The 113075-nt window shown below is 64.3% G+C and carries 106 protein-coding genes, 1 tRNA gene and 2 pseudogenes (1 of these 109 running past the window's edge); 43 read left to right on the plus strand and 66 right to left on the minus strand.

Annotated features, from left to right (window positions below; translation table 11 throughout):
- Positions 1-108: 108 nt before the first annotated feature.
- From A1D30_RS12625 to A1D30_RS12635, 4 genes and pseudogenes are all read left to right on the plus strand, one after another.
- Positions 109-760, plus strand: a pseudogene (locus A1D30_RS12625) (DDE-type integrase/transposase/recombinase); the annotation flags it as partial.
- A gap of 111 nt (positions 761-871) precedes the next feature.
- A pseudogene (locus A1D30_RS25230) lies at positions 872-1309 on the plus strand (integrase core domain-containing protein); the annotation flags it as partial.
- A gap of 214 nt (positions 1310-1523) precedes the next feature.
- Positions 1524-2579 carry a PLP-dependent cysteine synthase family protein gene (locus A1D30_RS12630; RefSeq protein ID WP_063461082.1) on the plus strand — a complete coding sequence of 352 codons (1056 nt, stop codon included), beginning with the start codon at positions 1524-1526 and terminating at the stop codon, positions 2577-2579.
- Between the two features lie 92 nt (positions 2580-2671).
- Positions 2672-3763, plus strand: coding sequence for a carotenoid 1,2-hydratase (locus A1D30_RS12635; protein WP_063461377.1), 1092 nt, complete (start codon positions 2672-2674; stop codon positions 3761-3763).
- A 172-nt stretch (positions 3764-3935) separates the two neighbouring features.
- Here A1D30_RS12635 and A1D30_RS12640 read toward each other — a convergent pair whose 3' ends face one another.
- The 5 genes from A1D30_RS12640 to A1D30_RS12660 form a co-directional block, all read right to left on the minus strand.
- Positions 3936-4937 (minus strand): branched-chain amino acid ABC transporter permease, encoded by a 1002-nt coding sequence (locus tag A1D30_RS12640; protein ID WP_063461083.1) that lies wholly within the window; start codon positions 4935-4937, stop codon positions 3936-3938.
- 12 nt (positions 4938-4949) lie between these two features.
- On the minus strand, positions 4950-5834 hold the full coding sequence (locus tag A1D30_RS12645) for a branched-chain amino acid ABC transporter permease (protein ID WP_063461084.1): 885 nt from the start codon (positions 5832-5834) through the stop codon (positions 4950-4952).
- 101 nt (positions 5835-5935) lie between these two features.
- Complete coding sequence (locus tag A1D30_RS12650; protein WP_063461085.1) at positions 5936-7129, minus strand: ABC transporter substrate-binding protein; 1194 nt, start codon at positions 7127-7129, stop codon at positions 5936-5938.
- Positions 7130-7189: 60 nt separating this feature from the next.
- Positions 7190-7903 carry an ABC transporter ATP-binding protein gene (locus A1D30_RS12655; protein ID WP_063461086.1) on the minus strand — a complete coding sequence of 238 codons (714 nt, stop codon included), beginning with the start codon at positions 7901-7903 and terminating at the stop codon, positions 7190-7192.
- The gene (locus tag A1D30_RS12660) at positions 7903-8673 is read right to left on the minus strand and encodes an ABC transporter ATP-binding protein (protein WP_063461087.1); all 771 of its coding nucleotides are present in this window, start codon (positions 8671-8673) and stop codon (positions 7903-7905) included. The genes A1D30_RS12655 and A1D30_RS12660 overlap by 1 nt, the downstream gene beginning before the upstream one ends.
- A 346-nt stretch (positions 8674-9019) precedes the next feature.
- Here A1D30_RS12660 and A1D30_RS12665 point away from each other — a divergent pair, with 346 nt between their 5' ends.
- Positions 9020-10876 (plus strand): ABC transporter transmembrane domain-containing protein, encoded by a 1857-nt coding sequence (locus A1D30_RS12665; protein WP_063461378.1) that lies wholly within the window; start codon positions 9020-9022, stop codon positions 10874-10876.
- Between the two features lie 138 nt (positions 10877-11014).
- On the opposite strand, the gene A1D30_RS12670 is transcribed toward A1D30_RS12665, so the two are convergent.
- From A1D30_RS12670 to rpsO, 22 genes are all read right to left on the minus strand, one after another.
- Entirely contained in the window at positions 11015-11506 is a 492-nt protein-coding gene (locus tag A1D30_RS12670) for a DUF1178 family protein (RefSeq protein WP_063461088.1), read from the minus strand.
- A 48-nt stretch (positions 11507-11554) separates the two neighbouring features.
- Positions 11555-11863 (minus strand): DUF2818 family protein, encoded by a 309-nt coding sequence (locus tag A1D30_RS12675; RefSeq protein ID WP_063461089.1) that lies wholly within the window; start codon positions 11861-11863, stop codon positions 11555-11557.
- 89 nt (positions 11864-11952) lie between these two features.
- Complete coding sequence (nuoN, locus tag A1D30_RS12680) at positions 11953-13446, minus strand: NADH-quinone oxidoreductase subunit NuoN (protein ID WP_063461090.1); 1494 nt, start codon at positions 13444-13446, stop codon at positions 11953-11955.
- A gap of 24 nt (positions 13447-13470) precedes the next feature.
- On the minus strand, positions 13471-14946 hold the full coding sequence (locus A1D30_RS12685) for an NADH-quinone oxidoreductase subunit M (RefSeq protein ID WP_063461091.1): 1476 nt from the start codon (positions 14944-14946) through the stop codon (positions 13471-13473).
- A gap of 12 nt (positions 14947-14958) precedes the next feature.
- Positions 14959-17007, minus strand: coding sequence for an NADH-quinone oxidoreductase subunit L (gene nuoL / locus A1D30_RS12690; RefSeq protein ID WP_082836436.1), 2049 nt, complete (start codon positions 17005-17007; stop codon positions 14959-14961).
- A gap of 31 nt (positions 17008-17038) precedes the next feature.
- Positions 17039-17347 (minus strand): NADH-quinone oxidoreductase subunit NuoK, encoded by a 309-nt coding sequence (gene nuoK / locus A1D30_RS12695; protein ID WP_005793248.1) that lies wholly within the window; start codon positions 17345-17347, stop codon positions 17039-17041.
- Complete coding sequence (locus A1D30_RS12700) at positions 17344-18012, minus strand: NADH-quinone oxidoreductase subunit J (protein ID WP_063461093.1); 669 nt, start codon at positions 18010-18012, stop codon at positions 17344-17346. Before A1D30_RS12700 ends, nuoK begins: the two co-directional genes overlap by 4 nt.
- A 50-nt stretch (positions 18013-18062) precedes the next feature.
- The gene (nuoI, locus tag A1D30_RS12705; protein WP_063461094.1) at positions 18063-18575 is read right to left on the minus strand and encodes an NADH-quinone oxidoreductase subunit NuoI; all 513 of its coding nucleotides are present in this window, start codon (positions 18573-18575) and stop codon (positions 18063-18065) included.
- Positions 18576-18589: 14 nt separating this feature from the next.
- Positions 18590-19672: an NADH-quinone oxidoreductase subunit NuoH gene (gene nuoH / locus A1D30_RS12710; protein ID WP_063461095.1), complete on the minus strand. Its 1083-nt coding sequence runs from the start codon at positions 19670-19672 to the stop codon at positions 18590-18592.
- Positions 19669-21801 (minus strand): NADH-quinone oxidoreductase subunit NuoG, encoded by a 2133-nt coding sequence (gene nuoG, locus A1D30_RS12715; protein ID WP_063461096.1) that lies wholly within the window; start codon positions 21799-21801, stop codon positions 19669-19671. The genes nuoH and nuoG overlap by 4 nt, the downstream gene beginning before the upstream one ends.
- A gap of 15 nt (positions 21802-21816) precedes the next feature.
- A complete protein-coding gene (gene nuoF, locus A1D30_RS12720) occupies positions 21817-23175 on the minus strand; it encodes an NADH-quinone oxidoreductase subunit NuoF (protein WP_063461097.1) in 1359 nt (452 codons plus the stop codon).
- On the minus strand, positions 23172-23687 hold the full coding sequence (gene nuoE, locus A1D30_RS12725) for an NADH-quinone oxidoreductase subunit NuoE (protein ID WP_063461098.1): 516 nt from the start codon (positions 23685-23687) through the stop codon (positions 23172-23174). Before nuoE ends, nuoF begins: the two co-directional genes overlap by 4 nt.
- Positions 23684-24937: an NADH-quinone oxidoreductase subunit D gene (locus tag A1D30_RS12730; protein WP_063461099.1), complete on the minus strand. Its 1254-nt coding sequence runs from the start codon at positions 24935-24937 to the stop codon at positions 23684-23686. The genes nuoE and A1D30_RS12730 overlap by 4 nt, the downstream gene beginning before the upstream one ends.
- A gap of 27 nt (positions 24938-24964) precedes the next feature.
- Positions 24965-25573: an NADH-quinone oxidoreductase subunit C gene (locus A1D30_RS12735; RefSeq protein WP_063461379.1), complete on the minus strand. Its 609-nt coding sequence runs from the start codon at positions 25571-25573 to the stop codon at positions 24965-24967.
- Between the two features lie 10 nt (positions 25574-25583).
- Positions 25584-26063 (minus strand): NADH-quinone oxidoreductase subunit B, encoded by a 480-nt coding sequence (locus A1D30_RS12740; RefSeq protein WP_007849129.1) that lies wholly within the window; start codon positions 26061-26063, stop codon positions 25584-25586.
- A gap of 25 nt (positions 26064-26088) precedes the next feature.
- On the minus strand, positions 26089-26448 hold the full coding sequence (locus tag A1D30_RS12745; RefSeq protein WP_063461100.1) for an NADH-quinone oxidoreductase subunit A: 360 nt from the start codon (positions 26446-26448) through the stop codon (positions 26089-26091).
- Positions 26449-26521: 73 nt separating this feature from the next.
- Positions 26522-26606, minus strand: a tRNA-Leu gene (locus A1D30_RS12750).
- A 114-nt stretch (positions 26607-26720) separates the two neighbouring features.
- A complete protein-coding gene (secG, locus tag A1D30_RS12755; protein ID WP_063461101.1) occupies positions 26721-27083 on the minus strand; it encodes a preprotein translocase subunit SecG in 363 nt (120 codons plus the stop codon).
- A gap of 36 nt (positions 27084-27119) precedes the next feature.
- A complete protein-coding gene (gene tpiA, locus A1D30_RS12760) occupies positions 27120-27878 on the minus strand; it encodes a triose-phosphate isomerase (protein WP_063461102.1) in 759 nt (252 codons plus the stop codon).
- On the minus strand, positions 27872-28858 hold the full coding sequence (locus A1D30_RS12765; RefSeq protein ID WP_063461103.1) for an NAD(P)H-quinone oxidoreductase: 987 nt from the start codon (positions 28856-28858) through the stop codon (positions 27872-27874). Before A1D30_RS12765 ends, tpiA begins: the two co-directional genes overlap by 7 nt.
- Positions 28859-28954: 96 nt before the next feature.
- Entirely contained in the window at positions 28955-31198 is a 2244-nt protein-coding gene (gene pnp, locus A1D30_RS12770; RefSeq protein WP_063461104.1) for a polyribonucleotide nucleotidyltransferase, read from the minus strand.
- A 207-nt stretch (positions 31199-31405) separates the two neighbouring features.
- Positions 31406-31672: a 30S ribosomal protein S15 gene (gene rpsO, locus A1D30_RS12775; RefSeq protein WP_005793232.1), complete on the minus strand. Its 267-nt coding sequence runs from the start codon at positions 31670-31672 to the stop codon at positions 31406-31408.
- 1531 nt (positions 31673-33203) lie between these two features.
- On the opposite strand from rpsO, the gene A1D30_RS24775 reads away from it, so the two are divergent.
- The 9 genes from A1D30_RS24775 (at position 33204) to A1D30_RS12795 (ending at position 44692) form a co-directional block, all read left to right on the plus strand.
- Entirely contained in the window at positions 33204-33785 is a 582-nt protein-coding gene (locus A1D30_RS24775; RefSeq protein ID WP_082836459.1) for a GspH/FimT family pseudopilin, read from the plus strand.
- Positions 33779-34420, plus strand: a complete 642-nt coding sequence (gene pilV / locus A1D30_RS24780) for a type IV pilus modification protein PilV (RefSeq protein WP_082836437.1) — start codon at positions 33779-33781, stop codon at positions 34418-34420. The genes A1D30_RS24775 and pilV overlap by 7 nt, the downstream gene beginning before the upstream one ends.
- A 9-nt stretch (positions 34421-34429) precedes the next feature.
- The gene (locus A1D30_RS25525) at positions 34430-35302 is read left to right on the plus strand and encodes a prepilin-type cleavage/methylation domain-containing protein (protein ID WP_131798457.1); all 873 of its coding nucleotides are present in this window, start codon (positions 34430-34432) and stop codon (positions 35300-35302) included.
- Positions 35303-35309: 7 nt separating this feature from the next.
- Positions 35310-35984, plus strand: a complete 675-nt coding sequence (locus tag A1D30_RS12780) for a PilX N-terminal domain-containing pilus assembly protein (protein ID WP_199865982.1) — start codon at positions 35310-35312, stop codon at positions 35982-35984.
- Positions 35985-36008: 24 nt separating this feature from the next.
- The gene (locus A1D30_RS24785; protein WP_131798458.1) at positions 36009-39338 is read left to right on the plus strand and encodes a PilC/PilY family type IV pilus protein; all 3330 of its coding nucleotides are present in this window, start codon (positions 36009-36011) and stop codon (positions 39336-39338) included.
- Positions 39339-39363: 25 nt separating this feature from the next.
- On the plus strand, positions 39364-39792 hold the full coding sequence (locus A1D30_RS24790; RefSeq protein WP_082836438.1) for a type IV pilin protein: 429 nt from the start codon (positions 39364-39366) through the stop codon (positions 39790-39792).
- A 40-nt stretch (positions 39793-39832) separates the two neighbouring features.
- Positions 39833-40948: a bifunctional diaminohydroxyphosphoribosylaminopyrimidine deaminase/5-amino-6-(5-phosphoribosylamino)uracil reductase RibD gene (gene ribD / locus A1D30_RS12785; protein ID WP_063461106.1), complete on the plus strand. Its 1116-nt coding sequence runs from the start codon at positions 39833-39835 to the stop codon at positions 40946-40948.
- A 461-nt stretch (positions 40949-41409) separates the two neighbouring features.
- Positions 41410-42612 carry an ammonium transporter gene (locus A1D30_RS12790; protein ID WP_063461107.1) on the plus strand — a complete coding sequence of 401 codons (1203 nt, stop codon included), beginning with the start codon at positions 41410-41412 and terminating at the stop codon, positions 42610-42612.
- Positions 42613-42859: 247 nt separating this feature from the next.
- The gene (locus A1D30_RS12795) at positions 42860-44692 is read left to right on the plus strand and encodes a phospholipase D family protein (RefSeq protein WP_242421891.1); all 1833 of its coding nucleotides are present in this window, start codon (positions 42860-42862) and stop codon (positions 44690-44692) included.
- A 33-nt stretch (positions 44693-44725) separates the two neighbouring features.
- Here the strand turns inward: A1D30_RS12795 and A1D30_RS12800 are convergent, their stop codons facing one another.
- The gene (locus A1D30_RS12800; RefSeq protein WP_063461109.1) at positions 44726-45697 is read right to left on the minus strand and encodes a tRNA-dihydrouridine synthase; all 972 of its coding nucleotides are present in this window, start codon (positions 45695-45697) and stop codon (positions 44726-44728) included.
- A gap of 233 nt (positions 45698-45930) precedes the next feature.
- Here A1D30_RS12800 and A1D30_RS12805 point away from each other — a divergent pair, with 233 nt between their 5' ends.
- Entirely contained in the window at positions 45931-46503 is a 573-nt protein-coding gene (locus A1D30_RS12805; RefSeq protein ID WP_063461110.1) for a hypothetical protein, read from the plus strand.
- A 61-nt stretch (positions 46504-46564) separates the two neighbouring features.
- Here the strand turns inward: A1D30_RS12805 and A1D30_RS12810 are convergent, their stop codons facing one another.
- The 3 genes from A1D30_RS12810 to A1D30_RS12820 form a co-directional block, all read right to left on the minus strand.
- Positions 46565-47725 (minus strand): class I SAM-dependent methyltransferase, encoded by a 1161-nt coding sequence (locus A1D30_RS12810; RefSeq protein ID WP_063461111.1) that lies wholly within the window; start codon positions 47723-47725, stop codon positions 46565-46567.
- Positions 47726-47733: 8 nt separating this feature from the next.
- Positions 47734-48258: a GNAT family N-acetyltransferase gene (locus tag A1D30_RS12815; RefSeq protein WP_063461112.1), complete on the minus strand. Its 525-nt coding sequence runs from the start codon at positions 48256-48258 to the stop codon at positions 47734-47736.
- A 348-nt stretch (positions 48259-48606) separates the two neighbouring features.
- Complete coding sequence (locus tag A1D30_RS12820) at positions 48607-49191, minus strand: hypothetical protein (RefSeq protein WP_063461113.1); 585 nt, start codon at positions 49189-49191, stop codon at positions 48607-48609.
- Between the two features lie 164 nt (positions 49192-49355).
- Here A1D30_RS12820 and A1D30_RS12825 point away from each other — a divergent pair, with 164 nt between their 5' ends.
- The gene (locus A1D30_RS12825; RefSeq protein WP_063461114.1) at positions 49356-50015 is read left to right on the plus strand and encodes a response regulator transcription factor; all 660 of its coding nucleotides are present in this window, start codon (positions 49356-49358) and stop codon (positions 50013-50015) included.
- Positions 50002-51894 carry a hybrid sensor histidine kinase/response regulator gene (locus A1D30_RS12830; RefSeq protein WP_063461115.1) on the plus strand — a complete coding sequence of 631 codons (1893 nt, stop codon included), beginning with the start codon at positions 50002-50004 and terminating at the stop codon, positions 51892-51894. Before A1D30_RS12825 ends, A1D30_RS12830 begins: the two co-directional genes overlap by 14 nt.
- Here A1D30_RS12830 and A1D30_RS12835 read toward each other — a convergent pair.
- The 5 genes from A1D30_RS12835 to A1D30_RS12855 form a co-directional block, all read right to left on the minus strand.
- Positions 51866-53305: a coniferyl aldehyde dehydrogenase gene (locus tag A1D30_RS12835; protein WP_063461116.1), complete on the minus strand. Its 1440-nt coding sequence runs from the start codon at positions 53303-53305 to the stop codon at positions 51866-51868. The genes A1D30_RS12830 and A1D30_RS12835 overlap by 29 nt on opposite strands.
- 122 nt (positions 53306-53427) lie before the next feature.
- Entirely contained in the window at positions 53428-53781 is a 354-nt protein-coding gene (locus tag A1D30_RS12840) for a hypothetical protein (RefSeq protein ID WP_063461117.1), read from the minus strand.
- 75 nt (positions 53782-53856) lie between these two features.
- Positions 53857-56463 (minus strand): ATP-dependent chaperone ClpB, encoded by a 2607-nt coding sequence (clpB, locus tag A1D30_RS12845; protein ID WP_063461118.1) that lies wholly within the window; start codon positions 56461-56463, stop codon positions 53857-53859.
- A gap of 227 nt (positions 56464-56690) precedes the next feature.
- Positions 56691-57170, minus strand: a complete 480-nt coding sequence (locus A1D30_RS12850; RefSeq protein WP_063461119.1) for a molybdenum cofactor biosynthesis protein MoaE — start codon at positions 57168-57170, stop codon at positions 56691-56693.
- Between the two features lie 48 nt (positions 57171-57218).
- Entirely contained in the window at positions 57219-57449 is a 231-nt protein-coding gene (locus A1D30_RS12855) for a hypothetical protein (RefSeq protein WP_063461120.1), read from the minus strand.
- Between the two features lie 85 nt (positions 57450-57534).
- Here A1D30_RS12855 and A1D30_RS12860 point away from each other — a divergent pair, with 85 nt between their 5' ends.
- Together A1D30_RS12860 and A1D30_RS12865 are read left to right on the plus strand one after the other, a co-directional pair.
- On the plus strand, positions 57535-57789 hold the full coding sequence (locus tag A1D30_RS12860; protein WP_063461121.1) for a hypothetical protein: 255 nt from the start codon (positions 57535-57537) through the stop codon (positions 57787-57789).
- A 9-nt stretch (positions 57790-57798) separates the two neighbouring features.
- Positions 57799-58140 (plus strand): hypothetical protein, encoded by a 342-nt coding sequence (locus tag A1D30_RS12865; RefSeq protein ID WP_063461122.1) that lies wholly within the window; start codon positions 57799-57801, stop codon positions 58138-58140.
- Positions 58141-58171: 31 nt separating this feature from the next.
- Here A1D30_RS12865 and A1D30_RS12870 read toward each other — a convergent pair whose 3' ends face one another.
- The 10 genes from A1D30_RS12870 to A1D30_RS12915 all read right to left on the minus strand — a co-directional run bounded on the left by A1D30_RS12870 (position 58172) and on the right by A1D30_RS12915 (position 68154).
- Positions 58172-59344: an ABC transporter substrate-binding protein gene (locus tag A1D30_RS12870; RefSeq protein WP_082836439.1), complete on the minus strand. Its 1173-nt coding sequence runs from the start codon at positions 59342-59344 to the stop codon at positions 58172-58174.
- Positions 59345-59415: 71 nt separating this feature from the next.
- Entirely contained in the window at positions 59416-60876 is a 1461-nt protein-coding gene (locus A1D30_RS12875; protein ID WP_063461124.1) for an NAD-dependent succinate-semialdehyde dehydrogenase, read from the minus strand.
- 50 nt (positions 60877-60926) lie between these two features.
- Entirely contained in the window at positions 60927-61907 is a 981-nt protein-coding gene (locus tag A1D30_RS12880; RefSeq protein ID WP_063461125.1) for a tripartite tricarboxylate transporter substrate binding protein, read from the minus strand.
- Between the two features lie 138 nt (positions 61908-62045).
- Positions 62046-62867 (minus strand): 4-hydroxy-2-oxoheptanedioate aldolase, encoded by an 822-nt coding sequence (hpaI, locus tag A1D30_RS12885; RefSeq protein WP_063461380.1) that lies wholly within the window; start codon positions 62865-62867, stop codon positions 62046-62048.
- Between the two features lie 13 nt (positions 62868-62880).
- Entirely contained in the window at positions 62881-63684 is an 804-nt protein-coding gene (gene hpaH, locus A1D30_RS12890) for a 2-oxo-hept-4-ene-1,7-dioate hydratase (RefSeq protein WP_063461126.1), read from the minus strand.
- A 16-nt stretch (positions 63685-63700) separates the two neighbouring features.
- Complete coding sequence (locus tag A1D30_RS12895) at positions 63701-64156, minus strand: 5-carboxymethyl-2-hydroxymuconate isomerase (RefSeq protein WP_063461127.1); 456 nt, start codon at positions 64154-64156, stop codon at positions 63701-63703.
- 36 nt (positions 64157-64192) lie between these two features.
- Entirely contained in the window at positions 64193-65116 is a 924-nt protein-coding gene (gene hpaD / locus A1D30_RS12900; RefSeq protein WP_063461128.1) for a 3,4-dihydroxyphenylacetate 2,3-dioxygenase, read from the minus strand.
- Positions 65117-65193: 77 nt separating this feature from the next.
- Positions 65194-66651, minus strand: a complete 1458-nt coding sequence (gene hpaE, locus A1D30_RS12905; protein WP_063461129.1) for a 5-carboxymethyl-2-hydroxymuconate semialdehyde dehydrogenase — start codon at positions 66649-66651, stop codon at positions 65194-65196.
- 43 nt (positions 66652-66694) lie between these two features.
- Positions 66695-67462, minus strand: a complete 768-nt coding sequence (locus A1D30_RS12910) for a fumarylacetoacetate hydrolase family protein (RefSeq protein ID WP_063461130.1) — start codon at positions 67460-67462, stop codon at positions 66695-66697.
- On the minus strand, positions 67459-68154 hold the full coding sequence (locus tag A1D30_RS12915) for a fumarylacetoacetate hydrolase family protein (RefSeq protein WP_063461131.1): 696 nt from the start codon (positions 68152-68154) through the stop codon (positions 67459-67461). The genes A1D30_RS12910 and A1D30_RS12915 overlap by 4 nt, the downstream gene beginning before the upstream one ends.
- A gap of 131 nt (positions 68155-68285) precedes the next feature.
- Between A1D30_RS12915 and hpaR the strand changes: the two genes are divergently transcribed.
- A complete protein-coding gene (hpaR, locus tag A1D30_RS12920) occupies positions 68286-68750 on the plus strand; it encodes a homoprotocatechuate degradation operon regulator HpaR (protein ID WP_063461132.1) in 465 nt (154 codons plus the stop codon).
- Between the two features lie 140 nt (positions 68751-68890).
- The gene (locus A1D30_RS12925) at positions 68891-69844 is read left to right on the plus strand and encodes an AraC family transcriptional regulator (protein WP_199865983.1); all 954 of its coding nucleotides are present in this window, start codon (positions 68891-68893) and stop codon (positions 69842-69844) included.
- A 172-nt stretch (positions 69845-70016) separates the two neighbouring features.
- Here the strand turns inward: A1D30_RS12925 and A1D30_RS12930 are convergent, their stop codons facing one another.
- The 7 genes from A1D30_RS12930 to A1D30_RS12960 all read right to left on the minus strand — a co-directional run bounded on the left by A1D30_RS12930 (position 70017) and on the right by A1D30_RS12960 (position 77901).
- Entirely contained in the window at positions 70017-70721 is a 705-nt protein-coding gene (locus tag A1D30_RS12930; RefSeq protein ID WP_063461381.1) for an ATP-binding cassette domain-containing protein, read from the minus strand.
- A 5-nt stretch (positions 70722-70726) separates the two neighbouring features.
- Positions 70727-71437 (minus strand): ATP-binding cassette domain-containing protein, encoded by a 711-nt coding sequence (locus A1D30_RS12935; protein WP_063461134.1) that lies wholly within the window; start codon positions 71435-71437, stop codon positions 70727-70729.
- Positions 71434-72474: a branched-chain amino acid ABC transporter permease gene (locus A1D30_RS12940; protein ID WP_063461135.1), complete on the minus strand. Its 1041-nt coding sequence runs from the start codon at positions 72472-72474 to the stop codon at positions 71434-71436. The genes A1D30_RS12935 and A1D30_RS12940 overlap by 4 nt, the downstream gene beginning before the upstream one ends.
- Positions 72475-72503: 29 nt before the next feature.
- A complete protein-coding gene (locus A1D30_RS12945) occupies positions 72504-73361 on the minus strand; it encodes a branched-chain amino acid ABC transporter permease (RefSeq protein WP_063461136.1) in 858 nt (285 codons plus the stop codon).
- A gap of 33 nt (positions 73362-73394) precedes the next feature.
- The gene (locus A1D30_RS12950; protein WP_063461137.1) at positions 73395-74651 is read right to left on the minus strand and encodes an ABC transporter substrate-binding protein; all 1257 of its coding nucleotides are present in this window, start codon (positions 74649-74651) and stop codon (positions 73395-73397) included.
- Between the two features lie 61 nt (positions 74652-74712).
- Positions 74713-76215: an aldehyde dehydrogenase family protein gene (locus A1D30_RS12955; RefSeq protein ID WP_063461138.1), complete on the minus strand. Its 1503-nt coding sequence runs from the start codon at positions 76213-76215 to the stop codon at positions 74713-74715.
- A 105-nt stretch (positions 76216-76320) separates the two neighbouring features.
- Complete coding sequence (locus A1D30_RS12960; RefSeq protein WP_063461139.1) at positions 76321-77901, minus strand: GMC family oxidoreductase N-terminal domain-containing protein; 1581 nt, start codon at positions 77899-77901, stop codon at positions 76321-76323.
- A 151-nt stretch (positions 77902-78052) separates the two neighbouring features.
- Here A1D30_RS12960 and A1D30_RS12965 point away from each other — a divergent pair, with 151 nt between their 5' ends.
- The 4 genes from A1D30_RS12965 (at position 78053) to dapA (ending at position 81262) form a co-directional block, all read left to right on the plus strand.
- Entirely contained in the window at positions 78053-78850 is a 798-nt protein-coding gene (locus tag A1D30_RS12965; protein ID WP_063461140.1) for an SDR family oxidoreductase, read from the plus strand.
- Between the two features lie 11 nt (positions 78851-78861).
- Positions 78862-79662 (plus strand): MoaF C-terminal domain-containing protein, encoded by an 801-nt coding sequence (locus A1D30_RS12970; RefSeq protein WP_063461141.1) that lies wholly within the window; start codon positions 78862-78864, stop codon positions 79660-79662.
- Between the two features lie 10 nt (positions 79663-79672).
- Positions 79673-80065, plus strand: coding sequence for a nuclear transport factor 2 family protein (locus A1D30_RS12975; protein ID WP_063461142.1), 393 nt, complete (start codon positions 79673-79675; stop codon positions 80063-80065).
- Between the two features lie 327 nt (positions 80066-80392).
- Entirely contained in the window at positions 80393-81262 is an 870-nt protein-coding gene (gene dapA / locus A1D30_RS12980; protein WP_242421892.1) for a 4-hydroxy-tetrahydrodipicolinate synthase, read from the plus strand.
- Here the strand turns inward: dapA and moaD are convergent.
- The 7 genes from moaD to A1D30_RS13015 form a co-directional block, all read right to left on the minus strand.
- Complete coding sequence (moaD, locus tag A1D30_RS12985) at positions 81249-81503, minus strand: molybdopterin converting factor subunit 1 (protein WP_063461144.1); 255 nt, start codon at positions 81501-81503, stop codon at positions 81249-81251. The two genes, dapA and moaD, sit on opposite strands and share 14 nt — an antisense overlap.
- 79 nt (positions 81504-81582) lie before the next feature.
- A complete protein-coding gene (gene glp / locus A1D30_RS12990) occupies positions 81583-82842 on the minus strand; it encodes a gephyrin-like molybdotransferase Glp (RefSeq protein WP_063461145.1) in 1260 nt (419 codons plus the stop codon).
- A complete protein-coding gene (gene mobB / locus A1D30_RS12995) occupies positions 82827-83396 on the minus strand; it encodes a molybdopterin-guanine dinucleotide biosynthesis protein B (RefSeq protein WP_063461146.1) in 570 nt (189 codons plus the stop codon). Before mobB ends, glp begins: the two co-directional genes overlap by 16 nt.
- A 106-nt stretch (positions 83397-83502) precedes the next feature.
- Positions 83503-84948 (minus strand): threonine synthase, encoded by a 1446-nt coding sequence (gene thrC / locus A1D30_RS13000; protein WP_063461147.1) that lies wholly within the window; start codon positions 84946-84948, stop codon positions 83503-83505.
- A gap of 22 nt (positions 84949-84970) precedes the next feature.
- Complete coding sequence (locus tag A1D30_RS13005; RefSeq protein ID WP_063461148.1) at positions 84971-85285, minus strand: hypothetical protein; 315 nt, start codon at positions 85283-85285, stop codon at positions 84971-84973.
- Between the two features lie 35 nt (positions 85286-85320).
- Positions 85321-86655 carry a homoserine dehydrogenase gene (locus A1D30_RS13010; protein ID WP_063461149.1) on the minus strand — a complete coding sequence of 445 codons (1335 nt, stop codon included), beginning with the start codon at positions 86653-86655 and terminating at the stop codon, positions 85321-85323.
- A 71-nt stretch (positions 86656-86726) separates the two neighbouring features.
- Complete coding sequence (locus A1D30_RS13015) at positions 86727-87971, minus strand: pyridoxal phosphate-dependent aminotransferase (RefSeq protein WP_063461150.1); 1245 nt, start codon at positions 87969-87971, stop codon at positions 86727-86729.
- A 152-nt stretch (positions 87972-88123) separates the two neighbouring features.
- Here A1D30_RS13015 and A1D30_RS13020 point away from each other — a divergent pair, with 152 nt between their 5' ends.
- From A1D30_RS13020 to A1D30_RS13030, 3 genes are all read left to right on the plus strand, one after another.
- On the plus strand, positions 88124-88495 hold the full coding sequence (locus A1D30_RS13020) for an Mth938-like domain-containing protein (protein ID WP_063461151.1): 372 nt from the start codon (positions 88124-88126) through the stop codon (positions 88493-88495).
- Between the two features lie 215 nt (positions 88496-88710).
- Positions 88711-89196 (plus strand): peroxiredoxin, encoded by a 486-nt coding sequence (locus tag A1D30_RS13025; protein ID WP_063461152.1) that lies wholly within the window; start codon positions 88711-88713, stop codon positions 89194-89196.
- A gap of 214 nt (positions 89197-89410) precedes the next feature.
- Positions 89411-91171: a PhoH family protein gene (locus A1D30_RS13030; protein WP_063461153.1), complete on the plus strand. Its 1761-nt coding sequence runs from the start codon at positions 89411-89413 to the stop codon at positions 91169-91171.
- A 72-nt stretch (positions 91172-91243) separates the two neighbouring features.
- Here A1D30_RS13030 and dnaB read toward each other — a convergent pair whose 3' ends face one another.
- The 5 genes from dnaB to rpsF form a co-directional block, all read right to left on the minus strand.
- The gene (gene dnaB, locus A1D30_RS13035) at positions 91244-92668 is read right to left on the minus strand and encodes a replicative DNA helicase (protein WP_063461154.1); all 1425 of its coding nucleotides are present in this window, start codon (positions 92666-92668) and stop codon (positions 91244-91246) included.
- 194 nt (positions 92669-92862) lie between these two features.
- Entirely contained in the window at positions 92863-93315 is a 453-nt protein-coding gene (rplI, locus tag A1D30_RS13040; protein WP_015013247.1) for a 50S ribosomal protein L9, read from the minus strand.
- Between the two features lie 12 nt (positions 93316-93327).
- On the minus strand, positions 93328-93609 hold the full coding sequence (rpsR, locus tag A1D30_RS13045; RefSeq protein ID WP_005795932.1) for a 30S ribosomal protein S18: 282 nt from the start codon (positions 93607-93609) through the stop codon (positions 93328-93330).
- A 17-nt stretch (positions 93610-93626) separates the two neighbouring features.
- Complete coding sequence (gene priB / locus A1D30_RS13050; RefSeq protein ID WP_063461155.1) at positions 93627-93917, minus strand: primosomal replication protein N; 291 nt, start codon at positions 93915-93917, stop codon at positions 93627-93629.
- A 15-nt stretch (positions 93918-93932) separates the two neighbouring features.
- Complete coding sequence (gene rpsF, locus A1D30_RS13055; RefSeq protein ID WP_063461156.1) at positions 93933-94313, minus strand: 30S ribosomal protein S6; 381 nt, start codon at positions 94311-94313, stop codon at positions 93933-93935.
- Between the two features lie 328 nt (positions 94314-94641).
- On the opposite strand from rpsF, the gene grpE reads away from it, so the two are divergent.
- The 3 genes from grpE (at position 94642) to dnaJ (ending at position 98468) form a co-directional block, all read left to right on the plus strand.
- Entirely contained in the window at positions 94642-95193 is a 552-nt protein-coding gene (gene grpE, locus A1D30_RS13060) for a nucleotide exchange factor GrpE (RefSeq protein WP_063461157.1), read from the plus strand.
- A 93-nt stretch (positions 95194-95286) separates the two neighbouring features.
- Positions 95287-97239, plus strand: a complete 1953-nt coding sequence (gene dnaK, locus A1D30_RS13065) for a molecular chaperone DnaK (RefSeq protein ID WP_063461158.1) — start codon at positions 95287-95289, stop codon at positions 97237-97239.
- An 83-nt stretch (positions 97240-97322) separates the two neighbouring features.
- The gene (gene dnaJ / locus A1D30_RS13070) at positions 97323-98468 is read left to right on the plus strand and encodes a molecular chaperone DnaJ (protein WP_055399485.1); all 1146 of its coding nucleotides are present in this window, start codon (positions 97323-97325) and stop codon (positions 98466-98468) included.
- Positions 98469-98507: 39 nt separating this feature from the next.
- On the opposite strand, the gene A1D30_RS13075 is transcribed toward dnaJ, so the two are convergent.
- Entirely contained in the window at positions 98508-99416 is a 909-nt protein-coding gene (locus A1D30_RS13075; protein ID WP_242421879.1) for a lytic transglycosylase domain-containing protein, read from the minus strand.
- Positions 99417-99695: 279 nt separating this feature from the next.
- On the opposite strand from A1D30_RS13075, the gene A1D30_RS13080 reads away from it, so the two are divergent.
- From A1D30_RS13080 to trpA, 12 genes are all read left to right on the plus strand, one after another.
- Positions 99696-101060 carry an MBL fold metallo-hydrolase gene (locus tag A1D30_RS13080; protein WP_063461160.1) on the plus strand — a complete coding sequence of 455 codons (1365 nt, stop codon included), beginning with the start codon at positions 99696-99698 and terminating at the stop codon, positions 101058-101060.
- Positions 101061-101185: 125 nt separating this feature from the next.
- Positions 101186-102163, plus strand: coding sequence for a LysR family transcriptional regulator (locus tag A1D30_RS13085; RefSeq protein WP_063461161.1), 978 nt, complete (start codon positions 101186-101188; stop codon positions 102161-102163).
- Positions 102164-102180: 17 nt separating this feature from the next.
- Complete coding sequence (gene leuC, locus A1D30_RS13090) at positions 102181-103602, plus strand: 3-isopropylmalate dehydratase large subunit (protein WP_063461162.1); 1422 nt, start codon at positions 102181-102183, stop codon at positions 103600-103602.
- An 11-nt stretch (positions 103603-103613) separates the two neighbouring features.
- Entirely contained in the window at positions 103614-103745 is a 132-nt protein-coding gene (locus A1D30_RS13095; protein WP_063461163.1) for an entericidin A/B family lipoprotein, read from the plus strand.
- A 13-nt stretch (positions 103746-103758) separates the two neighbouring features.
- Positions 103759-104424 (plus strand): 3-isopropylmalate dehydratase small subunit, encoded by a 666-nt coding sequence (gene leuD, locus A1D30_RS13100; RefSeq protein ID WP_063461164.1) that lies wholly within the window; start codon positions 103759-103761, stop codon positions 104422-104424.
- 77 nt (positions 104425-104501) lie between these two features.
- On the plus strand, positions 104502-105575 hold the full coding sequence (gene leuB / locus A1D30_RS13105; RefSeq protein ID WP_063461165.1) for a 3-isopropylmalate dehydrogenase: 1074 nt from the start codon (positions 104502-104504) through the stop codon (positions 105573-105575).
- Positions 105576-105964: 389 nt separating this feature from the next.
- Positions 105965-107122: an aspartate-semialdehyde dehydrogenase gene (asd, locus tag A1D30_RS13110; RefSeq protein ID WP_063461166.1), complete on the plus strand. Its 1158-nt coding sequence runs from the start codon at positions 105965-105967 to the stop codon at positions 107120-107122.
- 298 nt (positions 107123-107420) lie between these two features.
- Positions 107421-110045, plus strand: coding sequence for a FimV/HubP family polar landmark protein (locus A1D30_RS13115; protein WP_063461167.1), 2625 nt, complete (start codon positions 107421-107423; stop codon positions 110043-110045).
- A 53-nt stretch (positions 110046-110098) separates the two neighbouring features.
- Complete coding sequence (truA, locus tag A1D30_RS13120) at positions 110099-110920, plus strand: tRNA pseudouridine(38-40) synthase TruA (protein WP_063461168.1); 822 nt, start codon at positions 110099-110101, stop codon at positions 110918-110920.
- Positions 110917-111678, plus strand: a complete 762-nt coding sequence (locus A1D30_RS13125) for a phosphoribosylanthranilate isomerase (protein ID WP_063461169.1) — start codon at positions 110917-110919, stop codon at positions 111676-111678. The genes truA and A1D30_RS13125 overlap by 4 nt, the downstream gene beginning before the upstream one ends.
- Positions 111656-112933: a tryptophan synthase subunit beta gene (gene trpB / locus A1D30_RS13130; protein WP_063461170.1), complete on the plus strand. Its 1278-nt coding sequence runs from the start codon at positions 111656-111658 to the stop codon at positions 112931-112933. Before A1D30_RS13125 ends, trpB begins: the two co-directional genes overlap by 23 nt.
- Positions 112930-113075, plus strand: partial view of a tryptophan synthase subunit alpha gene (gene trpA, locus A1D30_RS13135; RefSeq protein ID WP_063461171.1) — the 5' portion only. The gene runs 664 nt beyond the window's last position; 146 of the gene's 810 nt are visible here — the first part of the coding sequence; the start codon lies at positions 112930-112932; its stop codon lies off the right edge, out of view. The genes trpB and trpA overlap by 4 nt, the downstream gene beginning before the upstream one ends.

Genomic DNA, 113075 nt, shown 5'->3' on the forward strand with positions numbered 1-113075 from the left:
TCGCATCCCGGACGATTGCATAGACTCTAAACGCTATCCACTCTTCATGGCCCGAGCTGTTTTGAAGGAGTTGATAGAGTCCTTGCAATCTATCCAGGGAGTGAAGCCATGTTGATTGCCCTGCACAAGAACGCCCGCACCACTCCCGCCGTGCGCGCCGAGATCGCGGCCAGCAATGAACCAGCCAGCGTCCTGGCCCAGCGCTTTGGGATCACTGAGCAGACGGTCTACAAGTGGAAGAAGCGCGATGTCTTTGCAGACCGCTCGCACACGGCCCATCGCCTACAGACGGTGCTCACGCCTGCGCAAGAGACCGTGGTGGTTCACTTGCGCCGTACCTTGCTGCTACCTCTGGATGACCTGCTGGCGGTCACGCGGGAGTTCTTGAGCCCCGATGTCTCACGCTCAGGTTTGGACAGGTGCCTGCGCCGCCATGGAGCGGGCAACCTCAACGCCCTCAAACCCCAGGAGCCTGCGGTAGCCCACAAGGCCTTCAAGAGCTACGAGCCAGGCTACTTGCACATGGATGTGAAGTACCTGCCCCAGATGCAGGATGAGAGCAGCCGGCGCTACCTGTTCGTGGCTATCGACAGGGCCACGCGTTGGGTGTTTGTGCAACTCAAGACCAACAAGACAGCCGCCAGTGCGCACGCCTTTCTGAAGGCACTACACAAGGCCTGTCCGCTCAGGGATCACCAAGCTGTTGACCGACAACGGCAAAGAGTTCACGGACCGACTGTTTGCCAGCCGGGAGCGCGAACCCAGCGGCAACCATGAGTTCGACCAACTGTGCCAGGAGCTGGGCATAGAGCACCGGCTGACCAAGCCCAGGACCCCGAGAACCAACGGCATGGTGGAGCGGTTCAATGGNGAGTTCACGGACCGACTGTTTGCCAGCCGGGAGCGCGAACCCAGCGGCAACCATGAGTTCGACCAACTGTGCCAGGAGCTGGGCATAGAGCACCGGCTGACCAAGCCCAGGACCCCGAGAACCAACGGCATGGTGGAGCGGTTCAATGGACGCATAGCGGACGTCCTGAAGACCCACCGATTCAACAGCCGCGAAGATATGGAGCAGACCTTGCTGCGCTATGTGGCCTTGTACAACCACCAGTTGCCGCAGTCAGCGCTCAAGAGCAGTACGCCGATGCAGGCCATGAAACAGTGGTATCAGACGCACCCGCATCTTTTTCACAAGCGACCCTATGATCGTCCGGGATGTGACAGACCTTGCTGCGCTATGTGGCCTTGTACAACCACCAGTTGCCGCAGTCAGCGCTCAAGAGCAGTACGCCGATGCAGGCCATGAAACAGTGGTATCAGACGCACCCGCATCTTTTTCACAAGCGACCCTATGATCGTCCGGGATGTGACAGCTAAGCACGATCTACACCGAGATGTTGATCGACGAATTTTTTTCAACCAACAGCCTTTACGGGCACCGTAGCTCGAACTTTTGAACGTCCACTTTTCACTAGCTGCTACAGGCGTCTCTGAACAGCACCCCGCCGCACAATCCCACCATGACCTTCCCCTCCCCCTGGCTCCACGAAGCCATCGCCCGCATCGAAGCCGACTACCAGCGCAGTGCCGACACGCACCTGATCCCGCTGCGGCTGCCCGCGTTTGCCGCGCATGGCATTGACCTGTACCTCAAGGACGAATCCACCCACCCCACGGGCAGCCTGAAACACCGGCTGGCGCGGTCGCTGTTCCTATACGCGCTGTGCAATGGCTGGGTGCATGAAGGCTCGACCATCGTGGAATCCTCCAGTGGCTCCACGGCGGTGAGCGAGGCGTACTTTGCGCGCCTGCTGGGGCTGCCGTTTGTGGCGGTAATGCCGCGCAGCACCTCGCCCGAGAAGGTGGCGCAGATCGAGTTCCATGGCGGGCGTTGCCACTTTGTGGACAGCGCGGGCGCGGTGTATGACGCGGCCCGTGCGATTGCCGAGGAGACGGGCGGCCACTACATGGACCAATTCACCTATGCCGAGCGGGCGACCGACTGGCGGGGCAACAACAACATTGCCGAGAGCATGTTCACGCAGATGGCGCGCGAGCCGCACCCGGTCCCGCGCTGGATTGTGGTGGGTGCGGGCACGGGCGGCACCAGCGCCACCATTGGCCGCTATGTGCGCTACCAGCGCCATGCCACGCAGGTGTGTGTGGCTGACCCGGCGGGCTCGGTGTTCAGCGCCTACCACCGCACGGGCGATGCGCAGCTCACGGCGCCGGGCTCGCGCATCGAGGGCATTGGGCGGCCACGGGTGGAGCCAAGCTTTATCCGCACGCTGGTGGACCGCATGGTGGATGTGGCGGACTGCGAATCGGTTGCTGCCATGCGCGCGCTGTCGCAGTTGCTGGGGCGGCGTGTGGGGCCGTCTACCGGCACCAACTTTGTGGCCATGCTCACGCTGGCCAGCGAGATGCGCGAGCGGGGCGAGCGCGGCTCCATCCTGTCGCTGCTGTGCGATGCGGGCGAACGCTATCTGCCCACGTACTTCGACATCGAGTGGGTGGACCGCACGTTTGGCGATTGCTCGGCCGCGCAGCAGAAGGTGGATGCGTTGATGGGCTGAGCGCCCTGCCCCGTCCCGCAGTTCCATTCCGAAATTCCATCCCGTACCTCGATCCCCACACCATGCACAGCTCCACACGCCGCCAGTGGCTGATGGGGGCCAGCCTACAGGCAGCCGGGCTGGGCGCGCTGCTCTGTCCGGGTGTGGCGCAGGCGTTGCCTGCGCGCACGCTGGCCTTCCCGCACGACCATGGCAGCCACCCGGAGCTGCGCACCGAGTGGTGGTACATCACCGGCCATGTGCAGGCGCAGGGCCAGCCGTGGGGGTTTCAGCTCACGTTTTTCCGGTCGCGGGTGGATACCACGCAGAGCCTGCAGTCGGCGTTTGCGGCCAAGCAGCTGCTGTTTGCACATGCAGCCATCACCGACGTGAAGGGGCAGCGCCTGCGGCATGACCAGCGCATTGCGCGTGCGGGTTTTGGCGTGGCGCAGGCCAGCGAGGCGGACACGCGCATCCGCCTGCAGGACTGGACGCTGGAGCGCAGTGATGTGCCGCGTAGCACGGCTGCCGATGGCCCGCGCAGCCGCTACACCACGCGCATCACCGGCGGCGAACTGGGGCTGGAGCTGCAGTTCGACAGCACGCAGCCGGTGCTGCTGCAGGGCCAGCAAGGCCTGTCGCGCAAGGGGCCGGAAGCGATGCAGGCGAGCTACTACTACAGCCAGCCGCAGCTGGCCGTGAGCGGGCACCTGACGGTGGCGGGCCGCCGCATGGCGGTGGAGCCGGGTACCGGCCGCGCGTGGATGGACCACGAGTGGAGCGAGGCGCTGATGCACCCCGAGGCCCAGGGCTGGGACTGGATCGGCATGAACCTGGCCGATGGCAGCGCATTGACCGCCTTCCGCCTGCGGCGCGCGGATGGGTCGGCGCTGTGGGCCGGGGGGTCGTGGCGGGCGCCCGGGCAGCCTGCGCAGGTGTTTGGCACACAGGCCGTGGTGTTCACCCCACTGCGCACCTGGGCCAGCCCGCACAGTGGCGCGCGGTACCCGGTGCAGTGGCGGGTGTTGACGCCGGTGGGGCAGTTTGAGGTGCGCGCGCTGTTGGACAACCAGGAGCTGGACAGCAGTGGGTCCAGCGGCGCGATTTATTGGGAGGGGCTGTCCGATCTGCTGGACGGCAGCGGACAGCCCGTGGGCCGGGGCTATCTGGAGATGACCGGATATGCCAAGCCGCTGCGCCTGTGAGGGCGGCAGCGGCTTTTTGATCCGGCCTCTTTGAAATTGAAGTATCCGTTCGGGTTGAGCTTGTCGAAACCTTGCGCGGCGCTTCGACAAGCTCAGCGTGAACGGTTCAAGTGGGTTGGAGCCGGGTCAACAATGCTCGCAAGACACCGCCAGAGCAGGCGGCGCCACATTCTCAATGCTTGGCCGTGCTGCCCGCGCGGCGTTGTGCCAGCCAGGCAATGATCTCGCCCATGATGCCCCGGCGGAAGGCCAGCACGCAGATCACGAAGATCAGGCCCGTGACCATGGTGACGGACTCGCCCAGGGTCTTGAACCATTCCACGCTGGTCAGGGCCGCGAGCAGGTTGCCGAATTCGCCGATCTTGTTCTCCAGCAGCACCACCACGGCCGAGCCGATGAGCGGGCCGGACAACGTGCCCAGGCCGCCCACCAGCGTCATCAGAATGACCTGGCCCGAGGCCGTCCAGTGCACATCCGACAGCGTGGCAAAGCCCAGCACCAGGGTCTTGAGCGAACCGGCCAGGCCCGCCAGCGCGGCCGACAGCACAAAGGCCAGCAGCTTGAAGCGGTGCGTGTCGTAGCCCAGCGAGATGGCGCGGGGTTCGTTCTCCTTGATGCCCTTGAGCACCTGGCCGAACGGCGAGTGGATGGTGCGCACGATCAGCAGGAACGCCAGCGCCACGATCACCAGGGCCACGTAGTACATGACGAGGTCGCTTTGCAGGTCGATCACACCAAACAGCTTGCCGCGTGGCACGCCCTGCAGGCCGTCTTCACCGCCAGTGAACTTGGCTTGCAGGCAGGCGAAGAACAGCATCTGCGCCAGCGCCAGCGTGATCATGGAGAAGTAGATGCCCTGGCGACGGATGGCCAGCCAGCCAAAGAGCAGGCCCAGCAGCGCGCCCCCGGCCGTGCCCAGCAGCAGGCCCACTTCGGGCGTCAGGCCCCAGACCTTGATGGCGTGGCCCGCCACATAGGCAGCACCACCCAGGAAGGCCGCGTGGCCGAAGGACAGCAGGCCGGTGAAGCCCAGCAGCAGGTTGAAGGCCGAAGCAAACAGTGCAAAGCACATGAGCTTCATCACGAAAACAGGGTAGGCACCGAGGAAGGGTGCAACAACCAGGCCCAGCAGCAGCAGGCCGTATCCGACGGGGGCAATGTTCTTGAAGTTCATGCTGGCTGCCCCTTATTTCTCTTTGCCGAACAGGCCGGCGGGGCGGATGAGGAGAACGATGACCATGATGACGAACACCACGGTGGACGACGCTTCGGGGTAGAACACCTTGGTGAAGCCTTCGATGACGCCCAGGCCCAGCCCGGTGAGGATGGAGCCCATGATGGAGCCCATGCCGCCAATCACCACCACCGCAAACACCACGATGATGAGGTTCTGGCCCATGAGCGGCGTGACCTGGTACACAGGCGCAGCGAGCACACCGGCAAACGCGGCCAGTGCGGCGCCAAAGGCATAGGTCAGCGTCACCATCACTGGCACGTTGATGCCGAAGGCCTCTACCAGACGCGGGTTTTCGGTACCGGCGCGCAGGTAGGCACCGAGCTTGGTTTTTTCGATCACGTACCAGGTGGCCACGCAGACGACGATGGATGCCACCACAACCCAGGCGCGGTAGTTGGGCATGATCATGAAGCCGAGGTTGGTGGCGCCTTCGAGCAGCTCGGGCGTGTCGTAGCCCAGGCCCGATACGCCGTAGATCGAGCGGAACACGCCTTCGATCAGCAGCGTGAGGCCCAGTGTGAGCAGCAGGCCATAGAGATGGTCGAGCTTGTAGATCCAGCGCAGCAGCAGGCGTTCGATGAGCACCCCGAACAGGCCCACCACCAGCGGTGCCAGCACCAGCATCAACCAGTAGTTGATGCCGAGGTAGTTCATGGCCATCCAGGTGATCAGGGCGCCGGTCATGAACAGCGCACCGTGCGCAAAGTTGATGACGTTGAGCAGGCCGAAGATCACGGCCAGCCCGAGGCTGAGGATTGCGTAGAACGATCCGTTGACCAGCCCCAGAAGGAGCTGGCTCAACAGGCCGGGCAATGAGACACCAAAGATTTCCATGGGAGGCAGCAGCAGGTGGAGGGGTTCAGGTCAGAGGGCGCCCACGGGCCAGGCCCCACCGGCAGCGGCGGGGTCGGGCACGAGGGCTTCCTCTCAGGGGTTTACTTCCAGAGCGCGCACTTGCTCTCGGCCTTGGTGGTGAACACCTGGTCACCGGGCAGCTTCTTGATGAGCTTGTAGTAGTCCCAGGGCTTGGTGGATTCCGAAGGCTTCTTCACTTCCATCAGGTACATGTCGTGCACGTAGCGGCCATCAGGACGCAGTTGGCCGGAGCCGAAGAAGTCGTTCATCTTCATGCCGCGCCAGGTGGTCATCACCTTGTCAGCATCGACCGACTTGGCGGCTTCCACGGCCTTGAGGTAGTTCATGGTGGCGGAGTAGTCGGCCGCCTGGATTTCGGTAGGCATGCGCTTGGTCTTCTCGAAGAAGCGGGCCGAGAACTTGCGCGTCTCGTCGTTCAGGTCCCAGTACCAGCTGGTGGTGAACTGCAGGCCTTCGGTGTTGCGCAGGCCCAGGCTGTGCACGTCAGAGATGAAGATCAGCAAACCGGCGAGCTTCATGCTCTTGCCGATGCCAAACTCTTTGGCGGCCTTGATGGCGTTGATGGTGTCGCCACCGGCATTGGCCAGGCCCAGGATCTGGGCCTTGGAGTTCTGCGCCTGCAGCAGGAAGGACGAGAAGTCCGACGCATTCAGCGGGTGGCGCACGGCGCCCACCACGGTGCCGCCCTTGGCCTTGACCACGGTGCTGGTGTCAGCCTCCAGCGCGTGGCCGAAAGCGTAGTCTGCCGTGAGGAAGTACCAGCTCTTGCCGCCGTTGTCGATGATCGCAGAGCCCGTGCCCTTGGCCAGGGCGACCGTGTCATACGCGTAGTGCACCGTGTAGGGGGTGCACTGGTCGTTGGTCAGTGCCGAGCTGGCGGCGCCGTTGTTGATGTAGACGCGCTTCTTCTCTGCGGCCACCTTGGCCGTGGCCAGTGCCGTGCCGGAGTTGGTGCCGCCAAAGACCATGGTCAGGCCCTGGGTGTCGATCCACTCGCGGGCCTTGGAGGCGGCGATGTCGGCCTTGTTCTGGTGGTCGGCCGTGAGCAACTCGATGGGCATGCCCAGCACCTTGCCGCCGAAGTCGTCGATGGCCATCTGGATGGCCACGGCACCGTTCTTGCCCTCCAGGTCGGCGTACAGGCTGGACATGTCGGTGATGAAGCCGATCTTGACCTTGTCCTGTGCCTGGGCCGTAGTGGCCAGGCCTGCGGCGGCCAGCATCAAGGCCAGCAGTGTGAGTTGTTTCTTCATGGATTTGTCTCCTGTGGGTGTGGTGGTTGAAGAAAGCGAAAATTGGGAAGCAGGCTGCGTTCAGACGCCCAGCAATTCGTTGAGCACGGGCATCTTGGCTTCGAGTTCGGACGCACCGAACTTCTCGACGATGCGGCCATGCTCCATCACGTAGAAGCGGTCGGCCAGCGGCGCGGCAAAGCGGAAGTTCTGCTCGACCATGACCACCGTGTAGCCCTTTTCGCGCAGCATCTTGATCATGCGGGCCAGGGCCTGCACGATGACCGGCGCGAGGCCTTCGGAGATTTCATCGAGCAGCAGCAGGTTGGCGCCAGTGCGCAGGATGCGGGCCACGGCCAGCATCTGCTGCTCGCCGCCCGACAGGCGCGTGCCCTGGCTGTTCTTGCGCTCGGCCAGGTTGGGGAACATGGCGTAGATCTCTTGCACCGACATGCCCGGTGTGCCTGTCTTGAGCGCGGGCGGCAGCAGCAGGTTTTCTTCGCACGACAGGCTGGAGAAAATGCCGCGCTCTTCCGGGCAGTAGCCCACGCCCAGGTGCGCAATGCGGTGCGTGGGCATGTTCACGGTTTCCACGCCGTTGATCTTGACCGAGCCCTTGCGCGCGCCGGTCAGGCCCATGATGGCACGCATGGTGGTGGTGCGACCCGCGCCGTTGCGGCCCAGCAGCGTGACCACCTCGCCGGGCTGGACGACGATGTCCACGCCGTGCAGCACATGCGACTCGCCGTACCAGGCTTCGAGGTTTTTGATTTCGAGTGCGGGAGCGGCAGCCATCAATGCGCTCCTTGCAGTTGGCCATCGGTGGTGCCCATGTAGGCTTCCATGACTTGGGGGTTGTTCGAGACTTCTTCGTAGGGCCCTTCGGCCAGCACGGCACCACGCTGCAGCACGGTGATGCGGTCCGCTATTGTTGAGACAACCTTCATGTTGTGTTCCACCATCAGGATGGTGCGACCCGCCGAGACCTTTTTGATGAGCTGGGTGACGCGGTCCACGTCCTCGTGGCCCATGCCCTGGGTGGGCTCGTCGAGCAGCATCAGCTCGGGCTCCATCGACAGCGTGGTGGCAATCTCCAGCGCGCGCTTGCGGCCGTAGGGAAGGTTCACGGTAACCTCGTCGGCCAGGTCTTCCAGGCCCACTTCGGTCAGCAGTTGCATGGCGCGGTCGTCCAGTTGGCTCAGGGTGCGTTCGCTGCGCCAGAAGTGGAACGAGGTGCCCAGCTTGCGCTGCAGGCCCAGGCGCACGTTCTCCATCAGCGTGAGGTGCGGAAACACCGCTGAGATCTGGAACGAGCGGATCACACCGCGCCGGGCAATCTGCGCGGGCTGCTCGCGTGTGATGTCGTGCCCGTTGAAGCGGATCACGCCCGAGGTGGGCTCCAGAAACTTGGTCAGCAGGTTGAAGCAGGTGGTCTTGCCTGCGCCATTGGGGCCGATCAGCGCATGGATGGAACCACGGCGCACTGCCAGGTTCACATCGCTCACGGCAGTGAAGCCCTTGAACTCTTTGGTCAGGCTTTTGGTTTCAAGAATGACGTCGCTCATTGCGCCTTGGCCGCTCCGTAGGGTGCTGAGGAATGGAGCCTTGCAGCAAGGTCTCCGTGTGTGGGTCTCGGCGCATCGTATGTCTCTCTACCCTGCGGTAGATACTGGGACTAATGCCTATGTATAAATGCCTACGTACCCACCGCCCGCAGCGCAGGCGCACCAACGGCTGCGGGCCCACAGCGCAGGCCAGCGCTCAATCCAGCCCTTCGAACGGCCTGCGCACGGCCCCGGCTCGAGGGCCTGCAGCGCGGGGGCATCACTGACTTTTTGCTGACACCGCCCCGCAGCGCCCCTTGGCCTGCGCGCCATGCACGCCGTCATGGGCCGGGCCTACACTGCCGCCATGGCATCCATCCCCTCCTCCAATCCGGCACGCGGGGCTCCGCGCTCGTTGACCGGTCTGCTCCCCTTTCTGCGCCCCTACCGCATCCATATTCTGTTATCGGGGGTCTTCCTGGTGCTGGCTGCGCTGGCCACGCTGGCGTTTCCCATGGCGCTGCGCGGGCTGATCGATGGGGGCCTGGTGGGTGGCTCGGCCAGCGACAAGGGCGCGCAGGCCATGGCGCTGCGCGGCCACTTCGAGGCCTTGTTCGCCGTCGCGGTGGCGCTGGGCGTGTTCTCTGCCGCGCGCTTTTACATGGTGAGCTGGCTGGGTGAACGGGTGACCGCCGACCTGCGCAACGCCGTCTATGGCCATGTGCTGCGGCAAAGCCCGCAGTTTTTTGAAACCACACAGACCGGGGAGGTGTTGTCTCGCCTCACCGCCGACACCACCCTGGTGCAGACCGTGGTCGGCTCGTCGTTGTCGATGGGGCTGCGCAATGCGGTGATGGGCATTGGCGCGCTGGCCATGCTGGTGTGGACCAATCCTTACGTGATGTCGGTGGTGCTGCTGGCCGTGGTGCTGGTGGTGCTGCCCACGATGTGGATCGGGCGGCGCGTGCGGCGGCTGTCGCGGGACAGCCAGGACCGGGTGGCCGACTCCAGCGCCATTGCCGCCGAGGTGCTGAACGCCGTGCCGGTGGTGCAAAGCCATGCGGCCGAGCCGCGCGAGACGGCCCGCTTCATGCGCGCCACCGAAAACGCCTTCCAGGCGGCCATCCAGCGCACCCGCGCGCGGGCGGTGCTGGTTGCCTTCATCATCATCGCCAATGCCGCCCTGCTGCTGTGGGGGCTGTACCGGGGCACCGAGGCGGTGCTGGCGGGCCAGATGAGTGCGGGCCACCTCGGCCAGACTGTTGTCTATGTGATCCTGCTGGCGGGGGCCGTGGCCGTGCTGGGCGAGGTGTATGGCGACCTGCTGCGCGCTGCAGGCGCCACCGAGCGCCTGATGGAGCTGCTGGCAAGTCGCTCCCCCGTGGCGGACCCTGCCACGCCCCGAGACCTTCCCACCTCCGGCCAGGGCCTGGAGGTGCAGTTTGACAACGTGTGGTTCCACTACCCCTCGCGCCCGGAGCAGGCCGCACTGCACGGCTTTTCGCTGCACCTGGCCCCCGGCGAAACCGTGGCCCTGGTCGGCGCGAGCGGTGCGGGCAAGACCACGGTGCTGCAGCTGCTGCAACGCTTCTACGACGTGGACGTGGATGCCCAGACCAACATCCCGGGCACGCCGGGCACATCGGCGCCGCAGCAAGGGCGCATTCTGCTCAACGGGGTGGACATCCGCGACCTGGCGCTGGGCACCCTGCGGGCCCACACCGGCACGGTACCGCAGGACGCGGTGATCTTCTCGGCCTCGGCCCTGGAGAACATCCGCTACGGGCGCCCCGAGGCCACGGACGAGGAGGTGGTAGCCGCCGCCCGCGCTGCATTTGCCCATGACTTCCTCATGGCCCTGCCCGAGGGCTACGCCACCTTTCTGGGCGAGCGCGGCGTGCGGCTGTCGGGCGGGCAGCGCCAGCGCATCGCAATTGCACGGGCCATGCTCAAGAACCCGCCCCTGCTGCTGCTGGACGAAGCCACCAGCGCACTCGACGCCGAGAGCGAGCGCATGGTGCAGGCCGCGCTGGACACCGCCATGCAGCGCCACACCGGCCGCCGGACCACGCTGGTCATTGCACACCGGCTTGCCACCGTGCAGAACGCCGACCGCATCGTGGTTCTGGACCACGGGCGCATCGTGGAACAGGGCACCCACACCAGCCTGCTGGCGCAAGGGGGTGTCTATGCCCGGCTGGCTGCGCTGCAGTTCGCAGCGTGAGGCGCACAGGTGGAGCCTCGCAGGGATAGGTAATTATTTGCTATTGAATTAATAGCAATAAACCCATACTGGTCGCGCGGTAGCGGGCTAAAAATTTCAAAATTCAGCCCCTCCTGTCCCGACCCGGGGTAGAAAAACCTATTGCAGGGTTTCCTTGGCGGCCACTGGCAGGGGCAAAGGCATGACGGCAATGCCCTCTTCCAGCAGCTGCACCGCCTCGTCGGGCGTGGCCTTGCCCCGGATGGCGCGCTCTTCCACCTCACCATGGTGCATGCGCCGGGCCTCCTGGGCAAAACGCTCGCCCACGTCCTCGGTGTTGGCCACCACTTTGCGGGCCAGCGCCAGCCAGGCGGCCTGCAAGGCGGGGGGCAGCATCGCTGCCTCTGAAGAGGTTGGGCCTTGGGCGCCCGCCGTGGCGGCGGAATGCGCTGGCGCGGTGGCCTCGGCAGTCGCAGGTGCCCGGGCGCCCAGGTTCAGGCGCGGAGCACTGAGCCGCTTTTCAATGTGGTCGTCTGCGCACAGGGGGCATTGCACCAGGCCACGCTGCTTCTGGCCCTGGAAGTCGTCCTCGGAGCCAAACCAGCCTTCAAAGACATGGCCTTGCCGACATTGGAGGTCCAGCACCTTCATGGCAACACTTGTGGGCGACGCAATCGTGAGTCAGCAGGTTTGGCCAGATCAGCTGTGGTGGCGCCGCAGCAGATACCGGTAGACAAAACCCGGAAACGCAAAGGTCAGGAACATGGTGCCGGTGATGGCGTAGAACTCCCAGCCCTGGGGCGCGATCTGGCCCGCACGGCGCTCCAGCACCAACGCCAGCGCCCCCACCACAAAGTAGAAAACAACCAGCTCCAGCAGCCGCCCCAGCAAGGGTTTGGCGGGGGCAGCCACCGGCCCTGCCACCAGCCAGCGCTGGTTGACAAAAGGCAGGTTGGCGGCCACGAAGGCCGCCACGATGATGAGCCAGACTGATCCGGTGAGCGACACGGAAGAACGAGCCCGGAACCGGTCAGCGACCGGCGAAAAGAACAGAGGCAGCGCGCCGCTGCAGCGTCAGCATGGGGACCCGCTGCAGATCAGGTGGCGAGCGCACGCACCACGGCGTCCGCACACAGGGCCATCAGGCCACCGGGCAGCAGGCCCAGGCCCAGGACCAGGGCGCCGTTGATGGTCAGCACCACGCGCACGTCCACGGGGGCGGACACGTTCGTGGCCGTCAGCGGCGCATCGAAATACATGACCTTGACCACGCGCAGGTAGTAGAAAGCGCCGATCAGCGACATGATGACGGCGAACACGGCCATCGCGATGTACAGGCTCTGGCCCGAGGCAACCAGCGCCTGCAGCACCGACAGCTTGGCGTAGAAGCCGACCATGGGCGGGATACCGGCCATGGAGAACAGGCACACCGCCATCACACCCGCGTACAGCGGGCTGCGCTGGTTCAGGCCCGCGAAGTCGGAGATCTCTTCACTCTCGAAGCCTTCACGCGCCAGCAGCAGGATCACGCCAAACGCGGCCAGCGTGGTCAGCACATAGGTCACCACGTAGAACATGGACGCGCTGTAGGCGTTTTCGACCGCCGTGGCATCCACGTTGCCGTTGATGACACCCGACATCAGGCCCAGCAGCACAAAACCCATTTGCGAAATGGTCGAGTACGCCAGCATGCGCTTGAGGTTGGTCTGCGCAATGGCGGCCAGATTACCCACCAGCAGCGAGCCAATGGCCAGCACCGCCAGCATCTGCTGCCAGTCGATCGCCAGGGGCAACAGGCCGTCCACCAGCAGGCGGATGGTGATGGCAAAGGCTGCGAGCTTGGGCGCGCCGCCGATCATCAGCGTGACGGCCGTGGGAGCGCCCTGGTACACATCGGGGATCCACATGTGGAAAGGCACCACACCCAGCTTGAACGCCAGGCCGGCCACCACAAACACGAGGCCGAACACCAGCACCTGGTGCTTGATCTGACCAGAGTTGACGGCCTTGAACACCTGGCCGATGTCGAGCGAACCCGTGGCGCCGTAGACCATGGACAGGCCATACAGCAGGAAACCACTGGCCATGGCGCCGAGCACGAAGTACTTCATCGCGGCTTCCGTGGCCGTGGCGTTGTCGCGGCGCAGGGCCACCAGGGCGTAGCTGGACAGCGTGAGCAGTTCCAGGCCCAGGTAGATCACCAGGAAGTTGTTGCCGGAGATCATGATGAACATGCCCAGCAGCGCAAACATCGACAGCGTGAACATTTCGCCGCCACGCATCATGCCGCGGTCGGCCGCGTAGGGGCGGCCATAGACCAGCGTGACCATCATGGCCACGGTGGCGAAACACTTGAGCCAGTTGCCCATGGCGTCGCTCACCACCATGTTGCCAAAGCCATAGAAGGTGTTGCCGCTGCTGGCATACATGGCCTGCAGGGCGGCCACCACGGCCAGCGTGAGCATGGTCAGCACATAGGTGCCGGTGCGGCGGGCGCTGTGAACCCCCAGATCGACCAGCGCAATGACGCAGGCCATGGTCAACAGCACGATTTCGGGGTAAATCGCGAGCCAGCTGATGTTGTCAATCATCTCGAATCTCTCAGTTCAGTCTGGTCAGTTCAGCTTGGTCAGTGCGACATGCTTGAGCAGTTCCGCGACCGAGGTGTCCATCACGTCCGTGAAGGGGCGTGGGTACAGGCCCATGGCGAGCACGGCAATCGCCAGCAGCGACATCACCAGGAATTCGCGGCTGTTGATGTCGGTGAGTTCCTTGACGTGGTCGTTGGCCACGGGGCCCAGGTACACGCGCTTGAACATCCACAGCGTGTAGGCCGCACCGAAGATCAGCGCCGTGGCCGAGGCCAGGCCGATCCAGAAGTTGGCCTTGGTCGCACCCAGGATCACCATCCACTCGCCCACAAAACCAGCCGTGCCCGGCAGGCCGCAGTTGGCCATGGCGAACAGCAGCGCAAACGCCGTGAAGTTGGGCATGGTGTTGACCACGCCGCCGTAAGCGGCGATTTCACGCGAATGCACGCGGTCGTACAGCACGCCGATGGACAGGAACATCGCGCCCGACACAAAACCGTGGGCAATCATCTGCACCAGGCCGCCGGAGACGCCCAGGTCATTGAAGATGAAGAAACCCAGGGTCACAAAACCCATGTGCGCCACGGACGAATAGGCCACCAGCTTCTTCATGTCCTTCTGGACCATGGCCACCAGGCCCACGTAGATCACGGCGATCAGCGACAGCGTGATCATCAGCCAGGCCCATTCGCGCGATGCGTCGGGGGCGATGGGCATCGAGAAGCGCAGGAAGCCATAGGCACCCAGCTTGAGCATGATGGCCGCCAGCACGGCGGAACCGCCGGTGGGCGCTTCCACGTGCACGTCGGGCAGCCAGGTGTGCACCGGCCACATGGGCACCTTCACAGCAAATGCAGCGAAGAACGCGAAGAACAGCATGGTCTGTGCGCGGCGGCTCAGGGGCAGCTGGTGCCAGGTGGCGATGTCGAAGCTGCCGCCCGACTGGTTGTACAGATAGATCAGCGCGATCAGCATCAAGAGCGAGCCGAGCAACGTGTACAGGAAGAACTTGAACGCCGCGTAGATCTTGTTGGGGCCGCCCCAGATACCGATGATCAGGTACATCGGGATCAGCGTAGCCTCGAAGAACACGTAGAACAGGATGCCGTCGAGCGCGCTGAACACGCCGATCATCAGACCCGACAGGATCAGGAACGCACCCATGTACTGGTTGACGCGCTCAGTGATGGCCTCCCACGAGGCGATCACCACGATCACCGTGATGAAGGCAGTGAGCGGCACGAACCAGAACGAAATGCCGTCCACACCCAGGTGGTAGTGCACATTGAAGCGCTCGATCCACGAGGCCTTCTCGACAAACTGCATCGCTGCAGTGCCCAGTTTGAAGCCGTCGTACAAAGGCAGCGTGACCAGGAAGCCCAGCAGCGCCCCGAGCAAGGCCAACCAGCGCACGGCACGTGCGTGCTCATCCCGCCCAATGGCAAGCAGCAGCACACCGAAGGCAATCGGTGTCCAGATTGCAAGACTCAACAGACCCATTTGTTGTTTTCCTTATTTGATGAGCTGCAGGAACGTGTCGCCCCAGACGAACCAGGTCATCAGAGCGAAGACACCCAGAATCATCACCAGCGCGTAGTGGAAGATGAAGCCCGACTGCACCCAGCGCACGACGCCAGCCACACCCCGCACGACCTTCCAGGAGCCGTTCACCAAGGCGCCATCGATCACCGCCTGATCACCGCCCTTCCACAGCCCCACGCCCAACAGGCGGGCGCCACGGGCCAGGACGTTTTCGTTGAACCAGTCCATGCCGTACTTGTTTTCAAGCAGCTGGTACACCTTGATCGATTCGAAGAAACGCTTGAGTGCCGCAGGCAGCGCGGGGTTGACCATGTACATGTAGTACGAAGCTGCCACACCCGCCAGCGCCAGCCAGAACGGTGCCGTCTGCAGGCCATGCACTGCCATGGCCACGGGGCCGTGGAAGATTTCTGCGAGCTTCGCCATTGCTGGGTGCTTGGCTGCGTCCACAAAGATCACATCCTTGAAGAAGTCGCCAAACAGCATGGGCTGGATGAACATGAAGCCCACCACCACCGAAGGAATGGCCAGCAGGATCAAGGGCACGGTCACCACCCAGGGCGACTCATGGGGTTCGTGGTGGTGGTCATCGTGGCCGTGGCCATGGTGGTCGTCGTGGTGCGCATCGGGGTTCTGGTCGTAACGCTCCTTGCCATGAAAGACCAGGAAGTACATGCGGAACGAATAGAACGCCGTGATGAACACGCCTGCCAGCACGGCAAAGTGCGCGAAGCCAGCGCCAGGCAGCTGGCTGAAATGCACCGCCTCAATGATGCTGTCCTTGGAATAAAAACCCGCGAACAAAGGCGTACCGATCAGCGCCAGCGAACCCAGCAGCGAAGTGATCCAGGTGATGGGCATGTACTTGCGTACGCCACCCATCCAGCGGATGTCCTGGTTGTGGTGCATGCCCATGATGACCGAGCCGGCCCCGAGGAACAGCAGCGCCTTGAAGAACGCGTGGGTCATCAAGTGGAACACGGCCACCGAGTAGGCCGAAGCGCCCAGTGCCACGGTCATGTAGCCCAGCTGCGACAGCGTGGAGTAGGCCACCACACGCTTGATGTCGTTCTGGATGATGCCCAGGAAGCCCATGAACAGCGCCGTGATGGCACCAATGATCAGGATGAAGTTGAGCGCGGTGTCCGACAGTTCGAACAGCGGCGACATGCGCGACACCATGAAGATGCCTGCGGTCACCATGGTGGCCGCGTGGATCAGTGCCGAGATGGGGGTCGGGCCTTCCATCGAGTCGGGCAGCCACACGTGCAGCGGGAACTGGGCGGACTTGCCCATGGCACCGATGAACAGGCAGATGCAGATCACCGTGATCAGCAGCCAGTCGGTGCCGGGGAATGCCAGGGCGCCGAGTTCGCCGGACTTGGCGAAAATTTCGCTGTAGTTCAGCGTACCGGTGTAGGCCGCAATCAGGCCGATGCCCAGGATGAAGCCGAAGTCACCCACGCGGTTGACCAGGAAGGCCTTCATGTTGGCGAAGATCGCCGTGGGCTTGTTGAACCAGAACCCGATCAGCAGGTACGACACCAGGCCCACCGCTTCCCAGCCGAAGAACAGCTGCAGCAGGTTGTTGCTCATGACGAGCATGAGCATGGAGAACGTGAACAGCGAGATGTAGGCGAAGAAACGGTTGTAGCCGTCGTCCTCTTCCATGTAGCCAATGGTGTAGATGTGCACCATCAGCGACACGAAGGTCACCACCACCATCATCATGGCCGTGAGGCTGTCGATCAGGAAGCCCACTTCCATCTTCAGGCCACCCACCACCATCCAGGTGTAGAGCGTCTCGTTGAAACGGGCACCGTCCACGGCCACGCTCTTGAGCGTCATGGCCGAGAGGATGAAAGCGACAAGCACGCCAAGGATCGTCAGCGTGTGGCTCAGGCGGCGACCAATCCAGTTACCACCAAAGGTTGTGCCGAAGATACCGGCCAGCAGAGCGCCCGCCAGCGGAGCCAGTGGCACGGCCAGGAGCGTTGAAGCGGAGAGGGTTTGACTCATTCTTGAGAACCTTGGGAATACTGGTGGCTCATCAGCCCTTGAGGGTGTTGAGGTCTTCCGCGTTGATGCTGGACTTGTTGCGGAACAGCAGCACCAGGATCGCGAGGCCGATGGCCGACTCGGCGGCCGCCACGGTCAGGATGAAGAACACGAACACCTGCCCGTGCATGTCGCCCAGGTAGTGCGAGAACGCCACGAAGTTCATGTTCACTGCCAGCAGCATCAACTCGATCGCCATCAGCAGCACGATCAGGTTCTTGCGGTTCAGGAAGATACCGATCACGGCCAGCGCGAACAGCATCGCGCCCAGGGAGAGAAAGTGGCCCAAAGTCAGCGTCATGCTTTTTTCTCCTCGGCAGCGGGTTCGGCGGGCACCTCGGGCTGCGCCTTCTGGGTAGCGGCCACCTTCACGACTTCCAGGCGATCGCTGGCGCGAACCCGGACCTGCAAGGAAGGATTGATGGCCTTGCTGTCCTTGCGCTGGCGCAGGGTCAGTGCAATGGCAGCAATCATGGCCACCAGCAGGATCACGGCAGCGATCTCGACGGGATACAGGTATTCGGTGTAAAGCAGCTTGCCCAGAGCCTTGGTGTTCGAGTACGGCACCACTTGTCCTGCGGCATCCAGCACCACGGCGGCGGCCTTGGGTTCGTCCATGCCACGGAAACCGCCCATCAGCACAGCGGCCATTTCCAGCGCAATCAATGCACCCACCGTCGCGGCGAGCGGGAAGTGTTTCCAGAAGCCCTTGCGCACGGTATCGATGTGGATGTCCAGCATCATCACCACGAACAGGAACAGCACCATCACCGCCCCCAGGTACACCAGCACCAGGGCGATGGCCAGGAACTCGGCCTTGAGCAGCAGCCACACGGCAGCAGCCTGCGAAAAGGCAAGAATGAGGTAGAGCACCGCATGCACAGGATTGCGCGCGGTGATCACCCGGAAGGCAGCAAACAGCAGCACCACCGAGAAGAGATAGAAGAAACCAGTCTTGGCGTCCATGAATCGGGTCTTTATAGAAAGTCTGGCAAAGAGGCCGCGCTCAGCACCGCTCAGCGGTACTTGGCATCCGCAGCTTTGGCCGCCGCGATTTCACCTTCGTACCGGTCGCCCACGGCCAGGAGCATGTCTTTCGTGAAATACAGGTCGCCACGCTTCTCGCCGTGGTACTCGAAGATGTGCGTTTCGACGATCGAATCCACCGGGCAGCTTTCTTCGCAGAAACCGCAGAAGATGCACTTGGTCAGATCGATGTCGTAGCGCGTAGTACGGCGCGAACCGTCGGCGCGCACGTCCGATTCAATCGTGATGGCCATGGCGGGGCACACAGCCTCGCACAGCTTGCAGGCAATGCAGCGCTCTTCGCCGTTGTCGTAACGGCGCAGGGCGTGCAGGCCACGGAAACGGGGCGACAGAGGCGTCTTCTCCTCAGGGAACTGCACGGTCACCTTGCGGCGGAACGCGTAGCGGCCGGTCAGGGCCATGCCCTTGACCAGTTCCACGAGCATGAAGCTCTTGAAGAAGTCTTTGAACGAAAAAGGTGCAGCAGCAACAACGGCAGTCATGTGTGTGTCCCCGCTTATTTCCAGATGTTCCAGGGCGAGAGCAGCCAGCCGCCCACAAAGAGCAAGTACACCAGCGTCACCGGGATGAAGATCTTCCAGCCCAGACGCATGATCTGGTCATAACGGAAGCGTGGGAATGTGGCGCGGATCCAGATGAACATGGACACCACGAGGAAGGTCTTGAGACCCAGCCAGATCCAACCGGGAATCCAGTTGAACAGTGCGCTGTCGATAGGCGACAGCCAGCCGCCCAGGAACATCAGCGCGGCCAGGATGGACACGAGCCACATGCTGGCGTACTCGGCCAGGAAGAAGATCGCAAAGCCCATACCCGAATATTCGACCATGTGGCCGGCCACGATTTCTGCTTCACCTTCGACCACGTCGAACGGGTGGCGGTTGGTCTCGGCGACGCCGGAGATCAGGTACACCAGGAAGATCGGCAGCAAGGGCAACCAGTTCCAGGACAAGAAGGTCAGGCCCTTGTCGGCCGCCATGCCCTTGGCCTGCGACATGACGATCTCGGTCAGGTTCATGCTGCCCGAGACCATGATCACCACCAGGAAGCAGAAGCCCATGGCGATTTCATAGCTCACCATCTGGGCCGAGGCGCGCAGCGCGCCCAGAAAGGCGTACTTGGAGTTGGATGCCCAGCCAGCAATGATCACGCCGTACACCTCGATGGAGGTAATGGCCATCACCAGCAGCAGGCCGGCATTGACATTGGCCAGCGCCACATCGGGACCAAAGGGAATCGCCACCCAGGCAGCCAGCGCCGGCATGATGGCCATGACAGGGCCCAGCACGAACAAACCCTTGCTGGCAGCGGTCGGCTGGATGATTTCCTTGGTCAGCAGCTTCAGCGCATCGGCAATCGGCTGCAGCAGACCCATGGGGCCGACGCGGTTGGGGCCGTGGCGCACTTGCATGAAGCCCAGCAGCTTGCGCTCCCACAAGGTGAGGTAGGCCACTGCACCCATCAGGGGCGCCAGGATGCAGACGATCTTGATCAGGATCCAGAGCACCGGCCAGACGATGCCGGTCCACCAGCCAAAGGAGAGCAGGTTCAGGCCCGCGTTGTAGATCGCGTCGATCATGCGGCCACTCCTTCACGTGCCATGCGCGCGTCGGCAGTGAGCTGCAGCGACGTAGAACGGCGCACCAGGCCGTCCAGTTGATAGATGGAAGCCACGACGGGTTCGCCAGCAGCGGCCGTGGTCGCAGGCGCCGCCTTCACAACATTCGACAGCTGCGCGGCCGGTACTTGTGTGACCGTGCCCGCTGGGGCATTGGTGGCACGGGCCAGCACGTCCTGCGAGGTTTCGAAGTCGAAGCCCGGCACGCCCAGCAGATTGGCCAGCACGCGCAGGACCTTCCACGCGGGGCGGGTGTCACCCAGGGGGCGCACCACAGCATGGAAGCTTTGCAGACGGCCTTCGGCATTGACGAAGCTGCCCGAGGTTTCCGTGAACGGAGCAATTGGCAACAGAACGTCACTGAACTCCATGTTGGCCTTGAAGGGGCTCAACGTGACCACCATCTCTGCACCAGCCAGGGCGGTTGCAGCCTGCGCACCTGCAGCCGAGTCATGGACTGGTTCGGTGTTGAGCAGCACCGCCGCCTTCAAACCACCGGAGAGCATTTGAGCCGCATTCAGACCACCGTTGACAGGGTGAGCGCCCGCAAACTGCGCGCCCACCGTATTGGCGGCTTCGGTGAGGTAACCCACGCTCGCGCCGGTGTTCTCACCGATCCAGTTGGCAAGCGCCAGCAGCTGGCTGGCCTGCGCATGGTGTGCAGCAGCGTTGCCCAGCAGCACGGCCTTGCGCTCGCCGCCCAGCAGGGAGCGAGCGATGGCTTGGGCAGTCTCGCTGGCAGCAGCCGCGCCTTGAGGTGCAGCAATGCCCTTTTCCTGGGCCACTGCGGACGCAATACCGCCCAGCGTCTGCATCCATTCCGCAGCGCCTTGCGCCACGAAGGATTGCAGGGGCATGGCCCAGTCCTGGGCCACCGAAGCGATGGCGCTGACCTGGCAGCCATGGCGTGCAGCCTGGCGAATGCGCTGGGCAAACAGCGGATGGTCCTTGCGCAGATTCGAGCCCACCACCAGCACGCGTTGCAGCGTGGACAGGGAGGCGATGGACGTGCCCAGCCAGCGGATACCTTCGGGTGCTGCGAATTCGGCGTTGCGCAGACGGTAGTCGATGTTGTCACTGCCGATGCCACGCACCAGCGCGGAGGCAAGGTACAGCTCTTCCACGGTGCTGTGCGGGCTGACCAACGCACCGATGCTGCTGGCGCCGTGGTCGTTCTTAATGTTCTTCAGGCCATTGGCCACGTATTCCAGCGCGGTCTGCCAATCAACTTCCTTCCACACCCCACCCTGCTTGAGCATGGGCTGGGTCAGGCGGTCTTCACCGTTGAGCGCTTCGTAGGAGAAGCGGTCACGGTCGGCAATCCAGCACTCGTTGACAGCTTCGTTCTCCAGGGGCACTACGCGCATGACCTTGTGGTTCTTGACCTGGACAATCAGGTTGGAGCCAGTCGAATCGTGTGGGCTCACCGAACGGCGGCGCGACAACTCCCAGGTGCGTGCGCTGTAGCGGAACGGCTTGCTGGTGAGGGCGCCCACGGGGCAGATGTCGATCATGTTGCCCGACAGCTCGGAGTCGATCGTGTCGCCCACCACGGTGGTGATCTCGGAGTGCTCGCCGCGATGGATCATGCCCAACTCCATCACGCCAGCCACTTCCTGGCCGAAACGCACACAGCGGGTGCAGTGGATGCAGCGGCTCATTTCCTGCATGGAAATCAGCGGGCCCACGTCCTTGACGGGCACCACGCGCTTTTCTTCTTCGTAGCGCGAAGAAGAGCCGCCATAGCCCACCGCCAAGTCCTGCAGCTGGCACTCACCGCCCTGGTCGCAGATGGGGCAGTCCAGCGGGTGGTTGATCAGCAGAAACTCCATGACCGACTGCTGGGCCTTGATGGCCTTGTCGCTCTTGGTGCGCACGATCATGCCTTGCGTCACCGGCGTGGCGCAGGCGGGCATGGGCTTGGGAGCCTTTTCCACATCCACCAGGCACATGCGGCAGTTGGCGGCGATGGAAAGCTTCTTGTGGTAACAGAAATGGGGAATGTAGGTGCCAGCTTTCTCGGCTGCATGCATCACCATGCAGCCTTCAGCGACTTCTACTTTCTGCCCGTCGAGTTCGATTTCAACCATATGCGTTTCTCGCGATCAGGCGGAGGTGGAAGCCTGAGGGGTCTTCTCTTGGCGGATCAGCGCTTCGAATTCCGGACGGAAGTGCTTGATCATGGCGCGCACCGGCATGGCCGCTGCATCACCCAGCGCACAAATGGTGCGGCCCTGGATGTTGTCCGCCACCGAATTGAGCAGGTTCAGGTCGCCATCGCGCCCCTGGCCATGCTGGATACGGTCGATCACACGCCACATCCAGCCCGTGCCTTCACGGCAGGGTGTGCACTGGCCGCAGGATTCGTGCGAATAGAAGTACGACAGGCGCAGCAGGCTCTCAACCATGCTGCGGGAGTCGTCCATCACGATCACAGCGCCCGAACCCAGCATGGAGCCGGCCTTGGCGATGGAGTCGTAGTCCATCGTGCATTCCATGATGATGGATGCGGGCAGCACCGGGGCGGACGAACCACCGGGGATCACGGCCTTGAGCTGACGGCCCTTGCGCACGCCACCGGCCAGTTCGAGCAGCTTGGCGAAAGGCGTGCCCAGGGGCACTTCGTAGTTGCCGGGCTTTTCTACGTCGCCGGAGACCGAGAAAATCTTGGTGCCGCCATTGTTGGGCTTGCCGCACTCCAGATACGCTGCACCGCCGTTGCGGATGATCCACGGCACGGCAGCGAAGGTCTCGGTGTTGTTGATGGTCGTCGGCTTGCCGTACAGGCCGAAGCTGGCAGGGAACGGCGGCTTGAAGCGCGGCTGGCCCTTCTTGCCTTCCAGCGATTCGAGCAGCGCAGTCTCTTCGCCGCAGATGTAGGCACCAAAGCCGTGCGCCGCATGCAGCTGGAAGCTGAAGTTGCTGCCCAGGATCTTGTCGCCCAGGTACCCAGCAGCGCGCGCCTCTTCCAGCGCCGCTTCGAAGCGGTCGTAGGTCTGGAAGATTTCGCCGTGGATGTAGTTGTAGCCCACGGAAATGCCCATCGCGTAGGCCGCAATGATCATGCCTTCGATGACGATGTGCGGGTTGAACTGCAGGATGTCGCGGTCCTTGCACGTGCCCGGTTCGCCTTCGTCGGAATTGCAGACGAGGTACTTCTGACCAGGGAACGAGCGGGGCATGAAGCTCCACTTGAGGCCGGTGGGAAAGCCCGCACCGCCACGGCCGCGCAGGCCCGATTCCTTGACGGTGGCTATGACCTGGTCTTGCGTGAGAGGCTCCCCGCCGTCGGTGCCCAGGATCTTGCGCAGCGCGGCATAACCGCCGCGCGCTTCGTAGTCCTTGATGCTCCAGTTCGTGCCGTCGAGGCCCGCAACGATCTGCGGGTTGATGTGGCGGTCATGGAAGCAGGTCTGGACGCCCGTGGCCTGGAACTGAGAGAGGATCTGTGCGGCGGTGGTCATGCTTGCCCTTCCGCGGCCTTGAGGCCATCGACGAGCTGGTCGAGCTTGTCGTTGTCCATGAAACTGCACATGGTGCGGTCGTTGACCAGCATCACGGGTGCATCGGCGCAAGCGCCCAGGCATTCACACTGCTGCAGCGTGAAGAGGCCATCTGGCGTGGTCTCGCCCATGCTCACACCGAGCTTCTTTTCAAGGTGGTGCAGCGCCTTCTGGCCGTCGCGCAGCTGGCAAGGCAGGTTGGTGCAGACGTTGAGCTTGTACTTGCCCGTCGGCTGCTGGTTGTACATGTTGTAGAACGTGGTGACTTCGTGCACCGCGATCTGGGCCATGCCCAGGTAGTCGGCGATCACGGCCTCGCTCTCGACACTGACCCAGCCCTGTTCCTGCTGAACGATGGACAGGCAGGCCATCACGGCGGACTGCGCCTGCTCGGGCGGGTACTTGGCCACTTCGCGCGCAAAGCGGGCGAGCGTGGCTTCGGTGATCTTGGTGTTGGTGCTGGTGCTGCTCATCGGTCGATCTCCCCGAACACGATATCCATGGTGCCGATGATGGCCACGGCATCCGCGATCATGTGGCCGCGGGCCATTTCGTCCAGCGTGGCCAGGTGCGCAAAGCCCGGCGCGCGGATCTTGAGGCGGTAAGGCTTGTTGGCACCATCGCTGACTAGGTAGATGCCGAACTCGCCCTTGGGGTGTTCCACGGCCGCATAGGCCTCGCCTTCGGGCACATGAAAACCCTCGGTGAAGAGCTTGAAATGGTGGATCAGCTCTTCCATGTTGGACTTCATGGATTCGCGCGCAGGCGCTGCCACCTTGTGGTTGTCAGTGATGACGGGGCCCGGATTGGCGCGCAGCCAGTCCACGCACTGCTTGATGATGCGGTTGGACTCGCGCATTTCCTGCACGCGCACCAAGTAGCGGTCGTAGCAGTCGCCGGTCTTGCCCACTGGCACATCAAAGTCCACGCGGTCGTACACATCGTAGGGCTGCGTCTTGCGCAGGTCCCAGGCAATGCCAGAACCACGGATCATGGGGCCGGTCATGCCCAGATTGAGCGCACGCTCGGGTGGCACCACGCCGATGCCCACGGTACGCTGCTTCCAGATGCGGTTGTCGGTCAGCAGCGTCTCGTACTCGTCCACGCAGCCGGGGAAGCGCTTGGTGAAGTCATCGATAAAGTCCAGCAGCGAGCCCTGGCGGTTCTGGTTCAGCGCCTCCAATGCCTTGGCATTTTTGATCTTGCTGACCTTGTACTGCGGCATGCTGTCTGGCAGGTCGCGATAGACACCGCCCGGACGGAAGTACGCCGCGTGCATGCGAGCACCGGAGACGGCCTCGTACATGTCGAACAGGTCTTCGCGTTCGCGGAAGGTATAGATCAGGATGGTGGAGCTGCCGCAGTCGTTGCCGTGCGAGCCCAGCCACATCAGGTGATTCAGCAGGCGCGTGATCTCGGAGAACATCACGCGGATGTACTGTGCACGCACCGGCACTTCCAGGCCCAGCAGCTTTTCGATGGCCAGGCAGTACGCGTGCTCGTTGGACATCATGGACACATAGTCCAGGCGGTCCATGTAGGGCAGCGACTGGATGTAGGTCTTGTGCTCGGCCAGCTTTTCAGTGGCACGGTGCAGAAGACCAATGTGCGGGTCGGCACGTTGCACGACCTCGCCGTCCAGCTCCAGCACCAGGCGCAACACACCGTGCGCCGCCGGGTGCTGCGGACCAAAGTTCAGGGAATAGTTCTTGATTTCAGCCATGATGGTTCACGTGGGGCGCCAAGCGCCTCAGTGCAGGCCTCCGTACTTGTCTTCGCGGATGATGCGGGGCGTGATCTCACGCGGCTCGATCGAGACGGGCTCGTAGACCACCCGGCGCTGCTCAGCGTCGTAGCGCATTTCGACATGGCCCGACAGCGGGAAGTCCTTGCGGAAGGGATGGCCGATGAAGCCATAGTCGGTCAGGATGCGGCGCAGGTCGTTGTGGCCATCGAACACGATGCCGAACAGGTCAAACGCCTCGCGCTCGTACCAATTGGCCGAGTTCCACAGATCGGAGACCGATGCCACCACCGGAAAATCATCGTCGGCGCAAAACACCTTCACGCGCACGCGCTGATTGAGGCTCACCGACAGCAAGTGCGACACCACACAGTAGCGCGCCCCTTCGTTCACGGCATCGCCATACGCGGAGTAATCCACGCCACACAGATCCACCAGTTGCTCGAAGCGGCACCCTTCGGCGTCACGCAGCAGGCGCATGGCATCCAGGTAGTCGGCAGCGGACACCACCAGCGTGACTTCATCCAAGGCCACCGTGATCTGGCGCACCTTGGCACCGAGCGCCGCAGCAATGTTGTCTTTGAGTTTCTCAGGCCGAATGGCAACAGCAGTCATCATCAACCCTTCAGACACGAGCAATGGTGTTGGTGCGGCGAATCTTCTGCTGCAACTGAATGATCCCGTAGATCAGCGCTTCTGCCGTGGGCGGGCAGCCTGGCACGTACACATCCACAGGCACGATGCGGTCGCACCCACGCACCACGGAGTAGCTGTAGTGGTAGTAACCACCACCGTTGGCGCACGAGCCCATCGACAGCACCCAGCGGGGCTCGGACATCTGGTCGTACACCTTGCGCAGCGCCGGCGCCATCTTGTTGCACAGCGTGCCGGCCACGATCATTAGATCGGACTGGCGGGGGCTGGCACGGAACACTTCGGCGCCGAAGCGGCCGATGTCATAGCGGGCCGCTGCCGCGTGCATCATCTCGACAGCACAACAGGCCAGACCAAAAGTCATCGGCCACAGAGAGCCGGTCTTGGCCCAATTCACCACGGAGTCGTAACTCGTGGTGATGAAGCCTTCCTTCATCACGCCTTCAATCATTGCATCGATCCTTGTTGAAGCCCGCTCATTCCCAATCCAGGGCACCCTTTTTCCACTCGTAGGCAAAACCCACGACCAGGATGGCCAGGAAGATCACGACCGCCACAAAACCTGCCATACCCACGTCGTGCAGCGTCACCGCCCAGGGGAAGAGGAATGCGATTTCGAGGTCGAACAGAATGAAGAGAATGGCCACGAGGTAATAGCGCACATCGAACTTCATGCGCGCATCCTCGAAGGCTTCAAAGCCACATTCGTAGGGGGAGTTCTTTGCGGCATCCGGGCGATTGGGGCCCAGTATGTAGCCAAGCACGAGGGGGACAACGCCGACGGCGATGCCAACCAAGATGAACAAAAGGACGGGGAGGTACTGATCGAGGTTCATCTTGAGGATGTGCTCACCGCTGCGGCCTTGCCCGACATGAGCCCGGATAGGTCATGCGGGGAGGCCTTTGTTTTGGTGCCGTCGGCGAGACTCGAACTCGCACAGCTTTCGCCACTACCCCCTCAAGATAGCGTGTCTACCAATTTCACCACGACGGCTGGTTGCTGCGCCTGGATGGCATGAGGAACCTTGCGGTTTTGGCTTTCCAGACAATCCGGAATTCTACTCCGGAAAAACCCTGCTTCAGCTTGCAGGGCCCAATTTAGTGCAGATTATTTGGTCGGAATCTGCGCAGCGCCCGACGCAGGCACAGCAGGAGCAACGGCCGCATCCGGAGCCGCAGCGGCAGGCGCCACGGCAGCAGGTGCCTCCAGCACGCTGCCAGAGCTGGCAGGACGCGCGTTGCCAAAGTAGGCCAGTGCCAGCGTGGACACAAAAAAGACCGCCGCCAGCACCCCTGTGCTGCGCGACAGGAAGTTGGCGCTGCCACTTGCGCCAAACAGGCTGCCCGAGCTTCCGCTGCCAAATGCGGCCCCCATGTCGGCCCCCTTGCCGTGCTGGATGAGGATCAGGCCGATCATCACCAGGGCCGCCAACATCTGCACCGCCAAAATCACATTCACGATCACGTTCATTCTCTGTTCACTCCTGATTGAATAACCTCGGCAGCCTTACCGGGCTGCCGCAATGATTTGCAAAAAGTCGGCCGCCTTCAACGAGGCGCCCCCCACCAGTCCACCATCGATGTCCGGCTGGGCCAGCAGCTGCGCCGCGTTGCCCGCATTCATGCTGCCGCCGTACAGCAAACGAATCCGATCGGCATGTTCGCTAGCCGCCGCGAGTTGCGCGCGCAACACCGCATGGACCGCCTGGGCTTGCTCTGGAGATGCCGTGCGCCCCGTGCCAATGGCCCAGACGGGTTCGTACGCCACCACGATCTCGCTGATGCAGTGGCCGTTGAGGTGAATCACCGCCGCCAGCTGGCGCTTGACCACTGCTTCGGTCTGCCCCGCTTCGCGCTCCTCTAAGGTTTCCCCCACACAAACGATGGGGGTGACACCTGCAGCCAGGGCGCGCTGCGCCTTCTCCGCCACCGCTACGTCAGTTTCGCCATGGTATTGGCGACGCTCCGAGTGCCCTACCAAGGCATAACGCACGCCAAAATCCTTGAGCATCGCCACGGAGACCTCGCCGGTGTAGGCCCCCGACTCGTACCGGGAAACATCCTGCGCTGCCACCGCGACCGCTGTTCCAGCAGTGAGTGCCTGCACCTGCGCCAGATACGGCGCAGGCACCGCCACTGCCACGTCGCAAGTCACATCACCCAGACCTGCGATGAGCGCCTTCAGCAACACCTCATTGGCAGCCAGGCTGCCATTCATCTTCCAGTTGCCTGCGATGAGTTTTTTCTTGTTGGTCATGGTTACCATGTCAAAACAATCTTGCCGATATGCTGGTTCGATTCCATCAGGGCATGGGCTTCAGATGCATCTGCCGCTGCAAACGTGCTGTGGATGACAGGGCGCACCCTGCCCGCTTCCAACAAAGGCCACACCCGCTCACGCAGTGCGCGGGCAATGGCCCCCTTGAATGCCACAGGACGCGGACGCAACGTAGACCCGGTGATGGTGAGGCGGCGCCGCAAAACCAGCCCCGCATTGAAGTCACTTTTGACGCCGCCCTGCACCGCAATGATGACCAGACGGCCATCTTCGGCCAGGCATTCCACCTCCCGTGCCACATAGTCGCCAGCGACCATATCGAGCACCACATCCACACCCCGCCCTTCCGTGATGCGCCGCACCTCGGCCACAAAGTCTTGCGACTTGTAGTTGATGGCGTGGTGCGCACCCAGCGCGAGACAGGCCGCATATTTTTCGTCGCTGCCCGCCGTGGCAATGACCACCGCACCGAGTGCCCGCGCCAACTGGATCGCCGTGACGCCGATGCCGCTTGTACCACCCTGCACCAGCAAGGTCTCCCCCGCCTGCAGACGACCACGGTCGAACACATTGCTCCACACCGTGAAGAATGTCTCCGGCAGCGATGCCGCCTCAACGTCACTCAGCCCATCGGGCACCGGCAAACACTGCGCCACCGGAGCGACACACCATTCGGCATAGCCGCCACCGGCCACCAGGGCGCACACGCGGTCGCCCACGCGAATGCCCGCCTCGACCAGCGCCGCAGCATCACCAGACTCCACCACCCCCGCCACCTCCAGCCCCGGCAGGTCCGAGGTGCCCGGTGGTGGCGCGTAGTGCCCCATGCGCTGCAGCACATCAGGGCGGTTGATGCCACTGGCGGCAACGCGGATCAGCAGCTCACCAGCACCTGGCTCCGGCCTGGGGCGATCCCCCAGGGCCAGCACCTGAGGCCCGCCAAACGACGTGATCTCGACTGCACGCATATTGCGATCCATGGAAAGTAAGAATTGGAATGATTTCGGCCGTTTGCGCGCTATGGATAAGCGCAAACAGCTACAAAATCAATAGCAATCAAGAACTCAGCTAATCACTTGTTCGGATGCGCCATCCGACAACAGAGATTGCTGCTGTTGTTGCTCCGCAGGCTGGCGACCACCGTCACGACCATGGTCACGGCGGGGCTCACGGTCACCGCGCTCGGCAGGCGCGGGGCGGTCGCTACCGCCCGCTGGGCGCTCGGCCAACACCTTCATCGACAGCTTGATGCGGCCCTTTTCGTCGGTTTCCATGACCTTGACCTTCACGATCTGGCCTTCGGTCAGGTAATCAGACACCTTCTCGACGCGTTCGTGCGCGATCTGGCTGATGTGCAGCAGGCCATCCTTGCCGGGCAGCAGGTTGATCAGTGCGCCGAAGTCCAGGATCTTGGTCACAGGGCCTTCGTAGATCTTGCCGATCTCGACTTCGGCCGTGATCTGCTCGATGCGCTTCTTGGCTACGTCAGCCTTTGCCGCATCGGTCGCGGCGATGGTGATGGTGCCGTCTTCCTCGATGTTGATCTGGCAGCCGGTTTCTTCGGTCAGCGCACGGATCACCGCACCGCCCTTGCCGATCACGTCGCGGATCTTCTCGGGGTTGATCTTCATCGTGTACAGCTTCGGCGCGAAGTTGGACACCTCGGTCTTGGCTTCGCCCATGGCTTCCTGCATCTTGCCCAGGATGTGCATGCGCGCTTCCTTGGCCTGGGCCAGGGCGACTTGCATGATTTCCTTGGTGATCCCCTGGATCTTGATGTCCATCTGCAGCGCAGTAATGCCGTTGGTCGTGCCGGCCACCTTGAAGTCCATGTCGCCCAGGTGATCTTCGTCACCCAGGATGTCGGTCAACACGGCAAAGCGGTTGTCTTCCTTGATCAGGCCCATGGCAATACCGGCCACGTGGGCCTTCATGGGCACGCCAGCGTCCATCATGGACAGGCAGCCGCCGCAGACGGAAGCCATCGAGGACGAACCGTTGGATTCGGTAATTTCCGACACCACGCGGATGGTGTAGGGGAATTCTTCCTTGGTAGGCAACACGGCGACGAGCGCGCGCTTGGCCAGGCGGCCGTGGCCGATTTCGCGGCGCTTGGTCGAGCCCATGCGACCCACTTCGCCGGTGGCGAAGGGAGGCATGTTGTAGTGGAACATGAAGCGGTCTTCGAACTCGCCAGCCAGCGCGTCGATGCGCTGCGCGTCGCGCTCGGTGCCCAGCGTCGAGATCACCAGCGCCTGGGTTTCACCGCGCGTGAACAGCGCCGAGCCGTGCGTGCGGGGCAGCACGGAATTGCGGATTTCGATAGGACGCACGGTGCGCGTGTCGCGACCGTCGATGCGGGGTTCGCCGGCCAGGATCTGGCTGCGCACGATCTTGGCTTCGATATCGAACAGCAGGCTTTCAACCTTGACGGAATCGAATTCCACGCCTTCCGCCTTCAGCGAGGCGAACACAGAGGCCGTGGCTTCGCGCAGGGCGTGCGTGCGGGCTTGCTTGCTGCGGATCTGGTAAGCAGTGCGCAGCTTTTCTTCGGCCAGGCCAGCGATCTTGGCGATGAAGGGCTCGTCCTTGGCGGGAGCTTGCCAGTCCCACACGGGCTTGCCAGCGTCGCGCACCAGTTCGTGGATGGCATTGATGGCGACCTTGCCTTGCTCGTGACCGAACACCACGGCGCCCAGCATGATGTCTTCAGGCAATTGCTGCGCTTCGGATTCGACCATCAGCACGGCGGCTTCGGTGCCGGCGACGATCAGGTCCATCTGCGAGTTCTTGCGGGCGGTCTGGCCGGGGTTCAGCACGTATTCGCCGTTGATGTAGCCCACGCGTGCAGCGCCGATGGGGCCATTGAACGGGATACCGGAGATCGACAGCGCGGCACTCACCGCAATCATGGCAGCGATGTCAGCGTCCACTTCGGGGTTCAGCGAGATGGTGTGGATGACCACATGCACATCGTTGTAGAAGCCTTCGGGGAACAGCGGGCGGATCGGGCGGTCGATCAGGCGGCTGGTCAGCGTTTCGAGTTCGCTGGGCTTGGCTTCGCGCTTGAAGAAGCTGCCAGGGATCTTGCCAGCGGCGTAGGTCTTTTCGATGTAGTCCACGGTCAGCGGGAAGAAGTCCTGGCCAGCCTTGGCAATCTTGGACCCCACCACGGTGGCCAGCACCACGGTGTCATCGATGTTCACCAGCACGGCGCCGGAGGCCTGGCGGGCGATTTCACCCGTTTCCATGACGACGGTCTTGTCGCCCCATTGGAAAGACTTGGTGACTTTGTTGAAAATGCTCATGTTTAGCTCCTGTTTTAATAGCTGGTAGCGCACTACCAGATTGTCACGGAGGGCAATTCAGAACACGATGCCATTCCAGGGAACCTGCCCGCCAGCGCATGGCGGCAACTTCATTGGAATGACACAGCTTCGCTCTGTTTTGCGGCTCCGAAGTAAAAAACGCCTGAGCTAGCGGACTAACCCAGGCGTTTTCGCATGCAATGAAAATTACTTGCGCAGACCCAACTTGGCGATCAGCGCGGTGTAACGGTCAGCGTCCTTGGCCTTCAGATAGTCCAGCAGCTTGCGACGACGGCTCACCATGCGCAGCAGGCCACGGCGACCATGGTGGTCCTTGGCGTGCGTCTTGAAGTGGGGAGTCAGTTCGTTGATGCGGGCGGTCAGCAGGGCCACTTGCACTTCTGGGCTACCAGTGTCATTGGCAGCACGGGCGTTCGCCTTGACGACTTCAGCCTTGATGGAGGATGCGATCATGTTTTTCCTTTGATGCGGCCTAGCGTGTAAGCAGGCCATGGTTTTTACTTGCGCCAGCAGCTGGAACGGCCGCGAGCGTGCGTCTTGCACCATGCAAAACCTTTAGATTATAACCTGAGACAGGTTTTTGACTACCCGACCTCATAGCCGATCCGCTTCGGGCTGCCAGATACCACAAAGTCCTGCGCACCCAACCCGGCCCAGCAGCATCAAGCGCATTGCCAAGGGCAAGACCCAGCCTCGCCGCCGCCACCACACCGAAAGAGTCACCCTGCCCTGCAATACGAAAAAGAATACAACCCGCCCTGAGCGGCTGCCACATCCGCGCCAGGCAGCACCCAAGAACCGACGCCACTACGCTGCGGATGTGACTCAGACGCGCAACTCACCCACGCCAGCACATCATCCGCGCGCAATCATTGCCAGCCAGGCGCACAGCGCAAACGTATTGAAGCAAGGGGTCAGAAACGCGGCGCGACAACCCACCCAAGCCGCAAATCCACCTCCAGAAAGCTCGTGAAAAACTGCGCACCAAGATGAGGCGTCCTTCAGACCCTACCAAATCCAGACAGCTGGAAGCACAACCCAGGGAGAGTCTGGACAGCAAAGACATCCACATACCCAACCCACCAGAATTCATGCGCCAGCTTCCACCGTAGGCCAGAATTACACACGATCTAGCCGGACTCAATCTGCGAAGCTTTTTTGAGGTCCAGGAGATTAGCAACCGAGTTGCGGTGAGGGCTGCCAGCAGGCTTTCATGAAGCAAAAAGAAAGGCGCCCGAAGGCTGCCCTAGCTTACCAAACTATCTCGAATAGGGGCATCATCATCTTCGCCAAACTTGGAACCTTATCACCCCGCCCCCCGCGCCGACCACTTCACGGACGAGAGACTCTTTAAAACTTAGCGGGGCCGAACGAATAAAAGGCGACATAGAAACCAAAGGGAATCGACAATTTTGAGAGCAGGCAATAGGCATAAAAATAGCCCTTTTGGCACCCAAGGCTCGCCTCAAAAACAAGAACCTAATTAAGCATCAACAAAATTGATGCGTGAACGAAATTAAATCCTTCAATGAATTACTCTCACTCCATTCTCCAAAAACCAAAGTTCACCAAAAATCGCCAGCAAACACATAAAAGCCTCCAATAAGTATTACCAACGTTCGTAAATTTTATGCCCTCAAAAATGCGATCAATAAATTTTCGTTTAGTTTACACACTTATTTTCCTTACAACTCTTGGCATTCCAAATGCAGCCCACTTAAAAACCCACGCAAAGAAGGATCCCACCACCGCACAAGGCGCCAGTGGCTCCACAAAAAAGCAGGCTCGCGCCAAGCAGCCAAAGAGCAGCTCGGAAGAGTCAAGCGCCGAAAGAGACCGTCGATTGAAACGCGAGTGTCAAGGTCGCAACAATGCAGGCGCATGTCTCGGCTATACACGATAGCAAACGCCACTCATCACTCATTCGAAGCCACCCGTCCACCCCACCCCTCTGGGCAGACTCCTGAGAAATATGATGCGAAGCATGCTCGTACACCACCCAGTTCCAGCCAGGCGGCCAGCTCAGACGGCGCGGCACGCTCTAGGCTTCACCGCCATTGAGTTGCTGATTGTCATCACTATTCTGGCCGTGCTTACGGCCATGGCAGTCCCGAGCTTTGGCCCCATGATTGAGCGCTGGCGCACCAACCAAGCGGTAAACAACATCACCAGCACAATTTATGTAGCCCGCTCGGAAGCCATCAAACGAGGTGGCAGGGTTAGTGTCAGGAAAATTGCAAACGGCACAGATGGCTGCACCTTTGCGCCCAATATCGCCGAATGGAGTTGCGGATGGATTATTTTTGTGGATACAGATGAAGATGGGAATCTGGATGCGGGGGAGGAGATTCTGCAATCTTTCCAGATGCCAACAAGCGTAGATATTTCGAACAAAAATAGTGCAGCATCATTTCGCTTTGACCGATGGGGACGTGCTAATGATATGAACGCAGCCAGCTTCGCCATCGTCCCACGAGCAGGTGGCGTCGCGTCACCTGCAGCGACTGCCGTCTGCGTTTCATCTGGCGGGCGAATTCGTGTTGTTAAAGAAAGCGTGACATGCTAGTTTATGATCATTCCCGCAGCAGAAAGACTTCTCAAAAAGGGATTACGCTCCTCGAATCATTGGTTGCGATCGTAGTGATGGCGCTTGGACTACTTGGCGTAGTGGGCATTCAGATGCGAACGCTGGCCGACACTCAAACTGGAGTCAGGCGCTCCCAAGCAGTCAAGCTGATTGAAGACCTTAGCGAACGGGTCAGAGCTAACCCGAATGCAATTGGGAACGCCGCCAGCTACACGATTGCGTGGGCATCGACGTTGGGCTCCCCCCCGGCTTGCGTGATCGACTCCGGATTTCCCGCCACAAGCTGCACAGCAGCCCAGCTGGCCACCTACGACGTGGATCGCTGGTTGCGCAGCGTGAGGGCAAATTTGCCCGTTGGTGATGCAACTGTCTTTGTTTCGGGAAGCGATGCCAGGCAGTTGGGAGTAATGCTCTCCTGGCGAGAAAATGAACGCGCCCGCGAGGGCGATTCCTTGGCAGATACTTCCGCATATAAGGCTATTTTTTCAGTAACTGGCACTTCAACTTCTGGATCTGTAACCTGTCCAGCGGGCAAAATTTGCCACTTGCAATATATCAATCTCACCCAACGATGCATACCCAGCGGCCCACTGGTTTTTTGTTCTGACATTTGAATAAAGCCTATGATGCACACAAGCTCGACAGCGCATAGCGCCTTCAATTCATATATTTTCTCCCGTATGCAGAGCAGAGAACGCGGAGCTACTCTTATAGAGCTACTGGTTGGATTGACAATCGGCCTACTCACAATCAGTGTTGGTTTGGGTGCAATCATGGTATCGCGTGGAGTAACCACTACGGTTAATGACACCACCACTCTGCAACAGCAAGCATCCTATGCCTTCAGAGTAATTGGACAACAACTACGACAAGCCGGAGGAAGACCACTCAATACAGCAGCAGATCCTCGTGATGCAGCGACATTTGTTCAACCAACTGCTGTTACTTTATCTGGCCTCCCACCCATTGCAGGACTGGACGCACCAACAGCCAGCCAATTCATAATTTCTATGCGTTATGTTAACGCGAGTGAATCTATTTATCCATCTCCGCCTTCTTCCACGCCAATAGAGGGATATCTTATCAGAGACTGCTTAGGCAGCAATTCAGGTATTGCGTCAGCCCCGATTGTTCTCAACGAACTTCGCAAAAACGGCACTGATCTTGAATGCTCAAACAGCACTGGAAATGTTCAACCGATCATTAGCAACTTGGTAGATCTAAGGATTCGCTATCTGCAACAGAAATTGAATTTAGCAGATAAACAGCCACAATTTCGCTACGCATCGGCAGCCAACCTTGGCCCAACCGACTGGCCTGAGGTATACGGCATTGAAGTATGCCTTGAATTAGAGGGCGAGCAAGTCATAGATACCGTCGGTGCGAGCTACACCAAGTGCGATGGAACCACCGCAACCCGAGGAAACAAGCTACGAATGGTTTTCAAGAATATATTCCACATTCGTAACCATGCTTGGCCAAAGGCCATATCTTGAGCCCGCCATGAAAAATTACAAAAATCAGCAAGGTATCTCACTCTTCATTGTCATCGTACTAGTCTTGATGTCAATGCTGCTGGCCTTGTGGGCATCGCGAACAGCGTTTTTTAACGAGCTCATCGTGGGCAACGATACAGATTACCAAAGGGCATTTGAAGCTGCGCAAGTGATGTTGCAAGACGCCGAGTTGGACATTCGTCAGGGCACAGAAGTGGGGACCAACCAGCGAGCAGTTGTCAGTTCAACTTTTTACCCTACTGCTCATGATGAATTGGACGCACTGACCTACGTCCTTGACGCCCAGACCACAAAATGTTTCAACGGAATTTGCCAGTTCCGCACTGGTGCACAGGATTTCTGGAATGACTCCACCATGATGAATGCCATGATTGCAACCAATGTTGGCGCTAGATATGGCCAGTACACCGGAGCAAGCGCAGGGACTTCCAGCAACTCCATCTTGGCAGACACTACGGCAGGCAGAGGTGCCTGGTACTGGGTAGAAGTCATCAAGTACGAACCCAAAGAAACAGGTCCAGGTGTCTTGACTGGAGCAGAGCCTGAAGTGGTTAACGCCAAAATTTTCTACCGTATTACAGCCATTGCTCGCGGTCTCAAGCCAAGCACACAAGTTGTTTTACAAAACATCGTTGCTTTCCCATCCATATCCGGCGAATAATTTACGGCAACATCAGGAAATCATATGAAAACAAATCATAAATTTCAGAAAACTGCCATCGCGCTAATCATTGGCACTATTGGCTTTCCCCAAATGGTTCTTGCGGGCGACTTCCTGAGTCTCGTCCAATACCCGGCCGGATCGGCGAGCAGAGAGCCGGCACCAAATATCATCGTATCGGTTGACAATTCTGGCAGTATGGGTGCAGCAGGCATCACCGCCTTGAAAGATGCGCTCAAAGAGACCTTCAGGCCCGCCAACGTGCCGGATGACTCCATACGACTTGCCTATCAGTCGCTTTGGGGTTGCAACACCATACCCAGTACCGATGTGAGTTGTAACAGTAAAAATTCAATGAAAGTCCTGCGAGGTCTGGACAATGCCACTGACAACAGTCATCGCGGGAATTTCATCAAATGGGTGGACACACTGGTTGCGGGCGGAAACACCCCCACCCACCGCATGCAAGGGGTTGCAGGCGAATACCTGAAAACCACAGGAATCGACAACCCATACAATTTTGATCCCGGCACCACCGAGGCGCCTATACATACATGCCGTCGCGCATACAACATCTTGATGACCGATGGCGGCTGGAACAACAATCCAGCCAATACCATCAACAATGACGACGGCACCAATCACACATTGCCGGACGGAACCTCCTACGATATAACAGCGCCCGAAACACGCATATACAGAGATGACTGGGGAACAAACGCCGTATCCACATTGTCTGATATGGCATTTTATTACTGGCGGCAAGATCTTCAATCGGGAATCAACAATCAAGTTGTTCCACTCATTAAGAAGTCGGGTTCCGAAACATTTGCCGACGGTGCAACCACTGCAACCATTCCACAGTACTGGAATCCTAAGAACAATCCTGCCAACTGGCAGCACATGGTAACCTATACCATTGGATACAATGCAGCGGCAAACTGGCCCAATATTGGAACCAACCCCATGTTCAACATTGCGCAAGGCATGTATGGTGGGGACTTTTCGCGTGCTATTGTTGGGACCAGGCTCTGGCGAGACCCCCTGACCACCAACGAAACCGGTCGGCAGGAGGAGCTCTGGCATACCGCCATTAACAGTCGGGGCAAGTTCTACCCGGCCCAAACATCCCAAGATCTGGTTAATGCCTTTAAGGATATTGTGGGTACAATTATTGCTGACTCCACTAGGCCAATAACTGGGTTTTCAAGCGCTTCCAGCTCCATAAGCAACCAAGGAACCACAGCCTTTTTTTCCACCTATGAGGCAGATGGCTGGATTGGTGGGATCGGATCTAAGACAGTTGCTGCTGCCACCGGAGCGCTCTCCGACAATACTGCATGGGGCACGACCTCAACCCTGCCCGTGAGAGGAAAAACTACCGGGGACAAGCTGGATGAACTGTCAGCAGCCGACATATCTTCCAGATTGATTTTTACCTATAACGATACAACGGCAGCAGGTACTACATTTACTTGGGCTAACCTTAGTGCAGCCCAAAAAATTCTGTTAAACACCGTTGATTCGGCGACCGATACGCTCGGAGAAGATCGACTAAACTATGTTCGGGGCGACAGAGCCAAAGAGGGGACAACGGCAACAGAGCCTTTCCGGGTTCGCCGGTCCCGACAGGGCGACATTGCCAACTCCACGCTGTGGTACATCGGCCCTCCCAATAATGGCCTGACTGTAGATGGGTATCGTACTTTTGCGAATGCCCAGCGCTATCGTATGCCCATGCTTTATGCTGGTGGTAATGATGGCATGCTGCATGGTTTTTCAGCTGCAGATGGTACGGAGAAGATTGCATATGTTCCTCAGGGGGTCATAAAAAATCTTTCGCAGCTGTCGAAACAAGATTACAGCCACCGCTATTTTGTTGACGGATCACCCTTCACAGGTGATGTCAACACAGGAACCAGTGCGCTTCCATCGTGGAAAACGATGTTGGTTGGTACATTGGGCGCCGGCGGCAAGGGCTATTATGTTCTGGATGTCACCCGCCCCGGATACACAGCAGGAGCAGAAACCTCCAACTTTTTGGCAGCAAACGCGTCTTCGCTTGTCGTGATGGATAAAACCGACGGAGCGGATAGTGATATTGGTAATATTTTTGGAGACCCCGTTACGTCAGAGGCCAATTCACAGATTGCGACCCAGATCACGCGCATGAACAATGGCCGCTGGGCTGTCGTATTGGGCAACGGATACAACAGCGGCAGTGAAGACCCGGTTCTTTTGATTCAATACCTTGATGGGGATAAATCCATCAAGAAGATCAATGCTGCCAGTACAGGAGCGGAAGCTACGGCCAATGGGCTTTCCACACCACGTCTGCTAGACGTTAATGGCGACGGTACTGTGGACATGATCTATGCGGGTGATCTGCGGGGTAATATCTGGAAGTTTGATGTCTCCAACGCAGATGCAACCAACTGGAAAGTGGCGTTCTCTTCGGCAGGATGCACTGCGTGCACACCCTTTTACACTGCCGTGGAAAAAGCGAACACTGCAAACCGCCAACCTATTACTGCAGCACCCAACCTCAGACCAAACACTACCGTCGGCGGCATGATGGTTGTTTTTGGTACGGGCAGAAACGTGACCGAAGGCGATCGCACCGACGTGACGGTGCAAACGCTGTACTCGATATTGGACAATACGCGCTACAAGCTGGATACAGCCGCTGGCCCCAACCTGGGCAAGGTACTTATTGACACAGCTGTGGTAACGCCGGCAGCTATCGGGACCAACGGGCGAGATACCAAACTTGCAGAACGTGTGTTTAGCGCACCAGTCATTGCCGGACAAGGAGTCAATAGCAGCGCAAGCTTCTGGCGCATGCCTACTACCCAGACAACATTGGCTTATTCACTTGCCGGCACACAAAAGGGCTGGTATTTTGAACTACCGCTTACTGGAGAGCGGGTTTTGAATATGCCCACCTTCTATGATGGTAGCGACGTCATTGACCTCCTCAGTATTATTCCGGCATCCGGAGGCAACACAACCGGAGAGACATGCCAACCCACCTCGACGCCCGCCAGAGGTTACAGAACATTTTTGGGTGTTCAGTATGGTTTGAAACCCACGCAGCAAATCCTGGATGCGAATGGTGACGGGCTTTATCAAGCAGCAGCCGCACAAGACAATGACACCAATCGTACAACCACGTCTCCCGAAGGCATCTCCTTGAGAGGAAAGGGGATCATTATTAAGATTGGTGGTGGTGGTGGTGGTGGTGGTGGTGGTGGTGGTGGTGGTGGTGGTGGTGGTGGTGGTGGTGGTGGTGATGGCAACTCCGCCCAGTTACCCAAACCTGCCTCAACTGTTAACTGGCGGCAGTTGCAGTAATTTACATATCTGAAACGGATTGCAGATGAATCAGCAACAACGAGGCTTCACCCTGATTGAAGTGATGATTGTGGTCGCCATCGTGGCCATTCTTAGCGCTATAGCGTTTCCAACCTATACGGAATATGTGCGGCGCGGGCATCGTGCGGAAGCGCGCGCTGCCTTGCTTCAAGCAGCCCAATGGATGGAGCGCGCGGCCACGGCAACCGGAACCTATCCGCCAACAGCATCGTTTCCGACCACGCTTACAACGATCAAATCTGGCCGGTACACCATTGCACTGGCATCGCCACCAGCGAGCGCCGCGTCGGGTACCGCTTATACGCTGACGGCCACACCAGCTGGCGGGCAGACGGGTGACCGATGCGGAAACTACACGCTGACGCACACAGGTGTGCGAGGTGCGGCATCTGCCGCATCGGCGACTCTGACGACTGAATGCTGGAACAAGTAGCGACGCCTAGACCCATTGGCTCATGCAGTAGCATCCGCCAATGCAACGCCCCGACGAATTAACGACTACCATGAACAAAGCGCTTGGGCTCGCCGCCCAGGCGCTTTTTGTTTCCAACCCCAATCCGCGCGTTGGCTGCGTGCTGGTGGCGCCGGGTGGGCGGGAAATAGGCAGCGGTCACACCCAGCAGGCGGGGGGGCCTCATGCGGAAGTCATGGCGCTGCGATCTGCGCAAGAAGCGGGGCACAGCATCCGGGGCGCGACCGCTTACGTGACCCTGGAGCCCTGCGCGCACCAGGGGCGCACGGGGCCCTGCTGCGATGCGTTGGTGGCCGCCGGGATTGGCAAGGTGGTGGCTTCTCTCACAGACCCCAACCCTTTGGTCGCTGGGCAGGGATTTGCCCGGTTGCGTGCGGCGGGGGTGACAGTAGAAGTCGGCCCCGGGGCCGCTGAGTCCCGCGAACTCAATATTGGTTTTTTCAGCCGCATGGTGCGGGGCATCCCTTGGGTTCGCATGAAGGCTGCCACCTCGCTGGATGGCGCCACTGCTTTGCCCAACGGTACAAGCCAGTGGATCACGTCGCCCACGGCGCGCGCCGATGGCCATGCCTGGCGTGCACGCGCCTGTGCGGTGCTCACCGGCATCGGCACCGTGCTGGACGACAACCCCCGCCTGGATGTGCGTGAGGTGCCCACGCCGCGCCAGCCCCATGTGGTAGTGGTGGACAGCCAGTTGCAGACCCCGCCAGACGCACGCCTGTTCATGGCTGGCCGTGCTTGCTATATCTACGCAGCCATCCAGAACGACGAGAAGAAGGCCGCTCTGGAGGCGAGCGGCGCCACCGTGATCTGTTTACCCAACGCCCAGGGCAAGGTGGACTTGGCCGCAATGCTGCGCGACCTGGCCGCCCGGGGGGTGAACGAGTTGCATGTGGAGGCCGGCCACAAGCTCAATGGCTCCTTGCTGCGCGAGGGGCTGGTGGATGAGATGCTGATCTACATGGCCCCCATGCTGCTGGGCCCCGGGCTCGGACTGGCCCAGGTGGGGCCCTTTGAAACTTTGGCCCAGGGGCTGAAGCTGGACTTCATGTCGGTGGAGCAGCTGAGGCCTGACCTGCGCATCGTGGCCCGGGTGCCAGGGCGCGACACCTTCTGACGAGGCCTGGCCCTTCCCTGCTTTTTTTCTGCATACCGGTGCGCGGCGATCGGCAGCCGCACAGCTGATTCAGTGCGAGGAGCGCCCCCCACATAGCACCCTGCCACTGAATCGGGTGGATGAGCGCGCAGCGGTAGCAACTGCTCGCGGCAGGGCGACCGATGCCTGCCACCTCCTCTGGCACAGGCGTCTTCCAGACGCCGCACCTTCATGAGCACCCCGGCAAACACCCCAAGCCGGGCCAAGTGAGGACGTTGCCAGAGAAACAATCTCCCGACATCCCTCCGATGCGCGGCACCTGACTACACACGCAGCCACCTAACACGTCCAATCCGCGCCGCCCCATATCAGTGCAAACATCCGCACCAATATCTGGCACGATTTTTGCATCAATCTGGTGCAAATCTGTTGCAGACAGCCGCAATGCACCAGAGTCGATCAATCACTAGCGCGAGGATGTTATGGAAGCACTCAAACAGGGCACGGACGCTCTGTTCATTCTGCTCGGGGCGATCATGGTGTTGGCCATGCACGCTGGTTTTGCCTTTCTGGAGCTGGGCACGGTCCGCAAGAAGAACCAGGTGAATGCGCTGGTGAAGATCCTGGTGGACTTCTCGGTGTCCACGGTCGTCTATTTTGTGGTGGGGTACAGCGTGGCCTATGGCACGCATTTCTTCATGGGGGCAGAGGCTCTGGCGCAGCAAAGCGGCTATGCGCTGGTCAAATTCTTCTTCCTGCTCACGTTTGCGGCCGCCATTCCGGCCATTGTGTCCGGGGGGATTGCCGAACGGGCCAAGTTCTGGCCCCAACTGATGGCCACGGCGGTCATCGTGGGGTTTGTCTATCCCTTCTTTGAAGGCATTGCGTGGAACCAACATTTCGGCGTGCAGGCCTGGATCAAGGCCGTCACGGGCGAAGAGTTTCATGACTTTGCGGGCTCGGTGGTGGTGCACGCCATGGGCGGCTGGATCGCACTTCCCGCCGTGATCCTGCTGGGCTCGCGCGCCAACCGCTACCGCAAGGATGGCGCGATCTCGGCCCACCCGCCCTCCAACATCCCGTTTTTGGCACTGGGCGCCTGGGTGCTGGTGGTGGGCTGGTTCGGCTTCAACGTGATGAGCGCGCAAACCCTGGACAAGATCTCGGGCCTGGTGGCGGTCAACTCGCTCATGGCGATGGTGGGCGGCACCCTGGCGGCGCTGGTGCTGGGCAAGAACGACCCGGGCTTTGTGCACAACGGCCCGCTGGCCGGGCTGGTGGCCGTGTGCGCGGGCTCGGACCTGATGCATCCCTTGGGTGCGCTGGTGGTGGGCGCCGTGGCGGGCGCCATCTTTGTGCTGATGTTCACCCTCACCCAGAACAAATGGAAGATCGACGACGTGCTGGGCGTCTGGCCCCTGCATGGGCTGTGCGGCACCTGGGGCGGGCTGGCGGCGGGCATCTTTGGCAGCAAGGCGCTGGGGGGCCTGGGCGGCGTGAGCCTGTCGGCCCAGCTGATTGGCACGGGCCTGGGGGTGGCCTGGGCGCTGCTGGGGGGCTTCATTGTCTATGGCCTGCTCAAACACACGGTGGGCCTGCGGCTTACGCAGGAAGAAGAGTTCGACGGGGCCGACCTGTCCATCCACAAGATCAGCGCCACGCCCGACCGCGAAGTGAGCTGGTAAAGCCACAGCACCGAGCCTGGCGGGGCGTGGGCAGGCCCCGGGGTTGGTGCAACCATTGTGCGAATGGCGGCCTCGTCCGACAGGCCCAGGCCTGGCAGCGGGATACACCTTGGAGCAACGCCTTGGCGGCTCCAAGGTCACAATCCCCCATCGCGCCATGCCCCACCAGCCTTTCCTCCTCCCCCTGCTGACATCCCTGGCCCACCGCAGTCGGCGGGCCCTTGCCCTGGTGGCCACCGTGGCTCTGATGGGCTGCGCGGGCTTGCCCAAGGATGTAGAGCGGCCCATCTCCACCGCCTTGCCAAACCCCGGCGACACCACACTGGGCCAATGGGTAGAGGCCCGCCGCGCCGCGCAGAAGGCGCGCCACCCCTCGGGGTTTGTGTTGCTCAGCGGCCCCCAGGCGGCTTACAGCAGCCGCCTGGCACTGGTCGATGCAGCCCAGAAGACACTGGACCTGCAGTACTACGCCATCCACGCCGACGCCAGCAGCGAGCGCCTGCTGCTCAGCGTGGCCGCCGCTGCCCGGCGTGGCGTGCGCGTGCGGCTGTTGCTGGACGACTTTCACAGCACTGGGCGCGATGCGCTGGTGATGCGGCTGGCCTTTGTGCCCAATGTCGAGATGCGCATGTTCAACCCGCTCACCGGCGCACGCGGCTCGCCCTTGGGCCGCATGTTCAGCCTGCTGAGCGATTTCTCCAGGGTGCAGCAGCGCATGCACAACAAGCTCTTCATTGCCGACAACGCCGTGGGCGTGACAGGGGGGCGCAACCTGGGGGACGCCTATTTCGGCAACTCGGACTCCGGCAATTTTGTGGACCTGGACGTGCTGGCCGCCGGGAGCATCGTGCAGGACATGTCGCGCAGCTTTGACAGCTACTGGAACAACGAGCGCGCCTACCCCGTGCAGTCGCTCATCACCCGCGAGGAGCTGGACCGCCTGCGCGACAGCATCCGCACCGCCGAGGCCACACAGCAAGAGCGCGTGGAAAGCGCAGGCGCCGCCGCAGCAACCCCCGCCCCCACCGGGCGCAGCACCACCCCGGGCACGCGGCGCGCACGCATCTGGAACCAGGAGCCCATGGACCTGAAGCAGGTGCAGTTTGTCTGGGCCCCCGCCGCCGTGCTGGCAGACCGGCCCGCCAAGATCCCGCCCGACGGCGTATCCGCCGCCGCCTTGCCCGACCAGAACCCGCCCCGGCCCAGCCCCGCCACCATCGCAGCACTGGTCCGGCCGCGGGCCTCGGCCACGGCAGCGACAACGGCGACCGCCCCATCGGCAGATGCCGTCGCTGGCGCACCGCAAACGGCCCTGGCCGCAGCGCTGCCCGCCGCGCCCGCCAATACCACCCTGGGCAATGGCAATGGCAACCCCCCTGCCCCACCCGCACCAGACAGCGAAACCAGCGAAGCCCAGACCGACACCGTGGTGGACGGCCTGCTGCAGCTCATGGGCCAGGCGCGGCGCGACCTGCTGATCATCTCGCCCTACTTCGTGCCCGGGCCCGACATGGAGCGTGCCTTTGCCGCTGCGCGGGCCCGGGGCGTGCGCGTGCGGGTGCTCACCAACTCGCTGGCATCCAACGATGCACCCATCGCCCACGCAGGCTACGCGCGCCACCGGCCCATGTTGCTGGCCATGGGGGTGGAGCTGTACGAGATGCGCAGCGAACTCACCGGCGTGCTGCGCGGGGCCTTCGGCAGTACCGGCAGCATGGGTGGTGCGGGCGGCAGCGGGGCCAGTGGCAGTTCGCGCGCCATGCTGCACTCCAAGCTGATGATCGTGGACGGCCGCCTGTTGGTCATCGGCTCGATGAACCTGGACCTGCGCTCGCAGCGGCAGAACACCGAGGTGGCGCTGCTGATTCGCAGCGGCGAGCTGTCGCGCCGGGCCACGGCACAGATCGACACCGCCCTGCAAGACGCCGCCTGGCAGGTGCAGCAGACCGAGCAGGGCCTGGTGTGGCGCGCGCCGAAGGACAGTGGCCTGGCCGACGCCACCACCGAGCCCGACGCCAGCCTGCCCCTGCGCCTGATGCTGCAGCTGCTGGGCCCCCTGGCGCCCGACCACCTGCTGTAGACAGCCGCCTGCGCCCCTGCGGTCCGGGGCGGATCAGACGCTATTGCAGGCCTCGGCCTGCTGCGCCGCCACCCAGGCGGTGATGGCGCGCTGATCCGTCATCGTGCGCACATGCTGGTAGGCCACTTCGGCCTCCACAAACCGCCTGCGCAGCAGGTTGAGCCACTGCTTGAGGCGCCCCGCGCGCTGGCGAGGTTCCAGGTCGTCGCACACCAGTTGCCAGAAGGCCGCCAGGTGGGGGATCAAATCGGCCCAGACCACCGGGTCCGCATCCGGCCGCCCGGCGTCGGATGCACGGATGGCGCGGGCCAGCCCCGGGTCGGCCACCATGCCACGCCCCAGCATGAGGGCATCGCAGCCCGACACCGCGCGGCAGCGCAGGGCGTCGGCCACCGTCCAGATCTCGCCATTGGCCACCACCGGGATGGCGACAGCCGCGCGGATGGCCGGGATGTGCTCCCAGTACGCGGGCGGACGGTAGCCATCGGCCTTGGTGCGGGCATGCACCACCAGCTCGGCCGCACCCCCGGCCTGCATGGCCTGGGCACATTCGCGCATCAGCCCGGTGTCGTTGAAGCCCAGGCGCATCTTGGCCGACACCGGCAGGTGCGCGGGCACGGCACGGCGCACGGCGGCCACCACGGCGGCAATGCGCTCGGGCTCCTGCAGCAGCGCGGCCCCGCCGCCGTGGCGGTTGACCACCTTGGCCGGGCAGCCAAAGTTCAGGTCGATGCCCTCGGGGCCCAGCGCGGCCAGGCGTGCGGCGTTCTCGGCCATGCTGACCGGGTCGGAGCCCAGCAGCTGCGCCCGCACAGGCACCCCCGCCAGCGTGCGGCTGCCGTTGCGCAGCTCGGGCAGGTAGCGCAGGAACACCTTGTCGGGCAGCAGCGTGCCGGTGATGCGGATGAACTCCGACACACAGCGGTCCACCCCGCCCACGCGCGTGAGCACATCGCGCAGCACAAAATCCAGGAGCCCCTCCATGGGGGCAAGCAGCAGGGTCATCGCAGTGGGGGCTGTGCAAGGCCGGGCACACACGCCGCAGCCTCAAAAATATCAATAAAAACAGGCCTTTGCGCCTGATGGATATGCCTTTACAGCTATCAAAAAATGAGCAAACCCCATTCCACGGCCAGGCGGCCCGGGGCAAAGCCCCCGGATTGTGCGGCAAAGGGTCATCACGGCGTCATCGCGGGCGGCTGCAATGGCGGGCATTCGTGCCTGAACGGAGCCCCTCCATGCTGCTGCAAAAGACCGACAAAGCCCGCCAGGAGCTATCGCCCGGTGTGCGCACCCTGAGCCTGCGCGAACGTTCGCTGCTGCTGCTGGCCGACGGCAAACCGCTGTCGGACCTGCAGGCCATGTACAACGGCATCGGCGCGCAGATTGTGGACAACCTCATGCGCCAGGGCTACCTGACAGGCCCGGCCGAGTTGCCCGAGCCCCAGCCCACACCGCCCGCCCCAGTGGCCCCCAGCACCAACCCGGCCCCTTCCATCGAGCGGCCGGAGCCAGGTGAATCCCTGCGCTCGCTGGCCGGTGCGCGCATGTACCTGTTCGACACCTGCGAGCGGCTGTTTGCCCGCCGTGACCCGGTGCTGGCGCAGCATTTCCGCGAGGCCCTGCGCACCGCGCGGGACCGCAGCAGCATGCTGGACGTGGGCGACGCCATGTTCGAAGAAGTGGCCCTGGCCGCAGGGGCAGAACGCGCCGCCAGCCTGCGCGAGCGGCTGGAGCAGTTGCTGCCCCGGTCCCCCGAGGCTGCGCCCGGTCTCTATGCGGCCACACAGCCCGCGCTGCTGGAGGGCTGAGGCGCTGCGACCTCAGGCGGGTTCCATCGGGCTCCAGCGGGCTCGAGTGGACTCAGCCGCCTCAGACAGCTGCTGCCAGCCGCCAGAGCGAAGTCACCTCGGCCGCCCGCGCCGCGTGCAGGGCATCCCCCGCATCGGCCGCCTTGGCATGGACCGGTTTGACATCATGCCGCCCCCGGACCACCAGGCCTGCCTCGGCAATCCAGCCCAGGAGCTGCTCGCGCGGGCGCAGGCCCAGGTGCTCGGCCAGGTCCGACAGGATCAGCCAGCCTTCGCCACCAGGCTCCAGGTGCTCGGCCAGCCCCCCCAGAAAACCCCGCAGCATGCGGCTGCCTTCGTCGTACACCGCATGTTCGATGGGCGAGCTGGCACGCGCCGGCACCCAGGGCGGGTTGCACACCACCAGCGGCGCACGGCCGGGCGGAAACAGATTGGTCTGCAGCAGCTCGACCTGGGGCGACACGCCCAGGCGCTGCAGGTTGTCGTGTGCGCAGGCCAGGGCCCGGGGGTCCTGGTCGGTGGCAACCACCCGCTGCACCCCCCGGCGCACCAGCACGGCAGACAACACGCCCGTGCCCACGCCAATGTCAAACGCCAGCGCCTGGCTGGGCAACGGGGTGCTGGCCACCAGGTCCACATACTCGCCCCGCACGGGCGAGAACACGCCGTAGTGCGGATGGATCCGGTTGCGGGGCGCTGCGCCCAGCGCGGGCACCTCCACCCCTTTTTTGCGCCACTCGTAGGCGCCCACCAGGCCCAGCAGCTCGCGCAGCGTGGCCACACTGCGCTCGCCGGTGGCCGGCCCCCAGGCCTGGGTGCAGGCCTCGCGCCAGTCAGGCGCGCGGCGCAAAGCAATGCTGTAGTCGCCCTCCAGCGGAATCAGCACCGACGCCAGCACCCGCGCGCGCTGCGCCTGGGCCTGGCGGTGCAGGTGAAAGGCCTCGGAGGGGGTGGCCACCGCCGCCTTCTGGGCGGCCTTGGCGGCCGAACGGCGGTGTTTGCCGGTCTTGGAATCGGTGCGCCGCATGAGCGCCTGCAGCAGGTGCCGGGCGTTCTGAAAATCGCCCTGCCACAGCAGGCCTGTGCCTTCACACGCCATGCGGTAGGCCGTGTCGGCGGGCAGCGTGTCGTCGGCAGTGACCACACGGCGCGGCGCCGGGGCGCCAGCTTCGGAGCGCCACTGGGCTTGTTGTGTCTGGCCCTGGCGGCTCCATTCAATCATCGTGTGCCCTATGCGTTGATGGGCCGTTTCAGGCGCACTTCTTCGATCTTCACGCCGCCAATCACATTGGTCTTGGCGGTCGAGAGTTCTTGCTTGAAGCCCGCCATTTCGTGGAAACGGAGGGCACGCTCGTTGCGCAGCGGCACCCATGCGGTGACGTTGGTGCAGCCTTCTTCGTGCAAGCCGTCACGGGCGGCATCCCACAGCGCCAGGCCAACGCCCTGACTCCAGTGGGTGGGTGCGGCGTAGATAGCCCAGATTTCACCGGTGGTGGGGCGGGACTTTTCATCGCGCGAGCGGTCATAGCCCACAAAGCCGACGATCTTCTCGCCGTCCACCGCCACCTGCACCTGGGGCTCGCAATACTCAATGGCCTCGCGCCAGTAAGCCTGGCGCTTTTCGACCGACGACATGGATTTCAACTGCTCGTCTGGCACCAGCCCTTTGTAAGCCTCTTGGGCGGAAACGGTGTGGATCTGGGCGATGGCTTTTGCATCGCGAAGCGTGGCGGGACGAACCTGGATACTGGACATGAAAAAACCGAACGAAAACAGAGAATGAAAATGCGAAAGGTCGGCATTGTCGCCGCAAACGGTTTTTTGCCCTCCAGAGGCCCCTGTTTTGTCCTCGTCAAACGTTCGGCTTCGCTCCCCAAAATGCTGTCTTTGTGGCATGCACGGCCGGGCACCCGGCCCCACTCCGCAGCTCTACCGCCTTGCTCAGAAGGTGTGAATGAATCCGGCGTGCCCGAGCAGGCCGCCAAAACGCGCCCGATCTAGGCGCAAAGCACAGCCATAGCTCGGGCTATGGCGAGCATTGGCAACGACGAGCGGGTGCGTTTTGGCGGAATGAGCGGGCATGGCGGGTTCGTTCACACCTTCTCAGGCCATGGCCATCGAGCCCGACAGCGCAGCGCCCACCCCCACCGAGGCCGCCGCGCGCTGAACCATCGCCCGCTTGTTGCGCGGGCGCGGCACATGCACCACCGGCGGCGCACCATTGATGGCTGCCAGGCTGAGCACCAGCGTCACCGTGCGCGAATCCCCATCCCGATCGTCGGGGGCATAGGCGCGGTAGCTGCCATTGCCTGCACCATGGCTGCGCTGCACAGCATGGAAAGCCACCCGGGCGCCCGTCACCCGGTGGCCGCCGAAGGGCAGCACCCGCAGGCGTGCATCGCGGTCCAGCGCTAGCCCCAGGTTGCCCGGGCGGTTGATCAGGTCGGTGCGGATGGCGCGCCAGGTCTGCCCCTGGTCGGCAGAGAACTGCCAGGCCCCCGCCTGGGCATCGAGGTGTTCGATCACCACGCCCGCAGCGGCCAGCATGTCCGAGCAGTTCTCTTCCATGATCTGTGCCAGCGTATTGCCCCCCAGGCCGGTGCCCGCAGGGGCGGCCGGTCGCCGCTCGCCCCCCCGGTGGGCATTTGCAGAAGGGGTGGAGCCGTGGATCAACGCAGTGGTGGTCATGGGGAAGCCCTTTGAAGACGAAGTGAGACGACGAAGGTTTGCGCATCGGCGGGCACCCAAAGTGCTTTTCAATGCTTGACGGAAAGTCTAGAAAGTGACCTAGCCTGCGTCCATCGCACAAATGGACTAGCCCGCAACACCCGGTTGTGCGCAATACTTGTCCAATGAGTGCCTTCCAAAGTGCCCGTCCGAATGCCCGCCTCCTGCTGGTGGACGATCACGCCCTGTTTCGCACAGGGCTGCGCCTGATCGTGCAGGACCACCCCAGCGTGGGCACTATTGCCGAAGCGGGCTCGATTGCCGACGCCTGCGCGCTACAGCAGGCCGACATCGACCTGGTGCTGCTCGACATCCAGCTGCCCGGCATGAGTGGCCTGGACGGCCTGCGTCTGGTGCGCCAGGCCTGCCCCCAGGCCCGCATCGTGCTGGTGTCCGCCAGCGTGGCGCCCGATGCGGTCTATGAGGCGCGGGCCCGGGGCGCCGATGGTTTTCTACCCAAGTCGGCCAACGCCGAAGACATCCTGGAGGCCATCACCTGCGCGCTGTCGGGCCAGCCCTGCTTCCCCATCAACAGCGGCAACAGCGCCACCACACGCGGGCCCGATGCGCCCTCGCTCACGGCGCGCCAGCTGGATGTGCTGTCGCTGCTGTGCACCGGCAAACCCAACAAGGTAATCGCCCGCGACCTGGGCCTGAGCGAAAACACAGTGCGCGTGCACGTGGCCGCCATCTTTGCGCAGCTGGGCGTGAACAGCCGCAGCGCCGCGCTGCTGGCCGCGCAGCGCCTGGGCCTGTCCACACCGCAGCTCCATGACCCCCTCTGAGACCACGCCCGAACCCCCCGGCACGCAGCCCCCCACCCGCTGGGGCTGGCCGGTGTGGGAGCGCGACGAGGTGCTGCGCGAGCAGGTGGCCCTGCTGCGGCAGAACTTTCCGATGACGCTGCTGGCGTCGCTGGCCACCGCGCTGGGCACCCTGTGGGTGATGGCCCGGGTGGCCGACACGCAGGCCACCACCGTCTGGCTGTCCACCCATGCGCTGGTGATTGCGGGCGTCTACCTCACGCTGCGCAGCATCTCCCCCTTCACCGACCCCGCGCCCCAGGCCGCGCGCAAGCTGATTGCCTGCATGGCCGCCATGGGGCTGAGCTGGGGCAGCCTGGGCTACGTGGTGCTGTACTGGGGCACGTCCGACAGCGTGATCTACGCCATCGGCATCATCAGCACCGTCTCGTCCGGCGCGCTGGGCCTGGGGGCGCCGCTGTACCGGGCCTATGTCACCTACCTCACCAGCGCCATCGGCGGGGKGATGACAGCCGTGGCCCTGGCTGGCGGGCCTGTGATGTGGCCTGCGCTGTTCTTGAGCGGTGTGTACTACGCGCTGACCTGCCTGCAGGCCCGCACCGCCGACCGGGCCACGCGGCGCAGCATTGCGCTCAAGCTCGAAAACGAGCGCCTGGTGAACGAGCTGCGCGCCGAATCCCAGCGTGCCCTGGCCGCACAAGGGGCCGCCGAACAAGCCGACCGCGACAAATCGCGCTTTCTGGCCGCTGCCAGCCACGACCTGCGCCAGCCCCTGCACGCCATGGGGCTGTTTCTCGAATCGCTGCAGCGCAGCCCCCTCAACGACCACCAGCGCACGGTGCTCAAGCACGCGCACGCGGCCTCGGGTGCGGCGGCCGAAATGCTCACCACCCTGCTGGACTACTCGCGGCTGGAAGCCGGTGTGGTGAAGGTGCGGCCCGCCGCCTTTGCGGTGCAGCCGCTGCTGACGGCGCTGGAGCAGGAATTTGGCGTGCAGGCCGACACGGCCGGGCTGGTGTACCGCACCCGCGAGACTTCGGCCGCTGCCTTTGCCGACCGCTCGCTGGTGGGGCTGGTGATGCACAACTTCATCTCCAACGCCCTGCGCTACACCGCGCGGGGCGGCGTGCTCATTGCCTGCCGCACACGCGGCAAACGGCTGGCGCTGGAGGTGTGGGACACCGGGGCGGGCATCCCCGTGCACCAGTGGGAGGACATCTTCAAGGAGTTCCACCAGCTCGGCAACCCCGAGCGCGACCGTCGCAAAGGGCTGGGCCTGGGCCTGGCCATCGTGCAGCGGCTGGCGCGCGAGATGAAGACCTCGGTGGAGCTGCGCTCACACCCCGGCAGGGGCTCTGTGTTTCGGCTGTGGCTGGACCGCTGGCAGGGCGCGCTGGAGGACGACGCCAGCCCTGCCCCGTCGGCCCGCAGCCTGGCCGGGCTGAAGGTGCTGGCCATCGACGACGACGAGGCCGTGCGCCTGGGCATGCAGTCGCTGCTGCAAAGCTGGGGCTGCCAATGCCTCACGGCCGAGTCCAGCGCCGATGCGCTGGAGGCGCTGGAGGACGTGACCCCCGACATCATCATCACGGACTTCCGCCTGCGCCACGAAGAGACGGGCAAGCAGGTGCTGCAGGCGCTGCGCACCTACCTGGGCACGCCCGTGCCCGCCATCATCATGACGGGCGACACGTCGCCCCAGCGCCTGCGCGATGCGCAGTCCACCTCGGCACTGCTGCTGCACAAGCCGGTGTCTACCGGCCAGCTGCGCGATGCCATTGTGCAGCTCATCACCCGCCCTCCGGCCCCGCCGGACGGTGGGCCCGCAGCGGCGCCAGCACAAGAGGGGCCCGAGAGCGAGCCCGCCGCCCCTACAACCAGCGGCGCAGCAGCCCCATGACCTGGTCGAACCGGGCACCATAGGGCGGGTAGAACAGCGAGCCCATCGCCCAGCGCGACTGCACCAGCACCGACTTCTGGTGGCAAAAGCGCAGAAAGCCCTGCTCGCCGTGGTAGGCGCCCCAGCCGCTGTCGCCCACACCGCCAAAGGGCAGGTTGTCGTGCGCAATGTGCATCAGCGTGTCGTTCACCGTCACGCCGCCGCTCACGGTGCGGCGCAGCACATCGCCCTGCACCGCTTCGCTGTTGCCAAACCAGTACAGCGCCAGCGGGCGCGGCCCGGCGTTGATGTGGGCAATGGCATCGTCAAGCCGCTCGTACGAGATCACCGGCAGGATGGGGCCAAAAATCTCCTCCTGCATGAGCTGCATCTGCGAGGTGGCGCCGAACACCAGCGTGGGCAACATCTGGCGGCTGGCGCCGTCGCCCAGCGTGCCCACGGTGTGCACCACGGGCTTGCCTGCAGCCGGGTCGATGGTCTGCACCTCGGCCCCCTGCGTCTGGGCCTGCTGCAGCATGGTGCGCAGGCGCGCATGGTGGCGCGGCGTGATGATGGAGGCGTAGTCGGCGTTGCCCTCGATGGTGGGGAAGAGGCGCGCCACCGCTGCGAGGTAGGCCTGCGCAAACTCGCCCTCGCGCCCCCGGGGCAGCAGCACGTAGTCGGGCGCAATGCAGGTCTGCCCGGCGTTGAGCAGCTTGCCATGCGCAATCTTGAGCGCCGCGTCCTGCATGTCGCAGTGGCCGTCGATGATGCAGGGCGACTTGCCGCCCAGCTCCAGCGTGGTGGGCGTGAGGTTCTGCGCCGCCGCCTGCGCCACCTTGCGCCCCACCGCCGTGGAGCCGGTGAACACCAGATGATCGAACGGCAACGAGGCAAACAGCGCCGACAGGTTGGCATCGCCCTGCACCACGCAGAACTCGTCGGGCGCGAAAAACTGGGCCACCAGGGCCGCGAGCTGGGCCGAGGTGTGGGGCGTGAGTTCGCTGGGCTTGAGCATCACGCGGTTGCCTGCGGCCAGCGCGGTGATGGCAGGGGCCAGGGCCAGTTGCACCGGGTAGTTCCAGGGCGCAATCACGCCCACCACCCCCAGCGGCTGGCGCTGGATGTGTGCGCTGGCGGGCTGCAGGTACAGCGGGGTGCGCACCTTGCGGGGCTTCATCCATTGGGCGAGGTGGCTCAGGGTGTGCGACAGCAGGGTGTGCAGCACGAAGAAATCGGCCACCTCGGTCAGGCGCGGCGAGCGCATGCCAAAGTCGGCCTGCACCGCCGCCGCCAGCACGGGGCCATGCTCGTCGAGCATTTTGGCGATGCGCAGCAGCCGCTCCCGGCGCACGAGCAGTGGCACATCCACATGCGCGCGGCTCGCCTGGCGTTGGAGATCGAAATGGGCGTGGATATCGGCTGGTGTCATGTCTGGATCATAGAAGACACCCCCATGGGCGCATCACGCACAAGGCGGGTGTGCCGCCGTCAAAAAAACTGCTGCAGGCGCCCACACGCAGAGGTGGGCGCGGCCCGTGGGGCCATGCCCCGTCAACGGACTTCGCGCGCTTCCACGTCGGTCACCTGGGCCGCACCCGGCAGGATGCCGCCCCGGCGCGACGCAGCTGCTTCTTCACCGGCATCGGCCGGTGCTGCGGCGCCACGGCGGCTTGAAGACCACCGCTCGGTAGAGCGGAACACGGTGCTGAAACCCGTGCGCGGATCCATGCGCATAACCCAGGGTGCCACCGGCCGCCCCGTGAGGCGCGCCCAGCCTGCGCGCAGCACCCACACCAGGGCCAGCACCAGGGCGGCCACCAGCAGGCTGGCAAACAGCACCAGCCCCATGGCAATGACCACTACACGCAGCAACAGGCGCACAGCGCCCGCAACAAAATCATTCAAACGACACCTCTCCTTCACAATTTGGGGAGGGGGCGGCAGCACGGATGCGCGCTACCACCTCTTCCCACACCCGCATCACCCCTGCGGGGCCACGCCGAACTGGAACACGCCCGGCTCCAGCACCGGGTTCACGGTGACCGGAATCACGCTCTTGGGCGGGAAGCGCCCTTCCAGCAGCAGCTTGGACAGCGGGTTCTCGATGCGCTGCTGGATCGCCCGCTTGAGCGGCCGCGCACCAAACACGGGGTCGAACCCCACTTTGGCCAATTCTGCCAAGGCCGCATCCGACACCTGCAACTCCAAATCCATCTTGGCCAACCGGGATTGCAGCAACTGCAGCTGGATCTTGGCGATGGACGCAATGTGCTGCGCATCCAGCGCATGGAACACCACGGTCTCGTCAATGCGGTTCAGGAACTCGGGCCGGAAGTGGTTCTTCAGTTCGCCCCACACCGCATCCTTGATGTCCTGCGAGTCCTGCCCCACCATGGCCTGGATCAGGTGCGAGCCGATGTTGCTCGTCATCACGATCACCGTGTTCTTGAAGTCCACGGTGCGGCCCTGGCCATCGGTCAGGCGGCCATCGTCCAGCACCTGCAGCAGCACGTTGAACACGTCGGGGTGGGCCTTTTCCACCTCGTCGAGCAGCAGCACGCTGTAGGGCTTGCGGCGCACGGCCTCGGTCAGGTAGCCACCCTCTTCGTAACCCACATAGCCCGGCGGCGCACCGATCAGGCGGGCCACCGAGTGCTTCTCCATGAACTCGCTCATGTCGATGCGGATCAGGTGGTCCTCGCTGTCGAACAGGAAGCCCGCCAGCGCCTTGCACAGCTCGGTCTTGCCCACGCCCGTGGGGCCCAGGAAGAGGAACGAGCCCGTGGGCCGGTTGGGATCGGACAGGCCCGAGCGCGAGCGGCGGATGGCGTTGGCCACCGCAGCAATCGCCTCTTGCTGGCCCACCACGCGCTCGTGCAGCTTGGCTTCCATCTGCAAGAGCTTGTCCTTTTCGCCCTGCATCATTTTGGCCACGGGGATGCCCGTGGCGCGGCTCACCACTTCGGCGATTTCTTCGGCACCGACTTGGGTGCGCAGCAGGCGGCGCGCGGCCGGGGCGCCATCCTTGCCAGCCTCTTGCGCCTGTGCTTCTTTCAGCTGCTTTTCCAGCTCGGGCAGCTTGCCGTACTGCAACTCAGCCACCTTGTTGAAGTCGCCCTTGCGGGTGAACTCCTCGATCTGGAACTTGAGCTTGTCGATGGCCTCGCGCACATGGGCGCTGCCCTGCGCCTGGGCTTTTTCCGACTGCCAGATCTCGTCGTAGTCGGCAATCTCCTTTTGCAGCTTGCCGATCTCTTCCTCGATCAATGCAAAGCGCTTCTGCGAGGACTCGTCCTTCTCGCGGCGCACGGCTTCGCGCTCGATCTGCAGCTGGATCAGGCGGCGGTCGAGCTTGTCCATCACCTCGGGCTTGGAGTCCATCTCGATCTTGATCTTGGACGCGGCCTCGTCGATCAAATCAATCGCCTTGTCGGGCAGAAAGCGGTCGGTGATGTAGCGGTTGGACAGCTCGGCCGCCGCCACGATGGCCGGGTCGGTGATGTCCACGCCATGGTGCACCTCGTACTTCTCCTGCAGGCCACGCAGGATGGCGATGGTCGCCTCCACGCTGGGCTCGCCCACCAGGATTTTCTGAAAGCGCCGCTCCAGCGCCGCATCCTTTTCGATGTACTTGCGGTACTCATCCAGCGTGGTCGCACCCACACAGTGCAGCTCGCCGCGCGCGAGGGCCGGCTTGAGCATGTTGCCCGCGTCCATCGCGCCTTCGCCCTTGCCCGCGCCCACCATGGTGTGCAGCTCGTCGATGAAGACGATGGTCTGGCCTTCGTCCTTGGCCAGCTCGTTGAGTACGGCTTTCAGGCGTTCCTCGAACTCACCGCGAAACTTGGCACCCGCCAGCAACGCCGCCATGTCGAGCGACAGCACGCGCTTGCCCTTGAGGCTTTCGGGCACCTCGCCCGCCACGATGCGCTGGGCCAGGCCTTCGACGATGGCGGTCTTGCCCACGCCGGGCTCGCCGATGAGCACGGGGTTGTTCTTGGTGCGGCGCTGCAGCACCTGGATGGCGCGGCGGATTTCATCGTCGCGGCCAATCACGGGGTCGAGCTTGCCGATGCGCGCGCGCTCGGTCAGGTCCAGGCAGTATTTGGCGAGTGCGCCGCGCTGGCCTTCGGCCTCGGCGCTGTCCACTTTCTGGCCGCCGCGCACGGCGTCAATGGCGGCTTCCAGGCTCTTGCGGGTCAGGCCGTTGTCCTTGGCGATCTTGGCGGCGTCGCCCTTGCTGTCGATCACGGCCAGCAAAAACAGCTCGCTGGCGATGAACGGGTCGCCGCGTTTGATGGCCTCCTTCTCGGTGGCCTGCAGCACGCGGCCCAGCTCGGGCCCGCCCTGCACCTGGTCGTTGCCCTGCACCTGGGGCAGGCGCTTGACGGCCGCCTCAGCCGCCGTCAGCAGGCCGGGCACATTGGCGCCCGCACGCTGCAGCAGCGCCTTGGGGCCGTCGTCCTGCTGCAGCATGGCCAGCAGCACATGCACGGGTTCGATGTAGGCGTTGTCATGGCCCAGCGCAATGCTCTGGGCATCGCTCAGGGCTTCCTGGAACTTGGTGGTGAATTTGTCGAGACGCATGGGTGAATGTCCTCCGAATTGCAGAACATTTGAGGCGAGGTGTGCCTGATTTCAAGACAGTCCCCCACCCCGCTCCATGGCCTGCCGTTGACCTGCGTCAGTGGTTCACCACGCCAGGCAAGCACCCATCACTATAATTTTTATAGCTACCAACGCTTTACCAGAGCGCGGAGAAGGCCAATTTCTTTTAAATTTTTGCCCCGCCGCGCCCCGCCGCGCCCCACGCGTCAGGCCGCGTTGCCCAGCGTGATGCCCCAGCGCGCCAGCGCGGCGTCGTCGCTCACCCGCGCGTCCACCCAGCGGGCGCCCTGGGCGGTTTCTTCCTTCTTCCAGAACGGCGCCTGGGTCTTGAGGTAGTCCATCAAAAACTCGCAGGCCTGGAAGCTCTGGCCCCGGTGGGCGCTGGTCACGGCCACCAGCACGATCTGGTCCAGCGGCTGCAGCAGCCCCACGCGGTGGATGACGCGGGCGCCGAAGATGTCGAAGCGCCGAAAGGCCTCATCCACCATGGCCTCGATGGATTTTTCGGTCATGCCGGGGTAATGCTCCAGCTCCATGGACGCCACCTGGTCCCCTTCATTGCGGTCGCGCACCGTGCCCACAAAGCTGCACACCGCGCCCACGCCCTTGTTCTCACGGCGCAGCGCCACCACCTCGGCAGACAGGTCGAAGTCTTCGGTCTGGATGGAAACGCGGGGCACGGTCATGGCGAAAAACTCTCTACTGGACGGACGACGGCAAAGGCGAACGGGCAATCAGGGCGAACGGTGCAGCCGGGGGGCGGCCAGCAGGGCGCGCTCTTCCTCGACCACCTTGTGCAGCTGTGCCAACGAAGGGGACGGTGGCAATTCGGCCAGCAGGGTTTGCAGGCGGGTGACATCACCAACCGTGGGCGCCACCTTGATCTGCGCGATGGCGGCGGCCACATTGCCGCCTCGCACCAGCGCCAGCACTTTGGCCGGCCATTCGCTTTTGTTTCGTGCCATAAATAGGTAAAAAGGTTTGTCTGTACGATTCGCCCGCACTGTACCCGCACTGCAGCCCCCTTTGAACAGGCTCGCACCAACGACCATGGCCACACAAACGATTCAAACCGACCTGTACAAGCTCTACCCCTCGCCCCGCAACACGCACAAGGACGTTTTCGAGCACCAGGTTTTTGTCCCCTACCCCTACGCCATCATCGACCTGGAGGTGATGGAGCTGGCCGGCAAAACCACATTGTTTGCGGCCTGTCGGCTGTCGGACATGAAGATGGGCCAGCTCGTGAGCTTCGAGCTGACGGCGGACCAGACCAAGTTCGAGCGTCTTTTCACCCCCGACTGAAGGGTGCCCATGGACGACGACAACCAGATCCACGTGCCGCCCTCGTTCATGGCGGTCTACAGCGACACACGCCAGCGCCTGACCGACAAGCCTGCCGTGGTGCGCGCCCGCTACGAGCTGTGCGAAGACCTGTCCGGCCACCTGGTGGAGCAGGCACAAACGCTCTACCACGTGCAGGCCCCGTCCGAAGCCGAGACCCTGCGGCGCATCCACGCCGGGCTGTGCACGGCCGAATCGGGCGTCTCGGTGGCCGAGGCCACGTGGATCACCACCCGCCTGGCCGAGTTGCTGGTCTGGCAGTGCCCCGAGCTGCTGGCACCCCAGCCCGCGCCCACCGACACCTCGCACTGAGGAGCACGCCAGCCCGCTCCGGGCCGTGGCCTCACTTGGTGAACTTGCCGTCGCGCCCCATCATCAGCAGGTCCACAAACTTGCTGGAGTTGTGCTGGCTGGCAGACAGCTCCACGGGGTAGCCGCCCAGGCTCACGTTTTTCATCGACTCCATGGCCTGCACCAGGCTGGCCCGCGTGGGCCTGGCCCCGGCGCGTTGCAAGGCCTCCACCAGGAAACGGGCCGCGATGAACCCCTCCATCTGGCTGAACGTGAACTCTGTGATGCCCCGCGCCCTGGCCAGCCCCTGGAACTCCCGCGAGATGGGCATGCTCTGGTTCCACGGCGACGGCACGACCTGGGAGACCACCACGCCCCGTGCCCGCTCACCCAGCGCCTGCACAAGCTGGGCATTGCTGATGGCCGACAGCATGTAGAACGTGCTGCGGTGGCCCGCCCCCAGGTACGCGGCCACAAAGTCCACGCTGGGCTTGCCAGCGCTGATCACCACGATGGCCTGCGGCGACTGCCTGGCCACCACCGCCACGGCATCGGCCATCTTCGAGCCATCCACCTCCAGCGGAGCCTGGGCAAGCAAGGCCACGTTGTGCGCTTTCACGGATTTTTCGACGGCGGCCAGCCCGCCCGTGCCGAATGGGTTGTTCAGGTACACCGCCGCAATGCGCGAGATGCCGACCGAGGCCAGCTGCTTCACGGTGGCATCAAGCTCAGCCGCATAACCCGCCTTGATGTTGAAGACATAGCGGCTGTTCGCCTGCCGCAAGGCATCGGACCCGGTGAACGGCGCAATGAATGGCACACCCCGCGCCTCGGCGATCGGAAAGGCAGCCATTGCCGGTGGAGTACCAGCGTACTGGAACAGCGCAAGCACTTTGTCCTCATCGATCAACTTGCGGGTGTTGTCTGCGGCCTGCTTCGCGTCGTAGGCATCGTCCAGAGCCACCACCCGGATCTTGCGGCCGCGCACACCGCCTGCAGCGTTGACCTGGTCGAAGTAGAGGCTCGCCCCCAGGCGCACCTCGTGGGTCAGCGCCGACAACGGCCCGCTGAGTTGGCCCGACTGGCCTATGACGATCTCGCTGTCCGTGACGCCCGCCATGTCTTGCCCCTGGGCCGGACCGACCGCCAGGGCCAGGGCAACCGCAGCCAAGCCCATGCGGGCACGGCTGGACAACGAGGTGGAAGGCTGGAATCCTGCCCGCATATGCCGACCTCCGGGTGTTTCTTGATTTTTCTTCAAACGTCCACGGCGTTGCACGCCCCCTGGTGGCCTCCTCAGACGCCGCCCATGCACAGGTACTTGGTGTCCACGTATTCCTCAATGCCATGCACCGAGCCCTCGCGCCCCATGCCCGACTGCTTGACGCCGCCGAACGGGGCCACTGCCGTGGAGATCACGCCCGCATTGATGCCCACCATGCCGTACTGCAGCGCGCCACTGACACGCCAGACCCGCCCCACATCGCGCGAATAGAAATAGGCCGCCAAGCCAAACTCGGTGTCGTTGGCCATCTGGATCGCCTCGGCCTCGGTGTGGAAGCGAAACAGCGGCGCCACCGGGCCGAAGATTTCCTCGCGGGCCATGCGCATGTCCGGCGTGATGTCCGCGAGGATCGTGGGCTCGTAGAACGTGCCGCCCAGCGCGTGGCGCCGCCCGCCCGTGACCACCCGGGCGCCCCGGGCCTTGGCATCGGCGACCAGCGCCTCCACTTTGGTGAGAGAGGCCTCGTCGATCAGCGGGCCCTGCTCCACGCCCTCCTCCAGGCCGTGGCCCACCTTCAGCGCAGCCACGGTACGGGCCAGTTTTTCGGCGAAGGCGTCGTAGACGCCGTCCTGCACCAGCAGGCGGTTGGCACACACGCAGGTCTGCCCCGTGTTGCGGTACTTGGAGGCCATGGCCCCTGCCACGGCCGCATCCAGGTCTGCGTCCTCGAACACGATGAAGGGCGCATTGCCCCCCAGTTCCAGCGACATCTTCTTGAGCGTGGGTGCGCACTGTGCAGCCAGCACACGGCCGATTTCGGTCGAGCCCGTGAACGTGAGCTTGCGCACCACGGGGCTGGCCGTGAGTTCCGCGCCGATGGGCCGCGCATCGCCGGTGATGACGCTGAACACCCCCGCCGGGACACCCGCCCGCGCCGCGAGTTCGGCCATGGCCAGCGCCGACAGCGGCGTCTGCGTGGCGGGCTTGACGATGATGGTGCACCCGGCGGCCAGCGCGGGCGCCACCTTGCGCGTGATCATCGCGGCCGGGAAGTTCCAGGGTGTGATGGCCGCACAGACACCGACCGGCTCGCGCGTCACGACGATGCGCTTGTCCAGCCAGGGTGAGGGAATCACCTCGCCATAGATGCGGCGGGCCTCTTCGGCAAACCACTCGATGTAGGACGCCGCATAGGCGATCTCACCCCGGGCTTCGGCCAGGGGTTTGCCCTGCTCGCTGGTCATGATGAGGGCCAGGTCCTCCTGGTGCTGCAGCATGAGCTCGAACCAGCGGCGCAGGATGCGCGCGCGGTCCTCGGCCGTGCGGTCCTTCCAGGGGCCAAACGCTCGGTCAGCGGCGGCGATGGCGGTCTGGGTTTGCGCAGCGCCCGCGTTCGGGATGGTGCCGATCAGCGCGCCATTGGCGGGGTTGTTCACAGCGAGCGTGGCCCCGTTGTCGGCATCGACCCACTGGCCGTCGATGTAGCAGCGGGCCTTGAGCAGGCTGGGGTCCTGGAGTGCGAGTGTGTGCATGGCGTAACGGTCTGGTTGCTGTGGTGTGTCGGGCGGAGCGAACCCAGGGCTCACTCCAGCTTCAGGCCGATGTCCTTGATGAGCTTGCCCCAGCGCGCGCGTTCGGCCATGGCAAAGGTGTTCATCTGCGCGGGCGTGCCGGGCATGGCCTCCACACCCAGGGCCTGGAAGCGTGCCTTCACCGGCGTAGAGTTCAGTGCGGCCTGCAGCGCGGTGCTCAGGCGCTTGATTTCTTCGGGCGACGTGGACGCATGGACCGACATGCCCTGCCAGGCAAACGCCTCGAAGTCCTTGAGGCCTTGCTCCATCAGCGTCGGCACTTCAGGCAGCGTGGCCATGCGCTGGGCGCTGGCCACGCCAATGGCGCGCAGGTTGCCCCCCACGATGTTTGGCATACCGCCCGCCGACTCGACAAACATGAAAGGAACCTGCCCACCCATGATGTCCTGGATGGCCGGCGTGACACCCCGGTAAGGCACATGGGTCATGTTCAAGCCGGTCTGCTGGCGCAGCAGCTCCATGGTCAGGTGGTGGGGCGTGCCCGCGCCGGGCGATGCATAGTTGACGCCGCCAGGCTGGGCCTTGGCCCAGGCCACGAACTCCTTGAAGTTCTTGACGGGCAGCTTGGGCGACACCACCAGGATCAGCGGGAAACGCACCAGCATGCCCACCGATGACAGGTCCCGGTCGGCGTTGTACGACAGCTTGCTGTACAGCCAGGGGTTGGTGGCCAGCACGGCGTAGTCGCCCGTGAGCAGCAGGTTGGCCGGGGTGGAGGAGCGTGCCACATAGTCCGCAGCGATGTTGTGCGCAGCGCCGGGCTTGTTGACCACCACGATGGTCTGGTTCAGCGTCTTGCTCATCTGGTCGGCCACGGTGCGCGCAACGATGTCGGTGCCGCCACCGGCCGCCATGCCGACCACCCACTCGAGGGGGCGTTTGTCCTGCGCCAGGGTGGCCATGGGCAGGCCGCTCAGGGACATCGCGGCGGTGCACAGGGCCGCGCGGCGGGAGAGGTTGAATGTGGACATGGGGTGTCTCCTCACAGGGAATGGTTGGAAAAAAGGCCGGCTTGGTGGCTGGCTCGGGGAAAAACGGAAAAAGGCTGCGCTGCGGGCACTGCCTGCTGCAGTGCCCGGTGCCGGGTTGTCTATGTGTGGATGGGCCTGTCAGTAGGGGTTGCCACCGCCAGCCAGGGGCACCCTCGTTGGCACAGGCGCCGAGTTGCGGCCAAAGCTGCGCGCCAGCTCTGTAGCGCTGCGCACCAGCAGCGTGGTGTCCACACCGACGGCCACGAACAGGGCACCCGCGTCGAGGTAGCTCTGGGCCAGCTGGCGGTCTGCCATCAGGATGCCGGGGGCCTTGCCGACCGCACGCACCGTGGCAATGCCCTCCAGGATGGCCCGCTGCACTGCGGGGTGGCTGGCCTGGCCCCGGTATCCCATCGACGCCGACAGGTCCGCAGGGCCGAAGAACACGCCGTCCACGCCGTCGGTCGCTGCGATGGCCTGCAGGTTCTGCATCGCCAGCGGGGTCTCGGCCTGCACCAGCAGGCACATCTCGCCGTTGGCGCAGTTCAGGTAGTCCTCCACCTGATTCCAGCGCGAGGCCCGCGCCAGCGCGGCACCCATGCCCCGGATGCCTTCGGGTGCATAGCGCATGGCCCGCACCATCAGGGCCGCCTGCTCGGGCGTATCGACCATGGGGATGAGCAGGGTCTGCGCGCCCACATCCAGGTACTGCTTGACCAGCGCCACATCGGCCTGCACCGGGCGCACCACGGGGTGCGCGGGGTATGGCGCCACGGCCCGCAGCTGGTCGAGCACGCTGCGCACGTCGTTGGGCGCATGTTCGCCGTCCAGCAGCAGCCAGTCAAAACCGCAGCCGGCCAGCGCCTCGGCGGCGTTGGCATCAGCCAGCCCCACCCACAGGCCAATTTGCGGCTGGCCTTCGCGCAGCGCATTGCGAAACCGATTGTTGGGGATCTGCATCATGGCAAAGGCCTCACACAAAACGGAAGGACACGGAGCCCAGCGGGCCGTAGTCGGCATGGAAGCTGTCGCCCGCCACCGCCGCCGTGGGGCGTGTGAACGAGCCCGCCAGCACCACATCGCCCGCGTTGAGCTGCTCGCCATAGGGCGCGATCTTGTTGGCCAGCCAGGCCACGCCATTCGCCGGGTGGTTGAGCACGGCGGCAGCCAGGCCACTCTCCTCGATCACGCCGTTCTTGTGCAAAAGCGCGCCCACCCAGCGCAGGTCCACATCCAGGGGCTTGACGGGGCGGCCGCCCAGCACGATGCCTGCATTGGCGGCGAAGTCCGAGATGGTGTCGAAGACCTTGCGCATCACGCGGGTCTCGCGGTCGAACTGCTCGATGCGCGAGTCGATGATCTCGATGGCGGGCACCACATAGTCGGTGGCCGAAAGCACGTCAAACAGCGTGACGCCCGGGCCTTTCAGGGGCTTGCCCAGGATGAAGGCCAGCTCCACCTCCACGCGCGGCGCGATGAAGCGCTCGAAGGGAATATCGCCACCGGCATCGAAGAACATGTCGTCCATCAGAGGTGCATAGTCGGGCTCGGTGATCTGGCTGGCGATCTGCATCGCCCGCGAGGTCAGACCGATCTTGCGGCCCTTGATGGTGCGGCCCTCGGCCAGCTCCAGCCGCACCCATTCGCGCTGGATGGCGTAGCCGTCCTCGATGGTCATCTCGGGGTACTGCAGCGAGAAGTGGCGCAGCTGCGTGCGGGTCATACGTGCGTCTTGGAGCGCGCGCGCCAGGGCGCCCACGGTGTCTTGTGAAAGCATGGTGTTGTAGGGGCCGTCAGCGGTTGGCCGGCTTGTGGAACAGGGGGTGGATGGAGCTGTGTTTGGCGTCGAACACCTCGGGACCTTCGTCGATCTGCAAGGTGATGCCGATGTGGCGCGACGCCAGCAGCGCAGCAAAATGGGCCTGGGCTGTGGCCTCCAGCGCGCGGCCCACGGACAGGTGGGTGGCAGCGCCACGGCCGCGCCCCATGCGCAGGTTGAGGTAGACGAAGGCATAGCCCGCGCCATCCCCCGCCGCCAGCCCGGCGGCCCCGCCATCGGCCACGGCGCAGTGCGCAGCCGGGTAGGCCAGCACGCGCACGCCGCCGGTGGGGAACACCGGCTTGCCCGCTTCATCCACCTGGGCGCACAAGGTGCGGGCCAGCGTGCGGCACAGCGCCGCCATGTCACTGCCGCCTTGTGCGGCGGGCAGGTCCAGGTTGGGGGTGTAGAGGATGACCAGGTGGGGCATGGCGCGGCTCCGGCTCAGGTGCGGGTCAAGGACGGGTTAGAGGCGGCTGAAGGCCTGGTAGCCCGAGGCCGAGGAGGCCTGCGCCGCCGGAATCGCACGCCCCGTCTGCGGGGTGACCGGGAAGATGGCGTTGATCTGCCCTGTGCCCGAGGCGCCGAAATACGGCGTCACCACCTCCGCCCGGCCCGCGTACTCCGACCAGCCCAGTGCACCCACAAGCATGGCGGTGTCGTGCATGAACCCTTCGCCATGGCCCTTGGCCGCGTACTCGGGCAACATCTCGCAGAACGTGGCCCAGTCGCCCGCCTGCCACATCTCGATGACGCGGTGGTCCAGCGTCTCCAGGAAGGGGCTCCAGATCCTCTGGGCAAATTCGGGGGCCAGGCCGTTCTGGGCAAAGCGGTGGCTCAGGCTGCCGCTGGCCAGAAAGGCCACGGTGCCGTCGTAGTGCTCTTCAATGGCCCGGCGCATGGCCCAGCCCAGGCGCGCGCTGTCGGCCAGATAGTGCACCTGGCACAGAGCCGACACCGACACCACCTTGAAGTGCTGGTCGGCGTTCATGTAGCGCATGGGGACCAGCGTTCCGTACTCGGGCGCCAGCGTGGTCGCGGGGTGGGCCAGGGTCTCCACGCCCTGTGCGCAGCAGGCCTGGGCCAGCAGCTGCCCCAGCTCCGGATTGCCGGGAAACGCGTAGTCCAGGTTGCTGATGAAGTGGGGCAGCTCGTTGCTGGTGTACACCCCCTGGAACTGCGGCGCGCAGTTGATGTGGTAGTTGGCGTTCACCAGCCAGTGCGTGTCGAACACCACGATGGTGTCCACGCCCAGCTCCCGGCAGCGGCGGCCGATTTCTGCATGGCCGTCGATGGCGGCCTGGCGGAACCCTTTTTGCGGTCCCTCCAGTTCGCTCAGGTACATGGAGGGCACGTGGGTGATTTTGGCTGCCAGTGCGAGTTGTCCCATTCTTTGCTCCTGTATTTCTCGGCTGTTCTGTGGTTCGATTGGATGCTTGCGGGGTACGACGTGGTCCAGGCCGCAGGTCAAACACCCCAGTGCGGAATGTGGTGGCTCCCCATCGACACCGCAATGTTCTTGGGCTCCAGGAACACCTCGTAGCTCCAGGTGCCACCTTCGCGCCCCGTGCCGCTGCCCTTCGTGCCGCCGAAGGGCTGGCGCAGGTCGCGCACGTTCTGACTGTTGACGAAACACATGCCTGCCTCGATGCCGGCCGCCACGCGGTGTGCCCGGCCAATGTTCTCGGTCCAGACGTAGCTCGACAGGCCGTACTGGATGTCGTTGGCCAGGCGGATCGCTTCGGCCTCGTCCTCGAACGGGATCAGGCAGGCCACGGGGCCGAAGATCTCTTCCTGGGCAATCTTCATGCGGTTGTCCACGTCCGCGAACACCGTGGGCAGCACGAAGTTGCCCTTTTGCAGATGGGCCGGCAGGTCGGGCGTGCCGAGGCCGCCGCACAGCAGGGTGGCGCCCTCTTTCGGGCCCAGTTCGATATAGCTGCGCACCTTGGCCAGATGGGCCTGGCTGATCATCGGACCGACGATGGTCTTCTCATCCAGCGGGTCCCCCACCACGATGCGGCGCGCGCGGGCCGCGAACTTCTCTGCGAAGTCGGCATAGATGGACTTCTGCACCAGGATGCGCGAACCGGCGGTGCAGCGCTCTCCGTTGTTGGAGAAGATCATGAAGAGGGCGGCGTCGAGCGCGCGGTCCAGATCGGCGTCGGCAAACACCACGAACGGGCTCTTGCCGCCCAGCTCCATGCTGAACTTCTTGAGGCCTGCGGCCTGCACGATGCGGTTGCCCGTGGCCGTGGAGCCCGTGAACGAAATCGCGCGCACGTCGGGGTGTGTGCACAGCGGCTCGCCCGCGTCCTTGCCATAACCATGCACCACATTCAGCACACCGGCCGGAATGCCCGCTTCGAGCGCCAGCTCGCCCAGGCGCGCAGCCGTCAGGGGCGACAACTCGCTCATCTTGAGCACCGCCGTGTTGCCGAAGGCCAGGGCGGGAGCTACCTTCCAGGTGGACGTCATGAAGGGCACGTTCCACGGCGAGATCAATGCGCACACGCCCACCGGGTGGAACAGCGTGTAGTTCAGGTGGGTGGGCGTGGGGTAGGTGTGGCCGTCCACGCGGGTGCACATCTCGGCAAAGTAATAGAAGTTGTCGGCAGCACGCGGAATCAGCGCCTTGCCGGTCTGGCCGATCACCTGGCCCGTGTCCTTGGTTTCTGTCAGTGCCAGCGTGGGCACCTCGGCGGCGATCAGGTCGCCGAGCTTGCGCACGAGCTTGGCGCGCTCGGGGGCGGGCAAGCCGGCCCAGGCGGGAAAGGCGTCCTTGGCGGCGGCCACGGCGGCATGGACTTCGGCCGCGCCACCGCTGGCCACCTCCGCCAGCACCTCCTGCGTAGCGGGGTTGACGGTCTCGAAGTATTCGCGGCTTTCGACGGGCTTGCCGCCGATCAGGTGTTGGATGCGCATGAGAGGAATCTCCAGGAAGCAGGGATATTTTTTGGGAGGGAAGTCAGCGGCCGAAGGCTTCGTCGCCCACGATGGTGTTCACCAGCCGGCCGATGCCGTCGATCTCGGTGACCACCTGGTCGCCCACGCTGACGTTCACCACGCCTTCGGGCGTGCCCGTCAAGATCACGTCGCCCGCGCGCAGCGTCATGAAGCCGCTCAGGTACTCGATCAGCTCGGCAATGTCATTGACCATGTTGCCCGTGTGCCCCTGCTGCACTACCTGGCCATTGACCAGGGTGCGCAGTTGCAGATCGTGCGGATCGGGCACATCGGCGGCATCCACGAACCAGGGGCCCAGCACGGTGCAGGTGTCGCGGTTCTTCACGCGCAGGTTGGGCCGGTACCAGTTCTCCAGGTAGTCGCGGATCGCGTAGTCGTTGCACACCGTGTAGCCCGCCACATGCTGCAGGGCGTCGGCCTTCTTGACGCCCCGTGCGGTCTTGCCAATGACCACCGCGAGTTCGCACTCGTAGTGCATGAAGGCCGCATCGGCCGGCCGGCGCGTCTGACCGTTGTGGCCGATCAAGGCGCCCGGGCCCTTGAGGAACACCAGGGGTTCGTCCTTCGTGGTCACGGTCAGCTCGCCCGACAGCTCCTTGAGGTGGTCGGCATAGTTCAGGCCCAGCGCGATGATGGTGCCCACTTCGAAAGGCGGCAGCCAGACCACCTCACCCTGCTCCAGCACGCGGCCATCGGCCAGTCGGATCTGCTCGCCATGGGGGGTTGCCTCATGAATGGCGCCTGCATAGGCCACCCTTGCCTTCTTCATTGCGAAACTCCTTCATTCACCAACCGGTTGTCGAGCTGGCCCAGGCCCTTGATCTCGATGCGGACCTGCTGCCCGGCCCGCACACGCGGAGCATCGGCAGACACCCCCAGCATGAGCACATCGCCGGGCGACAAGGTCATGAACTCCGTCACATCGGCCAGCAGGCGCGCCACCGTGCGCCGCCGCTCGCCCGTGGTGGTGGCGTGCACCAGGGCACCGTCCACCCAAACGCGTACATCCAGGGCATCGGGGTTGCCCACCGCGCTGCAGGGCACGACCATGGGCCCGATGGGGCAAGAGCCATCGCGCGCCTTGAAGCGAATCGAGGGCCGGTAGAACAGGCCATGGGGCACGCTGATGTCGTTCACGATGGTGTAGCCCGCAACGTGGTCCAGCGCCTGCTCTGGCGCCACGCGGCACGCAGTGCGGCCGATGACGATGCCCAGCGAAGCGCCGATCTCCAGCTCGGGGGCATCGGCGGGCACCACCACGGCATCCCCAAGGCCCGCCAAGGTGTTGCGTGGCTTGATGTACAGAACCGGCGCCTTGGCGGGCGCCTTGTAGGGCGGCAACTCGGCAGCGGGCCCGAGCGAGGCAATCGCGGGCTCGTGGTTGAGGAGGGTTCCGTACACCACCCCGGACAGCCGGTAGGGCGCAACATCGAACTCCAGATGGCAGGGGTTTGAGTGCATGGCAGTTAATTGCTAATATGTGAGTATCTTATTTGCTAACATGTGAGCAAGTCAACATCCACCGCCTGTTTTTTCCCGGGGTTTACGCGGAGATCCAGGCCCTCAGTCCGTTTCGAGGATGATTCACATGTATGGATTCAAAACCACTGGACCTTGTCCATCGCAACCTGCCGCTGCTGTTTCTGCAGGCCCGTGAGAGCGTCTTTGCACGCTTCAGGCCCATCCTCAACATGGCCGGCCTCACCGAGCAGCAATGGCGCGTGGTACGCGCCCTGCTCGACCACGGGCCGCTGGAGCCCCGCCAGATTGGCGACATCTGCCGTCTGTCGAGCCCCAGTCTGGCCGGCATCCTGGCGCGCATGGACGACCTGGGCCTGGTGCTGCGCGAGCGGCTGGAAAACGACCAGCGCCGGGTGCGGGTGTCGGTCACGCCCAAAGGCAAGGCGCTGGCCGCCAGTCTGGCGCCCACGATCGAGGCCACCTACCGCGAGCTGGAGAACCAGTTGGGCGTCGAGTTCATTGCACACCTCTATGCCACGCTGGACGAGGTAATTGCCAAGCTCGGCACAGCCCCCGACAGCGACGACGGAAGCTGAGCGCGCTGCCGTAGCCAAGCACCTGCAGGCTGCGCACGCTCGAAAACCCGTGGTACGCCGCGGGCGGTTTTGTGATCGAATCACGCGCTCTTTGCAAGCGCTGCGAGCCCGCGAAGATGGGCCCCAACTGGAGACACAGCATGAAATGCGCGACCCACGAAACCCATGGTTTGCCGCTGCGGCAACAGCTCCAGCAATGGCAATCGGCCTCGGACCACTACTTTGGCCCCTTGCAGGCGCAGGCGATGAGCGAGGAGCCCTTTGATGCACGCATGAAGGCTTGGGAAGCCGGAGCGCTGCGCATGCTGACCATTGACGCCCCCGCCCACCGCATCCTGCGCGACCGGGTCGCCAGCGACCCGCGCCACGACAGTTTCAAGCTGCTGCTGCAGCTCAAGGGCGTGAGCGACATCCGCCAGCGCGACGCAAACTTCTGCCTGCATCCCGGGGACTGGAGCCTGTACGACCCGAGCGTTCCCTACACCATCACCTCGCAGGAGTCGATCCGCCAGCTGGTGGTGCAGATCCCGCGTGGCAAGCTCGGCCACCTGCCACTGGGCTCGCTACACACCTGCGAAGCCGATGCGCCCGAGCTGCGGGCCCTGTACCAAGTGCTGTCGTCGTTTCTGGGCGCCTTGGCGGCGCAGCTGAGCACCCTGCCCGATACCGTGGGCGAACCCCTGTCGGAGACCACGCTGGGCCTGCTAGCACAGGCACTGCAGGCCCAACGCGGCGATGCCCCCGAACGCATGCCGCTACCCGAAGCCATGCGCGCACGGGTGCGGCAATACATCCAGAGCCACCTGGACGACGCGGACCTGACCGTGGAACGCATCGCACACGAAATGCGCTGCTCCAAGCGCTATCTGCACACTCTGTTCCAGGGCGAAGCCCACACGCTGGATCGCCAGATATGGCTGTCACGGCTGGAGCGCTGCAGGCAGGCCCTGGCGGGCGCCGATGTATCCACCGTGTCCATTTCTGCACTGGCCTACCGCTGGGGATTCAACAGCAACGCGCATTTCTGCCGCCTGTTCAAGCGCGAGTTCGGCACCACCCCCAGCGCCTTCCTCAAGCGCGACAACCTGCATTGAGCGGGAACGGCTCCCTGAGTCGCTGGGGGCTGCCCTTGCCTGGCTGCACGGGCCAGGGTGCGCCGGTTGAGGCGTGCTGCGGCCTGTGGCCCGCGTGTTGCGCTATCGCTGCGCCTGAAGAAAAAGCCCCCCGGGCAGGCGGGCTGCTCGGGGGGCTTTGCACGGCTTGAAGTCAGGCTGCCAGGTAGCTGCTGTGCAGGATCTCCGGCTGTTCGCGCAGGGTCTGGGCCGGGCCGCCAAACGCGACCCGCCCCCGTTCAAGCACATAGGCATCTTCCGACACCGCCAGGGCCACACTGGTGAACTGCTCGATCAGCAGCACCCCCACGCCCTGCGCCGCCACCTGCTGCACCAAGGCCACCAGCCGCTTGACCACCATGGGCGCCAGCCCCAGCGACAGTTCGTCCAGCACCAGGTAGCGCGGCCGTGCGATCAATGCCTGCGCCACGCACACCATCTGCTTCTGCCCCCCCGAAAGCGAGCGGCCGAGCGCACCCATCTTCTCCGACAGCTCGGGCATCACCGCCAGAACGCGGTCCACCTCTGCCTGCACCTGGCGCGCAGGCCAGGCCGTAGCGGCAGCGCGCAGGTTGTCGTGCACCGACAGGTCACCGAGCACGCGATGCCCCTCGGGCACCACGGCCACGCCGGCGGCGCGCACCGCCTCGGGCCTGCGCCCCGAAAGCGCCACCCCATCGAGTTCGATGTGGCCTGCCACCAGCGGCAACGCCCCCGCCAGCGCCATGACCAGACTGGACTTGCCCGCCCCATTGGCCCCCACCAGCGCGGTGATCTGCCCGGGTGCCACCTGCAGCGACACACCATGCAACACGTGCTTGCCGCCGCGCTGCACCACCAGATTGTTCATACTCAGCATGGTTTTCACTCCTCCGTACCGAGGTAGGCGCGGCGCACCGCAGGGTCTTCGAGCACCTGCTGCGTCGGCCCCAGGGCCAGCCGCTGGCCGAAGTCCAGCACCAGGGTCTGCGTGCAGGTCGCCTTGATCAGGTCCACGTCATGGTCGATCAACAGCACCTGGGCTCCGCAAAAATCCTGGATGCCCAACAAGGCACGGCGCAGGAAGACGGCCTCTTGCTCGGTCAGCCCCGCACCGGGTTCGTCGAACAGCAGCAGGCGGGGCGCCCCCACCAGGGCCTTGGCCACCTCGACCATGCGACGCTGGAACAGGTTCAGCCGAGCCCCCAGCACGGTGGCCACGGAGGCCAAGCCCACGTACTCGATCACGCGCCCCACCTCGGCTTTGGCGCGTGCGCGCTCGTGGGGTACATGGTCCAGCATGGCCAGCACATTGCTCCACACGTCCAGGTCTTCCACCACCTGCTCGGTCTGGAACGAACGCCGCAAGCCGAAGCGCACGCGCTGTGTCGGCGTGAGGGCCAGCAGGTCGGTGCCGTCCACCGCGATATGGCCGGTGCGCGGCTGCACCAGGCCGCTGAGCACATTCACCAGCGTCGTCTTGCCCGCGCCATTGGGGCCGATGAGGCCACACACGTGGTGGTCCAGCACCGCATCCAGCTGCGTGAGGGCCTTGACGCCGCCGAACTGCACCGTCAGGTTGCTGATGGCGATCATGGGGCACTCCCTGCAGTCCAGCGCGCACGCACACGGTGCAGGAGGCTCAGCACCTGCCCTGCCACGCCCTCTTGCGCCGTGATCAGCGCATGCAGCAGGGCCGCGCCAAAAAAGACCATGGCCAGAAAACCATTGACGTTGAAATCAGTCAACAGCGATGGCACCGCACGCAGCAGAAGGCCCGCGATGATGGCTCCCAGCCAATGGTGCACACCGCCCACCACCGACAGCGCGAACAGCATCACCGACTCGCTGGCCCCAAAAGCCCGCCCGTCCAGCTGCCCCACCCCACCGGCCAGCAGCGCGCCGCCCACACCGGCACAGAAGCCGGCCAGTGCGAAGGCCCAGGTCTGGTAGAGCAGCACGTTGACCCCAGCCCCCAGGGCAGCCGCCTCGCCCCTGCGGATCAATGCCCAGGAGCGGCCTGCGCGTGTGCGGCGGTGCAGTTCGATCAACGCCAGCACGGCCGCCAGCCACAGCACCACATAGCGCAGGTAGGCGGAGTCGGAGGTGGCCACCGCCGGGCGCGCCATCAGCAGGCGCTCGCTCCCCTCCACCCGGCCCAACCAGCCCGGGCCACCGTCCGGAAAACCCACGACCGTGATGACCACCTGAAAGCCGCCAGCGAGCATGAGGGTGACCAGCGCCAGGTACAGCCCCTTCAAGCGCAGCGCCGGCAAACCCGCCAGCATGCCGACCAGGGCCGACACCAGGCCCGCCGCCAGCACACACAACTCGAACGGCAGGCCGCTGCCATGGCTGATGCGCAGGGCCACCCAGCCCCCCACGCCCAGCAGCGCAAACTGGCACAGCGACACCAGGCCCAGCTGGCCGTAGAGCAGGCCCACGCCAGCGGCCGCCACCGACAGCGCGAGCGCCGAACTGAAGGTCTTGGTCCAGTAGGCATTGGCCAGCCAGGGCAACACGGCGCCCAGCACCAGCAGCGTGCCCAACATCACCAGCAGGGAGCGCAGCCGCTCGCGCCGCACCCGATCCAGCGCAATCTGCAGCGCATCGATGGAGGGAGGAGTTGCCATAGGGCTTGCAATAGAAATGGGCGTCATGCCTAAGCCACGCGGGTGTTCGATTGATGAAAGGCGATCATGAGGAGCGCCACCAGGAAGGGGGTGGCGCTGCGGAACGAGGCCAAGCCCGGAACCACGATGGCCACAGCCTCCAGCACGCCAATGAGGATGCCCCCCACCACCGTGGCGGGCAGCGATTCCAGCCGGCCGATGATGGCGGCGGCAAAGGCGGGGATCACCATGAAGGTCAGCAGCGTGGCCTGCAGGCGCACGATATTGGCCAGCAGCAGGCCACACACGCCCGCGAAGGCGCCGCTGAGCACCCAGGCTACCGTGTCCACCTGCAGCACGCGAATGCCCAGCAGCGCGCTCAGGTCGCGGTCGTTGGCCAGCGCCCGCATCTTCAGACCGACCCGCGTGCGCGCCAGCAGCAGGCCGATGCCTACCATCATCGCCACCGCCAGAGCCAGGCCAATGACCCGCGTGTAGGTCAGTCGCACGTCGGCCAGCTCCAGCGCCCCCGCATCGGTGGGCAACACCAGGCGCCGGGGCTGCTCGCCCCAGAACCACTCGGTAAAACCCAGCACCACCAGCGCAAAGCCCAGGGTGCCAATGCCCCGGATGGTGGGGTTGCGCTGCGCCAGATGGGGGGCGATGAGGCGGCCATAGGCGAGCGACAACAACATGGCCACCACAACGCTGGCAGCCCAGGCCAGGGCCTGCGGCCAGCCGGACTCCAGCATCGACCAGGCAACGTAGGCCCCCAGCGCACCCAGCGCGCCAAACGCAAAGTTCAACACCCCGGACGAGCGGTAGAGCACCACCAGCCCCACCCCGGACAGTGCGTAGACCGCCCCCACCCCCAGGCCGGAGACAACAAAAGGCAACAAGTCAGGCATGGCAAGCGATCCTGGTCACATCACGGTGCGGTGTCACTTCAGGCCGAGCTTTTTCTCATCGGCGCGCACATCCACCAGCTCCGGGTCGTCGGCCATAAGGCAGCCCTTGGAGACGGTGGTGAAGCCGTTGCCATCGACCACCACCATGGGCCCTGCGTTGTTGGCGTTGTGGCGGTTTCCGGACCCCACGTAGAAGGGGTTGCACAGGATGTCGCTGCGGAAGTCGCCCACCTTGCGCAGCGCTTCGGTGACAGAGGCACGGTCGATCTTCTTCGGGTCCATTTTCAGCAGCGTTTCCGTCAGTAGCCGGGCCGCCAGGTAACCGGCCTGCGAGAAGGTGTCGCGCGGATCGGTCTTGGCACCGTGGGAGTTCATGACGGCCTGCCAGTTCAGGTTGTCGGCCCCCTTGGACTCCAGCGGGTTGAACTCCAGGTTGACGGCAAAGTTCTTGTTCCAGTACGGGCCAATGGCCTTGGGCACATCGGCGCTGTAGGCCGGTGCCGCTGAGACGAAATGGATTTTCTTGCCCAGGTTCTGCTGCTCGGCTGCGGCCAGCATGGGCACCAGGATGCCCTTGGGCACGTTCATGATGATGGTGTCGGGCTTCTTGGAGGCCGCCTGCAGCATCACCGACGTGGCATCGGCCGAACCCGGGTCGATGGCGATGGTCTCGACCTCGACGCCATTGGCCTTGCCCCAGGCCTTGGGCCCTTCGCAGGCCCAGTTGCCCAGGCTCGGAATGTTGGGAATGATGCAGACCATCTTCTTGCTCTTGTAGGCCTGCGCGGCATACATCGCGGCGATGGTGGCGCTGATGCGCGGGCCGGAATTGACGGGCACATAGTTCTTCGCGTTGAAGCATTCGCGCGGCACACCGGTGCCGGCCACCACCATCACGCCCTCGTCGGCATACATCTTGGCGTTGGCACCACACTCCACAAAACTGGTGTTGCCCGCCAGTGCCACCACCTTGCGGTCCTTGACGAGTTTGCTGGCCACCTGTGCGGCCGTCTCGGGGTTCCACTGGTCATCGGCAACGAGGTACTCCACCGGGCGGCCGTTGATGCCACCGTTCTCGTTCACGCACTTGAAATAGGCGGCAGCCGCCTGTGCCGACGAGCTGAAATCGTCCGGCCCCGTCTTGCCGACCACAGCGCCGACGGCGATGGGCTCGCCATCGGCCTTCTTGCCATTGCCCAGGCCGCACTTGGACTGAGCGAAGGCGCCAGAGGACGCGAAGGATGCGGCCAGGGTCACTGCCGACAATGCGGCGATGCGATAGATGTTCATGGTGGTTGTCTCCTTGGTTTGTGGTTTGTGGTTTCGTCGCGGCCTTGCGGCCTGGCGTGCATCAGACGGCCATGCACACGCTCTTCAACTCGGTGAAGCCCTCGACCGCCGCACGCCCGAGGTCGCGTCCGGTCCCCGATTGCTTGATGCCACCCAGGGGCAGCCCGGCATCCAGCACGTTGTGCGCGTTCACCCACACCACGCCCGCCTGCAGGCGGGGCACGATGCGGTGGGCATGGGACAGGCTCTGGGTCCACAGGCTGGCGGCCAACCCATAGGGGGTGTCGTTGGCGGCAGCGATGGCGTCTTCCACGTCGTCGAATGGCGCCACCGCCAGCACGGGGCCAAACACTTCTTCACGCACCACACGCATCTGCGCCGTGGTGTCGGCAAAAATCGTGGGCTGCACAAAACAGCCGGCATCGTGAACACGCTCACCACCCGCCACCAGCGTGGCGCCCTCGGCCTTGGCCGATGCGATGAAATCCATCACACGCGCGAAATGTGCTTTCGATGTCAGCGGCCCGAACTGCGTGGCGGCATCGAAGCCGGAGCCGATCCTCATGCCCTGGGCGATGCCCGCCAACTCGTCCAGCACGCGGCGGTACAGGCTGCGGTGCACCAGCAAGCGTGAGCTGGCCGTGCACACCTGGCCCTGGTGGAAAAAGATGCCCGTGGCGATGCCCTGTGCCACCTGCGACGGGTCGGCGTCCTCCATCACCACAGCCGGGCTCTTGCCGCCCAGCTCCAGCGTGAAGCGCGCCATGTTCTCCACCGCCGCGTGCCCCACCACCTTGCCCACGGCCGTCGAGCCGGTGAAGCTGAGCTTGCGCACACCCGGGTGGGCGATCAGTGCCGCACCGGCTGTCGCGCCGCGCCCGCACACCACGTTCAGCACCCCTTCGGGGATGCCCGCCTCCAGCGCCAGGTGCGCCAGGCGCAGGGCTGTGAGTGGCGTGTCTTCCGAGGGCTTGAGCACCACCGTGCAGCCAGCGGCCAGCGCGGGGGCGATCTTCCACAGCGCGATCGCGAGCGGGAAGTTCCAGGGCACGATGGCGCCGACCACGCCCACCGGTTCGCGGCGCGTGTAGGTGACCCACTGCGGGCCGGGAATCGGGATGGAGTTGTCGAGCGTCTGGCCTTCGAGCTTGGTGGCCCAGCCGGCCATGTAGCGCACGAACTCGGCACCGGCCTGTACATCGATAGCGCGCGCAATACCTTGCAGCTTGCCGCTTTGCAATGTCTCCAGCGCACTCAACTCGTCGGCATGGCGTTCGATCAGCTCCGACAGCCTGAACAACAGCTTTTCGCGGTCTGCAGGGCGCAGGCCGCGCCAGACATGGCTGTCAAACGCACGCTGGGCGCTGGCCACGGCCCGGGCTATGTCTGCCGCATCGCTGTCGGGCGCCTCGGCCACCACCATCTCGGTGGCCGGATCGGTCACGGGCAGCCAGCGGCCCGACAGCGCCGGTCCACTCACACCGCCGATGACATTGCCGACGCGCCGCTCGGACAGGAACTTGGCGCCTTGGAGCTGCTGGCTGGAAAGATCAAATGGATTCATGGTGGGTGTCGTTATGGATGCGGCAAAGAGAGAAGTTCAGTCTAGGCAGCAAGGGCCTTGCCCCATTGCCCCAGAGCGCAGCCGGTGTTGCCTGTGCGCGCATGTTCAAGCGGCCTGCAATACAAACTCCGCGCAGCGCTCGGCCAGCATGATGGTGGGCGCGTTGGTGTTGCCCGATGGCAGCGTGGGCATCACCGAGGCATCACACACCCGCAGGCCCGCCACACCCCGCACACGCAGGTGCGTGTCCACCACCGATGTGGCGTCGCCACCCATGCGGCAGGTGCCTGCGGGGTGGTAAACCGTCTTGGCGTGGGAGCGCACATGGGCCTCGACCTGCGCGTCGCTGAGCGTGGCCTCAGCGCCGGGCAGCAGCTCGTGCTCGACAACTTCTGCCAGTGCGGGCGCCCGCAAGATCCTGCGCGCCAGTTTCACCCCGCGCACCAGCGTGTCCACGTCGGCCTGCACGCGCAGCGCCCCCGCATCGAACAGGATGGGATGCGCCGGATCGGGGCTGCGCAGCGACACCGTGCCGCGCGACTGCGGGCGCAGAAAACAGGGGTTGATCGACAAGCCATGGCCCGGCAAAGGTTCGCGCTCCACATCGCCCACCAGCACCGGCAGCACATGGAACTGCACGTCGGGGCGGCCCGTTCCCAGGGTGTCCACAAACCCGCCAGACTCGACGACATTGGAGGTGAGCAGCCCGCTGCGCAGCAGTTGCCACTGCAACCCATGGCGCAGCGCGCGCAGCCCCTGGTCCTGCCCCAAGAGGCTGATGGGCCGGCGCGTGCGCGCATAGACACTCACTTCCAGATGGTCCTGGTAGTTCTGGCCCACGCCCGCGCTGTCGGCATGCACCGGAATGCCCAGCTTGTGCAGATCTTCGCCCGGGCCAATACCCGACAGCATGAGCAGCTGGGGCGACGCCAGCGCACCCGCACTGAGCAGCACGTCCTGCGCGCAACGCACCTGCTGCAGTTGCCCCGCCTCCATGAACTCGACGCCCACGGCGCGTCCGGCCTCCACCAGGATGCGGCGCACGTGCACGCCCGTGCGCACCGCCAGGCGTTCATCGCGCCGCACCGCGGCCAGGTAGGTGGCGGCGGTGGAGCCACGCTCGCCCCGGAAGGTGGTGGACTGGTAGAAGCCCACCCCAGCCTGCTCGGTCCCGTTGAAGTCGGGGTTGGCGGGCAGGCCTGCCTGCTGCGCAGCGGCCACGAAGGCTGCGCTGAGCGGGTGGCGAAAACGCGGCTCGCTGACCTGCAGCGGCCCGTCGCGCCCGTGCAGGGGCCCGGCATACCGCTCGTTCGACTCCGCCCGCACAAAGGCGGGCAACACATCGCTCCAGCCCCACCCCGTGCAGCCAGCGTCGCGCCAGCTGTCGTAGTCGGCCGCCTGGCCACGGATGTACACCATCGCATTGAGCGAGCTGCCGCCCCCCAGCATGCGCCCCTGCGGCACATGCATGCGACGCCCGTTGGCATGGGGCTGCGGCTCGCTCGCGTAGTCCCACGAGCGCTCGGTGCCGATGACCCGTACAAAAGCGGCAGGCATGCGCACGAAGGGATGTTCGTGGGTCGGTCCGGCCTCCAGCAGCAGCACGCGCCGCCCGGCACGCACCAGGCGGTGCGCCAACACGCAACCGGCGGAGCCGGCACCAATGATGATGTGATCGAAGTTCATGGCGGCCAGTGTGGGTCAGCCCCCGTACGGCGTAAACGGCCGATGCGGCTCCGTGCGTTGCCGGTCAACAGTTTGTGCGCTGACAGCGAACGGGGCTGCGGGGAGGCGTTAATAGACTCGATCCGTTCCAACTCACGGAGGTGTTCCGTCCATGTCAATCAAAGAGTTCGAAGGCAAGGTGGCCTTCATCACCGGTGGCGGCACCGGCATCGGCGCAGCGGTTGCGCAGCAGTTCGTGGCAGCCGGAGGGCGCGTGGTGCTCATGGGCCGCCGGCGCGAGCCCCTGCTCGCGGTGGCCGAGCCAATCGGTGGCCTGGTGGTGGCCGGCGATGCCGCCAATGCACAGGACGTGCGGGCCGCGCTGGCCGAGGCACGCGCGCACTTTGGTGGCATCGATGTGCTGGTGGCCAATGCAGGTGGCCATGGCGTGGGCGAGCTGACGGCCACCGACGACGAGGCCTGGCACATGGCCACCCGGTTGAACCTGGACACCGCCTTTGTCTGCGCCCGCGAGCTGATGCCTGGGCTGATCGAGCGGCGCGGCAACGTGGTTGTGCTCTCGTCCCTCGCGGGCCATTTCGCGAGGCCCGGCGTGGTGGGCTATGTGACGATGAAACACGCGCTCATCGGTTTGACCCGCTCACTGGCGCGGGACTACGGCCGGCACGGTGTGCGCACCAACGCGGTCTGCCCGGGCTGGGTGCGCACCGCGATGGCCGATGAGCAGATGCAGGTGCTCATCGACAAACACCAGCTCGCCAATGTTGATGCCGCCTACGCCCTGGTCGCGCGCGACGTGCCGCTGGGCCGCGCGGCCGAGCCCCGCGAGGTGGCCGACGCCGTGCTCTACCTCGCATCCCCGCGCGCGAGCATGGTCAACGGAACCTTCCTGATGGTGGATGGCGGCGCCTCCGCCGTTGACCTTCCCACCATTGCCTTTGCCCACTGAAAGCCCCTCCCATGACCCAGCTTGCATCCCCTGCGCCTACCCCTGCCGGGTGGAAAACCTACGACCAGTTCGCCGCAGGCATCGCCACCAACCGGCTGCCGCAGAGCGAGGCCCTGAAGGGCCAGACGCTGCACATCGACCTGCCTGCGCGTGCCCTGCATCTGCACTTCCCACAACCGCATCAGGTGGCCTGGACAGACACCGCGCATGGCGAAGGCCGCGACGCGTACGAAGCCGTGGAGGTGGCGCCCGGCACATTCTTCATCGACATCACGTTTGCCGCGCGCCCACTGTCCGCGCTAACGGTGATCGTGAACCTGCACACACGCCGCGTGCTGGCCATCGAATGCCGCGTGCGCAGCCCCGAAGAAGCCGGCGCCGAACCCCGCGTGGCCCAGGACTTCCTGGTGGGCACCCTGGCGGGCGGCCTGGCCAGCGGCCTGGTGCCACGGGAAAGCCGCGACCTGATCGGCCTGCGCACCTGGCAGACCTACAGCCCCAACCACACCTACGAGCACACTTACCTCAGCTCCGAGCGCTACTGCTGGCAGTGCCTGGTGGGCGTGCAGCGCGGCCATGGCGACGTGGACATGGCGACCTACTACCAGTTCGATGAGCAGCAGTACATCTTCACCTTCCGCGAGTTCCTGATTCCGGTCGCGTCGGTGTTCTTCTTCAACTTCGAAAGCCAGCGCTCGACCGGCAAGTTCCTCGGTTTAACCGGGGACGGCTCGGTCGCCAACAGCCCCGCAGGGGCCTTCATGCAGACCGCATCCACCACCACCTACCCGGCCTCCCACGCCCCCATCTGAGCCACACCCCATGACCATCAGCAATTTCGACATCATCCAGGCCCACTACGCCGCCTCCGACCGCAAAGACATCGCGGGCATGATGGCCCACGTCTCACCCGAGGTCCGCTGGACGGAGATGGCGGGCTTTCCCTGTGCCGGCACCTGGGTCGGGCCACAGCAGGTCATCGACAACGTCTTCGCGGCACTGGGTGCCGCCTGGGAGGGCTATCAATTTCAACTGGAGCGTCTGATCGACGGCGGCGACCGCATCGTGGGCGTGGGTGATTACCGCGGCACCTACCGCGCCACCGGCAAGCCCATGCACGCGCGGGTGGTGCATGTATGGCAGCTCCAGGACCAGCAGGTGGTGGCGTTCGAGCAGTTCACTGACACGCTGCTGGTGGCCCGTGCGATGGCCTGAGGCACGTCGCAGACCGCTTCGCTATACTGCGCTCCATGCCCACACACACCTCCTTTGCCATGACCGCCGCATCTGCGGTGGCATTGCAATGTGTGGGCAAAGCCAAAAAACCAGAGCTCATCTGACCGGAGCTGTGGTTCCGTCCGGATGAGCGACGGAACCACCTGGTAGAGAAATACCCCTTCTTTTTTCTTCCCTTCCCGGCATTCCGCGCGCTTTTCTTTCGGGCGGTTCTTCCCTTGGTCGAACCTTCAAAGGACGCTACGCATGCCCACGCTGACGACACCCTCTGCTGCACCCACCGCAGCCCACCCTGCGCCCACCCGCATGCCCTTCAGCGGACTCTGGATCGCCCTGGTCACACCGTTCAAGGACGGTGCCGTGGACCACCCGGCGCTTGCCGCCCTCACCGCCCGGCTGCGTGCCCAGGGGGTGGCAGGCTTTGTTGCCTGCGGCTCCACGGGCGAAGCCGCTGCACTCGACAAGGCTGAGCAGTTGCAGGTGCTGGAGACGGTGCTCCAGGCCGCCCAGGGCCTGCCCGTGGTGATGGGCGTGTCGGGCTACCACCAGGGCCAGGTGCTGCAGCAGGTACAGGCCCTGGCGCGCTACCCGGTGGCAGGATTACTGGTGTCGGCCCCGCACTACATCCGCCCCTCGCAGGAAGGTTTGCTGCACTGGTTCCGCACCCTGGCCGACGCCAGCGCCGTGCCCCTGCTCATCTACGACATTCCGTACCGCACAGGCGCCACGATCACCACCGAAACGCTGCTGGCGCTGGCCGCGCACCCGCGCATCCAGGCCATCAAGGACTGCGGCGGCAGCCCCGCCAAGACGCAGGCCCTGATCAGCGATGGCCGCCTGCAGGTGCTGACGGGCGAAGACGCGCAGATCTTCCACACGCTGGCGCTGGGCGGCGCGGGCGCGATCTCGGCCAGCGCGCACTGGCAGACGCCCCGCTTTGTGGAACTGATGGCCTTGCTGCGCGCAGGCGACCTGGGTGAAGCCCGTCGCGTGTGGCGGGCCCTGCTGCCCTGGATCGAGGTCTGCTTTGCCGAGCCCAACCCGGCACCACTGAAGACCGTGCTGGCCCATGCGGGCGAGATGTGCAATGAATTGCGGGCGCCGATGATGGGCGCCTCGGAGGCACTGAACCTGCGCCTGCAGGCCCAGGCCTGCGCCGGGCTCAGCCCCCGGTAACGGGAGGGAAGAACGCCACCTCGGCCCCGTCGGGCAGGGTGGCGGATTCATCGCTCAAGGTCTGGTTGAGTGCCATGCGCACGGCCCGGCCGCGCGCCAGGCTGCTCGCATGGGCGCCGCCGCGCGCGATGAGTTCATCCCGCAGCGCACCGAGCGTGGCGGCTGCCGTTTCCACCGCCTCTTGCCCGGTGCCGATGGCCTCGCGGATGGAGGCGAAATAGCGGACGGTGATCCTGTTCATCGCCGGGCCGCCCCAAGATGAAAAGCGGCCCCCTCGGGGGGCAGCGACCACACGAAGTGGGAAGCGTGGGGGTTAACATTCATGCCAAAAGCTCCGAGAAGGCGATGTACCGCACGGTGTCGCACGCAGCAATGGTCTGGCCCGCCGGGTTATCTACCACTCCATCGCCCCAGGCGGCCGAGGTGAGCACGCCCGAACTCTGGTTGTTGAACAGGTCCAGCCCGCCCGCCGCGTTGTGGCGCACACGCAGGAATTCGCGGCGCTTGTCGGCCTTGGGCCAGCTGAAATCTGCCCGCATGGCCACGGATTGGGACGCCACATCCAACACGCCCTGCAGCCGCAGCACAAACGGCCGCACCAGCAGCGCAAAGGTCAGAAAGCTCGACACCGGATTGCCGGGCAGGCCCATGAAGTGGGCGGCACCCCCTTCACGCGGGATCTGGCCGTAGGCGAACGGCTTGCCGGGCTTCATGGCGATCTGCCACAGGTCCAGCGTGCCCAGCGACTCGACGGCGGGCTTGATGTGGTCTTCCTCGCCCACGCTCACGCCGCCGCTGGTCAGGATCAGGTCGTGCGCGGCACTCGCGTCGCGCAGGGCCGCGATGGTGGCATCCCGCCGGTCGGGCACTATGCCGAAGTCCGTCACCTCGCAGCCCAGGCGCAGCAGCATGGCGCGCAAGAAGAAGCGGTTGCTGTTGTAGATGGCGCCGGGGCGCATCTGCTCGGGCGGCACCTCGCCGGGCATGACAAGTTCGTCGCCGGTGGAGAACAGCGCCACGCGCGGGCGGCGGGCCACCTGCAGCTGGTGTTGGCCGATGCTGGCGGCCAGGCCCAGCTCGGCGGGCGTGAGACGCGTGCCCGCCGACAGCACCACGCCCCCCCGGGTGATGTCCTCGCCCGCGCTGCGGATCCACTGGCCGGCTTGGGGGACGGCGTTGATACACACCGCGCCCAGGCCACCGGCAGCTGCAGCGGCAAGGGCCTCACAGTCTTCCTGCATCAGGATCGCATCGGCGCCTGCGGGCACCGGTGCGCCGGTGAAGATGCGCGCCGCCGTGCCGGGCTGCAGCGGGTAGCCCGCACTGCCCGCTGGAATGCGCTGCGACACGGGCAACACCACCCCTGCGGCTGCCACATCGGCGCAGCGCACGGCGTAGCCGTCCATCGAGCTGTTGTCCTGCGGCGGCACCTGCAGGGCCGAGACGCAGTCCTGCGCCAGCACGCGGCCATCGGCGTCAAAGGTGGTGACGGTATCGGTGCCCGGCAGCGGCGTGGCGTGGGCCAGCAGCTCGGCCAGCGCGTCGTCCAGCGCCTTGAGGGGCTTCATTGGGGGGCGCATGGCACCAGCCCTCCGTGCAGTTCCCAGTTGTATTCAAAGCGGTGCCCGTACTCGATCAGCCAGTCCACCACCTGCGCGGGCTGGTTCAGGTCCAGCAGCGGCAGCTGGGTGGGCTGGGGCAGGCTTCCGGCGGCGTCGGTGGCCACGGCCACCACAAAGTCGTCCTCGGGGTAGCGCACGGGCTTGGCCACCTGGCCCGGCTCGGGCGCGCGCCAGACTTCAACCTTGAGCAGGTCGCTGTCCTTGAAGCCCTCCACCAGCACCCAGTCCACGCCCTGGTACAGCTCGGCCAGCAGGTGGTGCACGCTGAGCGCGGCGGGCTGCTCGAACTCACGCACCAGCATCAGGCGCTTGTCCGATGCGGCCACCACCTCAAAAGCGCCTGCCTCGCGGTGGCGGTAGGTGTCCTTGCCCGGGTGGTCGATGTCGAAACTGTGGTGCGCATGCTTGACCACCGACACGCGCAGGCCCCGCAGCCGCAGCTCGGGGATCAGCTGCTCGACCAGCGTGGTCTTGCCACTGCCGGAGAACCCGGCAAAACCGACAACCTTCATCCAGTGCTCCTTGGTTAGCTATCGTATTTATAGCTACTAGCGCTTACCAGACGCGCGCCAGGGGCGTTTTTTATCTCAAATCCCCCTCATAGAAGGGGGCGCCGCCTCAGCCCTGCGCGGCCGGGGCGCAGTGGCGCTCGATGTAGGCCTTGACCTGCTCCACATCGGCGGGCATCACGTGCACGCGCTTGGGCAGGTCTTCGATGCCCGCAAACTTGGCGGGCCGCTCGGGCGCATGGCCCAGGGCCTCGATGATGGTCTCGGCGAACTTGATGGGCAGGGCGGTCTCCAGCACGATCATGGGCACCTTGGCATCGCTGTGGTGCTCGCGCGCCACCTTCACGCCGTCGGCGGTGTGGGTGTCGATGGTGACGCCGTGGCGCTCGAAGGTGTCCTTGATGGTGGCCAGGCGGTCGGCGTGGGTGCTCTTGCCACTTTCAAAGCCGTATTTCTTGGCGGCATCGGCAAACAGAGGGTCGGCGCTCAAATCGAAGCGGCCATAGGTTTGCAGCGCGGCGCTGAACAGCGCCTTGGTGCGCTGGCCGTTGCGGCCCAGCAGGTCGAAGATGAAACGCTCGAAGTTGCTGGCCTTGCTGATGTCCATCGACGGGCTCGATGTCTCGTGCGTGTCGGCACTGCCCCGCACGCGGTACACGCCGGTGCGGAAGAACTCGTCCAGCACATCGTTTTCGTTCGTGGCCACCACCAGCTTGGCAATGGGCAGGCCCATCATGCGCGCCACATGGCCTGCGCAGATGTTGCCGAAATTGCCCGAGGGCACCGTGAAGCTGACCTTCTGGTTGTTGGTCTCGGTGGCCTGGATGTAGCCCGCGAAGTAGTACACCACCTGCGCCAAGAGGCGCGCCCAGTTGATGGAGTTGACGGTGCCGATCTTGTACTTGGCCTTGAAGGCGTGGTCGTTGGAGACGGCCTTGACGATGTCCTGGCAGTCGTCAAACACGCCTTCGATGGCGATGTTGTGGATGTTCTCGTCCTGCAGGCTGAACATCTGCGCTTGCTGGAAGGCGCTCATGCGGCCATGCGGGCTGGTCATGAAGACGCGCACGCCCTCTTTGCCGCGCATCGCGTACTCGGCCGCGCTGCCCGTGTCGCCGCTGGTAGCGCCCAGGATGTTGAGCTGCTCGCCACGGCGGCCCAGTTCGTATTCGAACAGGTTGCCCAAGAGCTGCATGGCCATGTCCTTGAAGGCCAGCGTGGGGCCGTTGGACAGGGCTTCGAGCCACAGGCCGTCTTCGAGGTGGCGCAGGGGCACGATCTCGCCCGTGCCGAAGACTTCAGCGGTGTAGGTCTTGGCGCAGATGGCCTTGAGGTCCGCAGCGGGGATGTCGTCGATGTACAGCGACAGGATCTGGAAGGCCAGCTCGGCGTAGCCCTGCTCGTGGTAGGCCTTGCGCAGCTTGGTCAAGGCGGCGGCGGTGATCTTGGGGTACGTCTCGGGCAGGTACAGGCCGCCATCGGGCGCCAGGCCTTCGAGCAGGATGTCGCAGAACTGTTTGCGGTCTGCGTGGCCGCGTGTGCTGAGGTATTTCATGAGGGGGTCCCGTCGGTGTCGCTCAAAGACTGATGCCGTACACGCGGATATCAAGGTAAAAACGTGAGGCGATCAGCAGCAGGAAGCCGCCAATCAAGACCAGCCAGTGCACTGGCTTGTCCTCGTAATTGTCCGTGCGCTCCAGCAGCACGAAGTACAGCCAGGCCGCCAGAAAACTGCCCACCCCGTTGAGGATGGCCTGCCCGCGTGGCATCGACCCGAACAGGGCGAGCATGACCAGCAGGCCGAACCAGAACGCCAGGTGCCAGCGCGGCAGATCGACATGCGCCATCTTGAGCAGCGCCGACAGCGTGAGGGCGGCAACCAGGGTGGGCATGGCGGGGCAGCATCATGGCGCGGCGTGGCCCGTCATCAGTTGAGCTCTTCCTTGCGGATGCGCGTGATGGGCGCCAGCACCGTGGGCAGGGCTTGCATCTGGGCGATGACGGCGTCCATGGTGCCTTCGCGGGTGTCGTGGGTCAGGATGATGAGGTCGGTCTGGGTCGAGCCTTCGCCACCCACTTCGTCGGCCTCGCGCTGCAGCACCGCGTCGATGCTCACACCCGCCTCGGCCAGCAGGCCGGTGACCTTGGCAAGCACGCCAGCCTGGTCGGCCACGCGCAGGCGCAGGTAGTAGCTGGTGACCACTTCGCTCATGGGCAGCACAGGCAACTGGTCCATGGCGCCCTGCAGCGTGTTGGACTGGAAGGCCAGGTGCGGCACACGGTGTTCGGGGTCGGCCGTGTGCAGACGGGCAATGTCCACCAGGTCGGCAATCACGGCACTGGCGGTGGGCTCGCTGCCCGCGCCCTTGCCGTAGTACAGCGTGGTGCCCACGGCGTCGCCCTGCACCACCACGGCGTTCATCGCGCCTTCGACGTTGGCGATCAGGCGCTTGGAGGGCACCAGGCTCGGGTGCACGCGCAGCTCGATGCCCTTGTCGGCACGCTTGGTGATGCCCAGCAGCTTGATGCGGTAGCCCAGCTGCTCGGCGTACTTGATGTCGGCAGCACCCAGCTTGGTGATGCCTTCGACATAGGCCTTGTCGAACTGCACCGGGATGCCAAACGCAATGGCGCTCATCAGCGTGACCTTGTGCGCGGCGTCAACGCCTTCGATGTCGAAGGTGGGGTCGGCCTCGGCGTAGCCCAGGCGTTGCGCTTCTTTCAGCACCACGTCGAAGTCCAGTCCCTTGCTGCGCATCTCGGACAGGATGAAGTTGGTGGTGCCATTGATGATGCCGGCAAGCCACTGGATGCGGTTGGCGGTGAGGCCTTCGCGCAGCGCCTTGATGATGGGGATGCCCCCGGCCACGGCGGCCTCGAAGGCCACCATCACGCCCTTGGCCGATGCGGCCGCGAAGATCTCGGTGCCGTGCACGGCCAAGAGCGCCTTGTTGGCAGTGACCACATGCTTGCCCGCCGCAATGGCTTCGAGCACCAGCGCGCGCGCAATGCCGTAGCCGCCGATCAGCTCGATGACGATGTCGATGTCGGGGTTGGCAATGATGGCGCGGGCGTCGTTGACGACCTGGATGCCTTCGCCCACCACGGCCTTGGCGCGCTCCACGTCCAGGTCGGCCACCATGGTGATCTCGATGCCACGGCCTGCGCGGCGGCTGATTTCGTCCTGGTTGCGTGCGAGCACGTTGAACACGCCGCTGCCGACGGTGCCGATGCCCAGAAGGCCTACTTGGATGGGTTTCATGGAAGATTTACCAGTCAAAAATGGGGTTTGCGCCTGTCCAGCAAGCGCTAGCAGCTATCAAAAGATGAGTATCAACCGACGCGCCGCAGATCGGTGCCGCAGCGCTTGCGGTACTGCTCCAGAAAACGCGCCACGCGGCCGATGGCGTCGCGCAGGTCGTCTTCGTGCGGCAGGAACACGATGCGGAAGTGGTCGGGTGCGGCCCAGTTGAAGCCCGTGCCCTGCACCAGCATCACCTTGGTTTCCTGCAGCAGTTCCAGGAAGAACTGCTGGTCGTCCGCAATGGGGTACACGGCCGGATCCAGGCGCGGGAACATGTACAGCGCCGCCTGGGGCTTCACGCAGCTCACGCCCGGGATGGCGGTGATCAACTCATAGGCCAGGTCGCGCTGCTTGCGCAGGCGGCCGCCCTCGCCCACCAGCTCATTGATGCTCTGGTAGCCACCCAGCGCGGTCTGCACGGCCCACTGGCCGGGCACGTTGGCACACAGGCGCATGTTCGAGAGCATGTTCAGGCCCTCGATGTAGTCCTTGGCGGGCTTCTTGTCACCCGACACGACCAGCCAGCCCGCGCGGTAGCCGCAGGAGCGATAGCTTTTGGACAGCGAGTTGAAGGTGAGTGTGAGCACGTCCTCGCTCAGCGAGCCAATGGCAGTGTGCCTGGCGCCGTCGTACAGCACCTTGTCGTACACCTCGTCGGCAAAGATCACCAGGCCGTGCTCGCGGGCAATGGCAACGATGCCCTTGAGCAGCGCGTCCGAGTACAGCGCGCCCGTGGGGTTGTTGGGGTTGATGACCACGATGCCCTTGGTGCGGGGCGTGATCTTGGCGCGGATGTCATCCAGGTCGGGCATCCAGCCATTGGCCTCGTCGCACAGGTAGTGCACGGGCGTGCCGCCCGAGAGGCTGGCCGCCGCCGTCCACAGCGGGTAGTCGGGCGAAGGCAGCAACAGCTCGTCGCCCGTGTCCAGCAGCGCGTTTGTGGCCATCACGATGAGTTCGCTGGCGCCGTTGCCCAGGTAGATGTCATCGAGCGCCACGCCCTTGATGCCCTGCTTCTGGGTCTCGTGCATCACGGCCTTGCGCGCTGCGAAGATGCCCTTGCTGTCCGAATAGCCTGCCGAGTTGGGCAGGTTGCGGATCATGTCGAGCTGGATTTCTTCGGGCGCATCGAAGCCGAACACGGCCAAGTTGCCGATGTTGAGCTTGATGATCTTGTGCCCGTCTTCTTCCATCTTCTTGGCCGCGTCCATGATCGGCCCCCGGATGTCGTAGCAGACGTTGGCAAGCTTGGCGGATTTTTGGACGGTTTTCATGCGCTGACGGTGGTGCGGTGGGGTCAGGGGGCGGCCAAAGCAACGGGTACTTTGGCGAAACCTATAATTTGACCACAGAACCGGCACCCTCCCCTGGCGCAAGCGCCTCTGGCCACGCCCTGCCAACCGCCCCGCCTCCCACGCCCACCTCCATGAAATTTCAGCCTGACCGCTCGAACGCACAGACCATCAGCGGCTACGGCCCCGGCTGGATCGGCGTGGATGCCGAGAAGATCACCCACAGCGTCATCCTCGGCTCCGGCGGGCTGCGCCAGGCCTGGCCCTGCGCGCGTTTCGAAGACCTGACCCCGGACCACTTCGTGCAACTGGCCACCCTGGAGGCCGAGCTGGTGATCCTTGGTAGCGGAACCCGCAACCGCTTTCCACCCCCCGCCTGGCTGGCCCCGCTGATGGCGCGGCGGCTGGGGCTGGAGACCATGGACACGGCCGCAGCCTGCCGCACCTACAACATCCTGGCCGGGGAAGGCCGGAATGTGGTGGCAGCGCTGATTCTGGAAACCTGAAGGCTGGCCAGCGGCCCCCTGCCGCAGGCGCGGCGCACCTATGCAAATCCTTGCCAAAGTGCCCGCCACCAGGGGCAAGACACACAGTCTTACATTTGGCTGGCAATCGATTTCGGGGTAAAATCACCGGTTGCGGTCGGGGGCACTACCAAGAGCAATAACACACCCCACTCCCCCGGCTTACCAACGACTACATCCTGAGAGATTGAAGTGATATGGCGATCGTTGTCAACAAACCCCTCCCTGAATTTGAAGCCAACGCGACCGGTGGAATCAAGGTTTCCAACACCTCCCACCTTGGCCAGATTCTGGTTCTGTACTTCTATCCCAAGGACAACACGCCTGGCTGCACCACGGAGGCCATGCAGTTTCGCGACAAGTACAAGGATTTCGTGAAGGCGGGCGCTGCAGTGTTCGGCGTGTCGCGCGACAACATGAAGTCGCACGACGACTTCAAGGAAAAGCTGGAACTGCCGTTCGAGCTGATCGCAGACACCGAAGAGAAGATGTGCCACATGTTCGGCGTGGTCAAGAACAAGATCATGTACGGCAAGAAGGTCAAGGGCATCGAGCGCAGCACCTTCCTGATCGGCCCCGACGGCCTGCTGGTGCAGGAGTGGCGCGGCCTCAAGGTACCCGGCCACGTGGACGAAGTCCTCAAGACCGTCAAATCCATCAAGGCCCTGAAAAAGGCCGCCTGATCCTCTGCCACCTGCGCACCCGGATCAAGCCTCTGGAGCATCGGCGCGACACCCCACTGGGTTTGCCTCGGCAAGACATCCAGAGTGGGCATAATGGATTTATGCCCCTGGTTATCGCGACGTTTACCCCTCCCCAAAAAGCCGCCTTGGCCTCCAGGCGGCTTTTTGCTTTCTGACCCGTCTTTCTTCATTCACCGACCGAGGCCCTGCCACCATGCCCCTGCCCCCCGCCCCCAGCCGGCGCGCTGCACTCCTCGCGCCAGAAGCCTTTGAAGTCACGGCCCGTCCACGGGTGTCACAAACCTCGGCCAACGAGCCCGTTGCCGCACCCGTGCGCGCAGCTTCGGCCACCCGCACAGGGCGCAAGGCAGGCAGCGCCGCACTGGCCACGCCCGCAGCCCTGGTCGCAGCCCCGCTGATCCAGGTCGAAACGCAGGCCCGCGTGCCCGAGCCCGCAAGCAGCCCGACCACCCCCACCGCCCGCGCTACCGGCACCCGCAAGGCACGCACGACCAGCGTGACCGCGAGCCCCAGTGCCACAGCCCCCGCCCCGGCACCCCGGGGCAAGAAGGCCGCACCACAGGGCCCGACCAAGCTGTTCGTGCTGGACACCAATGTGCTGCTGCACGACCCCACCAGCCTGTTCCGCTTCGAAGAGCACGACATCTTCCTGCCGATGATCGTGCTGGAGGAACTGGATGGGCACAAGAAGGGCATGACCGAGGTCGCCCGCAACGGCCGCCAGACCAGCCGCACCCTGGACGCCCTGGCTGGCGTGCAAGGCGCCGACATCGCCCACGGCCTCAAGCTTGATTCCACAGGCCAGCGCGCCGCCGGCGGCCACCTGTTCTTCCAGACCGCGCCGCTGGACTACAGCCTGCCCACCAGCCTGCCGCCGGGCAAGGCCGACAACCAGATACTGGGCGTGGTGGAGGCGCTGCGCAAGCTGCATGCGCCGCGCGAGGTGGTGCTGGTGTCCAAGGACATCAACATGCGCGTCAAGGCGCGGGCCCTGGGCCTGAACGCCGAGGACTACCAGAACGACAAGACGCTGGAAGACGGCGACCTGCTGTACGCCGGTGTGCTGGCCCTGCCCCCCGACTTCTGGGCCAAGAGCGGCAAGAACGTGGAAAGCTGGCAGAGCGGCGCCCACACCTACTACCGCATCGGCGGGCCCATCGTGCCGCAGTTGATGATCAACCAGTTTGTGTACTTCGAGGCCCCCGGCGAGCCCAGCCTGTTTGCGCGCGTGAGCGAGATCCGTGAAAAGACGGCCGTGCTGCAAACGCTCAAGGACTATGGCTCCGCCAAGAACGCCGTGTGGGGCGTGACCACGCGCAACCGCGAGCAGAACTACGCCATGAACCTGCTCATGGACCCGGAGATCGACTTCGTGACGCTGACCGGCACCGCCGGCACCGGCAAGACCCTGCTGGCCCTGGCTGCAGGATTGACCCAGGTGCTGGACGACCGCCGCTACACCGAGATCATCATGACCCGCGCCACGGTGAGCGTGGGCGAGGACATCGGCTTCCTGCCCGGCACCGAGGAAGAAAAGATGGGCCCCTGGATGGGCGCACTGGACGACAACCTGGAATTCTTGGCCAAGGGCGACGGCGGCAATGCGGGTGAATGGGGCCGCGCCGCCACCAACGAGCTGATCCGTAGCCGCATCAAGATCAAGAGCATGAACTTCATGCGCGGGCGCACCTTCCTGAACAAGTACGTGATCATCGACGAGGCGCAGAACCTCACGCCCAAGCAGATGAAGACCCTGATCACCCGCGCGGGCCCGGGCACCAAGATCATCTGCATGGGCAACCTCGCACAGATCGACACGCCGTACCTGACCGAGGGCTCGTCGGGCCTGACCTATGCGGTGGACCGCTTCAAGGGCTGGCCGCACAGCGGGCACATCACACTGGCTCGGGGTGAGCGCTCACGTTTGGCCGATTTCGCCAGCGAAGTTCTCTGACATCGCACCAAAAATGAAAAGGCCCCTGCCGACGGCAGGGGCCTTTTGTTTTTGGAGATCGATTTCCGCGCGTCAGTAATCGTCGCCGCCGCCCATGGCCAGATTTTCAAAGCGGGTCTGGTTCTTCTGGAAGAAGAGTTTGACCGTGCCCGTGGGCCCGTTACGCTGCTTGCCGATGATGACCTCGGCCACATTGGGCTCCTTGGAGTCCTTGTTGTAGTAGTCATCGCGGTAGATGAACATGATGATGTCCGCGTCCTGCTCAATGGCGCCGGATTCACGCAGGTCGGACATCATGGGGCGCTTGTCGGTGCGCTGCTCCACCGAGCGGTTGAGCTGGGAAAGCGCAATCACGGGGCACTGCAACTCCTTGGCCAGCATCTTGAGGCCCCGGGAGATCTCGCCCAGCTCGGTCGCACGGTTGTCCGAGCTTGCCGCCGAACCCGAGCCACTCATGAGCTGCAGGTAGTCCACCACAATCAGGCCCAGCTTGCCACACTGGCGCGCCAGGCGGCGCGCATTGGCTCGCAACTCGCCGGGGGACAAGCCGGGGGTTTCGTCGATGTGCAGCGAGACAGTGCGCAAGCGCTCGATGGCCTCGGTCAGGCGCGGCCATTCATCGTCGGTGAGTTTGCCGCTGCGCAGGTTACCCTGGTTCACCCGGCCGATGGAGCCCACGATACGCACCGCCAACTGGGCGGCACCCATTTCCATCGAGAAGATCGCGACTGGCAGGCCTTCGTTGAGCGCCACGTGCTCAGCAATATTCACTGCAAACGAGGTCTTGCCCATGGACGGGCGGGCGGCCAGCACGATCATGTCACCCGCCTGCAACCCCGAAGTCATGCGGTCCAGGTCGGCAAAACCAGTGGGCACGCCGGTCACGTCGGCCGGGTTGTCGGCCATCTCCTGCACCTTGTCGAGCAGGTCGATCACCAGGTTGTCGAGCGACTGGAAGCCCTGCTTGTTGCGCGAGCCTTCTTCGCCGATGGCAAAGATCTTCGCCTCGGCCTCGTCCAGAATCCGCTCCACCGTCTTGCCCTGCGGGTTGAAGGCATTGGTGGAGATTTCATCGCTGGCCGTGACCAGCTTGCGCAGAATAGCCCGCTCGCGCACGATCTCGGCGTAGCGGCGGATGTTGGTGGCGCTCGGAACGTACTGCGCCAGACTGTTCAGGTAGGTGAGCCCGCCCATCTCCTGGGCCTTGCCCTGGTTCTTGAGCTGCTCGAACACCGTGATCACGTCGGCAGGCTTGCTGGCATTGATCAGCGCGCCGATGGCCGCGTAAATGGCCTGGTGCTCGTAGCGGTAAAAGTCCCCCTCCTTGAGCAGGTCCCCGACCCGGTCCCAGGCATTGTTGTCCAGCAGCAGGCCACCCAGAACGCTGGACTCGGCCTCGATGGAGTGCGGCGGCGTGCGCAGCTTGGCAATTTCCTGGTCCTCGCTGGCGGATGGCAGCGAGCCCTGTTCGTCAAGCGGAGGGAAAACAGCAGACATGGATTTCTCCGGGACAGGTCTGAAAACAGGCCACCCCATGGCCCCAGGGGCAGCAGCCAGGCTGGACAAGCCTTGGGACAATCTGTGGATGACCGGTGGGCAACCCTGTACAAATGGGCCGGGTCAGAAGCGCGAAAGCCGCCCAAAGGCGGCTTTCGCGGCGAGTCGCGCAGAGATTATCTACGCGCTGGCGATCAGGCGGTTTCGCCGTAGACCGACACGTTGACTTCCACCACCACGTCGGTGTGCAGAGCCACGCTCACAGCGCTGTCGCTCACGACCTTGATGGGGCCGTTGGGCAGGCGGATTTGCGACTTGGCAACCTTGTAGCCTTGCTTGTTCAGCTCTTCGGCGATGTCGTGGTTGGTCACAGAACCAAACAGACGGCCATCGACGCCAGCCTTTTGCGTCAGCTTGACGGTCGTGCCAGCCAGCTTTTCGCCTTGGGCTTGGGCTTCTGCCAGCTTGGCTGCAGCAGCCTTTTCGAGTTCAGCGCGCTTGGCTTCGAACTCAGCCTTGGCGGCTTCCGTGGCACGGCGGGCGCGGCCAGCGGGGATCAGGAAGTTACGGGCGTAGCCGTCTTTCACCTTGACGATTTCGCCGAGGTTGCCGAGGTTCACAACCTTGTCGAGCAGAATGATTTGCATGGGTTGTGCTCCTTAGATCTTGTGCTGGTCGCTGTAAGGCACCAGGGCCAGGAAGCGAGCGCGCTTGATGGCGGTGTTCAGCTGACGCTGGAAAATAGCGCGCGTGCCGGTCAGGCGTGCGGGGATGATCTTGCCGTTTTCGGCGATGAAATCGCGCAGCGTATCGACATCCTTGTAGTCGATTTCTTCAACGCCCGTCACCGTGAAGCGGCAAAAGCGCTTGCGCTTGAACAGCAGGGACTGGGTGTTGCGCTTTGGGCGCTTGTCTTTGTTGAACTTCTTGAACGTGGCCATTGCGGACCCCTTGAAAATTAATTTTGTTGAATATCCTGGATGTGCAGCACTGCGGTCTTGCCATTGCGCGGGTTGGCCAGAAATCCATGGAAAGTCCAGAGACTTCCGATGTTCTGCCTTGCCAGACGCTCAGCCATTGCCCCGAAGGCCATGGCTTTGATGGCGGCCTTGACTGCGCGGGGATGTTCTGCCTCGGTTTGCTGCGACTCATGTTCAAGCCGCAGGGTGATGGCAGGCAATCCGGCGGGCGTGTAACGCAGGGGTTCAGCCTCTGCGATACAGGCGGTCAAGACTACGCGGTTCTCCACTCCAACAGGGATGGATCAGCGCTCGCCGCCAGCAGCTGCGTACTCAGCTTGGCTGGCCTTGCGGGCTTCTTCGCGCTCGACGGTCTTCATCATGGAAGATGGGCCCGTGTCGGCCTTCTTCTTCTGAACCGTCAGGTGGCGCAGCACGGCGTCGTTGAACTTGAAGGCGTGCTCCAGTTCAGCCATCACAGCCTGGTCGGCTTCGATGTTCACGCACAGGTAGTGGGCCTTGGCCAGCTTGTTGATCAGGTACGCCAGTTGACGGCGGCCCCAGTCTTCCACGCGGTGCACCTTGCCACCGCCAGCGGTGATCATGCCCTTGTAGCGCTCCAGCATGGCTGGAACTTGCTCGCTTTGATCCGGATGGATCAACAAAATGATTTCGTAATGACGCATGCAGACTCCTTTTGGGTGAGACCACCCACCGCGTCTAGAAGTGGTGTGGCAAGGGAAAGCCTGCGATTATAGCCCGGCCGTCGCCGCTTGTACACTCAGCGTTCTCCGTCGGTCCTTGGGCTCGCACCAAAGGCGTCCAATAAAAGGCACCTGGTGGTACATGGAGGGGTGTTCAACCCTTGCAAAAACCGGGGTTGGACCGACCTCCTCACCACCACGGGCCCTGCGCGCAGGGCCCGAAAGCACAAATCCCTGGTGCAGACCTTGATTTGTGGCGGCATGCCCCCAACTCCCGCGCGTACCGTTTCACTCACCTTCAGACCAAGACATGTCAGACCACAGCCAAACCACCCCGCCCCAGAGCGCCCCCGCCCCCGAAGAAGTCGAAGCCGCCATGGCTGCCCACGCCTCTGACGAGCTGGCCCGCCTGCAAGGCGAGCTGGCCGAGCTGAAGGCCAAAAGCGCCGATCTAGCCGACCAGTTCCTGCGCGCCAAGGCCGAGGCCGAGAACGCCCGCCGCCGCGCCGATGACGAAGTGGCCAAGGCCCGCAAGTTCGGCATCGAGAGCTTTGCTGAAAGCCTGCTGCCCGTGGCCGACAGCCTGGACGCCGCCCTGGCCATCAAGGAAGCCACCCCCCAGCAGCTGCGCGAAGGCGCCGACGCCACCCTGCGCCAGCTGACCTCGGCCCTGGAGCGCAACAAGGTGCTGGCCATCAMCCCCGCCGCTGGCGCCAAGTTCGACCCGCACCAGCACCAAGCCATCAGCGTGGTGCCCGCCGAGCAAGAGGCCAACACCGTCGTGGCCGTGCTGCAAAAAGGCTATGTGATTGCCGAACGCGTGCTGCGCCCGGCCCTGGTCACGGTCACGGCCCCGAAGTAAATCGTCAAATAAATCAGCACGGATGACTTGAACCCCCACGAGTTATCCACAAGTTACTAGCCATCCACACATTCAAGCATTCGGAGAAAAATCATGGGAAAAATCATCGGCATTGACCTGGGCACCACCAACAGCTGCGTGTCCATCATGGAAGGCAACACCACGCGCGTGATCGAGAACAGCGAAGGCGCGCGCACCACACCCTCCATCGTGGCCTACCAGGAAGACGGCGAGATCCTCGTTGGCGCCTCGGCCAAGCGCCAGGCCGTGACCAACCCCAAGAACACGCTGTACGCGATCAAGCGCCTGATCGGCCGCAAGTTCACCGAAAAAGAAGTGCAAAAGGACATCGACCTGATGCCCTATTCCATCGTGGCCGCCGACAACGGCGACGCCTGGGTGGAAGTGCGCGGCAGCAAGCTGTCGGCCCAGCAGGTGTCGGCCGACATCCTGCGCAAGATGAAGAAGACCGCCGAGGACTACCTGGGCGAGCCCGTGACCGAAGCCGTGATCACCGTGCCTGCGTACTTCAACGACGCCCAGCGCCAGGCCACCAAGGACGCCGGCCGCATTGCGGGCCTGGAAGTCAAGCGCATCATCAACGAGCCCACCGCTGCGGCCCTGGCCTTTGGCCTGGACAAGCAGGAAAAGGGCGACCGCAAGATCGCCGTGTATGACCTGGGCGGCGGCACGTTCGACGTGTCCATCATCGAAATCGCCGACGTCGATGGCGAAAAGCAGTTCGAAGTGCTGTCCACCAACGGCGACACTTTCCTGGGCGGCGAAGACTTCGACCAGCGCATCATCGACTTCATCATCAGCGAGTTCAAGAAGGAACAGGGCGTGGACCTGTCCAAGGACGTGCTGGCCCTGCAGCGCCTGAAGGAAGCCGCCGAAAAGGCCAAGATCGAGCTGTCGAACTCGGCTGCCACCGACATCAACCTGCCCTACATCACGGCAGACGCCTCGGGCCCCAAGCACCTGAACATCAAGCTGACCCGCGCCAAGCTGGAAGCCCTGGTGGAAGAGCTGATCGAGCGCACCATCGCTCCTTGCCGCGTGGCGATCAAGGACGCTGGCGTGTCGGTGTCCGACATCCACGACGTGATCCTGGTCGGCGGCATGACCCGCATGCCCAAGGTGCAGGAGAAGGTGAAGGAATTCTTCGGCAAGGACCCCCGCAAGGATGTGAATCCTGACGAAGCCGTGGCCGTGGGCGCCGCCATCCAGGGCCAGGTGCTCTCGGGCGACCGCAAGGACGTGCTGCTGCTGGACGTGACCCCCCTGTCCCTGGGCATCGAGACCCTGGGCGGCGTCATGACCAAGATGATCACCAAGAACACCACGATCCCGACGAAGTTCGCACAGACCTTCTCGACGGCCGACGACAACCAGCCCGCCGTGACCATCAAGGTGTTCCAGGGCGAGCGCGAGATGGCCTCGGGCAACAAGGCCCTGGGCGAGTTCAACCTCGAAGGCATCCCGCCCGCAGCGCGTGGCGTGCCACAGATCGAAGTGTCGTTCGACATCGACGCCAACGGCATCCTGCACGTGGGCGCCAAGGACAAGGGCACCGGCAAGGAAAACAAGATCACCATCAAGGCCAGCTCGGGCCTGTCGGAAGAAGAAATTCAGAAGATGGTGAAGGACGCCGAGCTGAACGCCGCTGACGACAAGAAGAAGCTGGAACTGGTGCAGGCCAAGAACCAGGGTGAAGCTGCCGTGCACAGCGTGAACAAGAGCCTGGCCGAGCATGGCGACAAGCTCGACGCGGGCGAAAAGGACGCGATCACGGCCGCCGTGAAGGCACTGGAAGACGCCTTGAAGGGCGAGGACAAGGCCTCCATCGACGAGAAGACCACGGCCCTGATGGCCGCCAGCCAGAAGCTGGGCGAGAAGATGTACGCCGAATCCCAGGCTGCACAAGCTGCCCAGGCCGCCGGTGGCGCCGACGCGGCAGGTGCCTCGGCCTCCGCTTCTTCGGCCAAGCCCGCTGACGACGACAACGTCGTCGATGCCGAAGTGAAGGAAGTCAAGAAGGGCTGAGCGAGCCCCCGTTGACCCGAGCCGCCGCGCAATGCCTACAGGGGCTGCGCGGCGTTCCTGTTCCAACCGGGTTCTGAATCACTATGTCCAAACGAGACTTTTACGAAATCCTGGGCGTTCCGAAAAACGCCTCGGACGAAGAAATCAAGAAGGCCTATCGCAAGCTGGCGATGAAGCACCACCCTGACCGCAACCAGGGGGATGCGGCCAAGCCTGCCGAAGAGAAGTTCAAGGAGGCCAAGGAGGCCTACGAGATGCTCTCCGACCCGCAAAAACGCGCGGCCTACGACCAGTATGGCCACGCGGGGGTGGACCCCAACATGCGCGGCCCCGGTGGTGCGGGCGCGGAAGGTTTTGGCGGTTTTGCCGAGGCCTTCGGCGACATCTTCGGCGACATGTTTGGCCAGCAGGGCGGGCGTGGGCGCGGTGCCGGTGGCCGCCAGGTGTACCGGGGCAGCGACCTCAGCTACGCCATGGAGATCACGCTGGAAGAAGCCGCACGCGGCAAGGACGCGCAGATCCGCATCCCCTCGTGGGAAAGCTGCGACACCTGCCACGGCAGCGGCGCAAAGCCCGGCACCAGCGCCAAGACCTGTGGCACCTGCCAGGGCGCAGGCACGGTGCAGATGCGCCAGGGCTTCTTCAGCGTGCAGCAAACCTGCCCGCACTGCCGTGGCACGGGCAAGATCATTCCTGAGCCTTGCACCACCTGCCACGGCCAGGGCAAGCTCAAGAAGCAGAAGACGCTGGAAGTGAAGATTCCTGCGGGCATCGACGATGGCATGCGCATCCGCAGCACCGGCAACGGCGAACCGGGCACCAACGGCGGCCCACCGGGCGACCTGTATATCGAGATCCGCCTGAAGAAGCACGACATCTTCGAGCGCGACGGCGACGACCTGCACTGCCAGGTGCCCGTGAGCTTCATCACGGCCGCGCTGGGCGGCGAGATCGAAGTGCCCACGCTGGCTGGCAAGGCCGCCATCGACATCCCCGAAGGCACGCAGGCCGGCAAGCAGTTCCGCCTGCGCGGCAAGGGCATCAAGGGCGTGCGCGCCAGCTACCCGGGCGACCTGTACTGCCACATCGCGGTCGAGACGCCCGTGAAGCTGACCGAGCACCAGCGCAAGCTGCTGCGCGAGCTGGAGGATTCGCTCAAGAAGGGCGGCGCTCGCCACTCGCCGAGCGGCGAGAGTTGGACGGACCGGTTGAAGAACTTCTTCAGCTGACGCGGCTGCGCAGCCGCCTTCAAGAAACCGCCCTCGGCTTCACGGCCCGGGCGGTTTTTTCATGCGCGCTGCGGGCTGCACGGCGAGCCCCGTGGCCTTGCCCGGCCGCTCGTGCTGGGGCGCACGGTAGAAGCCCAGGATGCGGCGCACGTACTCGCGCGTCTCGCTGTAGGGCGGCACGCCGCCGTGGCGCTCCACCGCTTTCTCGCCCGCGTTGTAGGCGGCCGAGGCCAGTGCTACATCGCCCCCGAAACGGTCCAGCAGCCAGCGCAGGTAGGTCAGCCCACCACGCACGTTCTGCTCGGGGTTCCACACGTCGCGCACGCCAAAACGCTCCGCCGTTTCGGGGATGAGCTGCATCAGCCCCTGCGCGTTCTTGGGCGACAGCGCGCGGGCCTGGAAGTTGGATTCCGACCGCACGATGGCCAGCGCCAGGCGTGGGTCCACCTCGAAGCGGGGGGCGAGCCGCTGCACCAGCTCGGCGTGGCGGCGTTTGTCGTCGGGCAGGTTGCTGACATAGCGGTCCACCACCTCGTGGGGCACGACCTCCTGGGCAGAGTCGCGCACCTCCAGCCGGGGCGCCTCACCGGTGGTGAGGCAGTCCGGCAGCTGCTCGCCCGGCGCCAGGCCTTCGGCCAGGCTGCGCGCCTTCTCGTGCCCCCGCTGCGCCGCCAGGGCCAGCAAGGTGGCGGCCGCCGCCGGGTCAGGCACCACGTCGCGCCCCCGCATCAGCAGGCGGCCCAGGCGGTATTGCGCCTCCACGCTGCCGTAGCGCGCGGCATCGCAGTAGCGCTGTGCAGCGCGGTGCGGCTGGCGCCGCACTTCGGCCTCGTAGCCCTCCTCCAGCCAGCGCGACAGCACGGGCGGCTCATCGCCCCATTCGGGCGGTTCGTCCAGCGGCTGCGCGTGCGCCTGCCAGCCGCCAGCCAGCAAAACAATAGCCAGCAAGGCGCCATGGGCGTGACAGGAAAACCGGGGCTGCATACCTCAACCTGTTGGATGAAGGTCCCGCTAAGACGGGGCGTCAGGAGATGGGCTGCCCACTGTAGTACCGCCGGAGGATTTGCAACAGAAAAACATTGCCAGCGGTGATTTCTTGATCTGAGGCAAGAATCCACCCGCCAGCGGTAGCCCCCATCCCCCCTGCGCCGTAGCATGAAAGCCCACCCGGCGGTCGTGGGGGCCGCCATCCGGGGAAAAGGGAACAACGGGACAAGGGGCATCGGCATGAACGTCAACATCACCTTCCTGGGCGGCTCGGGCACGGTCACCGGCTCCAAATACCTGGTGCGCCACAACGGCAAGAGCCTGCTGGTGGACTGCGGCCTCTTCCAGGGCTACAAGCAGCTGCGCCTGCGCAACTGGCAGCCCCTGCCCGTCACGCCGCACCAGATCGACGCTGTGGTTCTGACCCACGCCCATCTGGACCACAGCGGCTACCTGCCCCTGCTGGCGCGCGACGGCTACACCCGTGCGATCCACTGCACGCCCGGCACGCGCGACCTGTGCACCATCCTGCTGCCCGACAGCGGGCACCTGCAGGAAGAAGACGCGGCCTTTCTCAACCGCCACCAGCTCAGCAGCCACAGCCCGGCACTGCCCCTGTACACCCGGCTGGACGCACTGCACTGCCTGAAACAGTTCCAGGTCCATGCTTTCCACAAGGCGTTTGAGCCCCTGCCCGGCTGGCGGGTGACGCTCTCCCCGGCGGGCCACATCCTGGGCGCGGCCAGCGTGCTGCTGGAGGTGGGTGGCCGGCGCATCCTGTTCTCGGGCGACCTGGGGCGGCCCGATGACCTGCTCATGAACCCGCCCGACGCCCCGCCCCCGGCCGACACGGTGCTGATCGAATCCACCTACGGCGACCGCGAACACCCGCCCGAGGGGCTGCTGGACGAACTGGGCCCCGCCCTGCAACGCCTGGCCGCGCGCGGCGGCACGGCCGTGGTGCCGGTGTTTGCCGTGGGCCGCGCCCAGGTGGTGCTGCACGCCATTGGCCTGCTCAAGGCGCAGGGCGTGGTGCCTGCGTCGCTCAAGGTGTTTCTGGACAGCCCCATGGCCGTCAGCACCACGGGCCTGTTCCAGCACCACATGCAAGAGCACCGCCTGAGCAGCCGCGAGGTGCAGGCGCTGGAGCATGGCGCCACCATGGTCCAGACGCCCGAGCAGTCCAAGGGCCTGGCCCGGCTGCACGGCCCCATGGTCATCCTGTCGGCCAGCGGCATGGCCACCGGGGGCCGCGTGCTGCACCACCTGGCGCTGCACGCGGGCGACCACCGCAACATGGTCATCCTGACCGGCCACCAGGCGCCGGGCACACGCGGCGCGCGGCTGGCTGAGGGCGAAAAGACCATCCGCATCCATGGCCAGGACGTGGCTGTGCGTGCCGAGGTGGTGCGGCTGTCGTCTGCCTCGGCCCATGCCGATGGCAACCAGCTCGTCGCCTGGCTGCGCAGCATGGGCCACGCGCCCGACCAGGTGTATGTGGTGCATGGCGAAATGGGCGCCGCCGACCACCTGCGCCAGCGCATAGCGCACGAACTGCGCTGGAATGCGGCGGTGCCAGAGCATGGCAGCACCTGCGTGGCCTGAGCCCTGCCCTTGCGCAGCAGGCAAACCGTAGACGGGCAACCCAGCCATCGCGCATGGCGATGACAATTGACAAATAATGAGGAGAAAATAGCCATCCTTCTCGTTTTGAGAAGACAAAAACCCCCATGAAAAGCTCCGAGCGCAGTTTTGCGCGCCGTATCGACCTCACCTCGCTGCAACTGTTTGTGGCGGTGTGCGAGCTTGGCAGCATCGGCCGCGCGGCCGAGCGCGAGTTCATTGCGGCATCGGCCGTCAGCAAGCGCCTGTCGGACCTGGAAACCGCTGTGGACACGGCCCTGCTGTACCGCCACAGCCGGGGCGTGACCCTGACCCCGGCGGGCGAGAGCCTGCTGCACCACGCCCGCACCGTGCTGTTTGGCCTCGAACGCATGCAGGGCGAGCTGAGCGAATACGCCGACGGCGTGCGCGGCCATGTGCGCATGCATGCCAACATCTCGGCCATCTTCCAGTTCCTGCCCGAAGACCTGGGCGCCTTTGCGCGCGAGCACAGCCAGATCAAGATCGACCTGCAGGAGCACCTCTCCAGCGACGTGCTGCACGCCGTGCAGGAAGGCGCGGCCGACCTGGGCATCTGCAACATCGGCATGGCCAGCGCCGGGGGCAGCCCCGCCCTGCAAAGCCGCCCCTACCGGTCTGACCGTTTGATGCTTGTAGTGCCTTCTGGGCACGCCCTGTCTGCCCAGGCAGCTATCAATTTTGAAGAAGTGCTGGACTGGGACATTGTGGGCCTGCATGCCAACAGCAGCATCAGCCTGGCCATGCGCGCCGCCGCCGCTGCTGCCGGGCGCCCGCTGCGCCAGCGCATCCAGGTCACAGGGCTCGATGCCATGTGCCGCATGATCGACAACGGCCTGGGCGTGGGCCTGCTGCCCGACCGGGCCTTTGCACTCATGCGCGGCGTGGGCCAGCTGCAGGCCATCCCGCTGACCGACGCCTGGGCCCACCGCGAACTGCGCGTGGTGGCCCGCGACTTTGAGGCCCTGCCCATCACCGCGCGCCTGCTGGTGGAACACCTCGCGCCACACCCCGGCCCGGCACCAGTGAACCCAGCCCCCGACACTAAAATCCAATCCCCCACCTGAAAGTAGAAAGCCACGCCATGGGACGCACCCTGTACGACAAGATCTGGGACGAGCATGTTGTCCACACCGAAGAGGACGGCACCTCCATCCTCTACATCGACCGCCATCTGGTGCACGAAGTCACAAGCCCCCAGGCCTTCGAAGGCCTGCGCGAGGCGGGCCGCAAGGTCTGGCGCATGAGCTCCATCGTGGGCACGGCCGACCACAACACGCCCACCACGGGCTGGGAACACGGCTACGACGGCATCACCGACCCGATCAGCAAAGAGCAGATCACCACGCTGAACGACAACATGGCGACGATCTCGCCCGCCGCGTTCTTCCCCTTCATGCACAAGCGCCAGGGCATCGTGCACGTGATTGGCCCCGAAAACGGCGCCACCCTGCCCGGCATGACCGTGGTGTGCGGCGACAGCCATACCAGCACGCACGGCGCGTTTGGCGCACTGGCCCACGGCATCGGCACCAGCGAGGTCGAGCACGTCATGGCCACGCAGACCCTGCTGGCCAAGAAGGCCAAGAACATGCTGGTGCAGGTGGACGGCACGCTCGCCAAGGGCGTGACCCCCAAGGATGTGGTGCTGGCCATCATCGGCAAGATCGGCACGGCGGGTGGCACGGGCTACACCATTGAGTTTGCAGGCTCCGTCTTCCGCGCCATGAGCATGGAAGGCCGCATGACCGTGTGCAACATGGCCATCGAAGGCGGCGCGCGCGCGGGCCTGGTGGCCGTGGACGACAAGACGATTGAATACGTCAAGGGCCGCCCCCTGTCGCCCACGGGCGTGGAGTGGGACCAGGCCGTGGCGTACTGGAAGACGCTGCACTCGGATGCCGACGCGCAATTCGACACCGTGGTCAAGCTCGATGCTGCCGAGATCCAGCCACAGGTCACCTGGGGTACGTCGCCCGAAATGGTGCTGGGCATCGACGCCCGCGTGCCCGACCCAGACAAGGAAAAAGACGCCAACAAGCGTGGTGCCATCGAGCGTGCGCTGACCTACATGGACCTGCAGCCCGGCAAGCCCATCAACGACATCACCATCGACAAGGTGTTCATCGGCAGTTGCACCAACAGCCGCATCGAAGACATGCGCGAAGCCGCTGCCGTGGTGAAGAACCTGGGCCGCAAGGTGGCCAGCAACGTGAAGCTGGCCCTGGTGGTGCCCGGCTCGGGCCTCGTCAAAGAGCAAGCCGAGCGTGAAGGCCTGGACCAGATCTTCAAGGCCGCAGGCTTTGAATGGCGCGAACCCGGCTGCAGCATGTGCCTGGCCATGAACGCCGACCGCCTGGAGCCCGGCGAGCGCTGCGCCTCCACCAGCAACCGCAACTTCGAAGGCCGCCAGGGCGCTGGGGGCCGCACCCATCTCGTCAGCCCCGCCATGGCCGCCGCTGCTGCCGTGCACGGCCATTTTGTGGACATTCGCCAATTCGCCTGAAGGAGCACGCCATGAAGAAAATTGCCGCAACCCTCATCGCACTGTCTGCCGCCTTGCTGCTGGCCGGATGCAACACCGTCAAGGGCGTGGGCCAGGACGTTCAACGGGCAGGGGGCGCGCTCGAACGCGCCGCCAACAAGTAACCACAAGGCAGCCATGCAGAAATTCACCGTGCACAAGGGCCTGGTGGCCCCAATGGACCGCGAGAACGTCGATACCGACGCGATCATCCCCAAGCAGTTCCTCAAGTCGATCAAGAAGACGGGCTTTGGCCCCAATCTGTTTGACGAGTGGCGCTACCTGGACAAGGGCGAGCCGGGCATCCCCGAGTCCGCCCGCAAGCCCAACCCCGACTTCGTGCTGAACCTGCCGCGCTACAAAGGCGCCAGCATCCTGATCGCGCGCAAGAACTTCGGCTGCGGCTCCAGCCGCGAACACGCCCCCTGGGCGCTGGACCAGTTCGGCTTTCGCGCCGTGATCGCGCCCAGCTTTGCCGACATCTTCTTCAACAACTGCTTCAAGAACGGCCTCTTGCCCATCGTGCTGCCCGAGGCCACCGTGGCCCAGCTGTTCGATGAAGTGGCGGCCTTCCCCGGCTACCAGCTCACCATCGACCTGGAGCGCCAGGTGGTCGTGCGCCAGAACCGTGACGAGGTGGTGGGCGAAGAAATCCCGTTCGACGTGATCGCCTTCCGCAAGTACTGCCTGCTCAACGGTTTCGACGACATCGGCCTGACCCTGCGCAAGTCCGACAAGATCCGGGCGTTTGAAGCAGAGCGTCTGGCCACCAAGCCCTGGCTGGCACACACCATGGTGTCCTGAGCCCCAAAATACCCATCAAAATGGCCGTTTGCGCGCAACCAGATTGCCCAAGCAGCTATCAAAATAGAAGCAAACCAATGAAAATCGCAGTTCTGCCGGGTGACGGCATTGGCACCGAAATCGTCGCCGAGGCCGTCAAGGTCCTGAAGGCGCTCGACCTGAAGTTCGAGATGGAATCCGCCCTGGTCGGTGGCGCCGCCTACGAAGCCCACGGCCACCCGCTGCCCGAGTCCACGCTCAAGCTCGCCAAGGAAGCCGACGCCATCCTGTTCGGCGCTGTGGGCGACTGGAAATATGACAAGCTCGACCGCCCCCTGCGCCCCGAGCAGGCCATCCTGGGCCTGCGCAAGAACCTGGGCCTGTTCGCCAACTTCCGCCCCGCCATCTGCTACGAGCAACTGGTGGGCGCTTCGAGCCTCAAGCCCGAGCTGATCGCGGGCCTCGATATCCTCATCATCCGCGAGCTGACCGGTGACATCTACTTCGGCCAGCCGCGTGGCCGCCGTGTGGCCACCGATGGCCACTTCCCCGGTGCCGAGGAAGCCTTCGACACCATGCGCTACAGCCGCCCCGAGATCGAGCGCATCGCCCACGTCGCCTTCCAGGCCGCCCGCAAGCGCAACAAGAAGGTCACCAGCGTGGACAAGGCCAACGTGCTCGAAACCTTCCAGTTCTGGAAGGACGTGGTCACCGACGTGCACAAGGAATACCCCGACGTCGAACTGCAGCACATGTATGTGGACAACGCGGCCATGCAACTCGTGAAAGCGCCCAAGGCGTTTGACGTGGTGGTCACCGGCAACATGTTCGGCGACATCCTGTCAGATGAAGCCTCGATGCTCACCGGCTCCATCGGCATGCTGCCGTCGGCCAGCTTGAACAGCAGCAACCAGGGCCTGTACGAGCCCAGCCACGGCAGCGCCCCCGACATCGCGGGCAAGGGCGTGGCCAATCCGCTGGCCACCATCCTGAGCGCCGCCATGATGCTGCGCTTCAGCCTGAACCAGGAAGCCGCCGCCCAGCGCATCGAAGCCGCCGTGCAAAAGGTGCTGGCCCAGGGCCTGCGCACGCCCGACATCTACAGCGAAGGCACCACCAAGGTGGGCACCGCGCAGATGGGCGATGCCGTGGTGAAGGCGCTGGCCGCCTGAGGCCCATTGACCCGGTGGACGCAAGTCTGCTGGGCCCACCCCGTCCCCAGAAAGCGCCGCATTGCGGCGCTTTTTCATGGGCGCCCGCATCCCGCTGTGTCTTGAAAGCATCGCCCGGCCCGGTAAATCTGGGCAAAAAGCGCTCAAAACACGGTGATGGGACCTGATCCGCTACAATCGCACCCTATGTTTGCCGCCCGCCCGTTCGCCCTGAACACCGCTACTGCCGCCCTGGCAGGCGTGGCTGTGCGCGCAATCACCACCAAAACCACGACCATTAAGGGCTGACCCAGCTCCGGTATCGTCGTGCGCCCTCCCTGGCCCAGACGAGCCGGGGCAGAAGTCAGTCCCGGTCGGGCACTGTTTCTTACACTGAAAGGGGCGTTGAAATGAGCAAGTTGGTAGGGTTGGTCGGCTGGCGCGGCATGGTCGGCTCGGTCCTGATGGACCGCATGGAACAAGAGAAGGACTTCGATCTGATCGAGCCCATGTTCTTCTCCACCTCGAATGCAGGCGGCAAGGCCCCTGCCCAGGCCAAGAACGAGACTGCCCTGCAGGACGCGTTCAACATCGAGGCCTTGAAGCGCTGCGAAATCATCATCACCGCCCAAGGCGGCGACTACACCAGCGAGGTGTACCCCAAGCTGCGCGCTGCGGGCTGGAACGGCCACTGGATCGACGCGGCTTCCTCCCTGCGCATGGAAAAGAACGCCGTCATCGTGCTCGACCCGGTGAACATGCCCGTGATCAAGAACGCGCTCGCCAACGGCGGCAAGGACTGGATCGGCGGCAACTGCACCGTGAGCTGCATGCTGATGGGTGTGGGCGCGCTGTACAAGGCGGGCCTCGTGGAGTGGATGAGCACCCAGACCTACCAGGCCGCTTCGGGCGGCGGTGCCCAGCACATGCGCGAGTTGCTCACGCAATACGGCACGCTGAACGCCGAAGTGCGTTCGCTGCTCGACGACCCCAAGAGCGCCATCCTGGAAATCGACCGCAAGGTGATCGCCAAGCAACGTGCCCTGACCGGTGCTGAGACCGCCAACTTCGGCGTGCCGCTGGGCGGCTCGCTGATCCCCTGGATCGACAAGGACCTGGGTATTGGCAAAAGCCAGGACGAGCCTGGCTGGGGCATGTCCAAGGAAGAATGGAAGGGCATGGCCGAAACCAACAAGATCCTGGGCCAGGGCGAAGGCTTCAGCACCGCCGCCATCCCCGTGGACGGCTTCTGCGTGCGCGTGGGCGCCATGCGCTGCCACAGCCAGGCGCTGACCTTCAAGCTCAAGAAGGACGTGCCCGTGGCCGACATCGAAGCCATGGTCGCGGCCGACAACGAGTGGGTGAAGGTGGTTCCCAACACCCGTGAAGCGACCATCCAGGACCTGACGCCCGTGGCCGTGACCGGCACCATGACGATCCCCGTGGGCCGCATCCGCAAGCTGGCCATGGGCCCCGAATATGTGGGCGCCTTCACCATTGGCGACCAACTGCTGTGGGGCGCTGCCGAGCCGCTGCGCCGCATGCTGCGCATCCTGCTGGACGCGTGATTCCAGGGCCGATGGGCCCTCTTCTCAAAGCGCGCATACCCCCGTGTGCGCGCTTTTTCACGTCCAGACACCAGACACACTCCGTTACGGGACGTTGGCAATTGGCAACAACCGGATGCCCCAAGTTGGGGCCCCGGCACCCCTCTCAAAGCTTCGGCGCCACCTCAGCTTGTCAGTGCAAAACATTGATGCTATGGTGCTTTTTACATATTTTCACGCGCCGGGGCGGGACCAGACCATGACAAAAAAAGCACCGCTCGTCCGAGCCGCACAAAACCCTCATCAGTTGTTGGCAAACATGCATCGTTGGAAATTCTCTGTCCTGGCGGCCGCGGCCGTGGCTTGTTCTGGTTTTTACGCCAGCGATGCATCAGCCCTGGCACTGGGCCGTATCACTGTGCAGTCGGCCCTGGGCGAGCCCCTGCGCGCAGAAATCGACCTGCCCCAGATCACCCCGGCCGAAGCCGACACGCTGCGCGCCACAGCCGCTGCCCCCGAAGTGTTCCGCGCTCAGGGCATGGAATACACCCAGGCCATGAACAACCTGCAGATCCAGCTGCAGCGCCGCCCCGACGGCACGGCCGTGTTGCGCCTGACCAGCGACCGCCCCGTGAACGAGCCCTTCCTGGACCTGGTGCTGGATGCCAACTGGGGTACTGGCCGCCTGGTACGCAGCTACACCATGCTGTTCGACCCACCCGCGCTGCGCCGTCCGGCGCCTGCGGTCACGGCCTCGCCCCAGATTTCTGCCCCCGCAGTGCAAGCCGCGCCTGCCGTGCGTGCACCAGCGGCCCCCAGGCCCACCGAATCTGCCGCCGCACCGGCTGCGCCCCGTCCTGCCGCCGCTCCGCGCCCCACCCCCACGGATGGAGTCACCGTCCAGGCGGGCGACACGGCCGGCCGCCTCGCCAATAGCTACAAGCCCGCAGGCGTGTCGCTGGACCAGATGCTGGTCGCCATGATGCGCGCCAACCCCGACGCGTTCATCCAGGGCAACGTCAACCGCATCAAGGCGGGCGCTGTGCTGCAAATGCCCGACGAGGCTGCAGCCCAGTCCACCACGGTCCCCGAGGCACGTCAGATCCTCGCTGCACAGGCGCGCGACTTCAACGACTTCCGCCGCAAGCTCGCTGGCGCAGCCCCGTCCACCGAAGTGGCTGCCGCACAACGCTCGGCCTCGGGCTCTGTGCAAACCCGGGTGGAAGACAAAAAACCCGCCACGGCTGCGCCTGACAAGCTCACGCTCTCCAAGGGCTCTGTGAAGGGCCAAAAGGCGGCCGAAGAGCAGGTCGCCAAAGACAAGCAGGCGGGCGAAGCCGCCACCCGGATGGCCGAGCTGTCCAAGAACATCACCGACCTGAACAAGCTGGGCGCAGCTTCGTCCGCTACAGGCGGCAGTGCCGCACCTGCAGCCGCAGGCGCTGCCAGTGCCCCCGCAGGCGTGGCCGTGCAAGCGCCCGCCGTACCCGCCACGCCCACGGCCCCGCCCGCCCCCGAGGCCCCAGCATCGGCGCCTGCCGCCGCAGCCAGCGCTCCGGCAGAAGCATCGGTTCCTGCCGAAGCGGCCGCGTCGGCGCCTGCGGCTGAAGCATCAGCCCCTGCACCGGCTCCAGCCCCGGCGCCTGTACCCACGCCAGCCCCGGCCCCCGCGCCGGTCGAAGAGCCCGGCCTCCTGGCCGGTCTGATAGACGATCCGCTGCTGCCGATTGGTGGTCTCCTGGTCGCAGGGGCGCTAGGGTTTGTCGCTTACCGCGTTGTCCAGCGTCGCCGCCAGAACAACGGCGTGGACAGCTCCTTCCTCGAAAGCCGCATCCAGCCCGACTCCTTCTTTGGCGCCAGCGGCGGCCAACGCGTAGACACGGCCAACAGCGACATGACCACTGGCTCGTCCATGGCCTATTCGCCGAGCCAGCTGGATGCCGGTGGCGATGTGGACCCCGTGGCCGAGGCCGATGTCTACCTGGCCTATGGCCGCGACCTGCAGGCCGAAGAAATCCTGAAAGAAGCCGTCCGCCACAACCCCGGCCGTGTTTCTGTGCACGTCAAGCTGGGAGAAATCTACGCCAAGCGCCAGGACCGCAAGGCCCTGGAGGCCGTCGCCGGTGAGGTCTTCAAGTTGACCCAAGGCGAAGGCCCGGACTGGGCGCGCATCGCCGAACTGGGCCATGACCTGGAACCCGACAACCGCCTGTACCAACCGGGCGGCCGCCCCGGCATGGGCGAAGACGAGTCGCCATCGCTGCCCCCTGGCGGCTTCCCCAGCACCTTCACTGGCGCAGGCAGCACCGCTGATGCGGCCCTGCCGCCCGACCTGGACCTGGATCTCGACCTGGACCTGCCCGATGACGCGTTGACCGACGCACCTCCCGCTGCCCCCGGCGGATTTGCTGCAGCAGCTGCCGCGGCCACCAGCGCCCGTGGCAACACGCCGTCGGACGCGGACGAGCCCCCCACACTGCGCCCCGAACTGGATCTGCCCCCACCGTCCGCAGAACCTCCCGCCGCGTGGAACAGCCCCGACACGTCGCCCAGCCCCATGGCGCCGCCTCCGGTGGCCGACCTGGACTTCCCCAGCGCTGACGACCTGAGCATGGCCCCTTCCGGCCCCATGCCGCTGACGGGTGACGCCAAGGACTCCGGCCCCATGGAATTCGACCTGGGCGAGCTGTCGCTGGACCTGAATGCGCCCACCAAGCCCATGGCAGCCCCCGCAGCCAAGGCGCCAGCCCCGGTGGCCGACTCCTCGGACGACGGCTCCGCCGCCGCGCAGGACGACCCCTTGGCTACCAAGCTGGCGCTGGCGGAAGAGTTCAACGCCATTGGTGACACCGACGGTGCCCGCACGCTGATTGAAGAGGTGGTTGCGGAATCCAGCGGCGCACTCAAGACCCGCGCCCAGCGCATGCTGGCCGAACTGGGCTGATGCTGCCCTCTCCGGCACACACAACCCCACCCACCCCGTCCCCAGGCCACCCCATGACGCGGGTGGCACTGGGTGTCAGCTACAACGGCCAGGCCTACAGCGGCTGGCAAAGCCAGCTGTCGGGCAACACGATTCAGGACAAACTCGAAGCGGCCCTGGGCCGCTTTGCCACGCACCCCGTGAGCACCCTGTGCGCTGGCCGCACCGATGCGGGGGTGCACGGGCTGATGCAGGTGGTGCACTTTGACACCCCGCTTCAGCGGCCAGCATCGTCCTGGGTGCGGGGCACCAACACCTTTCTCCCGGCCGACATTGCCGTTCAGTGGGCGCAACCCGTCCCCTCAGATTTCCACGCCCGCGCCAGCGCCGTGGCGCGTCGCTATGCCTACGTGCTCTTGCAATCGCCGGTACGGCCGAGTGTGGATGCCGGACGCGTAGGCTGGGTGTTCCACCCGCTGGACCACGATGCCATGCGGCAGGCGGCCGACATCCTGCTGGGCAAGCATGACTTCACGTCCTTTCGCGCCTCTGCCTGCCAGGCCAAGTCGCCCGTCAAGACGCTGCACCGCATCGACATCACCCGCCGGGGCCTCGGCGACCCCCACCCGGAACTGGGCTGGAGCCCCTGCTACTGGCGCTTTGAATTCGAAGCCAATGCTTTTCTGCACCACATGATCCGCAACATCATGGGCTGCCTGATTGCCGTGGGCCGGGGGGACCAGCCGCCCGAATGGATGGCCCAGGTGCTGGCCGCGCAGTCACGCGACGCGGCCGCACCCACGTTTTCTCCCGACGGGCTGTATTTTCAGGGCCCGGTCTACGAAGCCCGCTGGGGCCTGCCCCAGCGCACGGCTGCGTATGATTGGCTGCCATGAAAGCCCAAGACATCGCCCCCCTTCCCCCCGCCCGCACCCGCATCAAGATCTGCGGCCTGACCCGCGAGGAGGACGTGGATGCGGCCGTGGCCGCAGGTGCCGACGCGATCGGCTTTGTGCTCTATGCCCCGAGCCCCCGTGCGGTCACGCCGGCGCGCGCAGCCCAGCTGGCCAAACGCCTGCCTCCGTTTGTGACCCCAGTGCTGCTCTGCGTGAACGAGAATGCTACAAATGTAATAGCTGCAAGCGCTTTGGTAGCGGGCGCAACCATCCAATTCCATGGTGACGAATCGCCCGAGGACTGCCTTGCAGCCACCGGTCAGGGCGCCAGGCCCTACCTGCGCGCAGCACGCATTCCCCTGGGTGATGGTGCCGCCCGGTTCGACCTCGTAAAATACGCAAACGATTATTCTCACGCCCAGGCCATCCTGCTCGACGCCCATGTCGAAGGTTATGGCGGCGGCGGCAAGGCATTCAATTGGTCACTCCTTCCACCAAGCGTCAGCTCTCACCTCGTTTTGTCTGGTGGACTCACGCCTGCAAACGTGATCGATGGCATTTTGCAAGTCCGCCCGCGTTGCAAAACGCTGGCGGTTGATGTCAGCTCCGGCGTCGAGGCCACGGACCCGAACGGTCCCGATGGCCAGCCCCTGAAGGGCATCAAGGACGCCGGAAAGATCCAAAGGTTCATCGCCGCCGTGCGTGCGGCCGATGCCCAACTTGCAAAGAACCCTCATGAATTCCTATCAGCAACCTGATTCCTCAGGCCACTTCGGCCCTTACGGCGGCAGCTTCGTCAGCGAAACACTCACCCACGCGATCCAGGAACTGCGCGACGCCTACGCCCGCTACCAGAACGACCCGGATTTCGTGGCCGAGTTTGCGTACGAGCTCAAGCACTTCGTGGGCCGCCCCTCGCCGGTCTACCACGCCGCCCGCACCAGCCGCGAGCTGGGCGGCGCGCAGATCTACCTCAAGCGCGAAGACCTCAACCACACCGGCGCCCACAAGATCAACAACGTGATCGGGCAGGCCATGCTGGCACGCCGCATGGGCAAGCCGCGCGTGATCGCCGAGACCGGTGCAGGCCAGCATGGCGTGGCCACGGCTACCATCTGCGCGCGCTACGGCCTCGAATGCGTGGTCTACATGGGCAGCGAAGACGTCAAACGCCAGAGCCCCAATGTGTTTCGCATGAAGCTGCTGGGCGCCACCGTGGTGCCCGTCGAATCGGGCAGCAAGACGCTGAAAGACGCGCTCAACGAAGCCATGCGCGACTGGGTGGCCAATGTGGACAACACCTTCTACATCATCGGCACCGTGGCGGGCCCGCACCCCTACCCAATGATGGTGCGCGACTTCCAGAGCGTGATCGGCAAAGAGTCCATCGAACAAATGCCTGCCATGCTGGCCGAGCAAAAGATCGCTGCCGAGCAGCCCGATGCCGTGATCGCCTGCGTGGGCGGCGGCAGCAATGCCATGGGCATCTTCCACCCCTACATTCCGTTCGCAAAGACGCGCCTGATCGGCGTGGAGGCTGCGGGCGAGGGCCTGGACAGCGGCAAACACTCCGCATCGCTGCAGCGTGGCAGCTCTGGCGTGCTGCATGGCAACCGCACCTTCATCTTGCAGGACGCCAACGGCCAGATCACCGAAACCCACAGCATCAGCGCGGGCCTGGACTACCCCGGCGTGGGCCCCGAGCACGCCTGGTTGCAGGAGATCGGCCGCGCCGAGTACGTGGGCATCACCGACCAGGAAGCACTGTCGGCCTTCCACCACCTGTGCCGCACCGAAGGCATCATCCCGGCGCTCGAATCGAGCCACGCCTTTGCCTACGCCCTCAAGCTAGCGCCCACCATGCGGCCCGACCAGGCCATCCTGGTCAACCTCTCGGGCCGGGGCGACAAGGACATCGGCACCGTGGCTGACCTCTCGGGTGAAGATTTCTACGACCGCCCTTCCATGCGCGGCCTGACCGTCAAGGGCGCCCCGGGAGACGCCAAGCAATGAGCCGCATCCAGACCACTTTTGAACAGCTGAAAGCCCAGGGCCGCAAGGCACTGATCCCGTACGTCACCGCAGGCTTCCCGTTTGCCGACATCACGCCCGCCCTCATGCACGGCATGGTGGAGGCCGGTGCCGATGTGATCGA

The organism is Acidovorax sp. GW101-3H11 (genome assembly GCF_001633105.1).
GTDB lineage: Bacteria > Pseudomonadota > Gammaproteobacteria > Burkholderiales > Burkholderiaceae_C > Acidovorax.

Bases quoted from the DNA above. Each gene is read 5' to 3' on its own strand.
- A1D30_RS12630 (WP_063461082.1), top strand. From the start codon at position 1,524: ATGACCTTCCCCTCCCCCTGGCTCCACGAAGCCATCGCCCGCATCGAA.
- A1D30_RS12635 (WP_063461377.1), top strand. From the start codon at position 2,672: ATGGGGGCCAGCCTACAGGCAGCCGGGCTGGGCGCGCTGCTCTGTCCG.
- A1D30_RS12640 (WP_063461083.1), bottom strand. From the start codon at position 4,937: ATGAACTTCAAGAACATTGCCCCCGTCGGATACGGCCTGCTGCTGCTG.
- A1D30_RS12645 (WP_063461084.1), bottom strand. From the start codon at position 5,834: ATGGAAATCTTTGGTGTCTCATTGCCCGGCCTGTTGAGCCAGCTCCTT.
- A1D30_RS12650 (WP_063461085.1), bottom strand. From the start codon at position 7,129: ATGAAGAAACAACTCACACTGCTGGCCTTGATGCTGGCCGCCGCAGGC.
- A1D30_RS12655 (WP_063461086.1), bottom strand. From the start codon at position 7,903: ATGGCTGCCGCTCCCGCACTCGAAATCAAAAACCTCGAAGCCTGGTAC.
- A1D30_RS12660 (WP_063461087.1), bottom strand. From the start codon at position 8,673: ATGAGCGACGTCATTCTTGAAACCAAAAGCCTGACCAAAGAGTTCAAG.
- A1D30_RS12665 (WP_063461378.1), top strand. From the start codon at position 9,020: ATGGCATCCATCCCCTCCTCCAATCCGGCACGCGGGGCTCCGCGCTCG.
- A1D30_RS12670 (WP_063461088.1), bottom strand. From the start codon at position 11,506: ATGAAGGTGCTGGACCTCCAATGTCGGCAAGGCCATGTCTTTGAAGGC.
- nuoN (WP_063461090.1), bottom strand. From the start codon at position 13,446: ATGATTGACAACATCAGCTGGCTCGCGATTTACCCCGAAATCGTGCTG.
- A1D30_RS12685 (WP_063461091.1), bottom strand. From the start codon at position 14,946: ATGGGTCTGTTGAGTCTTGCAATCTGGACACCGATTGCCTTCGGTGTG.
- nuoL (WP_082836436.1), bottom strand. From the start codon at position 17,007: ATGAGTCAAACCCTCTCCGCTTCAACGCTCCTGGCCGTGCCACTGGCT.
- nuoK (WP_005793248.1), bottom strand. From the start codon at position 17,347: ATGACGCTGACTTTGGGCCACTTTCTCTCCCTGGGCGCGATGCTGTTC.
- A1D30_RS12700 (WP_063461093.1), bottom strand. From the start codon at position 18,012: ATGGACGCCAAGACTGGTTTCTTCTATCTCTTCTCGGTGGTGCTGCTG.
- nuoI (WP_063461094.1), bottom strand. From the start codon at position 18,575: ATGACTGCCGTTGTTGCTGCTGCACCTTTTTCGTTCAAAGACTTCTTC.
- nuoH (WP_063461095.1), bottom strand. From the start codon at position 19,672: ATGATCGACGCGATCTACAACGCGGGCCTGAACCTGCTCTCCTTTGGC.
- nuoG (WP_063461096.1), bottom strand. From the start codon at position 21,801: ATGGTTGAAATCGAACTCGACGGGCAGAAAGTAGAAGTCGCTGAAGGC.
- nuoF (WP_063461097.1), bottom strand. From the start codon at position 23,175: ATGACCACCGCCGCACAGATCCTCTCTCAGTTCCAGGCCACGGGCGTC.
- nuoE (WP_063461098.1), bottom strand. From the start codon at position 23,687: ATGAGCAGCACCAGCACCAACACCAAGATCACCGAAGCCACGCTCGCC.
- A1D30_RS12730 (WP_063461099.1), bottom strand. From the start codon at position 24,937: ATGGCTGAAATCAAGAACTATTCCCTGAACTTTGGTCCGCAGCACCCG.
- A1D30_RS12735 (WP_063461379.1), bottom strand. From the start codon at position 25,573: ATGACTGCTGTTGCCATTCGGCCTGAGAAACTCAAAGACAACATTGCT.
- A1D30_RS12740 (WP_007849129.1), bottom strand. From the start codon at position 26,063: ATGATTGAAGGCGTGATGAAGGAAGGCTTCATCACCACGAGTTACGAC.
- A1D30_RS12745 (WP_063461100.1), bottom strand. From the start codon at position 26,448: ATGAACCTCGATCAGTACCTCCCCGTCCTTTTGTTCATCTTGGTTGGC.
- secG (WP_063461101.1), bottom strand. From the start codon at position 27,083: ATGAACGTGATCGTGAATGTGATTTTGGCGGTGCAGATGTTGGCGGCC.
- tpiA (WP_063461102.1), bottom strand. From the start codon at position 27,878: ATGGTAACCATGACCAACAAGAAAAAACTCATCGCAGGCAACTGGAAG.
- A1D30_RS12765 (WP_063461103.1), bottom strand. From the start codon at position 28,858: ATGCGTGCAGTCGAGATCACGTCGTTTGGCGGGCCTCAGGTGCTGGCC.
- pnp (WP_063461104.1), bottom strand. From the start codon at position 31,198: ATGAGCATTTTCAACAAAGTCACCAAGTCTTTCCAATGGGGCGACAAG.
- rpsO (WP_005793232.1), bottom strand. From the start codon at position 31,672: ATGATCGCATCCTCCATCAAGGCTGAAGTCGTCAAGGCGAACGCCCGT.
- A1D30_RS24775 (WP_082836459.1), top strand. From the start codon at position 33,204: ATGCTCGTACACCACCCAGTTCCAGCCAGGCGGCCAGCTCAGACGGCG.
- pilV (WP_082836437.1), top strand. From the start codon at position 33,779: ATGCTAGTTTATGATCATTCCCGCAGCAGAAAGACTTCTCAAAAAGGG.
- A1D30_RS25525 (WP_131798457.1), top strand. From the start codon at position 34,430: ATGATGCACACAAGCTCGACAGCGCATAGCGCCTTCAATTCATATATT.
- A1D30_RS12780 (WP_199865982.1), top strand. From the start codon at position 35,310: ATGAAAAATTACAAAAATCAGCAAGGTATCTCACTCTTCATTGTCATC.
- A1D30_RS24785 (WP_131798458.1), top strand. From the start codon at position 36,009: ATGAAAACAAATCATAAATTTCAGAAAACTGCCATCGCGCTAATCATT.
- A1D30_RS24790 (WP_082836438.1), top strand. From the start codon at position 39,364: ATGAATCAGCAACAACGAGGCTTCACCCTGATTGAAGTGATGATTGTG.
- ribD (WP_063461106.1), top strand. From the start codon at position 39,833: ATGCAACGCCCCGACGAATTAACGACTACCATGAACAAAGCGCTTGGG.
- A1D30_RS12790 (WP_063461107.1), top strand. From the start codon at position 41,410: ATGGAAGCACTCAAACAGGGCACGGACGCTCTGTTCATTCTGCTCGGG.
- A1D30_RS12795 (WP_242421891.1), top strand. From the start codon at position 42,860: ATGGGCTGCGCGGGCTTGCCCAAGGATGTAGAGCGGCCCATCTCCACC.
- A1D30_RS12800 (WP_063461109.1), bottom strand. From the start codon at position 45,697: ATGACCCTGCTGCTTGCCCCCATGGAGGGGCTCCTGGATTTTGTGCTG.
- A1D30_RS12805 (WP_063461110.1), top strand. From the start codon at position 45,931: ATGCTGCTGCAAAAGACCGACAAAGCCCGCCAGGAGCTATCGCCCGGT.
- A1D30_RS12810 (WP_063461111.1), bottom strand. From the start codon at position 47,725: ATGATTGAATGGAGCCGCCAGGGCCAGACACAACAAGCCCAGTGGCGC.
- A1D30_RS12815 (WP_063461112.1), bottom strand. From the start codon at position 48,258: ATGTCCAGTATCCAGGTTCGTCCCGCCACGCTTCGCGATGCAAAAGCC.
- A1D30_RS12820 (WP_063461113.1), bottom strand. From the start codon at position 49,191: ATGACCACCACTGCGTTGATCCACGGCTCCACCCCTTCTGCAAATGCC.
- A1D30_RS12825 (WP_063461114.1), top strand. From the start codon at position 49,356: ATGAGTGCCTTCCAAAGTGCCCGTCCGAATGCCCGCCTCCTGCTGGTG.
- A1D30_RS12835 (WP_063461116.1), bottom strand. From the start codon at position 53,305: ATGACACCAGCCGATATCCACGCCCATTTCGATCTCCAACGCCAGGCG.
- clpB (WP_063461118.1), bottom strand. From the start codon at position 56,463: ATGCGTCTCGACAAATTCACCACCAAGTTCCAGGAAGCCCTGAGCGAT.
- A1D30_RS12850 (WP_063461119.1), bottom strand. From the start codon at position 57,170: ATGACCGTGCCCCGCGTTTCCATCCAGACCGAAGACTTCGACCTGTCT.
- A1D30_RS12855 (WP_063461120.1), bottom strand. From the start codon at position 57,449: ATGGCACGAAACAAAAGCGAATGGCCGGCCAAAGTGCTGGCGCTGGTG.
- A1D30_RS12860 (WP_063461121.1), top strand. From the start codon at position 57,535: ATGGCCACACAAACGATTCAAACCGACCTGTACAAGCTCTACCCCTCG.
- A1D30_RS12865 (WP_063461122.1), top strand. From the start codon at position 57,799: ATGGACGACGACAACCAGATCCACGTGCCGCCCTCGTTCATGGCGGTC.
- A1D30_RS12870 (WP_082836439.1), bottom strand. From the start codon at position 59,344: ATGCGGGCAGGATTCCAGCCTTCCACCTCGTTGTCCAGCCGTGCCCGC.
- A1D30_RS12875 (WP_063461124.1), bottom strand. From the start codon at position 60,876: ATGCACACACTCGCACTCCAGGACCCCAGCCTGCTCAAGGCCCGCTGC.
- A1D30_RS12880 (WP_063461125.1), bottom strand. From the start codon at position 61,907: ATGTCCACATTCAACCTCTCCCGCCGCGCGGCCCTGTGCACCGCCGCG.
- hpaI (WP_063461380.1), bottom strand. From the start codon at position 62,867: ATGCAGATCCCCAACAATCGGTTTCGCAATGCGCTGCGCGAAGGCCAG.
- hpaH (WP_063461126.1), bottom strand. From the start codon at position 63,684: ATGCTTTCACAAGACACCGTGGGCGCCCTGGCGCGCGCGCTCCAAGAC.
- A1D30_RS12895 (WP_063461127.1), bottom strand. From the start codon at position 64,156: ATGCCCCACCTGGTCATCCTCTACACCCCCAACCTGGACCTGCCCGCC.
- hpaD (WP_063461128.1), bottom strand. From the start codon at position 65,116: ATGGGACAACTCGCACTGGCAGCCAAAATCACCCACGTGCCCTCCATG.
- hpaE (WP_063461129.1), bottom strand. From the start codon at position 66,651: ATGCGCATCCAACACCTGATCGGCGGCAAGCCCGTCGAAAGCCGCGAA.
- A1D30_RS12910 (WP_063461130.1), bottom strand. From the start codon at position 67,462: ATGAAGAAGGCAAGGGTGGCCTATGCAGGCGCCATTCATGAGGCAACC.
- A1D30_RS12915 (WP_063461131.1), bottom strand. From the start codon at position 68,154: ATGCACTCAAACCCCTGCCATCTGGAGTTCGATGTTGCGCCCTACCGG.
- hpaR (WP_063461132.1), top strand. From the start codon at position 68,286: ATGGATTCAAAACCACTGGACCTTGTCCATCGCAACCTGCCGCTGCTG.
- A1D30_RS12925 (WP_199865983.1), top strand. From the start codon at position 68,891: ATGAAATGCGCGACCCACGAAACCCATGGTTTGCCGCTGCGGCAACAG.
- A1D30_RS12930 (WP_063461381.1), bottom strand. From the start codon at position 70,721: ATGCTGAGTATGAACAATCTGGTGGTGCAGCGCGGCGGCAAGCACGTG.
- A1D30_RS12935 (WP_063461134.1), bottom strand. From the start codon at position 71,437: ATGATCGCCATCAGCAACCTGACGGTGCAGTTCGGCGGCGTCAAGGCC.
- A1D30_RS12940 (WP_063461135.1), bottom strand. From the start codon at position 72,474: ATGGCAACTCCTCCCTCCATCGATGCGCTGCAGATTGCGCTGGATCGG.
- A1D30_RS12945 (WP_063461136.1), bottom strand. From the start codon at position 73,361: ATGCCTGACTTGTTGCCTTTTGTTGTCTCCGGCCTGGGGGTGGGGGCG.
- A1D30_RS12950 (WP_063461137.1), bottom strand. From the start codon at position 74,651: ATGAACATCTATCGCATCGCCGCATTGTCGGCAGTGACCCTGGCCGCA.
- A1D30_RS12955 (WP_063461138.1), bottom strand. From the start codon at position 76,215: ATGAATCCATTTGATCTTTCCAGCCAGCAGCTCCAAGGCGCCAAGTTC.
- A1D30_RS12960 (WP_063461139.1), bottom strand. From the start codon at position 77,901: ATGAACTTCGATCACATCATCATTGGTGCCGGCTCCGCCGGTTGCGTG.
- A1D30_RS12965 (WP_063461140.1), top strand. From the start codon at position 78,053: ATGTCAATCAAAGAGTTCGAAGGCAAGGTGGCCTTCATCACCGGTGGC.
- A1D30_RS12970 (WP_063461141.1), top strand. From the start codon at position 78,862: ATGACCCAGCTTGCATCCCCTGCGCCTACCCCTGCCGGGTGGAAAACC.
- A1D30_RS12975 (WP_063461142.1), top strand. From the start codon at position 79,673: ATGACCATCAGCAATTTCGACATCATCCAGGCCCACTACGCCGCCTCC.
- dapA (WP_242421892.1), top strand. From the start codon at position 80,393: ATGCCCTTCAGCGGACTCTGGATCGCCCTGGTCACACCGTTCAAGGAC.
- moaD (WP_063461144.1), bottom strand. From the start codon at position 81,503: ATGAACAGGATCACCGTCCGCTATTTCGCCTCCATCCGCGAGGCCATC.
- glp (WP_063461145.1), bottom strand. From the start codon at position 82,842: ATGCGCCCCCCAATGAAGCCCCTCAAGGCGCTGGACGACGCGCTGGCC.
- mobB (WP_063461146.1), bottom strand. From the start codon at position 83,396: ATGAAGGTTGTCGGTTTTGCCGGGTTCTCCGGCAGTGGCAAGACCACG.
- thrC (WP_063461147.1), bottom strand. From the start codon at position 84,948: ATGAAATACCTCAGCACACGCGGCCACGCAGACCGCAAACAGTTCTGC.
- A1D30_RS13005 (WP_063461148.1), bottom strand. From the start codon at position 85,285: ATGCCCACCCTGGTTGCCGCCCTCACGCTGTCGGCGCTGCTCAAGATG.
- A1D30_RS13010 (WP_063461149.1), bottom strand. From the start codon at position 86,655: ATGAAACCCATCCAAGTAGGCCTTCTGGGCATCGGCACCGTCGGCAGC.
- A1D30_RS13015 (WP_063461150.1), bottom strand. From the start codon at position 87,971: ATGAAAACCGTCCAAAAATCCGCCAAGCTTGCCAACGTCTGCTACGAC.
- A1D30_RS13020 (WP_063461151.1), top strand. From the start codon at position 88,124: ATGAAATTTCAGCCTGACCGCTCGAACGCACAGACCATCAGCGGCTAC.
- A1D30_RS13025 (WP_063461152.1), top strand. From the start codon at position 88,711: ATGGCGATCGTTGTCAACAAACCCCTCCCTGAATTTGAAGCCAACGCG.
- A1D30_RS13030 (WP_063461153.1), top strand. From the start codon at position 89,411: ATGCCCCTGCCCCCCGCCCCCAGCCGGCGCGCTGCACTCCTCGCGCCA.
- dnaB (WP_063461154.1), bottom strand. From the start codon at position 92,668: ATGTCTGCTGTTTTCCCTCCGCTTGACGAACAGGGCTCGCTGCCATCC.
- rplI (WP_015013247.1), bottom strand. From the start codon at position 93,315: ATGCAAATCATTCTGCTCGACAAGGTTGTGAACCTCGGCAACCTCGGC.
- rpsR (WP_005795932.1), bottom strand. From the start codon at position 93,609: ATGGCCACGTTCAAGAAGTTCAACAAAGACAAGCGCCCAAAGCGCAAC.
- rpsF (WP_063461156.1), bottom strand. From the start codon at position 94,313: ATGCGTCATTACGAAATCATTTTGTTGATCCATCCGGATCAAAGCGAG.
- dnaK (WP_063461158.1), top strand. From the start codon at position 95,287: ATGGGAAAAATCATCGGCATTGACCTGGGCACCACCAACAGCTGCGTG.
- dnaJ (WP_055399485.1), top strand. From the start codon at position 97,323: ATGTCCAAACGAGACTTTTACGAAATCCTGGGCGTTCCGAAAAACGCC.
- A1D30_RS13080 (WP_063461160.1), top strand. From the start codon at position 99,696: ATGAACGTCAACATCACCTTCCTGGGCGGCTCGGGCACGGTCACCGGC.
- A1D30_RS13085 (WP_063461161.1), top strand. From the start codon at position 101,186: ATGAAAAGCTCCGAGCGCAGTTTTGCGCGCCGTATCGACCTCACCTCG.
- leuC (WP_063461162.1), top strand. From the start codon at position 102,181: ATGGGACGCACCCTGTACGACAAGATCTGGGACGAGCATGTTGTCCAC.
- A1D30_RS13095 (WP_063461163.1), top strand. From the start codon at position 103,614: ATGAAGAAAATTGCCGCAACCCTCATCGCACTGTCTGCCGCCTTGCTG.
- leuD (WP_063461164.1), top strand. From the start codon at position 103,759: ATGCAGAAATTCACCGTGCACAAGGGCCTGGTGGCCCCAATGGACCGC.
- leuB (WP_063461165.1), top strand. From the start codon at position 104,502: ATGAAAATCGCAGTTCTGCCGGGTGACGGCATTGGCACCGAAATCGTC.
- asd (WP_063461166.1), top strand. From the start codon at position 105,965: ATGAGCAAGTTGGTAGGGTTGGTCGGCTGGCGCGGCATGGTCGGCTCG.
- A1D30_RS13115 (WP_063461167.1), top strand. From the start codon at position 107,421: ATGCATCGTTGGAAATTCTCTGTCCTGGCGGCCGCGGCCGTGGCTTGT.
- truA (WP_063461168.1), top strand. From the start codon at position 110,099: ATGACGCGGGTGGCACTGGGTGTCAGCTACAACGGCCAGGCCTACAGC.
- A1D30_RS13125 (WP_063461169.1), top strand. From the start codon at position 110,917: ATGAAAGCCCAAGACATCGCCCCCCTTCCCCCCGCCCGCACCCGCATC.
- trpB (WP_063461170.1), top strand. From the start codon at position 111,656: ATGAATTCCTATCAGCAACCTGATTCCTCAGGCCACTTCGGCCCTTAC.